This is a genomic window from Pseudomonas sp. EA_35y_Pfl2_R5 (assembly GCF_963970805.1).
GTDB lineage: Bacteria > Pseudomonadota > Gammaproteobacteria > Pseudomonadales > Pseudomonadaceae > Aquipseudomonas.
The window spans coordinates 1-113,307 of sequence record NZ_CAXAOW010000006.1 but is presented as its reverse complement, the minus strand read 5'-3'; the positions used below and the strand labels follow the sequence as shown (position 1 = coordinate 113,307).

103 protein-coding genes, 5 tRNA genes, 1 pseudogene and 2 riboswitches (1 of these 111 only partly in view) are annotated in these 113,307 nt (G+C 60.4%); of the genes and pseudogenes, 67 read left to right on the top strand and 42 right to left on the bottom strand.

All coding sequences use genetic code 11. The features are described 5' to 3' along the window. Positions 1–608: the 3' portion of an SDR family oxidoreductase gene (locus AACX99_RS13100; RefSeq protein WP_339412389.1), read on the top strand. 304 nt of this gene lie to the left of the window's left edge; only the last 608 of its 912 coding nucleotides appear in the window; its start codon lies beyond the left edge, outside the window; the stop codon is at positions 606–608. Positions 609–802: 194 nt separating this feature from the next. Then, positions 803–1,570 (top strand): crotonase/enoyl-CoA hydratase family protein, encoded by a 768-nt coding sequence (locus tag AACX99_RS13095; protein WP_339412388.1) that lies wholly within the window; start codon positions 803–805, stop codon positions 1,568–1,570. A gap of 9 nt (positions 1,571–1,579) precedes the next feature. Here the strand turns inward: AACX99_RS13095 and AACX99_RS13090 are convergent, their stop codons facing one another. Together AACX99_RS13090 and AACX99_RS13085 are read right to left on the bottom strand one after the other, a co-directional pair. Beyond that, entirely contained in the window at positions 1,580–3,118 is a 1,539-nt protein-coding gene (locus AACX99_RS13090; RefSeq protein ID WP_339412387.1) for a sigma-54-dependent transcriptional regulator, read from the bottom strand. A 21-nt stretch (positions 3,119–3,139) separates the two neighbouring features. After that, a complete protein-coding gene (locus AACX99_RS13085) occupies positions 3,140–4,207 on the bottom strand; it encodes an AraC family transcriptional regulator (RefSeq protein ID WP_339412386.1) in 1,068 nt (355 codons plus the stop codon). 159 nt (positions 4,208–4,366) lie between these two features. Between AACX99_RS13085 and AACX99_RS13080 the strand changes: the two genes are divergently transcribed. Continuing rightward, complete coding sequence (locus AACX99_RS13080) at positions 4,367–6,193, top strand: long-chain-acyl-CoA synthetase (RefSeq protein WP_339412385.1); 1,827 nt, start codon at positions 4,367–4,369, stop codon at positions 6,191–6,193. A 30-nt stretch (positions 6,194–6,223) separates the two neighbouring features. On the opposite strand, the gene AACX99_RS13075 is transcribed toward AACX99_RS13080, so the two are convergent. Together AACX99_RS13075 and AACX99_RS13070 are read right to left on the bottom strand one after the other, a co-directional pair. Beyond that, positions 6,224–6,526, bottom strand: a complete 303-nt coding sequence (locus tag AACX99_RS13075) for an I78 family peptidase inhibitor (RefSeq protein ID WP_339412384.1) — start codon at positions 6,524–6,526, stop codon at positions 6,224–6,226. A 238-nt stretch (positions 6,527–6,764) separates the two neighbouring features. After that, on the bottom strand, positions 6,765–11,126 hold the full coding sequence (locus tag AACX99_RS13070) for a DEAD/DEAH box helicase (protein WP_339412383.1): 4,362 nt from the start codon (positions 11,124–11,126) through the stop codon (positions 6,765–6,767). Positions 11,127–11,271: 145 nt separating this feature from the next. Here AACX99_RS13070 and AACX99_RS13065 point away from each other — a divergent pair, with 145 nt between their 5' ends. The 9 genes from AACX99_RS13065 to AACX99_RS13025 all read left to right on the top strand — a co-directional run bounded on the left by AACX99_RS13065 (position 11,272) and on the right by AACX99_RS13025 (position 18,426). Beyond that, positions 11,272–12,201: an ABC transporter ATP-binding protein gene (locus tag AACX99_RS13065; RefSeq protein ID WP_339412382.1), complete on the top strand. Its 930-nt coding sequence runs from the start codon at positions 11,272–11,274 to the stop codon at positions 12,199–12,201. Next, positions 12,198–12,959, top strand: coding sequence for an ABC transporter permease (locus AACX99_RS13060; RefSeq protein ID WP_339412381.1), 762 nt, complete (start codon positions 12,198–12,200; stop codon positions 12,957–12,959). Before AACX99_RS13065 ends, AACX99_RS13060 begins: the two co-directional genes overlap by 4 nt. Positions 12,960–13,140: 181 nt before the next feature. Further along, positions 13,141–14,370, top strand: a complete 1,230-nt coding sequence (locus AACX99_RS13055; protein WP_339412380.1) for an RNA polymerase sigma factor — start codon at positions 13,141–13,143, stop codon at positions 14,368–14,370. A 135-nt stretch (positions 14,371–14,505) separates the two neighbouring features. Continuing rightward, positions 14,506–14,850 (top strand): YciI family protein, encoded by a 345-nt coding sequence (locus AACX99_RS13050; protein ID WP_160013537.1) that lies wholly within the window; start codon positions 14,506–14,508, stop codon positions 14,848–14,850. A 48-nt stretch (positions 14,851–14,898) separates the two neighbouring features. Further along, positions 14,899–15,684, top strand: a complete 786-nt coding sequence (locus AACX99_RS13045; protein WP_339412377.1) for a DUF899 domain-containing protein — start codon at positions 14,899–14,901, stop codon at positions 15,682–15,684. 17 nt (positions 15,685–15,701) lie between these two features. Then, positions 15,702–16,130, top strand: coding sequence for a YybH family protein (locus tag AACX99_RS13040; RefSeq protein WP_339412376.1), 429 nt, complete (start codon positions 15,702–15,704; stop codon positions 16,128–16,130). Positions 16,131–16,303: 173 nt separating this feature from the next. Next, entirely contained in the window at positions 16,304–16,714 is a 411-nt protein-coding gene (locus tag AACX99_RS13035) for an HPF/RaiA family ribosome-associated protein (RefSeq protein ID WP_339412374.1), read from the top strand. Positions 16,715–16,969: 255 nt separating this feature from the next. Beyond that, the gene (locus AACX99_RS13030; RefSeq protein ID WP_339412373.1) at positions 16,970–17,440 is read left to right on the top strand and encodes a hypothetical protein; all 471 of its coding nucleotides are present in this window, start codon (positions 16,970–16,972) and stop codon (positions 17,438–17,440) included. Between the two features lie 134 nt (positions 17,441–17,574). Beyond that, a complete protein-coding gene (locus AACX99_RS13025; RefSeq protein WP_339412372.1) occupies positions 17,575–18,426 on the top strand; it encodes a CAP domain-containing protein in 852 nt (283 codons plus the stop codon). 177 nt (positions 18,427–18,603) lie between these two features. Here the strand turns inward: AACX99_RS13025 and AACX99_RS13020 are convergent, their stop codons facing one another. Beyond that, complete coding sequence (locus AACX99_RS13020) at positions 18,604–19,029, bottom strand: helix-turn-helix domain-containing protein (protein ID WP_339412370.1); 426 nt, start codon at positions 19,027–19,029, stop codon at positions 18,604–18,606. A 72-nt stretch (positions 19,030–19,101) separates the two neighbouring features. On the opposite strand from AACX99_RS13020, the gene AACX99_RS13015 reads away from it, so the two are divergent. Then, positions 19,102–19,611: a DUF2938 domain-containing protein gene (locus tag AACX99_RS13015; RefSeq protein WP_339412368.1), complete on the top strand. Its 510-nt coding sequence runs from the start codon at positions 19,102–19,104 to the stop codon at positions 19,609–19,611. Positions 19,612–19,621: 10 nt separating this feature from the next. Here AACX99_RS13015 and AACX99_RS13010 read toward each other — a convergent pair whose 3' ends face one another. Beyond that, positions 19,622–20,203: an NAD(P)H-dependent oxidoreductase gene (locus AACX99_RS13010; RefSeq protein WP_339412367.1), complete on the bottom strand. Its 582-nt coding sequence runs from the start codon at positions 20,201–20,203 to the stop codon at positions 19,622–19,624. 152 nt (positions 20,204–20,355) lie between these two features. Between AACX99_RS13010 and AACX99_RS13005 the strand changes: the two genes are divergently transcribed. Continuing rightward, entirely contained in the window at positions 20,356–20,661 is a 306-nt protein-coding gene (locus tag AACX99_RS13005) for a putative quinol monooxygenase (RefSeq protein ID WP_339412366.1), read from the top strand. A 99-nt stretch (positions 20,662–20,760) separates the two neighbouring features. Next, complete coding sequence (locus AACX99_RS13000; RefSeq protein ID WP_339412364.1) at positions 20,761–21,360, top strand: DJ-1/PfpI family protein; 600 nt, start codon at positions 20,761–20,763, stop codon at positions 21,358–21,360. A 55-nt stretch (positions 21,361–21,415) separates the two neighbouring features. On the opposite strand, the gene AACX99_RS12995 is transcribed toward AACX99_RS13000, so the two are convergent. Continuing rightward, positions 21,416–22,768, bottom strand: coding sequence for a sensor domain-containing protein (locus tag AACX99_RS12995; protein ID WP_339412362.1), 1,353 nt, complete (start codon positions 22,766–22,768; stop codon positions 21,416–21,418). 210 nt (positions 22,769–22,978) lie between these two features. Between AACX99_RS12995 and AACX99_RS12990 the strand changes: the two genes are divergently transcribed. The 3 genes from AACX99_RS12990 to AACX99_RS12980 all read left to right on the top strand — a co-directional run bounded on the left by AACX99_RS12990 (position 22,979) and on the right by AACX99_RS12980 (position 25,705). Further along, positions 22,979–23,662 carry a response regulator transcription factor gene (locus AACX99_RS12990; RefSeq protein WP_339412360.1) on the top strand — a complete coding sequence of 228 codons (684 nt, stop codon included), beginning with the start codon at positions 22,979–22,981 and terminating at the stop codon, positions 23,660–23,662. Next, positions 23,652–24,911: a sensor histidine kinase gene (locus AACX99_RS12985; RefSeq protein WP_339412358.1), complete on the top strand. Its 1,260-nt coding sequence runs from the start codon at positions 23,652–23,654 to the stop codon at positions 24,909–24,911. The genes AACX99_RS12990 and AACX99_RS12985 overlap by 11 nt, the downstream gene beginning before the upstream one ends. A 65-nt stretch (positions 24,912–24,976) precedes the next feature. Then, entirely contained in the window at positions 24,977–25,705 is a 729-nt protein-coding gene (locus AACX99_RS12980) for a carbonic anhydrase (RefSeq protein WP_339412357.1), read from the top strand. Positions 25,706–25,768: 63 nt separating this feature from the next. On the opposite strand, the gene AACX99_RS12975 is transcribed toward AACX99_RS12980, so the two are convergent. Together AACX99_RS12975 and AACX99_RS12970 are read right to left on the bottom strand one after the other, a co-directional pair. Then, a complete protein-coding gene (locus AACX99_RS12975; protein ID WP_339412355.1) occupies positions 25,769–26,170 on the bottom strand; it encodes an NUDIX hydrolase in 402 nt (133 codons plus the stop codon). A gap of 63 nt (positions 26,171–26,233) precedes the next feature. Further along, positions 26,234–26,920, bottom strand: coding sequence for a GNAT family N-acetyltransferase (locus tag AACX99_RS12970; protein WP_339412354.1), 687 nt, complete (start codon positions 26,918–26,920; stop codon positions 26,234–26,236). Between the two features lie 59 nt (positions 26,921–26,979). Between AACX99_RS12970 and AACX99_RS12965 the strand changes: the two are divergent. Both AACX99_RS12965 and AACX99_RS12960 read left to right on the top strand, forming a co-directional pair. Continuing rightward, positions 26,980–27,380 (top strand): annotated as a pseudogene (locus AACX99_RS12965) (SAM-dependent methyltransferase); the annotation flags it as partial. A 166-nt stretch (positions 27,381–27,546) separates the two neighbouring features. After that, a complete protein-coding gene (locus tag AACX99_RS12960; RefSeq protein WP_339412353.1) occupies positions 27,547–27,771 on the top strand; it encodes an addiction module protein in 225 nt (74 codons plus the stop codon). Between the two features lie 376 nt (positions 27,772–28,147). On the opposite strand, the gene AACX99_RS12955 is transcribed toward AACX99_RS12960, so the two are convergent. Then, positions 28,148–28,849: an FMN-dependent NADH-azoreductase gene (locus AACX99_RS12955; protein WP_339412351.1), complete on the bottom strand. Its 702-nt coding sequence runs from the start codon at positions 28,847–28,849 to the stop codon at positions 28,148–28,150. 118 nt (positions 28,850–28,967) lie between these two features. On the opposite strand from AACX99_RS12955, the gene AACX99_RS12950 reads away from it, so the two are divergent. After that, positions 28,968–29,867: a LysR substrate-binding domain-containing protein gene (locus AACX99_RS12950; protein WP_339412349.1), complete on the top strand. Its 900-nt coding sequence runs from the start codon at positions 28,968–28,970 to the stop codon at positions 29,865–29,867. A gap of 113 nt (positions 29,868–29,980) precedes the next feature. On the opposite strand, the gene AACX99_RS12945 is transcribed toward AACX99_RS12950, so the two are convergent. From AACX99_RS12945 to AACX99_RS12935, 3 genes are all read right to left on the bottom strand, one after another. Continuing rightward, entirely contained in the window at positions 29,981–30,505 is a 525-nt protein-coding gene (locus AACX99_RS12945) for a hypothetical protein (RefSeq protein WP_339412347.1), read from the bottom strand. A 198-nt stretch (positions 30,506–30,703) separates the two neighbouring features. Next, a complete protein-coding gene (locus AACX99_RS12940; protein ID WP_339412345.1) occupies positions 30,704–31,012 on the bottom strand; it encodes a hypothetical protein in 309 nt (102 codons plus the stop codon). Positions 31,013–31,170: 158 nt separating this feature from the next. Next, a complete protein-coding gene (locus AACX99_RS12935) occupies positions 31,171–31,524 on the bottom strand; it encodes a MerR family transcriptional regulator (protein WP_339412343.1) in 354 nt (117 codons plus the stop codon). A gap of 83 nt (positions 31,525–31,607) precedes the next feature. Here AACX99_RS12935 and AACX99_RS12930 point away from each other — a divergent pair, with 83 nt between their 5' ends. Then, complete coding sequence (locus AACX99_RS12930) at positions 31,608–32,423, top strand: aminotransferase class IV family protein (protein ID WP_339412342.1); 816 nt, start codon at positions 31,608–31,610, stop codon at positions 32,421–32,423. Between the two features lie 286 nt (positions 32,424–32,709). Beyond that, positions 32,710–33,240, top strand: a complete 531-nt coding sequence (locus tag AACX99_RS12925) for a DUF421 domain-containing protein (RefSeq protein WP_339412341.1) — start codon at positions 32,710–32,712, stop codon at positions 33,238–33,240. Positions 33,241–33,533: 293 nt separating this feature from the next. Here the strand turns inward: AACX99_RS12925 and AACX99_RS12920 are convergent, their stop codons facing one another. The 4 genes from AACX99_RS12920 to AACX99_RS12905 all read right to left on the bottom strand — a co-directional run bounded on the left by AACX99_RS12920 (position 33,534) and on the right by AACX99_RS12905 (position 41,540). Then, positions 33,534–34,064 (bottom strand): REP-associated tyrosine transposase, encoded by a 531-nt coding sequence (locus AACX99_RS12920; protein ID WP_339412339.1) that lies wholly within the window; start codon positions 34,062–34,064, stop codon positions 33,534–33,536. A gap of 1,091 nt (positions 34,065–35,155) precedes the next feature. After that, the gene (locus AACX99_RS12915) at positions 35,156–36,820 is read right to left on the bottom strand and encodes a hypothetical protein (RefSeq protein WP_339412338.1); all 1,665 of its coding nucleotides are present in this window, start codon (positions 36,818–36,820) and stop codon (positions 35,156–35,158) included. A gap of 160 nt (positions 36,821–36,980) precedes the next feature. Next, positions 36,981–38,231, bottom strand: a complete 1,251-nt coding sequence (locus tag AACX99_RS12910) for a ribonucleotide-diphosphate reductase subunit beta (protein ID WP_339412336.1) — start codon at positions 38,229–38,231, stop codon at positions 36,981–36,983. Positions 38,232–38,630: 399 nt separating this feature from the next. Further along, the gene (locus AACX99_RS12905) at positions 38,631–41,540 is read right to left on the bottom strand and encodes a ribonucleoside-diphosphate reductase subunit alpha (RefSeq protein WP_339412335.1); all 2,910 of its coding nucleotides are present in this window, start codon (positions 41,538–41,540) and stop codon (positions 38,631–38,633) included. A gap of 715 nt (positions 41,541–42,255) precedes the next feature. On the opposite strand from AACX99_RS12905, the gene AACX99_RS12900 reads away from it, so the two are divergent. Next, on the top strand, positions 42,256–42,978 hold the full coding sequence (locus AACX99_RS12900; protein WP_339412333.1) for a response regulator: 723 nt from the start codon (positions 42,256–42,258) through the stop codon (positions 42,976–42,978). A gap of 10 nt (positions 42,979–42,988) precedes the next feature. Beyond that, positions 42,989–44,590 (top strand): ATP-binding protein, encoded by a 1,602-nt coding sequence (locus AACX99_RS12895; protein ID WP_339412332.1) that lies wholly within the window; start codon positions 42,989–42,991, stop codon positions 44,588–44,590. 127 nt (positions 44,591–44,717) lie between these two features. Here the strand turns inward: AACX99_RS12895 and AACX99_RS12890 are convergent, their stop codons facing one another. From AACX99_RS12890 to minC, 4 genes are all read right to left on the bottom strand, one after another. Beyond that, positions 44,718–45,353 (bottom strand): RluA family pseudouridine synthase, encoded by a 636-nt coding sequence (locus AACX99_RS12890; protein WP_339412331.1) that lies wholly within the window; start codon positions 45,351–45,353, stop codon positions 44,718–44,720. Between the two features lie 56 nt (positions 45,354–45,409). After that, complete coding sequence (gene minE / locus AACX99_RS12885) at positions 45,410–45,664, bottom strand: cell division topological specificity factor MinE (RefSeq protein ID WP_025165363.1); 255 nt, start codon at positions 45,662–45,664, stop codon at positions 45,410–45,412. Continuing rightward, the gene (minD, locus tag AACX99_RS12880; protein ID WP_339412329.1) at positions 45,661–46,476 is read right to left on the bottom strand and encodes a septum site-determining protein MinD; all 816 of its coding nucleotides are present in this window, start codon (positions 46,474–46,476) and stop codon (positions 45,661–45,663) included. The genes minE and minD overlap by 4 nt, the downstream gene beginning before the upstream one ends. A gap of 91 nt (positions 46,477–46,567) precedes the next feature. Further along, positions 46,568–47,293 (bottom strand): septum site-determining protein MinC, encoded by a 726-nt coding sequence (gene minC / locus AACX99_RS12875; protein WP_339412328.1) that lies wholly within the window; start codon positions 47,291–47,293, stop codon positions 46,568–46,570. A gap of 154 nt (positions 47,294–47,447) precedes the next feature. Between minC and AACX99_RS12870 the strand changes: the two genes are divergently transcribed. The 16 genes from AACX99_RS12870 (at position 47,448) to AACX99_RS12795 (ending at position 63,896) form a co-directional block, all read left to right on the top strand. After that, positions 47,448–48,374, top strand: coding sequence for a lipid A biosynthesis lauroyl acyltransferase (locus tag AACX99_RS12870; RefSeq protein WP_339412327.1), 927 nt, complete (start codon positions 47,448–47,450; stop codon positions 48,372–48,374). Positions 48,375–48,499: 125 nt separating this feature from the next. Then, positions 48,500–49,705, top strand: a complete 1,206-nt coding sequence (locus AACX99_RS12865; RefSeq protein ID WP_339412325.1) for a patatin-like phospholipase family protein — start codon at positions 48,500–48,502, stop codon at positions 49,703–49,705. Positions 49,706–49,972: 267 nt separating this feature from the next. Next, positions 49,973–51,193 carry an aspartate aminotransferase family protein gene (locus AACX99_RS12860; protein ID WP_275963279.1) on the top strand — a complete coding sequence of 407 codons (1,221 nt, stop codon included), beginning with the start codon at positions 49,973–49,975 and terminating at the stop codon, positions 51,191–51,193. A 175-nt stretch (positions 51,194–51,368) separates the two neighbouring features. Next, positions 51,369–52,385 carry an arginine/ornithine succinyltransferase subunit alpha gene (gene aruF, locus AACX99_RS12855; protein ID WP_339412322.1) on the top strand — a complete coding sequence of 339 codons (1,017 nt, stop codon included), beginning with the start codon at positions 51,369–51,371 and terminating at the stop codon, positions 52,383–52,385. Between the two features lie 11 nt (positions 52,386–52,396). Next, positions 52,397–53,413 carry an arginine N-succinyltransferase gene (gene astA / locus AACX99_RS12850; protein ID WP_339412321.1) on the top strand — a complete coding sequence of 339 codons (1,017 nt, stop codon included), beginning with the start codon at positions 52,397–52,399 and terminating at the stop codon, positions 53,411–53,413. Positions 53,414–53,504: 91 nt separating this feature from the next. After that, positions 53,505–54,968 carry a succinylglutamate-semialdehyde dehydrogenase gene (astD, locus tag AACX99_RS12845; protein WP_339412319.1) on the top strand — a complete coding sequence of 488 codons (1,464 nt, stop codon included), beginning with the start codon at positions 53,505–53,507 and terminating at the stop codon, positions 54,966–54,968. Beyond that, the gene (gene astB, locus AACX99_RS12840) at positions 54,965–56,329 is read left to right on the top strand and encodes an N-succinylarginine dihydrolase (RefSeq protein ID WP_339412317.1); all 1,365 of its coding nucleotides are present in this window, start codon (positions 54,965–54,967) and stop codon (positions 56,327–56,329) included. Before astD ends, astB begins: the two co-directional genes overlap by 4 nt. A gap of 91 nt (positions 56,330–56,420) precedes the next feature. After that, positions 56,421–56,708, top strand: a complete 288-nt coding sequence (locus tag AACX99_RS12835) for a topoisomerase II (RefSeq protein WP_339412316.1) — start codon at positions 56,421–56,423, stop codon at positions 56,706–56,708. 29 nt (positions 56,709–56,737) lie between these two features. Then, positions 56,738–57,748 (top strand): succinylglutamate desuccinylase, encoded by a 1,011-nt coding sequence (gene astE / locus AACX99_RS12830; RefSeq protein WP_339412314.1) that lies wholly within the window; start codon positions 56,738–56,740, stop codon positions 57,746–57,748. Positions 57,749–57,987: 239 nt separating this feature from the next. Beyond that, entirely contained in the window at positions 57,988–58,992 is a 1,005-nt protein-coding gene (gene ltaE / locus AACX99_RS12825) for a low-specificity L-threonine aldolase (protein ID WP_339412312.1), read from the top strand. Positions 58,993–59,113: 121 nt separating this feature from the next. Then, on the top strand, positions 59,114–61,738 hold the full coding sequence (gene alaS, locus AACX99_RS12820; protein ID WP_339412310.1) for an alanine--tRNA ligase: 2,625 nt from the start codon (positions 59,114–59,116) through the stop codon (positions 61,736–61,738). Positions 61,739–61,852: 114 nt separating this feature from the next. Then, entirely contained in the window at positions 61,853–63,091 is a 1,239-nt protein-coding gene (locus AACX99_RS12815; protein WP_339412309.1) for an aspartate kinase, read from the top strand. Positions 63,092–63,279: 188 nt separating this feature from the next. After that, positions 63,280–63,465, top strand: a complete 186-nt coding sequence (csrA, locus tag AACX99_RS12810) for a carbon storage regulator CsrA (RefSeq protein WP_025165378.1) — start codon at positions 63,280–63,282, stop codon at positions 63,463–63,465. Positions 63,466–63,527: 62 nt separating this feature from the next. Further along, a tRNA-Ser gene (locus AACX99_RS12805) sits at positions 63,528–63,618 on the top strand. Positions 63,619–63,670: 52 nt separating this feature from the next. Then, positions 63,671–63,747, top strand: a tRNA-Arg gene (locus AACX99_RS12800). A gap of 72 nt (positions 63,748–63,819) precedes the next feature. Continuing rightward, positions 63,820–63,896, top strand: a tRNA-Arg gene (locus AACX99_RS12795). A 105-nt stretch (positions 63,897–64,001) separates the two neighbouring features. Here the strand turns inward: AACX99_RS12795 and AACX99_RS12790 are convergent. Further along, positions 64,002–64,520, bottom strand: a complete 519-nt coding sequence (locus AACX99_RS12790; RefSeq protein WP_339412307.1) for a DUF4124 domain-containing protein — start codon at positions 64,518–64,520, stop codon at positions 64,002–64,004. A 322-nt stretch (positions 64,521–64,842) separates the two neighbouring features. Between AACX99_RS12790 and mgtE the strand changes: the two genes are divergently transcribed. The 4 genes from mgtE (at position 64,843) to AACX99_RS12770 (ending at position 69,650) form a co-directional block, all read left to right on the top strand. Beyond that, positions 64,843–66,285 carry a magnesium transporter gene (gene mgtE, locus AACX99_RS12785; RefSeq protein WP_339412305.1) on the top strand — a complete coding sequence of 481 codons (1,443 nt, stop codon included), beginning with the start codon at positions 64,843–64,845 and terminating at the stop codon, positions 66,283–66,285. A 163-nt stretch (positions 66,286–66,448) separates the two neighbouring features. Continuing rightward, on the top strand, positions 66,449–66,700 hold the full coding sequence (locus tag AACX99_RS12780) for an OadG family protein (protein ID WP_339412303.1): 252 nt from the start codon (positions 66,449–66,451) through the stop codon (positions 66,698–66,700). Positions 66,701–66,725: 25 nt separating this feature from the next. Beyond that, on the top strand, positions 66,726–68,501 hold the full coding sequence (gene oadA, locus AACX99_RS12775) for a sodium-extruding oxaloacetate decarboxylase subunit alpha (RefSeq protein ID WP_339412301.1): 1,776 nt from the start codon (positions 66,726–66,728) through the stop codon (positions 68,499–68,501). Between the two features lie 12 nt (positions 68,502–68,513). Further along, positions 68,514–69,650, top strand: a complete 1,137-nt coding sequence (locus tag AACX99_RS12770; RefSeq protein ID WP_339412300.1) for a sodium ion-translocating decarboxylase subunit beta — start codon at positions 68,514–68,516, stop codon at positions 69,648–69,650. Positions 69,651–69,741: 91 nt separating this feature from the next. Here AACX99_RS12770 and AACX99_RS12765 read toward each other — a convergent pair whose 3' ends face one another. Then, complete coding sequence (locus AACX99_RS12765) at positions 69,742–70,059, bottom strand: Arc family DNA-binding protein (RefSeq protein WP_339412298.1); 318 nt, start codon at positions 70,057–70,059, stop codon at positions 69,742–69,744. A 391-nt stretch (positions 70,060–70,450) separates the two neighbouring features. Here AACX99_RS12765 and phnC point away from each other — a divergent pair, with 391 nt between their 5' ends. The 14 genes from phnC to AACX99_RS12695 all read left to right on the top strand — a co-directional run bounded on the left by phnC (position 70,451) and on the right by AACX99_RS12695 (position 82,468). Beyond that, positions 70,451–71,287, top strand: coding sequence for a phosphonate ABC transporter ATP-binding protein (gene phnC / locus AACX99_RS12760; RefSeq protein ID WP_339412297.1), 837 nt, complete (start codon positions 70,451–70,453; stop codon positions 71,285–71,287). A gap of 57 nt (positions 71,288–71,344) precedes the next feature. Beyond that, positions 71,345–72,349, top strand: coding sequence for a phosphonate ABC transporter substrate-binding protein (phnD, locus tag AACX99_RS12755; RefSeq protein ID WP_339412296.1), 1,005 nt, complete (start codon positions 71,345–71,347; stop codon positions 72,347–72,349). Positions 72,350–72,420: 71 nt separating this feature from the next. Continuing rightward, complete coding sequence (phnE, locus tag AACX99_RS12750) at positions 72,421–73,215, top strand: phosphonate ABC transporter, permease protein PhnE (protein WP_269381934.1); 795 nt, start codon at positions 72,421–72,423, stop codon at positions 73,213–73,215. Between the two features lie 36 nt (positions 73,216–73,251). Then, complete coding sequence (gene phnF, locus AACX99_RS12745; protein ID WP_339412294.1) at positions 73,252–73,956, top strand: phosphonate metabolism transcriptional regulator PhnF; 705 nt, start codon at positions 73,252–73,254, stop codon at positions 73,954–73,956. Between the two features lie 40 nt (positions 73,957–73,996). Next, positions 73,997–74,446, top strand: a complete 450-nt coding sequence (gene phnG, locus AACX99_RS12740; protein ID WP_339412555.1) for a phosphonate C-P lyase system protein PhnG — start codon at positions 73,997–73,999, stop codon at positions 74,444–74,446. After that, positions 74,446–75,057, top strand: coding sequence for a phosphonate C-P lyase system protein PhnH (gene phnH, locus AACX99_RS12735; protein WP_339412293.1), 612 nt, complete (start codon positions 74,446–74,448; stop codon positions 75,055–75,057). The genes phnG and phnH overlap by 1 nt, the downstream gene beginning before the upstream one ends. Then, entirely contained in the window at positions 75,057–76,160 is a 1,104-nt protein-coding gene (locus AACX99_RS12730) for a carbon-phosphorus lyase complex subunit PhnI (RefSeq protein ID WP_339412291.1), read from the top strand. Before phnH ends, AACX99_RS12730 begins: the two co-directional genes overlap by 1 nt. A 68-nt stretch (positions 76,161–76,228) precedes the next feature. Then, positions 76,229–77,143: an alpha-D-ribose 1-methylphosphonate 5-phosphate C-P-lyase PhnJ gene (locus tag AACX99_RS12725; RefSeq protein WP_339412289.1), complete on the top strand. Its 915-nt coding sequence runs from the start codon at positions 76,229–76,231 to the stop codon at positions 77,141–77,143. Continuing rightward, a complete protein-coding gene (gene phnK / locus AACX99_RS12720; protein ID WP_339412287.1) occupies positions 77,140–77,949 on the top strand; it encodes a phosphonate C-P lyase system protein PhnK in 810 nt (269 codons plus the stop codon). Before AACX99_RS12725 ends, phnK begins: the two co-directional genes overlap by 4 nt. 132 nt (positions 77,950–78,081) lie before the next feature. After that, entirely contained in the window at positions 78,082–78,795 is a 714-nt protein-coding gene (phnL, locus tag AACX99_RS12715) for a phosphonate C-P lyase system protein PhnL (RefSeq protein WP_339412286.1), read from the top strand. Further along, the gene (locus tag AACX99_RS12710) at positions 78,785–79,930 is read left to right on the top strand and encodes an alpha-D-ribose 1-methylphosphonate 5-triphosphate diphosphatase (RefSeq protein WP_339412284.1); all 1,146 of its coding nucleotides are present in this window, start codon (positions 78,785–78,787) and stop codon (positions 79,928–79,930) included. The genes phnL and AACX99_RS12710 overlap by 11 nt, the downstream gene beginning before the upstream one ends. Continuing rightward, complete coding sequence (gene phnN / locus AACX99_RS12705; protein ID WP_339412283.1) at positions 79,930–80,493, top strand: phosphonate metabolism protein/1,5-bisphosphokinase (PRPP-forming) PhnN; 564 nt, start codon at positions 79,930–79,932, stop codon at positions 80,491–80,493. Before AACX99_RS12710 ends, phnN begins: the two co-directional genes overlap by 1 nt. Next, a complete protein-coding gene (phnP, locus tag AACX99_RS12700) occupies positions 80,484–81,248 on the top strand; it encodes a phosphonate metabolism protein PhnP (protein WP_339412282.1) in 765 nt (254 codons plus the stop codon). Before phnN ends, phnP begins: the two co-directional genes overlap by 10 nt. Beyond that, entirely contained in the window at positions 81,245–82,468 is a 1,224-nt protein-coding gene (locus AACX99_RS12695) for an MFS transporter (protein ID WP_339412281.1), read from the top strand. Before phnP ends, AACX99_RS12695 begins: the two co-directional genes overlap by 4 nt. 68 nt (positions 82,469–82,536) lie before the next feature. On the opposite strand, the gene AACX99_RS12690 is transcribed toward AACX99_RS12695, so the two are convergent. Next, the gene (locus AACX99_RS12690) at positions 82,537–83,004 is read right to left on the bottom strand and encodes an Lrp/AsnC family transcriptional regulator (protein ID WP_136665833.1); all 468 of its coding nucleotides are present in this window, start codon (positions 83,002–83,004) and stop codon (positions 82,537–82,539) included. 201 nt (positions 83,005–83,205) lie between these two features. On the opposite strand from AACX99_RS12690, the gene AACX99_RS12685 reads away from it, so the two are divergent. Then, the gene (locus AACX99_RS12685) at positions 83,206–86,673 is read left to right on the top strand and encodes an indolepyruvate ferredoxin oxidoreductase family protein (protein ID WP_339412279.1); all 3,468 of its coding nucleotides are present in this window, start codon (positions 83,206–83,208) and stop codon (positions 86,671–86,673) included. A gap of 221 nt (positions 86,674–86,894) precedes the next feature. After that, the gene (locus tag AACX99_RS12680; protein WP_339412277.1) at positions 86,895–87,947 is read left to right on the top strand and encodes a Glu/Leu/Phe/Val dehydrogenase dimerization domain-containing protein; all 1,053 of its coding nucleotides are present in this window, start codon (positions 86,895–86,897) and stop codon (positions 87,945–87,947) included. Positions 87,948–88,091: 144 nt separating this feature from the next. On the opposite strand, the gene AACX99_RS12675 is transcribed toward AACX99_RS12680, so the two are convergent. After that, positions 88,092–88,571: a GNAT family N-acetyltransferase gene (locus tag AACX99_RS12675; protein WP_339412275.1), complete on the bottom strand. Its 480-nt coding sequence runs from the start codon at positions 88,569–88,571 to the stop codon at positions 88,092–88,094. A gap of 134 nt (positions 88,572–88,705) precedes the next feature. On the opposite strand from AACX99_RS12675, the gene AACX99_RS12670 reads away from it, so the two are divergent. Then, positions 88,706–88,780: transfer RNA gene (locus AACX99_RS12670), tRNA-Arg, on the top strand. Between the two features lie 278 nt (positions 88,781–89,058). Here the strand turns inward: AACX99_RS12670 and AACX99_RS12665 are convergent. The 14 genes from AACX99_RS12665 to AACX99_RS12600 form a co-directional block, all read right to left on the bottom strand. Then, positions 89,059–89,949, bottom strand: a complete 891-nt coding sequence (locus AACX99_RS12665) for a hypothetical protein (protein WP_339412273.1) — start codon at positions 89,947–89,949, stop codon at positions 89,059–89,061. A gap of 416 nt (positions 89,950–90,365) precedes the next feature. Then, positions 90,366–91,145, bottom strand: a complete 780-nt coding sequence (locus tag AACX99_RS12660; protein ID WP_339412271.1) for a putative phage abortive infection protein — start codon at positions 91,143–91,145, stop codon at positions 90,366–90,368. Positions 91,146–91,690: 545 nt separating this feature from the next. Then, positions 91,691–91,764: transfer RNA gene (locus AACX99_RS12655), tRNA-Gly, on the bottom strand. A gap of 94 nt (positions 91,765–91,858) precedes the next feature. Further along, on the bottom strand, positions 91,859–92,743 hold the full coding sequence (locus AACX99_RS12650) for an alpha/beta fold hydrolase (RefSeq protein WP_339412269.1): 885 nt from the start codon (positions 92,741–92,743) through the stop codon (positions 91,859–91,861). Positions 92,744–93,144: 401 nt separating this feature from the next. Next, a complete protein-coding gene (locus AACX99_RS12645) occupies positions 93,145–93,837 on the bottom strand; it encodes a pseudouridine synthase (protein WP_339412267.1) in 693 nt (230 codons plus the stop codon). A 2-nt stretch (positions 93,838–93,839) separates the two neighbouring features. Beyond that, positions 93,840–94,055, bottom strand: a complete 216-nt coding sequence (locus tag AACX99_RS12640; protein ID WP_339412266.1) for a cysteine-rich CWC family protein — start codon at positions 94,053–94,055, stop codon at positions 93,840–93,842. Continuing rightward, entirely contained in the window at positions 94,052–95,524 is a 1,473-nt protein-coding gene (locus tag AACX99_RS12635) for a sensor domain-containing diguanylate cyclase (RefSeq protein ID WP_339412265.1), read from the bottom strand. Before AACX99_RS12635 ends, AACX99_RS12640 begins: the two co-directional genes overlap by 4 nt. A 234-nt stretch (positions 95,525–95,758) precedes the next feature. Further along, complete coding sequence (gene uca, locus AACX99_RS12630; protein ID WP_339412264.1) at positions 95,759–99,403, bottom strand: urea carboxylase; 3,645 nt, start codon at positions 99,401–99,403, stop codon at positions 95,759–95,761. A gap of 154 nt (positions 99,404–99,557) precedes the next feature. Beyond that, entirely contained in the window at positions 99,558–100,193 is a 636-nt protein-coding gene (locus tag AACX99_RS12625) for an urea amidolyase associated protein UAAP2 (RefSeq protein ID WP_170048079.1), read from the bottom strand. Between the two features lie 11 nt (positions 100,194–100,204). Next, positions 100,205–100,933, bottom strand: a complete 729-nt coding sequence (locus tag AACX99_RS12620) for an urea amidolyase associated protein UAAP1 (protein WP_339412262.1) — start codon at positions 100,931–100,933, stop codon at positions 100,205–100,207. Positions 100,934–100,942: 9 nt separating this feature from the next. Beyond that, positions 100,943–101,866 carry an ABC transporter ATP-binding protein gene (locus tag AACX99_RS12615; RefSeq protein ID WP_339412261.1) on the bottom strand — a complete coding sequence of 308 codons (924 nt, stop codon included), beginning with the start codon at positions 101,864–101,866 and terminating at the stop codon, positions 100,943–100,945. Continuing rightward, complete coding sequence (locus AACX99_RS12610; protein ID WP_339412259.1) at positions 101,863–102,678, bottom strand: ABC transporter permease; 816 nt, start codon at positions 102,676–102,678, stop codon at positions 101,863–101,865. Before AACX99_RS12610 ends, AACX99_RS12615 begins: the two co-directional genes overlap by 4 nt. A gap of 132 nt (positions 102,679–102,810) precedes the next feature. Then, complete coding sequence (locus AACX99_RS12605) at positions 102,811–103,878, bottom strand: putative urea ABC transporter substrate-binding protein (protein ID WP_339412257.1); 1,068 nt, start codon at positions 103,876–103,878, stop codon at positions 102,811–102,813. Between the two features lie 66 nt (positions 103,879–103,944). Further along, positions 103,945–104,052, bottom strand: a riboswitch (guanidine-I (ykkC/yxkD leader). Between the two features lie 178 nt (positions 104,053–104,230). Continuing rightward, on the bottom strand, positions 104,231–105,307 hold the full coding sequence (locus AACX99_RS12600) for a putative urea ABC transporter substrate-binding protein (RefSeq protein WP_339412255.1): 1,077 nt from the start codon (positions 105,305–105,307) through the stop codon (positions 104,231–104,233). Positions 105,308–105,362: 55 nt separating this feature from the next. Further along, positions 105,363–105,483, bottom strand: a riboswitch (guanidine-I (ykkC/yxkD leader). Between the two features lie 327 nt (positions 105,484–105,810). Here AACX99_RS12600 and AACX99_RS12595 point away from each other — a divergent pair. From AACX99_RS12595 to AACX99_RS12585, 3 genes are all read left to right on the top strand, one after another. Beyond that, positions 105,811–105,978, top strand: coding sequence for a hypothetical protein (locus AACX99_RS12595; protein ID WP_339412253.1), 168 nt, complete (start codon positions 105,811–105,813; stop codon positions 105,976–105,978). Next, entirely contained in the window at positions 105,978–106,133 is a 156-nt protein-coding gene (locus AACX99_RS12590) for a hypothetical protein (protein ID WP_339412252.1), read from the top strand. The genes AACX99_RS12595 and AACX99_RS12590 overlap by 1 nt, the downstream gene beginning before the upstream one ends. A 77-nt stretch (positions 106,134–106,210) precedes the next feature. Continuing rightward, positions 106,211–106,675: a hypothetical protein gene (locus tag AACX99_RS12585; protein WP_339412251.1), complete on the top strand. Its 465-nt coding sequence runs from the start codon at positions 106,211–106,213 to the stop codon at positions 106,673–106,675. 18 nt (positions 106,676–106,693) lie between these two features. On the opposite strand, the gene AACX99_RS12580 is transcribed toward AACX99_RS12585, so the two are convergent. After that, positions 106,694–107,620: a LysR family transcriptional regulator gene (locus tag AACX99_RS12580; protein ID WP_339412249.1), complete on the bottom strand. Its 927-nt coding sequence runs from the start codon at positions 107,618–107,620 to the stop codon at positions 106,694–106,696. Positions 107,621–107,717: 97 nt separating this feature from the next. On the opposite strand from AACX99_RS12580, the gene AACX99_RS12575 reads away from it, so the two are divergent. Together AACX99_RS12575 and AACX99_RS12570 are read left to right on the top strand one after the other, a co-directional pair. Further along, on the top strand, positions 107,718–109,505 hold the full coding sequence (locus tag AACX99_RS12575; protein WP_339412247.1) for an alkyl/aryl-sulfatase: 1,788 nt from the start codon (positions 107,718–107,720) through the stop codon (positions 109,503–109,505). Between the two features lie 101 nt (positions 109,506–109,606). Then, positions 109,607–109,858, top strand: coding sequence for a DUF1145 domain-containing protein (locus tag AACX99_RS12570; RefSeq protein ID WP_339412245.1), 252 nt, complete (start codon positions 109,607–109,609; stop codon positions 109,856–109,858). A gap of 85 nt (positions 109,859–109,943) precedes the next feature. On the opposite strand, the gene AACX99_RS12565 is transcribed toward AACX99_RS12570, so the two are convergent. After that, positions 109,944–110,282 (bottom strand): tryptophan synthase subunit beta, encoded by a 339-nt coding sequence (locus tag AACX99_RS12565; protein ID WP_339412243.1) that lies wholly within the window; start codon positions 110,280–110,282, stop codon positions 109,944–109,946. Positions 110,283–110,353: 71 nt separating this feature from the next. After that, complete coding sequence (locus AACX99_RS12560) at positions 110,354–113,305, bottom strand: tandem-95 repeat protein (protein ID WP_339412241.1); 2,952 nt, start codon at positions 113,303–113,305, stop codon at positions 110,354–110,356. Positions 113,306–113,307 lie beyond the last annotated feature (2 nt).

Below are 113,307 nucleotides of genomic sequence, written 5' to 3'. Positions count from 1 at the left end.
TCCTGCGCGACAAAACCTTCCATAAGATGGAAGACGCTGACTGGGATCTGGTTTACAAAGTCCACGTCGAAGGCGCCTACAAAGTCACCCGCGCCGCCTGGCCGCATATGCGCGAGCAGGGTTATGGCCGCATCATCTTCACCGCATCCACTTCGGGCATCTACGGCAACTTCGGACAGTCCAACTACGGCATGGCCAAGCTGGGCCTGTACGGCCTGACTCGTACCCTGGCCATCGAAGGGCGCAAGAACAACATCCTGGTGAACGCCATTGCCCCTACCGGCGGCACGCGCATGACCGAAGGGTTGATCCCGCCGCAGGTGTTCGAGCAGCTCAAGCCCGAGCTAGTCAGCCCGCTGGTGGTGTACCTGGCGAGCAGCGCCTGCGAAGAAACCTCCGGCCTGTTCGAAGTCGGCGGTGGCTGGATGGGCAAAGTGCGCTGGGAACGCAGCCTGGGCGCCGGCTTCGACCCGCGTGAAGGCTACAGCCCGGAGGATGTGGCCGCCAACTTTGCACAGATTTGCGACTTTGAGGGCGCGGCCCATCCGAAGGACAATATCGAGGCGATGAAAGAGATGATGGCCAACCTGCAGAAGTTCGCCCTCTGATTGCGCCACTCTGGCGGGGAGATCGGTCAGCAGGCTGATTTCCACCGCCCAGGGCTTTAAGGTGAAGGCCGGCTAAATGCCGGCCTTCGGCTTTTTAGCTGTAGGAGCGGGCCATGCCCGCGAAATGACCATCGCGACAATGGGCGTGGGCGTCCCGACGTTCCTACATCGAACACACTGCGCAGGAGTTCGCCATGAGCGTCATCATCGAAAAAACTGGCCCAGTTACCACCTTGATCATTAACCGCGCCCAGGTGCGCAACGCCGTCGATCGGCCAACTGCCGAGGCGCTGGCTGCGGCCCTGCGAGCCTTCGAGGACGATAAGCAAGCGCGGGTGGTGGTGTTGGCAGGTGCCGGCGGGACGTTCTGCGCAGGCGCTGACCTGGGTGCTGTGGCCGAAGGGGCTGAGCGCGCCAATCGCCTGGAAACCGAGGGCGATGGGCCGATGGGACCGAGCCGTATGCAGCTGAGCAAACCGCTGATCGCCGCCATCGAAGGCCATGCGGTGGCCGGCGGCCTGGAGCTGGCGCTGCTTGCCGATCTGCGGGTGATGGCCGATAACGCGGTGCTTGGGGTGTTTTGCCGGCGTTTTGGCGTGCCGCTGATTGACGGCGGCACCGTGCGCTTGCCGCGGATTATCGGCCAGGGCCGCGCGCTGGATCTGATTCTGACGGGGCGTCCGGTAATGGCCGAAGAGGCGCTAAGCATGGGGCTGGTCAATCGGGTGGTCGCAGCTGGCAGCGCGTTGGCCGTCGCCCAGCAACTGGCCTTGGAAATTGCCGGCTTCCCGCAACGTTGTATGCTCGCCGACCGCGCCAGCGCCTATGCGCAGTGGGACTTGCCGTTCGCCGAAGCCATGGCTAATGAATTTGTCGGCGGCATGGCGGTGGTCGCCAGTGGTGAAACCCAGGCCGGCGCGCAGCGCTTCAAGGAAGGCACTGGGCGTCACGGCACGTTCTGAGCGGCGTATTTACGGCTTGCCCGGAATCCCGTATTTGCGCAAGCGCATGGCAATCGCGCTGTGCGAAGTGTGCAGGCGGGTTGCCAGTTGCCGGGTCGAAGGGTGGCTGGGGTAGAGCTTCTCCAGCAGATTCTTTTCGAACGCGGCCACCGCCGCTTCCAGGCTGCTGACTTCGCCTTCTGCCTGCTGCGCGGCCACAGCGGTGCCGGCGATATCCAGATCATCGATCTGCACCAGATTGCTTTCGCAGATGGCAGCGGCGCGGAAGATCACGTTTTGCAACTGGCGCACGTTGCCCGGCCAGCGGTTGCCCAGCAGCGCCGGGTAGGTGTCGGGCGTCAGGCGGCAGGGCAGGCGCTGGATCTGCGCGCAGGCCTGCTGCATAAAGTGCCGCGCCAGCAGCAGGATGTCCTGGCCGCGTTCGCGTAGCGGCGGTACTTCCAGGTTAAGCACGTTGAGGCGATAAAACAGGTCCTCACGGAATGCGCCTTCACCGACCATCTTTTCCAGGTTGCGGTGGGTGGCGCTGAGGATGCGCACATTGACCTTGACCTCGCTCTGCCCGCCGACGCGGCGAAAGCTGCCGTCGCTTAAAAAACGCAGCAGCTTGGCCTGCAGGTAAGGCGACATTTCACCAATCTCATCGAGAAACACCGTGCCTTGGTTGGCCAGCTCCAGCAGCCCCGGCTTGCCGCCACGCTGGGCGCCGGTAAAAGCGCCGGGGGCGTAACCGAATAGCTCGCTTTCGGCGAGGTTCTCCGGCAAGGCCGCGCAGTTCAACGCAAGAAACGGCGCAGTACGCCGCGTGCTGATGGCGTGACAGGCGCGTGCGACCAGCTCCTTGCCGGTGCCGGTTTCGCCTTGTATCAGCAATGGCGCATCCAGGGTGGCGACGCGCTGGGCGCGGGTTTTCAGGCTGCGGATCGGCGCGGAATCACCGAGCAGCGAATCAAAACCTTCGGCGTGGTCATGGTGCAGCGCCGCCAGGCGTTCGCCGATACGGCTCGGCGCGTACAGGCTAAGCAAACCGCCGGCCAGATGCCGTGCGCCGCCGTCGACGCCTTCGGTGATCGGTTGCGCATCCAGCAGCAGGGCCTGGCCCTTGAGCGTGACCTCGCGCATCGGCAGGCGGAAGCCCTGGTCGAGCAGTTCCGTTTGCAACTGCTGGTCGGCGAATAGCTCGCCAATGCCCAGCCCATCAGGTTGCTGGCCGGACAGCTCAATCAGCGCCGGGTTAGCCAACAGCACGCGGCCCTGGCTGTCGACCGCCAGCACGGGGTCGGTCATGGCGGCGAGCAGGGCGTCGAGTTGCAGATGACGACGCTGGCCGGGGAGGATGTCGACGACGGTTACCGCCTGCACGCCATGGACCTTGAACAGCGCCTCGCGCAGCTCATCGAGCACTGCGGGGCTCAGGGTCGGCGCGTCGATATACACGTTCGGCGGCACCATCTCCACCGCATCCAGGTTGAGATTGCGCCCACCGAGCAGGGCCAGCACTTCCTGGGTGATGCCAACGCGGTCGATAAAGGTGACGTGAATACGCATGGAAACGGGCGGCCGACTGGTTTACAGGTGCGCCAGTATGCCCGGTCTGCGAGCCTTAGTTAAATCTGTCGACTCGCCGGCAACCTGTTGTTGGTAGGCTTTCGGTGACAGGCCAAACCAGCCTTTGAAGGCTTTGTAGAAAGCGCTTGGCTCGCTGAAACCCAGTTCGCGGCTGAGCGCCTCGATCCGGCAGCCGGGCTGCTGCAGGCGTTGCAGCGCGTGTTGGCGACGTACTTGGGCCAACAGGTCAGAGAAGCAGCAGTCTTCTGCACGCAGGTGCCGGTGCAGAGTTTGCCGGCTGATGGCCAGGTGTCGCGCTATACCGTCTGCCGACAAATCACCGCTGAGCAGGTTCTGCTCAATCAACTGCAGCACCTGCAGGCGGGTGCTGTGCTGCGTTGGCAATTGAGCCTGCATGGCGCTGACCCGTTGCTGCATCAGGTCCTTGAGATAGGCATTGGCCCCCAGCACTGCTAGCTGTAGATCACTCTCCAGCAGATCGAGGTAATCGAAGACCTCGGCAAAGCGTGGCTGCACCCCGAATACCTGCCGGTAGATCGTCGGGGGCGCCAGTGGTGCATGGCGAAAGCCCACGGCCTGCGGCATCAGTCGCACCCCCGTGAGCTGACGCGCCCAGCACAGCGCGGAACTGAGGCTGTGCTCGCTGACTACGGGGTGGCCGAGCAACGGCGCGTTGAACAGAAAGTGGATACGCACCCGCCCGCCCAATGGCTCGACGCGCAGGTGCTCGCCCTCGCTCATCACTGGGATATAGCGGCGAAACAGTTCAATGGCCTCACCCAGCGTGGCGCTCTGTGCGGCCAAATGGGCAACTGGCCCGCGGGTGTGCAGGCCGCGCTGCTGGCCAACGAGCAGGCCGATCTCCGCACGTGCACCACGGCTGGCTGCGCGCTGCCAGAGGTGCAAGGCCCAGCGCACCGGCACGCGCATCTCCAGGTTTTTCAACTGCTCCAGCTCGACGCCCAATTCGTCCAGGTCATCCGGGCCGGCCAGGTCGAACCCCTGCAGAGACAGGTACAGATCAAGCAACTGTGAAGCGGTTGCGCTAGGTGTGTGGGCCAGTGGCATGGGATGTCCTTTTCCAACCAAGAGGTGCTCGATTGTGCGCCGTCGGTGAGACAAATTGCCACTGCGATGCAACCTCTGGCTATTAAACGCACAGCAGCGAGCGACTAGATTGACCGGCAAACAACATCGAGTGCTTCGCACCGCCTGGAGTCCTGCGCCATGAGTCATGCTGACCTGATCACCTTGCCCCGCCTGCTGTCTCGTTTGCCGCGTCTGCTTGTCGACCTGCCCGCTATCGTCAAGGGGTTGCATATTGGCAATCGCAGCCGTGGCGATTACCCCGTCAGCCTGGCCAGTTGTATCGAGGAGGCGGCGCGCGACAATCCGCATGGCGTGGCGCTGATCCAGGGCGACGAACAACTCACCTACGCCGAGTTCGACCGCTGGGCCAACCAGCTGGCGCACTATCTGCGTGCTCATGGCCTGCGCCAGGGCGACAGCGTGGCGCTGATGTTCGAGAACCGCTTCGAGCTGCTCGCCGGGGTGGTCGCCTGTGCCAAGCTCGGTGCGGTCAGCGCCCTGATCAACAGCAGTCAACGCGGCCGCGTGCTGGCCCACAGCATCAGCTTGGCATCGCCGCGCATGGTGCTGGTGGGTGAGGAGCTGCTGGACGCTTTCACGGAAATCGCAGCGGAGGTGGCGCTGCCCGCCGATGCCTGTCACTACTTTGCCGACCGCCCAACCTGGCGCGATCCTGGCGAGGCCCCCGCAGGCTGGCAGCACCCAGCCGCCTTGCTGCACGGCTATCCCGTCGATGCGCCGTTGCTGGAACGCGCAGTACGCGCTGATGACCCCTGTTTCTATATTTACACCTCAGGCACCACCGGCCTGCCGAAAGCCGTGGTGTTCAACCACGGGCGCTTTATGAAGGGCTACGGTGCCTTCGGTTTTGCTGCCGTGCGCTTGGGCCGCGAGGACCGCATGTACGTCAGCCTGCCGTTCTATCACGGCACCGCCATGGTGGTGTGCTGGGGCTCGGTACTGGCCGGCCAGGCGGCATTGATCATGGTGCGCAAGTTCAGCGCCAGCCGTTTCTGGGATGAGGTGGAGCGGCATCGGGCGACTGCCTTCGGCTATGTCGGCGAGCTGTGCCGTTACCTGCTCGACCAGCCGGCGCGCCCCAGCGACGCCGCCAACCCGATCCGCGTGATGGTCGGCAACGGGCTGCGCCCGAGCATCTGGCAGGCGTTCAAGCAGCGCTTCGCGGTCGAGCGGGTGGTCGAGCTGTATGCCTCCAGTGAGGGCAATATTGGCTTTACCAACCTGCTCAATCTCGACAACACCGTGGGCTTCTCGCCTTATCCCTACGCCATCGTTCGCTACGATCAGGAGCGCGAGGCGCCGCTGCGCGAGAACGGCCACCTGCAGCGTGTGGCCAAAGGCGAGGCGGGCCTGCTGCTGGGCAAGATCACCGACAAGTCGCCGTTCCATGGTTACACCAATACCCGTGACACCGAGCGTTGCATCCTGCGCGATGTGTTCGAGCCGGGCGACGCCTGGTTCAATACCGGCGACCTGATGCGCGATATGGGCTTTCGCCATGCGCAGTTCGTTGATCGTCTGGGTGACACCTTCCGCTGGAAGGGCGAGAACGTCTCCACCACCCAAGTCGAAGCGGTGCTGGATGGCGTGGAAGGGGTCAGCGAAACTGTGGTCTATGGCGTCGAGGTGCCTAACACCAATGGCCGCGCTGGCATGGCCTGTATCCGTCTGGCCTGCGCGCCAAAGGATTTTGATTTCCAAGCGCTGCTCACGCACTTACGCCAGGAGCTGCCGGCCTACGCCGTACCGCTGTTCTTGCGCTTGAGCGCGGAAATGGAAACCACCGGAACCTTCAAACACAAGAAAGCGCCATTGAAGGAGCAGGCCTATGACCTCGACCGCTGCAGTGACCCGCTGTACGCCTGGTTGCCAGGGTCAGACCGTTATGTGCCACTGACCCGCGAGTTGCAAGCGACTATCGCCGCAGGTGGTTACCGCTACTAAGGACTAACAACCTGTCACGACTGAGCCGCATTACCCGCACGTCAGACGAATAATCGCTTCGCTTTCATCGATATCGATATTCAGGCGCTGCGGGTTGTAATCCATGGTGGCGGCGTCGCCTGGGGCGAGTACGCGGACCTTTTCCGCGCCGGCCTGCAGGCGGGTCTGTTCGACGGTTTCCGCCGAGGCGAACTGGCCGAGCATGGTTTGTACGGCCTCGGCGGTGCATTCGCTGGGCGGCTCGGCGGCTTGCTCGCTCGCCGTATCGCGGGAACCGCAGCCGGTCAGGGCGACCAGCAGGAGCAAGCCGATGGGGAACAGTCTGGCGGACATGCGCAAATCCTCGTTTCGATATCAGATCGCCGGCGCTGCGGCGGTATGCCTGTTTACCATAGGCCAAGGGATAAATGAGCGTCGGCTATCTCATCAGGTGACGTATGCACGCGGGCAAAAGCCCTCCGCGCGGCAGTGGGCTGGCGCTGTGGCGGGGGCGCGGCGGTCGATGGCGGGCGTGGCGGTGTGCGCCGCGACAATCGCCGCAAGCCCGACCTACCAATGAGCGTGGTTGGCTTTAGGGCTGCGATCCGGCGCGATAGGGGCGCTGACTCGGGGGCGTTGGCAGGCCGGGTTGGCGGATCAGCGCGGCTTGCCATTCGCCTGCGGTGAAAGTGTCGGCCTGTTGCAGCAGCTGGGTCTTGCCGGCGATCAGGTTCGCTACCGGCACGCCGTCGCGGTATAGCAGGCGGTTGCCGGCCAGGGCCGGCACCTTGTTACCGGGCAGCAGGGTGCCGAGCAGGTTCAGCGGGTCGCAGGCGGAGAGGCTGATTAGGCTGCCCTCGGTTGACCTTTTGCGCACCTCACGCAGCAGGGCGACGGCTTCCGGCAGGGCGAACTGTTCGCCGACCACGCCAGCGACGAAGCGCCCACCGCGGATTTCGCCGCGGGCTTCCAGGCGTTGGTAGACCCGCAGCAGTTCGCGCCAGGACGGCAGCCACTCGGCCTCGCGCTCGAGCAGGCGCCAGCAGACCACACCATAGCGGCGCAGCAAGGTGCGGGCGATATGTTCCAGGGCCTCGGCGTTCAGTTTGTTTTCTGCTTCCTCTCCACGACCGCGCAGCAGCGCCCAGCGGCCGGCGTCCTGCATATTGGCCAGGGCGCGGTGGGCGCGGCGCTTTTGTTGGTTGCGTTTGGCCGCTGGCAACAACAGCGAGCGCAGCCCGGCGAAGCTGTCGGCATTAGCCAGGCCGAGGGCCACCAGTTCGCCGAGGCAATCCTCCAGTTCGCTGCGCAGCAGATGCGCTTCGTCCTGCAATTCGTCGAAGAACAGCGCACCCTGGTTGGCCAGCACCTGACGCAGACGTTCGGCGCGCGGCGAGGGTTCGGCGGTTGGCGTTTCGCCCAAACAGGCGCGCCACAAACCGAGGCTCTTGCGCGGCAGCAGCACGATCGGCGTGCTGCGCAGCGGACCGCCGGCCGAGCGGTTGCGCCCGGCCAGGCGACACCATATCAGCCGTCCGGAGCGGCACAGATCGTCGAGCCAGTTGATCCCGTAATCGCTGACTCGGCTCGGCAGTATTTCGCTTTCCCAGGCGCCGGCCGCCGCCTGGAAACCTTCCAGCAGGCCCAATACCCCGGCCAGGGCTTCGGCGCCGCGCCCCCGGCTGCTCGGCGCCACGCGCTGCCAGTCGAACAGAAAACGCATAAAGTCGGCGCGGTCCACTGGCTCGATTTCGCGGCGCAGGCGTTTGACCGTGTAGCGATGGATACGCGCTAACAGATGGCGTTCACACCACTCTTCTTTCAGGCTGCCTGGCGAGAAACGCCCGCGCAGCACATAGCCTTCGCGTTCCAGGGCGAGCAGGGCGAGATTGATCGCCGATTCATCCTGGCGCAGATCAGCGGCGATTCGCGTCAGGGTCAAGGGCCCGAAGCCGCTAAGCCGAGCGCGTAGCAGCTCAACCAGGGCCGCGTCCGCTTGCCAATCGGTATCGTAACCAGCCGGCGCTTGGATGGTCGGTTTGTATATCGCGTGCGGCTGCAGCGCCTGCCATTGGCTAAGGCGTTCGGCCGCCAACCATAAATCAGGCGCGTTCTCCAGTTGCAGACAGGTGGCGCGTTTGCCTTTGGCCAACTGGGCCAGCCAGGTCGGCCAACCGCTATTGGCCTGCGCCTCGGCCTCGGTGATGGCACCCAGGCTCAGCAGCGCTTCGTGCATTTCGTCGGCGTCGCGTACCTCGGGCCAGGCTTCCTCGCGCACCGCATCTATGGCCTCGGCATCCAGGGCGCCGAGGTCGTCGCCGGACGCAGGGTCGCTCCAGCGCCGGCTCTGCACCGCCTGGGTGCGGCGTTCCTCGATCGGTGCATCGTCGAGGTAGGCATAGGGCCGGGCATTGAGGATTTCCGCGGCCAACGCCGAGGGCGCCGGCAGGTCGCGGGCGATCAGCTCGATCTCGCCGGCCTCCATGCGCCGCAGCAGGGCCAGCCAGGCCTCGCTGTCCATGGCCTGGTGCAGGCAGTCGTCGAGGGTCTGTGCGACCAGCGGATGATCGGGGATTTCGCGTTCTCCGACGATGTTTTCCAGGCAGGCCACCTGGTCGGGGAACACCGTAGCCAGCAGGTCTTCGCTGTGCATGCGTTGCAGCTGCGGCGCCACTTTGCGCCCGCCGGCAAATCGCGGCAAGGCCAGGGCCACCCCGGCGTTCCAGCGCCAACGCACGGCGAACAGCGGCGCATCCAGTACCGCTTGGATCAGCACCTGTTCGGCACTGTTGGAATGCAGGTAACGCCACACCTCGTCCAGCGGGAAGCTGTGGCTGGTGGCCAGCGAGAGGATCAACGCGTCCTCGGTGGCGGCGGCCTGCAACTCGAAGTTGAAGCTGCGGCAGAAACGCTTGCGCAGCGCCAGGCCCCAGGCGCGGTTGAGGCGGCTGCCGAACGGCGAATGGATGATCAACTGCATGCCGCCGGATTCGTCGAAGAAGCGCTCCATCACCAACCGCTGCTGGGTCGGCAGGCCGCCCAAGGCGGCGCGGGCACGGGCCAGGTAGTCGACTATCTGTTGCGCAGCGGATAGGTCGAGGCCGATGGTTTGCATCAGCCAGGTGATGGCGTTTTCGATTGGGTTTCCGTGGTTCAGGAGCTGTTCGACCTGCTCGCGCAGCCGCGCCACCCCTGCCGACAGCTCGTCGCTACGTCCCGGCGCTTCGCCGAGCCAGAACGGGATATTCGGCGGCTGGCCCTGGGCGTCCTCGACCCGCACTTTGCCCGGCTCCACGCGCAGGATGCGGTAGGACTGGTTGCCCAGCTGGAACACGTCGCCGGCCAGGCTCTCCACGGCGAAGTCCTCGTTGAGGGTGCCGACCTGAAAGCCCTGGGGTTCCAGCAGCACGCTGTAATCGCCGGCATCGGGGATGGTGCCGCCGCTGGTGATAGCTGTCAGGCGCGCGGCACGCCGGCCGCGCAGGCGGCGATTCACCGCGTCGCGGTGCAGGTAGGCGGCGCGCACGCCCTGGCGGCCGCTGTAGCCTTCGCTGAGCATCTTCAGCAGGGCATCAAAACTGGCGCGGGGCAGATCGTTATAGGGCGCAGCGCGAGTCAGCAACTGGTAGAGCTCGTCCTCGCCCCATTCGCGGCAGGCCACCTCGGCGACTATCTGTTGGGCCAGCACGTCCAGCGGCGCATGGGGGATTTGTAGGGCGTCCAGCTCGCCGCGTTGCACGCAGTCGAGCAGCGCGGCGCATTCGATCAGCTCGTCGCGCGATTGCGGAAACAGCCGGCCTTTGGGTGTGCCACCGACGCTGTGGCCGGAGCGACCGACTCGCTGCAAGAAGGCGGCGATGCTGCGTGGCGAGCCGAGCTGGCAGACCAGTTCGACTTCGCCGATATCGATGCCCAGCTCCAGCGAGGCGGTGGCGACCAGCACGCGCAGCTCGCCGCGCTTGAGGCGCTGTTCGGCGTCCAGGCGCAGCTCCTTGGCCAGGCTGCCGTGGTGGGCGGCGACCGCCTCAATGCCCAGGCGCTCGGACAGATGCCGGCTGGCGCGCTCGGCCAGGCGCCGGGTGTTGACGAACACCAGGGTGGTGCGGTGTTGCTGCGCCAGTTCGGCCAGGCGTTCGTAAACCTTGTCCCAAGTTTCGTTGCTCATTACCGCATCGAGCGGCACGGGCGGGACTTCGATGGCCAGGTCACGGGCGCGGGTGTAGCCGATATCGACGATATGGCAGGGCTCTGCTTGGTGACTGCCGAGCAGAAAGCGCGCCACCGCCTCCAGCGGTTTTTGCGTGGCGGACAGGCCGATGCGTACCAGGCGTCGTTGGCACAGCGCCTCCAGGCGTTCGAGGCTGAGCATCAGGTGGCTGCCGCGTTTGCTACCGGCAATGGCGTGGATTTCATCGACGATCAGGCTGCGACAGTCGGCCAGCATCGCGCGCCCGGATTCGGAGCCGAGCAGCACATAGAGCGATTCCGGGGTGGTCACCAGGATATGCGGCGCCTGCTTGCGCATCGCCAGGCGTTCAGCCTGGGTGGTGTCGCCGGTGCGCACCCCGGTGCGGATCTGCACATCGGCCAGGCCCTGGCGTTGCAGCTCGGCGCGGATGCCGGCCAGCGGCTCTTCGAGATTGATGCGGATATCGTTGGACAGCGCCTTGAGTGGTGAGACGTAAAGCACGCTGCAACGATCTGCCAGCTCGCCGCCCTGGGCCAGCCCTTCACGCACCAGGGCGTCGATGGCCGCGAGAAAGGCGGTCAGGGTCTTGCCCGAGCCGGTGGGCGCGGCCACCAGAGTCGAACGGCCGGCGGCAATCGCCGGCCAGGCCTCGATCTGCGCCGGCGTCGGCGCGCCGAAGCGTTGGCGAAACCAGGCCGCGACCGCGGGGTGGAAGGTCGCCAGCGCAGCGTCGGCCGAAGTGGTTATGGCAGGGATAGCGTCCATGCGGTCCATCATGCTGGCGTGGCGGTTTCGTCTCAAGGGCCGCTTATCCAGACTGCATCATTGCCGCCCGTACACGCGGGGCTTGCTTCGCCCCCCCAAAGGTTTCATACACTCTGCGCTTGTATTCTTCAGCCAAGGCCATCCCGTGCAACCGGTGATCTCGATTCAGCAACTGAGCAAGACCTACGCATCCGGCCATCCGGCGCTGCAAAATATCGACCTGGATATCCGCAAGGGCGAGATATTCGCCTTGCTCGGCCCCAACGGCGCCGGCAAGACCACGCTGATCAGCATTATTTGCGGCATCGTCAATCCAGGCGGTGGGCGGGTGCTGGTGGGTGGCAAGGACATCATCAAGGACTACCGCGCCGCCCGCGGGCAGATCGGCCTGGTGCCGCAGGAGCTGGTCAGCGATGTGTTCGAGACCGTCTGGGCCACGGTGAAATTCAGCCGTGGGCTGTTCGGCAAGAAGCCCGATGCGGCCTATCTCGAACAATTGCTCAAGGATTTGTCGCTGTGGGACAAGCGTGACGCGAAGATTTTCGAACTGTCCGGCGGCATGAAGCGCCGGGTAATGATCGCCAAGGCGCTCTCCCATGAACCGCAGATTCTGTTTCTCGACGAGCCTACCGCTGGGGTCGATGTGGAGCTGCGCCGCGATATGTGGAACATGGTGCGCCGTCTACGTGAGCGTGGCGTGACCATCATCCTCACCACCCACTACATCGAAGAGGCCGAGGAAATGGCCGACCGCATTGGGGTGATCAGCAAGGGCCGGATCATTCTGGTGGAAGACAAGCAGGCGCTGATGCACAAGCTCGGCAAGAAACAACTGACCCTGCAACTGCAGCAACCGTTGGCAAGCATTCCCGCCGAGCTTACGCGCTACGCGTTGGAACTGGCTGATGATGGCCACGCCCTGGTGTTTACCTTTGATGCGCAAAGCGAGCACACCGGCATCGCTGAGCTGCTCAAGGATCTGGCCCAGCACGGCATCGACTTCAAGGATTTGCAGTCCAGCCAAAGCTCGCTGGAAGAAATCTTTGTCAGCCTGGTCAAGGAGTCGCGCGCATGAATTTCTATGCCATCAAGGCCATTTATCTGTTCGAACTGGCGCGCACCTGGCGCACCCTGCTGCAGAGCATCGCCACCCCGGTAATCAGCACATCGCTGTATTTTGTGGTGTTCGGCTCAGCCATCGGCTCGAGCATGACCCAGGTACAGGGCGTCAGTTACGGCGCGTTTATCGTGCCGGGGCTGATCATGCTGGCGCTGCTCACAGAGAGCATCTCCAACGCCTCGTTCGGTATCTATATGCCTAAGTACTCGGGGAGCATCTACGAGCTGCTGTCGGCGCCGGTGTCCTACCTGGAAATCCTTGTCGGCTATGTCGGCGCGGCAGCTACCAAGTCGATCATTCTCGGCTTGGTGATCCTGCTCACCGCACGGCTGTTTGTGGATTTCGAGATTCTCCACCCGTTCTGGATGCTGGCGTTTCTGGTGCTTACTGCGCTGACCTTCAGCCTGTTCGGCTTCATCATCGGCGTCTGGGCCGATGGCTGGGAGAAGCTGCAGGTCGTGCCGGCGCTGATTGTCACGCCGTTGACCTTTCTCGGCGGCGCGTTCTACTCAATCAGCATGCTGCCGCCGGCCTGGCAGACGGTGACGCTGTTCAACCCGGTGGTGTACCTGATCAGCGCCTTTCGCTGGAGTTTCTATGGCGTCTCCGACGTCAAAGTCGGCCTGAGCCTGGCGATGATTCTCGGCTTTCTGCTGCTGTGTATCCTGGCCGTGGGCTTTATCTTCAAAACCGGTTATCGGCTGAAAAGTTAAGCCAGGAGCGGTAGCCCGGATGCAATCCGGGGGAGGTATCAGCCGATTTCCCCGGATTGCATCCGGGCTACGAAACTCCACGAAAGTCGTAGGGTGGATGACGCTTTACCCATCCACCAACCGCGATGGTGGATGAAAACAGCGTCATCCACCCTACATAACTCTGTTAGCGGGAGGCGTGATGGATACGGCCTGGCAGGCCCAGCTGGCGCAGCTCTACCGCAATGAATCGCGCCGCGTGCTGGCTACCCTGATTCGCCTGCTGGGCGATTTTGACCTGGCCGAGGAGGCGCTGCACGAAGCCTTTCGCGCGGCCATGGAGCAGTGGCCGCAGAGCGGTGTGCCGGCCAATCCACGGGCCTGGCTGGTGTCGGCGGGGCGCTTCAAAGCCATCGACAACCTACGCCGGCAGCGGCGTTTTCAACCCCTGGATGACCACGTCGAGTTGGCCGATGACGCGCTGCTGGACGAGGGCGAGTTGCTCGAAGACGACCGCCTACGGCTGATCTTCACCTGCTGCCACCCGGCGCTGGCCAGCGATGCCCAGGTAGCCCTGACCCTGCGCGAAGTCTGCGATCTGGGTACCGAGGACATCGCCCGCGCCTTCCTCACCACGCCCGCCACCCTGGCGCAGCGCATCGTTCGCGCCAAGGCGAAAATTCGCGATGCACGTATCCCTTATGAAGTGCCTGGACGCAGCGAATTGCCGGAGCGTTTGGACGCCGTGCTACGGGTGATTTACCTGGTATTCAACGAAGGCTATTTCGCCAGCTCCGGCGATTCGCTCACTCGCGCGCACCTGTCCGATGAGGCCATCCGCCTGGCGCGTTTGCTGCTGGAGTTGCTGCCCGAGCCGGAAGTGCAGGGCCTGCTGGCGCTGATGCTGTTGCACGAGTCGCGGCGCAGTGCGCGCAGCTCGGCCAGCGGTGAAGTGGTGCTGCTGGAGGCGCAGGACCGCCGCCAGTGGGACCGTGCGCTGATCGCCGAAGGCGACGCGCTGGTGCTGCAGGCTCTGCATTCGCGGCGTTTCGGCCCTTACACCCTGCAAGCGGCGATTGCCGCTGTGCATGCCGAAGCCGCCCACGCCGAGCAGACCGACTGGGCGCAGATCGTCGGGCTCTACGATGCCTTGCTGCGGCTCAATCCCTCGCCGGTGATCGAACTCAATCGCGCCGTGGCGGTGGCCATGCAGCAAGGCCCCGAAGCCGGCCTGGCGTTGATTGACGCGCTGCTGGCTAGTGGTGAGCTGGCCGATTACCACCTGGCCCATGCCGCTCGCGCTGATCTTAATCGCCGCCTGGGCCGTGTAGCGCCGGCGCGCGATGCTTATCAGCGGGCGCTTGAGCTGGCCCAGCAAGGCGCAGATCGGCAGTTTCTGCAGATGCGCCTGGACGAGTTGCCGATCGGCTAAGCCGCCATCCGACTGGCGGATAAGCGCAGCTTGGCTACCGTTGGTCGGGCCTGAAAATATTTTGTATGGCGCTGTCGATTCAGCGTCGCGCCATTCGATTAGTCAGTAACCGCGCCACACCCCCCGGAGAACGTCATGAAATACCTGTGCCTGGTCTACAGCAACGAGCATGAGCTGCACAACTCGCCTGACAGTCCACGTGACGAGGAATGTTTTGCCTACGCCGAGTCGGTAGCAGAAAGCGGCCGCATGCTCGCCGCTGAAGCGCTGGAGTCGGTGCAGACCGCCACCACGGTGCGTATGCGTGGCGGCAAGTTGTCGATCATCGACGGGCCGTTTGCCGAGACCAAGGAACAGCTGGCCGGTTTTTATCTGGTTGAGGCGCGTGACCTTAACGAAGCCATTCAACTGGCCGGGCATATCCCGGCAGCGCGCGTCGGTTGTGTGGAAGTCCGTCCGGTTCGCGAGCTGCAGGTTTAGAGCGCACGCTGCCCGCGTTGCTCAATCAACGGAAAAGGAGTGCTTTAAATGAGTCGTCCTGAATACCCCAAGATTGCCAGCCGTGAGCAGTGGCTGATTGCCCGCAAAGCCTTGCTGGCCAAAGAGAAGGCGCTGACCCAGCAGCGCGATGCCCTCAATGCCGAGCGCCGCCAGCTGCCGATGGTCAAGGTCGAGGCCGATTACCGTTTTCAGGGGGCCGAAGGTGAAGTGAGCCTGGTCGATCTGTTCGCTGGGCGCAGCCAGTTGATCGTCTACCACTTTATGTATCACACGGACCGCGGAGAAGGCTGCGCCGGTTGTTCATGCGTGGTCGACAATGTCGGCCACCAGGCCCACCTGCATGCCCGCGACACCACCCTGGTACTGGTATCCCGTGCGCCCTTGGCCGCTCTGCAGGCGTTTCAGCGGCGTATGGGCTGGACCCTGCCCTGGTATTCCTCATTGGGCAGTACGTTTAACTACGACTACCACGCGACCAACGACGAGCAGCTCGCCCCGGTGGAGTACAACTACCGTGACAAAGCCGAGTTGCAGCGCCTGGGCCTGAATTACCACGTGCAGGGTGAACAGCACGGCGTCAGTGTCTTTCTGCGCGATGGTGCCGAGGTTTATCACTGCTACTCCAGCTATGGCCGTGGTGTGGAAATGTTGATGAGCAGCTTCCATTACCTCGACCTTACCCCCTTTGGTCGTGGTGAAGGCTGGGACGGTATGCCTGATCTGGATGGCAAAGGCATGGACTGGACTCGCCTGCATGACGAATACCCGCAACCGGCAGCAGCGCACAGCTGCTGCGCCTCAACCAAGCCCTAAACGCAAGGAGTACGACCATGAGCAATTCACAAGCGCAGATTCAACAGCAACTGGACTCCTGGGCCGCGGCCTGCCGCAGCAAGGATGTCAGCCAGATCATCAGCCACTACGCCGAAGATGTGGTGGCCTACGACGCCATCGGCCCGCTGCGCTTCCAGGGGCGCGCCGCCTATCAGGCGCATTGGCAGGCCTGCATGGAAATGTGCAGTGGCCAGGCGTTATTTGAGATCCATCAGCCGAGCTTTTTGCTCAGTGATGGGCTGGCCGTGGTGCACTACCTGTTCCACTGTGGCGGCAGCGATGACAAGGGCGAAATGCAGAGCAGCTGGATGCGCGTCAGCCAGTGTTTCCGCCTACAGGGCGGGCAATGGCTGATCGCCCATGAGCATTTCTCTATGCCGTGCGATATGGAAAGCGGAAAAGTTTTGTTTGATTTGCAGCCCTAGCCTTGCAACTCACGGGGCGCAAGGGCTGCAGCCAACCAGCGGTGGTTGCGCTGCAGATTTGTGGTTACGACCAACGTCTTAGTACTTGCCTAAAGGGGGGCTGAGTGGCGTAGGCTGGAGTCGTCGCCTTGCTTGGCGACGCTATTCGCGAACAGTTGAAGAAGGAAAGCTATATGCAAATCCAAGTTCACAGCGATAACCACATCGAAGGCAGTGCCCGTCTGGTTGAGTGGGTCAGTGCCAGTGTTGCCAGCAAGCTGGAGCGCTTCGATGACGAGTTGACCCGTATCGTTGTCCATCTACATGACGACAACGGTGCCAAAGCCGGCGCGCATGACAAGCGCTGCCAGATCGAAGCACGGCCAAAGGGCCTGCAACCTATTTCCGTCACCCACAAGGCCGAGTCACTGGAACAGGCCATCGACGGCTCCATCGAAAAACTGCACCATGCCCTTGAGCACCAATTCGGCAAGCTGCGCAGCAAGCGCGCCACCCCTCTGCACACCAACCAGTCGGCTGATATGGGCCAGGATGCATTGCTGGAAGAGGACTTCCTCGCCGAGGAGCAGCTGCGCGCGGTCTAACAAAACACTCCGGGCGGCCGGCCAGGCTGGCTGCCCCATCCACGTATCGCACGCGCCCCCGCAGTTTTCTGCGGGGGCGCTGTCGTTTCCGGGCCCGGATTGGGCACTGCAGCGGCAACAGCCGGCCTGAGGCGGCAAAGTAGTGCCTCTTTGTCCAAGGCGGAATGGGCGCTAAGCCCTGGTTTTACTGGCTTGTCAGGGATTGGCCCATATTCTGCAGAAATGCCTGCCAGCTGACCTATGCAGGGATTCGCCATGACCAGTATTTCCAACAACTCGCCACTGCCGAGCTACTTCACCAACGCTTCCAAACCCAGCCCGGCCGGGGCTGCAGGCAGTGGCAGCAGTACCGAAAAACCGACCAGCGCGCCGGACCCGCTTGCGGAAATCCGCCGCTTTGCCAGCGGCATGGTGGCCAACAGCCGCGGAGGCCTGCTGCGCGCGATGCACGCCGAGAGCAGCGGCGCCAGCAACGCGATTGCCAGTGATCGCTTCCGCCCGGTGGCTGAGCAGGAGAGCGATACCTCGAAAATTGCTCTGCCAGATGTCGCCGAACTGGACCGTGAAGACGCCGCCAAGCTGCTGGCGCAGATCAACAAGCTGGTCGATGCAGGCCTAGACAAGACTGACAGCTTTATCGGCTACAACGGTGAGCAGCAGACCGACTCGCTGACCACCTACCGCGATTGGTTGCAGGCCAGGGGTGGCGTCAGCATTTACGTTTAAGAAGTCGTCTCGGATCTGCTGCCGAGTTCGCCAGCTGCGCTACCTGCGCATTGGGCTGGTTTCAGCACGCGAGGTGCGCCAAGATCACCCGACCACAGTGATGGGCATACCGCATGCTCAGGTCGAGGGGATTTATGGCTAGCAAGGAATTTATTCGGACGTTCGCCGCTCTGGGGGTGGCGTTGTTGTGCGCTGCGGGTGCGCAGGCCGCCGAGGAGGCGCAACTGCTCGGCTTAATCAACAGCTACCGCAGCGAAGTGCAGCGTTGTGGCGATCAGGCCTCCGCCGAGCTGCCGCCGCTGACGGCTGATCCACGTCTGGTGCAGCCGGTGGGTCGCTCGGGGGATCTGCAGCAGGCAATGAGTGCGGCGGGTTATCCGATGGTCAACGTGCAGGCCATCAGCCTGTCCGGCCCGCGTGATGCAGCGGCGGCGCTTAAGGTGTTGCAGGAGAGCTTCTGCAAGATCGTGCTCGATCCGCAGTTTGTCGATATCGGCGTCAATCAGCAGGACCGCGAATGGCGCATCCTCCTGGCTCGGCCATTACTGGCGGCGCGTCTGGGTGACTGGCAGGCAGAAGGGCAGAAGCTGCTTGAACAACTCAATAGCGCCCGCGCCACGGCGCGCCAATGTGGCAACCAGAGTTTTGCCGCTGCTGCGCCACTGGTGTGGAATGCCACCCTGGGCAGCACCGCCGAAGCCCACAGCCGGGCTATGGCCAATGGCAACTTCTTCGATCACTTGGACCCTGACGGCCGCACCCCCGGCGACCGTGCAGAACTTGCTGGCTACAGCGGCCAGCGCGTCGGTGAAAACATCGCCGCCGGTCTGGATAGCGCGAGCAAAGTGGTTGACGGCTGGGTGGCCAGCCCCGGCCACTGCGCCAACCTGATGAACCCGCAATTTAGCGAACTGGGCGCGGCCTACGCCAACGATCCCAAGAGCGACGCGGGGATTTACTGGACGGTAGTGTTTGGCGCGCCGTAGGCAGCCGGCGACGTTGAGGCGTAGGGGTTTTGCGGGTCGAAAAGCCTAACGCGTATTGCGCAGTTGGCTGTTATTGGGGGGTTGCTCATCAAGGTGGACAAGCTTCGCGTTGTCCACCCTACAAACTGGACGGCAATGTTTGGCGCGCCGTAACGGCGGTTATACCGAGCAAACGTGTTACTTGATCGGCGGATGAACCCTGGCTCTGGCTGTGGTGCGCGCGGCCAGGTTCATCAGTTGCTGGAACTTCGGGCATTCCAAATGGTTTTCCGCCGGGCAGGATGCCGCGTGGCGCAGGCCGTCGCGGATGGCGCTTAGGCGTTTGATGCTGCGGTCCAGCTCGTCGGCCTTGGCTTGCAGTTGTGCGCGATCAATCACTGGCTGGGTGCCTGCGGCGAGCATGCTAGCGATTTCATCCAGGGAAAACCCCGCCTCGCGGCCGAGGGCGATCAGTGCCAGGCGCTGGATCACCGATTCGCTGAATACTCGCTTGAGGCCGTTACGGCCGATGGAGCGGATCAGGCCCTTCTCTTCGTAATAGCGTAGCGTCGACGCCGGCAAACCGGACCAGTGCGAGACTTTGCCGATATCCATCTCTTTCATCCTTGACCTCAAGTTGACTTGAACTGGCAGGCTTATCAAAACAGCCTTTCAGACAAAGCAAAAGAGGTGGATATGCACAGTCAATTGATCCTGCAGGTGCTCTTGGTGGGCGTGGGTGCAACGCTGCTGATGGATGCCTGGGCGCTGGCGCGGCGGCGCTTGTTCGGCATTGCCTCGCTGGACTATGCCCTGGTCGGCCGCTGGCTGGGGTATATGCGCCATGGCCGTTTTCAGCATGCGGCCATCGGTAAGGCGCAACCGGTGCGTGGCGAGCGGTTGCTGGGTTGGTGCAGCCATTACCTGATCGGCGTGGCCTTTACCGGCCTGTTTGTGCTGTTGGTGGGGCCGCAGTGGCTGTGCCGGCCAACGCTGCTACCGGCGCTGTTGCTCGGCGTTGCTAGCGTGGCCGCACCGTTGCTGCTGATGCAGCCGGGGTTCGGCATGGGATTGGCGGCCTCGCGGATGGCCAATCCCTGGCAGGTCAGGTTGCGTGCGTTGGTCACCCATCTGGTGTTCGGCTTTGGTGTGTACCTGGTCGGCTGGCTTGGGGCGCAGCTGTTGGCCTTACCCCTCTGCCGCTAAGGTCGGCTGCTTAGCGCAGCACCTGCGCCAGATGCTGCTCGTAGCGCAGGATGTCGGTCTCGATGGCGGGGCGCTTCATCACGTCGACGCAGAGGAAGGTTGGCAGAGCGTTCATGCCGAGAAACTGGTTGGCCTTGTGGAAGGGCAGGTAGACGGCGTCCACGCCCTTGCCTTCGAAGAAGTCAGTCGGGTCGTCGAAGGCTTGCTGCGGCGCGTTCCAGGTCAGTGACAGCAGGTACTGCTTGCCCTGAATCAGGCCGCCGCTGCCGTATTTCTGCGAGGCGTCCGAGCGGGTGCGGCCGTCGCTGGCGTAGAGGCTGCCGTGGCCTTCGGTAAACACCTCGTCGAGGTACTTTTTCACCGTCCAGGGCGCGCCCATCCACCAGCCTGGCATCTGATAGATGATCACGTCGGCCCAGAGGAATTTCTGCACTTCCTCGGCGACGTCGTAGCCGCTGTCGATATGGGTCTTTTTGAGGTCGAAGCCGGCGCGATCGAGAAAGGCCAGTGCGGTGTCGTGCAGGGTGGTGTTGTAACGACCAGCGGAGTGGGCGAACTGTTTACCGCCGTTGAGTAGCAGGATCTTCTTCATGGCATGGGCCTCGGGAAATTGATGGCGGCATGCTAGGACGGGCGCTCGGGTAGAAACAGCCGCTGGCGGGCAAATGACATGTGACTAAAACGCATGAATAAGCCTGTTTTGGCTGTTGTAGGGTAAATAAACCCACCCGCCAGGAGCCCCAGATGGCTGATCAATACGGATTTATCCTGCATGCCCACACCCGCCCGGAAAAAGCCGCGGAGTTCGAGGCGCTGTTCCGCGCCTATGTCGAGCCCAGTCGCGCCGAGGCGGGCTGCATTGCCTATCACATGCTGCGCGACAGCCAGGACCCGACGCTGTTTATCTTCTACGAGGTCTGGCAGACGCAGGAGCACCTGGCGATTCACAGCGCCTTGCCGCATATGCGCGAGTTTTATGAACAGCGCATGGACTACCTGCGCCGTGATTTCGAGATCCGCGAGATCGAGATGCTTAGCCCGGCGGGCTGACGGCACACGTCTGTATGGTTATTGCCGCGTGCGACTGTGTCTATTCCACGGCGGCTGCCGGGCAGAGAATGACCGGATTCCATTGCGCCAGGGCTCACCATGCATATCGCCATCCTCACCTTTGACGGCTTCAACGAGCTGGATTCGCTGATTGCCCTGGGCATTCTCAACCGCATCAAACAACCGGGCTGGCGCGCGTCCCTGGCGGCACCGAGCGCAACGGTGACGTCGATGAATGGCGTGACGTTGCATCGCCAGGCACGGCTGGATGAAATCGAATCATTTGATGCGGTGCTGGTCGGCAGCGGCATCAAGACCCGCGAGATCGCCCAAGACGCAGACGTTATGCAGTGGCTGGCGCGACTCGATCCTGCGCGTCAGCTGATCGGCGGGCAGTGTTCCGGCACGTTGCTGCTGGCCAAGGCCGGCCTGCTGGCAGGTATTCCAGGCTGCACCGACCTCACGACCAAGCCCTGGGTACAAGAAGCCGGTATTGAAGTGTTGGAGCAACCCTTTTTCGCTCGCGGCAATCTGGCCACTGCCGGTGGTTGCCTGGCCTCTATCTATCTCGCGGCCTGGACGCTGGCACGTTTGGTTGGGCGTGAGGCCGCGGCCGAAGCGCTGCGCTATGTCGCGCCGGTCGGGGAGAAGGAGGCTTACGTGGCGCGGGCGCTCGGCAATATCGAGGCCTATCTGTAGGCGCGCTTAATCGCCGTGAAGGGGCGGAGTTATCCGCCGCGAGAGCCGCAAAGACTTATTTCAGTGGCTTTTCGACCACCACGTAACGTTTGCCGCCGCTGCGTTTGGCCATGTACATGGCTTCATCCGCGTGGCGCACCAGTTGCAACTCAGTCTGGCCATGCTCGGGGTGCATGGCGATCCCCAGGCTTGGCGCACTGGTCAAGGTGTGCCCTTCCAGCAGGTAGGGTGCGCTAAGAGCGGCAATAATCTTTTCGGCCACCAGGGTGGCATCTTCCTGGCGGCCGATGTTGTCGACGATCACCGCGAACTCGTCGCCGCCTAAGCGGCCCACCGTATCGGACTCACGCACGCATTGGCGCAGGCGCCGCGCGACTTCCTGCAGCAGCAGGTCGCCGGCGCTGTGGCCGAAGGTGTCGTTGATCTGCTTGAAGTTATCCATATCGAGATACAGCACTGCCAGGCGCAAGCTGTCTCTTTTGGCGCGCTGCAAGGCACTGCGTAAGCGGTCGAGAAACAGCGTGCGGTTCGACAGTTCAGTCAGTGGGTCGTACTGGGCGAGAAACTCCAGGCGCGACTGCGTGCGCTTGCGCTCTATCGCCGCTGCCACCTGACTCGACACAAACTGCAGCAGCTCTTGGTCCTGTTCGTTGTAGCGTACGCTGCCACCGTGGTTTTGTAGCACCAGTGCGCCGATGGTCTGAGTGCCCGAAATCAGCGGCACGCCAAGCCAGTCGAGGGTATGCGCAGCGGTCTCTGCGCCATGTTGGGCAAGCCACTGTGGCGCTGTTTCAGGGGTTAACAGCAGGGCAGTGGTCGAGCGAACCACCTCGGTACAGACATCCTGAGTGGCCGCTAGTGAGTCATCCGGATTGAGCGGGTAGGCAACGCTAAGCTGGTCACTTGTGGCGTCGTATAACGCTACGCAGAAGTGCTTGGCCGGCAGTAATTGCGCGATCACCTCATGCACACGGCCGTAGAGCATGTGCAGATCGTCAACCGCGTGGGCCGCTTCCGATATCGCATACAGTGCCGCCTGCACCGCCTCGGCTCGTTTGCGCCGGGTGATATCACGCGCCACACCGACGCGCACCTGTTCGGCTTCAAGCCACTGGGCAGACCACATGATGTGCACGATATGGCCGTCTTTATGGATATAGCGGTTTTCATGGTCGTGCGAGGGCTGGCCTGAATTGATGCGTTTGACCAGCGCCCGGCTGGCGGCGCGGTCGTCCGGGTGCATCAGTTCAAAGGCGGTGCGGCCAATCATCTCCTCGGGCCGGTAACCAAAAACCCGCTCGCTGGCCGCGCTAACGGAGAGAAAGCGGCCGTCGATATCCACTACGCAGACAACGTCCAGTAGCAGATCCAGCAGCTTGTCGTGAGGCAGGTGTGGGTTTGAGGTCATGGCCGTGAATATACTGTGCGGCCCGCAAGCTTCCTAGCGGGATGATTTTTCGCCACGCGTGACCGGCCTCAAGGCCGAAATGCACAGTAGCGGTTGTAGTTGTGGCATTGCAGGATGGTCATTGGCCACCGCCGAACGGGTGGCGCGAACCGGCAAGATCACCCAAGCAGTTTTTCAACTGTCCGCCAACGACTGAAAAGTGGGGCTCTTATGCATGTGCTGATTGTTGAGGACAACCCGGACATCATCGCCAACCTGTACGGCTATCTGGAGCTGCTGGGCTATACGCTGGATGTGGCGCGCAACGGCAATGCGGGAGTGACGTGTGCCACGGGCAGTTGCCATGATGCGATCGTTCTCGATCTGTCGTTGCCGGGGTTGGACGGCATGGAGGTGTGCCGCACGCTGCGCCGGGAATATCAGCTGACTACGCCAATCCTGATGCTGACCGCGCGGGACACGGTGCACGACAAACTGGCCGGCTTCGAGGCCGGGGCTGACGACTATTTGGTCAAACCTTATTCCCTGCCCGAGCTGGATGCCCGCCTGAAGGCGCTGGTGCGCCGCTCGCGCAATGAGCATGTGCAAGCGCTACTGAGTTTTGGCGAACTCTGCCTGGATGCCGGTATCGGCCGAGCCACGCGCGCAGGGCTTCAGCTCGATCTGACCCCCACGGGTTACAAGATTCTCAGCGCACTGATGCGCGCCGCGCCAAGGTTGATGACGCGCGAAGAGATCGAGCGCCAGGTGTGGGGGGACAATCCGCCGGAGAGCGATGCCTTGCGCACTCATATACATACCCTGCGCCGTGCGCTCGATAAGCCCTTCCCCCGGCCAATGCTGCTGACGTTGCCAGGCACCGGTTATCGACTGGTGGCTCCCGATGAAACCTAGGCTCTCGCTCAAACAGCACATCGCACTCGCCTATATTCTGCTGGCGGTTACGGTGGCCAGTGTTTTTAGCGTGGTTTCCTATATCTCTGTGGAGATTGTTGAGGAGCAGGTCATCGATGTTCGACTGGCCAGGATTACCGATGGACTGATCGGCGCACTGCTGCAGGGCCAGGTACCGGACGCACCTGCGGATGTAAGTGTTCTGCGTGACGCGGCTATTCCGCAGGCATTGCAACAGCTGCCTGCGGGCCGCCATGAACTGACGCTGGACAATCAGCATGTTCATGCCGTGCTGCGCGATTACGGCGGCAGCCGTTATGCGGTGGTTCAGGAGGTTGATGAGCTTGAGCACACGGAGCTCATCATTTTGCTGTCTCTGGCCAGCGGCTTTGCCGTCAGTGTGTTGCTTGCCGTCGTGCTGGGCATGCTCAGTGCGCGGCGGCTGATTGCGCCGGTGGCGGCGCTGGCTGATGCGGTGCAGCGCAATGCCGGCTCGACGGAACTGCCGTCGCTTAACGCACAGGATGAAATTGGCGTTCTGGCGCGCGCTTTCGCCAAGCGCACCGACGAACTGCAGCAGTTTCTGCAGCGCGAGCAGATGTTCACCGGCGACGTCAGCCATGAATTACGCACCCCCTTGACCGTCATGCTCGGTGCGGCCGAAGTGCTGGCCGCGCAACTGGCCGATCAGCCTGCGCAATACGCCACGGCTGAGCGCATCCGTCGGGTGGCAGGGGAAACCGCGCAGCGGGTCAGTGCATTGCTGCTGCTTGCCCGTGCTGCAGAAACACTGGATGCACCCTGTACCGTGCTAAACGCCATTGTCGAAGCGGAAATGGAGCGTTATCGGCCCCTGCTGCAGGGTAAAACGATCGAGTACCTGCTGGAGTCGAGCGAGCAGGTCACAGCCCATGTGCGCCCCGAATTGGCGGGCATCATCATCGGTAACCTGCTGCGCAACGCCTGCCAGCATACCGAGCAGGGCAGCATTCGCGTGCAACTCGGCGCTGGCCAAGTGGTGGTCGAAGACAGCGGTATCGGCATGCCCCAGCGGGTGCGCGAGCGCTTGTTCGAACGCTTTGTGCATGAGGGGCATTGGCCGGCACACGAGGGCTCGGGCCTGGGGCTGTCGATTGTCAAACGCGTGGCTGATCATATCGGTTGGGACGTGCGCCTGGAGACTGTGCCGGGCGGGGGCACCCGTTTCGTCCTGTCATTTCCAGCGTTGCCCACCACTCAAACCTCTTAACGCCGTCTTAACGCCGGGGTGGCTATCGTGCGGCTTCCGTGAGCAAGCTATTCAAGAGGAAGCGCATGAAAAGAGCATTGATCGCAGTGGGTCTGTTGTTGTCATCCGGCATGGCGTTCTGCAGTGACGGTGCCGCCTGGGACTATAGCGGTGCCAAGGGCCCGGAGAACTGGGCCAAGCTCAGCCCAGAGTACGGCGCGTGCGCCGGGAGTAATCAGTCGCCGATCAACCTGAGCGGGTTTATCGATGCCAAGTTGCAGCCCATCGACTTTGCCTACAACGCCGGCAGCACCGAAATCCTTAACAACGGCCACACCGTTCAGATAAACGCCCAGACCGGCAGCTCCATCGTCGTTGATGGCATTCAGTTCGAGCTAAAACAGTTTCACTTTCACGTGCCGAGTGAAAACCTGATCAATGGCAAATCCTTCCCAATGGAAGGGCATCTTGTACACGCCGACAAGGATGGCCACCTGGCCGTTGTAGCGGTCATGGTGAGTGAGGGCAAAGCGAATAAAGCGCTGGAAAAAGCCTGGGCACAGATGCCGAAACAAGGCGAAAAGCTGGCGCTGACCGCGGACATTTCCCCCCTGGAAATCCTGCCGGAAAACCGCGATTACTACCGTTTTAATGGCTCTTTGACCACACCACCGTGCTCCGAGGGCGTGCGCTGGCTGGTGATGAAACAGCCAATTACTGCCTCCAAAGCGCAAATAGAGAAGTTCTTGGCGGTGGTGCATCACCACAACAATCGTCCGGTGCAAGCGATCAACGCCCGCCCGGTGTTGGAGTAAGCGATACAGTGACTGCGAGCCTGGCGGGTTGTTAAAAACTGCCTGGTTAAACCCGTCTTGAGTTTACTGAGCCGCAGGCCATAGCAACGGCAGCACATGCTCGCGTAGCAGTGGGGCCAGGGTTGCGGGTGGCACCTCGCCTGGTGCGAGCCAGCGCAATTCTTCCAGTTCGGCAGCGGCGCTGACGTGGTGTGTCAGGCGGGCCTGGAAGACGCTGGCGTCGATCCAGGTGTTCGCCTCGTTGGCTGCTGCTGCGCGGAACTGGCCTAGCGGTTGCAGGGCGCTGGTCGGCAGGCTGAGGTTGAGCTCCTCGGCCAGCTCGCGGGTCAACGCGCTGATGGCGTCCTCACCCGGCTCGGCCTTGCCGCCGGGCAGCATAAAGGCCTGGGTGTCGCGTTTACGTACCAGCAGCAGGCGACCGGCATCGTCGAGCAGGCAGGCGGCGGAAATAGTCAGAATGGTCATCGGCGTTTCGCTTGTATGTGGCGCGCTCAGCGCGGTTTCTCTGTGGCGGCTGTCATGCTGGGCTCAATGCACGATAAGCCGTTCGCGCACCAGCGCCTGCGCCTGCTGGGTCATCTGGTCGAGCAGGCGGTCGCGCTGTTTCTCCGCGTCGCTCATGGCCCGTTTGCCATGCTGCTTCATCAGGTAGGCGTGGATCTGCCGGACTTCCGTGGATTGGAAAATCGGCGCCAGGTCCTGCACCGCCAGCATGCCGTCTGCGCTGTGATCCCGAGTACTCATCAGCACCTGCGGTCCACGCGCGGCCAGCACCTGAAAACCCATGGCTTCGAACGTCGCAACCTTGCCCGCCACGCAGGCCAGTTCGGCGTGCGGGTAGCGGCTAATCATCTGTTGCAGCATGGCGCGGGCAATGCCGTGGCGGCGTTGGCTGGCCTGCACGGCCATATAGGCCAGGGTGCAGGCCTCGGGAGTATCCTGGGCCGGCAGGTACAGGGCAAAGCCGAGCACCTGGGACGGATCCTGATCACTCAGGGCCAGGATCAACCGCGCACTGCTCTGCAGCTCACTGTCCATGGCCTGCAGGTACAGGTGCATCTCGTAGCCAATTACGTACTGGTACAGCTGATACAGCGGGTTGCTGGGCGTCAGCGACACCGGGCTGATGTCGCTGAGGTAGTCCACCACCATCTGCAGCACCTGGCTGTTCAGCGATTCGGGTGGCGGGCTATCCAGGTGTACAAGGGTGAACATCGTCAGTCTAGCTCCGGGGCGGGCGCGAGGGCGCTAGTGTACCGCCCTCGGCTGGGCGTGCTGGCATCGAACGTCTGAAAGCCTGCATCGCCAGCGCCCATGCGGCGCTCGCAGTCGATGGGCTGTTCTGCTTTAACTTGGTCGACAAGGGCAAAATCGATAACAGCCTATTTGCCGCGCACAGCGCCCACTACGCGGACGACCACTTCACCTTCAGTTCCGGCTGGCATTACGCCGGTGAGGGCGAGCAGCAGACGCTGCACTGCGCATTGAAAAGACCACGGCTGATGAAACCCACTTGTGGCACGACGAGCACCCGATGGTGGCGGTGGGCTTTGTTGAATTGCAGGCGCTGTTGCAACCGTACTTTGCAGTGCATGTGTTTGAGCATGACTACCAGAAGCTTATTCCCTGGGACGGGGCTTCAGGGAATGCGCTGTTTGCCTGCGTAAAAAAATAGCGCGTTGCTCAGCGGCGGGCGTGGCCGCGTTGTGTTGCCCGTGAGATGCGAATAGCGTGTTGCGAACATGCGCTGGTTTTCCCCTTGTAACGCACAGGTACCGAACCATGGCACCTGCTAGCCATCCGTGCCAAGATTTGCCGATAGACAAGCGAGAGGTTTTTCCATGGATCTGCAGGAAATTGAGGATGAAGCTCTTCATCTTCCCAAGAAGGAACGTGCGCAGTTGATCCAGCGTTTGGTCCTGAGTCTGGAGAGCCCCTCAGAAGAAGAGCTTCGATCAGACTGGTTGCTTGAAGCACGACGGCGAGCAGAAGAGCTTGATAGTGGCTCGGTTCAGGCTGTGCCCGGTGATGAGGTGATAAAGAAGGCTAGGGCCCTGATTCGATGAATTATTCTTTTCACCCGGCAGCGGAAGCCGAGTTTCTTGAATCAGTCGGTTATTACGAATCGAAGGTTCCTGGATTGGGTGGGGCCCTCGTTACGGAGTTCGGGGCCCTGGCTACCTTGATTGGCGAATCACCAAAAGCCTGGCTAGTTGAGCTTGAGCCAGATATCCGCAGAGTTCCCCTTCACCGCTTTCCGTTATCCATCGTTTACCGGGAAAAGCCTGACGGCTTTCAGGTTCTGGCTGTTGCCCATCACCGCCGACGCCCGCAGTACTGGCTTGGTAGGCGTTAACTCCCCTAGCGTTTTTGACCATCAAGGTGGACAAGCTTCGCGTTGTCCACCCTACAACGCAGCCACCGTGGCGCGGTCGGCGGTGTTCAGGCTGGCTCAGGCATCCGGTTTGGCTGTAGCGCCTGTTGCAGCTGCGCGACCAACGCATCGACCCGGTTCATGGCTTGGGCCACGGACTCGGCCAGCAGCTCACCGCCGACCTCCTGACCCTCGATGGCAATCTGGTGCACCTGGGTAATGCCGATAAAGCCGAGGGCGGTGATCAGGCTGGGTTCCAGATGGTTCATATGCGCCATCGCGCCGCCAACGCCAAAGCCGACCCCGCCTCGGGCCGAGAGAATGACGGCATGGCGGGGGCGGTCAGCGAGCATCGGCACGTAAGGGTCGAGCGGGTTACTTTCATCGATCTCCACCGTTCGGCCGGCACGCACGACCTGATCGACCCAGGCTTTGAGCGCGGCCGGCATGCCGAAGTTATAGAGCGGCGCGCCGATCACCAGCACGTCTGCGGCAATCAACTCATCGACTAATTGGTCACTTTCGACCAACGTGTCCTGCATCCACGGCTCGCGCTGCTGCTCCGGGGTAAAGGCGGCGGCAATCCAGTCGTGGTCGATGATTGACGGCGGGTTCTGGCCGATGTCGCGGTAGGTGAGGGTGTCTTGCCCGCGACAGGCCAACCATTGGCTGACAAAGCGCTGAGTGAGGTTGCGGCTGTGTGAACCGTGCAGATCTTTGCCGGCGAGGCCGGGGCGGGCGCTGGTGTCCAGGTGCAGGATATGTGGCATGTCGAGTCTCCTTTCGAAGTTGAATTCATCTGTTATTCACTGCAAGCTCAGGCTAAGTTCAGCCCGCACGGGCGACAAACGACGATTATTTTCAGGTATGGATGAGGAGGGTTCATCTATGGCGCAACGCTGGTTACCTTCGCTTTCCGCCTTGCGGGCCTTTGAAGCGGCTGCCCGCCACGAGAGTGCCAAGCAGGCCGCGGAAGAACTCTCGGTGACTGCCACGGCGATCAGTCACCAGATTCGGACCCTGGAAGAATCGCTCGGCGTCGCGTTGTTTCTGCGCAAGCCGCGCCAGCTTGAGTTGACCGCCCAGGGGCGTGAGTTGCAGCAAGTGCTGGAAAGCGCTTTCGACAGCATCAGCGCAACGGCTAGACGCCTCAGTGCGTTGCCCTGTCGTCAGGCCATTACGCTCAGCACCACGCCAGCCGTGGCGGTGCGTTGGTTGTTGTCCTGGGTGTGCATGCTGCGCGATGCCCACCCGACTATCGACCTGCGTATTCACGCCTCCCATGAGCCGGTGGCGCTGGATGGCGTTACTGCAGATATCGCCATTCGTTACGGCGACGGCCGCTGGCCGGGGCTGGTGGCCGAAAAGCTGTTCGACAACACCTTTATCCCGGCCTGCAGCCCACACCTCGGCTTGCACGATGCGGCCGAGCTGCCCAAGCATTCGCTGATTCACTTTCGTAATCAGGCCGTTGTTTCTTCACCGCTGGATTGGGCCATATGGCAGAAGAAGGCCCAAGTGCCGGGGCTGGATGTTGGCGCCGGGCTGGTGTTCTCCGACGAGACCCATGCCATCTCGGCCGCCGTCGGCGCGCAGGGTGTGGCGTTGATGAGTCGCCAACTGATCGAGGATGAGCTGAGGGAAGGGCGGCTGATACAGCCCTTCGGCCCGGAGCTGGAAGGCAAGCCGTTCTTTCTGGTGTACCCGGAGAGCCGCAAGAACGACCCGACCATTCAGGCGGTGCGCGATTGGGTGATGGCGGTGCCGGGAGGGCTGTGTACGCTGTAGGTTGGGCTGTATAGCTGGGGTTGGCCTGCCTCCTTGCACAGGCGCTTTGGCGTCAGGCTGCCTTGCGGGGTGGTGTCGTGTTCTTGGTGCGGCTACCCACGCATTTCACGCATCTAAGCCGAACGCACCGCGTCGTGGTTTGGCTGTGACATGAGGCTCTTTGTTTTGGCCGCAAGAACGGCGGCCTGAATCGCGCTCAGCGTTTTCTTGCCCGCCGGGTACTCAAACACTTTGCTCTCCGCCAGGGTGTAAACGCGCTCGCCGTTGTTCAGCGTGACCTGCAGAAATGCCAGGTGATCCGTCCACGAGCGATAACGGCGCACCATAAACAGGCTGTGTTTGGAGGTAACCGCGCGAATGCGGGTCAAGGGAATCTGCCGTTGACCCGCGTCGCGGGAAATCACCAGCTCATCGTTATGGATAAACGCAGGGCCACATTTTCTGACCCTGAAATATTCAACGGCAAAGCGGCCCCACAGGATAAACAGCACCGGTACAACCACCCATACCTCGGCGCGTTTCATATCGGGCAGTGTGAACAGCAACAGAACGCCGACCGTGACGAAAATGGCGAGGGTAACGAAGCGGTAGAAATAGACGTTCTGGAATTCCATGAGGGTCAGAAATCGGGTGTCCATACGCGTGTTATCCCTCGACGTTTTGCGATTGAGCGCTGATGGGCTATCCGGCATTTGAGCAGAGCAGGACGCTGGCTGCGCTAGCCAAACGTGAAATATGTGCTCTGCCCCTGTTTCTTATGGATGCTTTCATTGATATCTAGCCGCAGACTTCGCACCGCTTATAGAAGGGTGTTGCGTGCCCCAGCTGCTTTTGGGCTACTCGCTACGCTCGCTTTCAAAACGTCGCGCTACATAGCTCATCACGATACCGGCGACGATACCGATGGCTCCGCAGGTAAACCCCATGGGCCTGTTTGTCATAAAACCGACGTTCTTCACATGGACTGGTAAGCCGAGCAGGCCGGTAAAAAGCAGCATCGCAACCGACATGGCAATCAGAAATATGCCGCCTGCTCGCCACGACTGGGTGGCAATGCCCTTGCTTCGGCAATAGGCAAACGCGATGCCCAACGGCAGCAGAAACTGGGTCGCGAGGAATAGGATCAGGTTGCTGCTGTCGTTCATCGTCGTTTGCTTCTGTATGGGGTCCGAGCAGGGTATTGCATCTGCTCGACATGCCGGGTGATCTGTCGCGCAAAACGGTCGTGAGCGTAGCGGGCGAGCCTGTAGGGCGGATGGCGCGTTTTTCATCCACCACTGTGGCGGTTATCCGGGCTACTCACTCAGTCGCGCTCAACTTCCTGAAGGAAACTCTCCAGAATCGTCCGGCTTTGGGCCAGCTCCGCTGTCTTCTGATCGGCAATACGGATTTGCTCATGCAGGACGCTACGTAGCTCATCGCATGGCTCAAAAGCGAGACCTTCGCCTCTCACGCACGGCAAGAATTTCAAGATGGTCGCCAGGGTCATGCCGGCCGCGCCGAGCAATCGGATGCGCTCGACGGTTCGTAATTCTTCTGCCGCGTAATCGCGATACCCGCTTTCGGTGCGCCTCGGTTTCAGCAGCCCTTCGGTTTCGTAGTAGCGGAGCATGCGTATGCTCACGCCAGAACGCTTGGATAGCTCACCTATTTTCATCGCATTTTCCGCCTTGACTCTCACAGTGCTGTCAGGGTCGATGATAGGGGCTCGATTAATTGAGCGCCATCAGGAGCTATCTTATGACGACCCATCCGCACACCTATCTTTCCTATATCAATGGACATCCTGGCACCGCTGCGCAGTTGAACCCTCTGGCGTTCGCAGGGTTCGCTCACTTCACGGCGATGCAGGTGAGAGACGCCAAGATCAAGGGGCTGGATCTTCACCTCGATCGTCTGCGCAATGCCTCCTTGGCGTTTTTTGGCCGGGCACCGTCCGATGAGTTGCTGCGCTCGTACATACGGATGGCGATTGAAGAGGGGGCGAGAGATCAGTCGCTGACGCTTACCGTCTTTTCACCTCACGGCGAGTTCATCGCCGATAGCATGAATGTGGAGCCTGCCGTATTTGTCCGTACTGCAGCCCCATCCGCCGGGCCGAAAGGTCCCTTGCGGTTGAGCGCAATTGAGCATCAGAGGCCTCTGGCTGCAATCAAACATGTCGGTGAGGTTGGCAAGACCTATTACCTTCACCAAGCCATACGGCAGGGCTTTGACGATGCGGCTTTTGTGAATGAGCGTGGGTATTTGAGCGAGGCCACGATATGGAATCTGGTGTTCTGGGATGGTGAGGCAGTGATCTGGCCCAAGGCCGATATGTTGAAAGGCACCATGATGGGCATCGTTCAGCGTCAGCTTGAACGCCTTGAGGTGCCCCAGCGCCACGAGTTCATCAGTCTTGACCGCTTGAAAGCGCTTTCCGGCGCGGCTGTGATGAACTCATGGACCCCAGGGATTCCAGTCACCGCCGTTGCCTCCCATACCTTTGAAGAGGCCAGGCCGTTTATCGAGCTGTTGCATAAGGCCCACGAGGCTGAACCAGCCGAGCTCCCCTGAAATGCTCAAAACGAAAAAGGGGGCGTGGATAAATCTGCCTCCTTTCAGACAGATAAGCTGCGCGTTATCCGCCCTACAACTGTCCATTATTGCGTAGGGTGGATGACGCGTTGTTCATTCGCAATTTGGCGTGTCGGTTGTCCGGGGCTACTTGCTGCTCCGTGATAGAGGCGCGCTGAGGTGTAGAGCCGGGTAGTGATCGGCGCAGGGCATCAAGGGTGTGTACCCACGCACAGGGTGGGTACGATCAAACGTTGCGTACAGCTAACGCGAAAGGAGAGCGGTGATGGAAGGTATGTTTTTCGATGGTGGGCAGGTGCTCGTTCGCACGGTAACGGTCGGCGTGCTGGCATATATCAGCCTGGTGCTTTTCCTCCGCCTTTCGGGCAAGCGCACGTTGTCAAAAATGAATGCCTTCGATCTGGTCGTCACTATCGCGTTGGGCTCGACGCTCGCTACCATTCTGCTCAGCAAGGACGTTTCCCTGGCCCAGGGCGCGCTGGCCATGGCCTTGCTAATTGGCCTGCAATACCTGGTCACGTGGACCAGTGTCCGTGTCCGCTGGGTACGTCGTCTGGTAACCGGAGAACCGGCACTGTTGTTCCACCGTGGCGAGTTTCTGCCCGGCGCCATGCGAGCGGCCCGAGTGACCGAGGATGAGGTGCGTTCTTGTATTCGGTCTGCAGGTATTGAAGCGCTCGCGGATGTTGAGGGCGTTGTTCTGGAAACCGATGGCACGTTCAGTGTGGTTAAGCGTGGTTCAGGCGGGGAGCGCGCTTCGAGTTTGGCGGGGTTGGCGAGGCCGGATAAGCGTTAGTTGTGCGGTATTAACGACTGCCGATTGGCGTTTGGCGTCGCCTGTGAGGTCGCGGATTGAAAGGCAAAAGCCTCGTGCGGTGTTGGTTTTTGTTGATGGCTTGTTTATCACGGTGGACAAGCTTTGCGTTGTCCAGCCTACAAATACCCATCACCGCTTAGGTTGGATGACGCTCTATTGATCTACCGTTGTTGCGGTTGTCCGGGCTACACGCTACGTCCCCGCGCATGGGTGTCCGTAGGGTGGATGAGGCTTTTTTCATCCGCCGTTGCGGTGGTTGTTCGGTTACATGTTCACTCACCATAACCACTGTCGATCTGCTTCGGCTCAACGCACCACTCTGCGGAATAAACACCCGTTGCCACTGCACGGTGAAAGCTTGAATAGGGCCAGTCCGCCAGCCGTTCGACATACCCATGCTTTAGCGGATTTGAATGGATGTAGTCGAAGTGGCGTTGGTAATCCCCTTCATCGCGGATCAGATGTTCCCAGTAGCGCCGCTGCCAGATACCGCGCTCGCGTCGGCGCTGTTGATTGACGGAGCGGGCTTCGGTGATTGGCAAGCGTTTGGCGAAGGCGAACTTGATGACCTTCCAGCGCAAGGCAAAGTCGGTATCGGCTGGCGGTAGCGTCCACATGCAGTGCATATGTTCAGGTAGTACCACCCAGGCATCGATATGGAAGGGATGGCGCAACCGTGTCGCGCGTACTGTCTCGCGCAATAGATCGATTTCACGGACCAGCAGATTGCTGCTGCGGTCACGCAGGTTGACGGTAAAGAAGTAAGTGGCACCGGCAACACGGGCGCGGCGATAGTTGGGCATGGCGGCTCATCCTTGAGCGTTTGGGTGTTTGAACCATGGTGGACAAGCTTCGCGTTGTCCACCCTACGGATGCCGCGCGTAGGGTGGATGACGCTTTACCCATCCACCGCTGCGGTGATTGTCCGGGCTACTTGCTCAGCAAGTAAAGGGCAAAGGCCAACAACTCAAGGGCGACGTCAAGGAGGCGGTCAAAAAACGCGTCGACAAGGCCTGATAGCATCCCTGTAAGGCCAAGCCCGGCTCTTCTCGCCAAGAGCCGGGTTTTTTATGCGTAGGCGAATGTGGGTCGACTGCCAGGCATTTCAGAACAAACGGATATTCCCACCTGGCATCAAGGCCACCGGTTTTGCGATGGGTATCGCTGTGCTCCACCTAGGTGGCCCGCCCCATCCTACGACTGGGCTGCGTTGGACTCTGCATACAGACGCTGCTTATGTGTTGCCCGGCTGAACGGTTCCGCCCTTACGGCGGCTCACTTTTGGCAAACGCCCCAAAAGTAAGCAAAAGGTCTTGCCCCTTGCATCCGGCCCGACTTCGTCGGGTTCCCTCGCTCCATCATTGCTCCAGGGGCCCGCCGCGAAGGGCCATCCCTGGCCCATCGCGGCTCTCGCGGCATCCATGCCGCTCAACCCCTTGCGCAACGATTCCACTCGGCCTCCTGATGGGGCGTTTGGCGTCGCCTGTGATAACGCAGAACAAATTGTAGGAGCGGCCTTGGCCGCGATGGTTCTGCTTCGGCTTCTACGCTCTACCTTCCACACGTCGCCTAGGCAACGCGGTCCCCGAATCCCGTCAGGAGGCCGAGTGGAGGTGCTGTGGAGGGGGCGTTTGGCATGGATGCCAAGCGAGGAACGATGGGCCAAGAATGGCCCACCGTGACGACCCTCGGAACAGTGCCGGAGGGAGTTGAGCGCAGCGAAACCCGGATGCCGGGTGTGTTTTCTCTTTAGTTGCGTTCTCTTTGCATAAGCAAAAAGAACGCAACTAACCGTAAGTGTGAAATAGATAGTAGAAATATAGGTGTGCTGCGGTTAATAGAGACCTGTCCCAATTGTTCAAAAACTACTCACTTTGCACCAGGTCGTCATGGTTCAGGTTTTAATTTTACTCTTAACCAGTCGTATGATTTCGGTGTTCTGCGATTTTTCTGCGTAGTCGAGGGCAGACTCTCCGCGGAATTTAACAGAGGGTAAGCTAATGCCTTGGTCCAGCATTAATTGCACGCCTTCGATGTGTTGGTAGAAAATCGGCGTCATTGTAATCGGGTAATTCTGTTCTCCAACAATCTCTGTGAGTTTTGCGCCATGTTTAATTAGGCGGCGCGCAGCATCTACGTTATTTTCCATCAAGGCATAAGTTAGTGCATTGAGGTTGTTGCCGTCTCTAATATCGATGCTGATGGTTTTCTTCTTAAGTTCATCTAATACCCCGGCAGTTTTGTCGTCGCCAGCAAGCGTGTAGAGCAGTTTTGGTGAGGTTGGGAACAGTAATTGTGCTTGGGAAAAATATGCAGCGCGCTGATCTTCTTTTGCCTTCATCCAACCTACGTAGTTGGCCAGGGCCATGATTTGGCGAGATTGGTCGGTATTGCAGCCGTTGGTCATGGCTTTGTGGCTTTCTGCAAGTGCGCCGTCATAGTCCTGGTAGTTATAAAGCTTGAAGGTCGCATATTCACTACGTAAGCATGGAATATTGGTGAACTCATCTGCGCGTTTGACGTGCAGCTGTTCTGCTTGGGCAATACGGTCTTCTCTACCCAGCAGAGTGAACAGGTTCTGGTAGGCATCCAATCGTGCGCGGTCGTAGGTATTAAAAGGGCGAGTACCGGCAACCGCTTTCTGGTACATGTCGATAGCTTTTTCCGAGTCGCCTTGCATTTTGTACAGCTCAGCCCAGTTGGTCCATAACCACAGGTTCTCGGTGCCGATATTTGCTGCGGTTTCGAACGCTTGGTGAGCGTTATCAAATTTTTCTTGATGGGCGTAAACGTAGCCTAGCAATACATGAGAGTTGGCGTGGTCTGGCTTATGGGCCAGCCCCATACTCAAGTAGTTTTCGGCTTGTTTAAGGCCTTCAGAGCCCCAGTTGGTTTTCATTGCGACGCGTGCTAGTTCGGGGTAGGCATTTATGTAAGATGGGTCTTTGAGAAGTATTCGCTCAAGATAAAATTTTGCATTATTGAGTGTGATGTTGTTTTCGGATCTGTCAATTAGTTCAACGGATTCCTTATACAGTTCATCGTTAGTTTTTTTTGCCAGTTCGCGATCATTTTCGTATTTTAGCTGCGTGATCCAGCTGATATTGTAGTCAATTTCTTTTTTAGTGGTGGTGGCGTTTGAGTTGCCAGGGCCATTAACGAAAGATACGGTAACTTTTTTGCTAGTGAATTCTTCTGTGGGTTCATACGGTCGTACAATTTCTACTCTTACTGTGTTGGCGCCTTTTTCGACTGGTGCTACTTGGCTTGGAAACCAATACAGTTCAGAAGATGGGGCCGGACTGTCAGCAAGTACCCGGATTTGTGGGGTTGCCAAATCTCCTATGAAATAATAGTGGACGGTGGCGTATAGGTTTCCGTCGTCGCCTCTGGCAATTTCAACTTTTTTGATTTCATTCTCGCCGGGCAGGAGGTCTTCCTTTGGTGGGAGAGTGGTTTCGACTGTAGACGGGGCTATTTCTAACGACGGTTTCAGAATAAATACACCGACCATTGCCAACAATATGACCATCAATATAGTCGTGCGACGCTCCTTCATCTTGCTCTCCTAGTAGGTATTTAAACTCGGCCGATAGTGGTCGTGGTGTTCTGCAGCGGCAATAAAAGCCCCGCACAAGGCGGGGCTCTTAATTTCAATCGTCACCCTAAACATCTATTTCAGGTAAAGCGTTTTTAATCTCTTTAGTGACTGACTGGAATCAATCCCAGCTCAACGCCCCACCAGTCTGATACTCAATAACCCGCGTCTCGAAGAAGTTCTTCTCCTTCTTCAGGTCCATGATTTCCGACATCCATGGGAACGGGTTGGAGGTACCTGGGTACTCTTCCTTCAAACCGATCTGGGTCAAACGACGGTTGGCGATGAATTTGAGGTAGTCCTCCATCATCGCCGCGTTCATGCCCAGTACGCCGCGCGGCATGGTGTCGCGGGCGTATTCGATTTCCAGTTGGGTGCCCTGGAGGATCATCTGGGTGGCTTCGTCTTTGAGCTGGGCATCCCACAGGTGCGGGTTTTCGATCTTGATCTGGTTGATCACGTCGATGCCGAAGTTCAAGTGCATGGACTCGTCACGCAGGATGTATTGGAACTGCTCAGCCACGCCGGTCATTTTGTTGCGGCGACCCATGGAGAGGATCTGGGTGAAGCCGCAATAGAAGAAGATGCCTTCCAGTACGCAGTAGTAGGCGATCAGGTTGCGCAGTAGTTCTTTGTCGGTCTCGACGGTGCCGGTGTTGAAGGTCGGGTCGGAGATCGAGCGGGTGTACTTGAGGCCCCAGCTGGCTTTCTTCGCGACCGATGGAATCTCGTGGTACATGTTGAAGATCGCGCCTTCATCCATGCCCAGCGATTCGATGCAGTACTGGTAGGCGTGGGTGTGGATCGCCTCTTCGAAGGTTTGGCGCAGGATGTACTGGCGGCACTCCGGGTTGGTGATCAGGCGGTACACGGCCAGGGCGAGGTTGTTGGCAACCAGGCTGTCGGCGGTGGAGAAGAAGCCGAGGTTGCGCATGACGATGCGGCGCTCGTCGTCGGTCAGGCCGTCCGGGGTTTTCCACAACGCGATGTCCGCGTTCATGTTCACTTCTTGCGGCATCCAGTGGTTGGCGCAACCATCCAGATACTTCTGCCAGGCCCAGTCGTACTTGAAGGGTACGAGCTGGTTGAGGTCGGCGCGGCAGTTGATCATGCGTTTTTCGTCGACGGCTACGCGCGCGGCGGTGCCTTCCAGCTCGGCCAGGCCTTCGGCGATGTCGAGTTGATCGAGCGAGGCTTTGGCGCGGGCCACGGCGTCGCTGTCATCGCTGGCCACGGCGCGGGCTTCAACGGCGGCGGCACCGCCAACCTGGTCGAGCTTGTCGATGCTCATGTCTGCCATGTGGGCAGTGGCTTTGTTGGTTACAACGGCTTCGGCGCCGTCTTCCTTGTCAAATTCATCCCAGCTCAGCATGGCTTGGCTCCTGCTTGCGGGCCGGTGAAATAACCGACCTGTGTGGATATACAGTCTTTATTGTGTTCCGTTGCGTACAGCGCGCAAGGGCAAAACGGGTACCGCTGGTCGGGGTGGCTCTAGTGACTGGCCGTTGCCCCGAAGCCCACGCCGGTAAAGGCGGGGGATGGTAATGAGTGGGGAGGGCGGTGTTGCTTTTGCCCCTCTCCCTAGCCCTCTCCCCGAAGGGGCGAGGGGATAAAACGGTGTGTCGCTTGTGCTCTTTGCTCGACATTCGAGCGCGTAGCTGAGCGAGTGGGCGCTAGGCGCCTGGTAGGTTGGAACCCCTGAGCATACGACTGTATGTGATGGGGGCCGACCTACCAGGCAACAACGCGCGCGCCGCTCAGATCCGCGCGCTTACTGACAAGCCTCGCAGTCTGGTTCGTCGATGGCGCAGGCTTTTGGTACTGGTGCTGGGCCTGCGCTCATTTCCACTTCCGGGGCCTTGGCCGGTGCTGCGCTGAGGCCATCGTTGCCACCACTGGACACCGCATTCAACTTGCTGGTGCTGATGGTGGACTTCTCGGTGCTGGTCGCGGCCAGGGCACGGAGGTAGTAGGTGGTTTTCAGGCCACGGTACCAAGCCATGCGGTAGGTCACGTCGAGCTTCTTGCCCGATGCGCCGGCGATGTAGAGGTTCAGCGATTGCGCCTGGTCGATCCACTTCTGGCGACGGCTGGCAGCGTCAACGATCCACTTGGTGTCGACTTCAAACGCGGTGGCGTACAGGTCTTTCAGCTCTTGCGGGATGCGCTCGATCTGCTGCACGGAACCGTCGTAGTACTTGAGGTCGTTGATCATCACCGAGTCCCACAGGCCGCGAGCTTTGAGGTCGCGAACCAGGTACGGGTTGATCACGGTGAATTCGCCCGAGAGGTTCGATTTCACGTAGAGGTTCTGGTAGGTCGGTTCGATCGACTGCGATACGCCGGTGATGTTGGCGATGGTCGCGGTCGGTGCGATGGCCATGATGTTCGAGTTGCGGATGCCTTTCTGCACACGGGCACGTACTGGGGCCCAGTCCAGGGACTCGGTCAGGTCAACGTCGATGTACTTCTGGCCACGCGCTTCGATGAGGATCTGCTGCGAATCCAGGGGCAGGATGCCTTTGCTCCACAGCGAGCCTTCGAAGGTGGAGTAGCTGCCGCGCTCGTCGGCCAGGTCACAGGAGGCCTGGATGGCGTAGTAGCTGACCGCTTCCATCGACTTGTCGGCAAATTCTACGGCGGCGTCGGAGCCGTACGGGATGTGCTGCAGGTACAGGGCGTCCTGGAAGCCCATGATGCCGAGGCCGACTGGGCGGTGCTTGAAGTTGGAGTTCTTCGCCTGCGGTACGCTGTAGTAGTTGATGTCGATAACGTTATCGAGCATGCGCACAGCGACCTTGATGGTCTTCTGCAGCTTGGCGGTGTCCAGCTTGCCGTCAACGATGTGGTTCGGCAGGTTGACCGAGCCCAGGTTGCACACGGCAATTTCGTCGGCATTGGTGTTCAGGGTGATCTCGGTGCACAGGTTCGAGCTGTGGACCACGCCCACGTGCTGCTGCGGGCTGCGCAGGTTGCATGGGTCTTTGAAGGTCAACCATGGGTGGCCGGTTTCGAACAGCATCGAGAGCATCTTGCGCCACAGGTCTTTGGCTTGGATGGTCTTGAACAGCTTGATCTTGCCGCCGTACTGGGTCAGGGCTTCGTAGTACTCGTAGCGCTCTTCGAAGGCTTTGCCGGTCAGGTCGTGCAGGTCTGGCACTTCGGACGGCGAAAACAGGGTCCACTGGCCGTCGTCGAACACGCGCTTCATAAACAGGTCTGGAATCCAGTTGGCGGTGTTCATGTCATGGGTGCGGCGACGGTCGTCACCGGTGTTCTTGCGCAGCTCGATGAACTCTTCAATGTCCATGTGCCAGGTTTCCAGGTAGGCGCAGACCGCGCCCTTGCGCTTGCCGCCCTGGTTAACTGCTACTGCGGTGTCGTTGACCACTTTGAGGAACGGCACAACCCCTTGCGACTTGCCGTTGGTGCCTTTGATGTAGGCGCCCAGGGCACGTACTGGGGTCCAGTCGTTGCCCAGGCCGCCGGCAAACTTGGACAGCATGGCGTTGTCGTGGATGGCGCCGTAGATGCCCGACAGGTCGTCCGGCACGGTGGTCAGGTAGCAGCTGGAGAGCTGTGGACGCAGGGTGCCGGCGTTGAACAGGGTCGGCGTCGAGGCCATGTAGTCGAAGGACGACAACAGGTTGTAGAACTCGATGGCGCGGTCTTCTTTCTGCTTCTCTTCAATCGCCAGGCCCATGGCCACGCGCATGAAGAACACTTGTGGCAGCTCGAAACGGATGCCGTCCTTGTGGATGAAGTAGCGGTCGTACAGGGTCTGCAGGCCCAGGTAGGTGAACTGCTGATCGCGCTCGTGGTTGATCGCCTTGCCGAGTTTTTCCAGGTCGAAGCTGGCCAGCACCGGATTGAGCAATTCGTACTCGATACCCTTGGTGATGTAAGCCGGCAGTGCCTGGGCGTACAGCTCGCTCATTTCGTGGTGAGTGGCGCTGCTGGCCACGCCGAGGAAACCCAGGCCTTCGGCGCGGATGTTGTCCATCAGCAGGCGGGCGGTGACGTAGCTGTAGTTGGGCTCACGCTCAACCAGGGTGCGCGCGGTCATCACCAGGGCGGTGCTGACGTCGCTTTGCGCTACGCCGTCGTAGAGGTTCTTCAGGGTTTCTTTCTGGATCAGCTCGCCGTCGACTTCGGCCAGGCCTTCGCAGGCTTCGGTAACGATGGTGTTGAGGCGACCCATGTCCAGCGGCGCAACCGTACCGTCGAGGTGGGTAACGCGGATGCTTGGGTGCGGCTGAGCGACTTCGGTGGCGGCGTCGGTCTTGCGCGCCTGGCTGCGCGATTCGCGGTAGATCACGTAGTCGCGAGCCACTTTCTGCTCGCCGGAACGCATCAGGGCCAGTTCAACCTGGTCCTGGATTTCTTCGATATGGATTGTGCCGCCGGATGGCATGCGGCGCTTGAAGGTCGCGGTGACCTGCTCGGTCAGGCGCGCAACGGTTTCATGGATACGCGACGAGGCGGCTGCGGTGCCGCCTTCAACAGCGAGAAAGGCCTTGGTGATGGCAACAGTGATCTTGTCATCGGTGTAGGGCACCACGGTGCCGTTACGTTTGATCACACGCAGTTGACCGGGCGCGGTGGCGCTCAGGCTCTGGTTGTCATCGGTGGCCTGCGGCGCATTGGCCTGCGGGTTCTCGCGGGAGGTGTCGGTGTGCATGAATATCTCCATGTTCTGTATTTGTTAGATGGACGCTTTAGCTGTCGATCACTGCGAACAACGCTCGTTCATTCCATTTCATAAATGCCATGGGCGCAGCCAGAGGCCGAACACATGGGGACTTGCAAATTGGGCAGGGAGGTACAACTAAAGCGCCCTCCTGGCTCAAGAGTCCTACGTCAAGGTATTTTTGCGCCTCAACTACTACATCTAGTGGTGCAACCGCGTGCGCGGTTGGCGCTTTATTTATGTTCAGGCGCGCCGGGCGCTGCGCTGAAGTGTGGCCTGCTGCGGTAGAGCAGGCGTACTGCAAAGGTCTTTCAGGCGACCGGTGACGGGCTGGGATCAGGCCGTGTGCGAGTCATTCTTTTGTGTCCGGTTGCCAGGCTAAACCCAACATGTGGTGGGTGTCGCGCGATTGGCATACAAGATAATGCGCTATCTGGGGTATTGCAAGGCGATAGAGCAAGAACAACCTGTGGATAAGTTGTGGGTGAATTGTGGGTTAAACCGCGCGATTGGCGGCAAGCCCGCATGCTTGCTGGGTTGCACCGTTCGTCGGTGTTGAGCGGGCTTTTTCCATGGTTCGCCCAGACGTGGTCTATCTCATAGGTCAATACTACATCTAGTGTTTTTACAGAAATATGGCATGCGCTATGCAGTGCCTGGGGCATTGATACAATGCCGGCCGTTTCCGTGTTGTCAGGAGTCCGTCGTGGAGCAGCAGTCGTGGCACATTCTTATTGTCGAAGACGACCAGCGCCTGGCCGAGTTGACCCGTGAGTACCTGCAGAGCAATGGCCTCAATGTGTCCATCGAGATGGATGGCGCACAGGCTGCCGCGCGGATTTTGCAGGAGCAGCCCGACTTGGTGATTCTCGACCTGATGTTGCCGGGCGAAGACGGTCTGTCGATCTGCCGCAAGGTGCGCGGGCAATATGAGGGGCCGATCCTGATGCTCACCGCACGTACCGATGACATGGACCAGGTGCTGGGCCTGGAAATGGGCGCGGACGACTATGTATGCAAGCCGGTTCGCCCACGCGTGCTGCTGGCGCGCATTCGTGCGTTGTTGCGCCGCCATGAAGGCAGCGAGGCGCAGGCGACTAGTGAGCGCCGGCGTCTGCAGTTCGGCCCGCTGGTGATCGATAGCGCCATGCGTGAGGCCTGGCTGGGCGAGCAGGGCATCGAGCTGACCAGCGCCGAGTTCGACCTATTGTGGCTGCTGACCTCCAATGCTGGGCGGATTCTCTCGCGTGAGGAAATCTTCAACGCCCTGCGCGGCATCGAATACGACGGCCAGGACCGTTCCATCGACGTGCGCATTTCGCGCATCCGCCCGAAAATCGGCGACGACCCGATGCACCCACGGCTAATCAAGACCGTGCGCAGCAAGGGTTATCTGTTTGTCGCCGAAGCGGCTGAAGCGCTGATATGAATTCGCGGCCATGAACTCGATCTTCCTGCGCATCTATGGCGGCATGCTCGCTGTGCTGGTGCTCGTGGCGCTGCTCGGCGTCGGTGCGCTGCAACTGCTCAACGAAGTGCGGGTCGATCAATACCGTGAGCGCCTGGCCCAAGGCACTTTCCGCCTGATGGCCGATAACCTCTCACCGATGGTGGATATCGAGCGGCGTCGCGCGGTCACGGTGTGGGGGCGTTTGCTCGGCATTACGCTGCGCGTTGAACCGCTGGAAAGCGCCGGGCTGGACAGCGGCGCGCGTAACAGCCTGCGTCGCGGTCAGGTGCTGGTGCAGCAGACCGGCCCGCACGAGGCGCGCATCTTCAGCCAGCTGGACAAACAGCCGTTGTTGCTGATTGCCGATGTACAGCAGGTCAGCGAACAGCTGGCCCGCGCCACCAGCTTCCTGCTGATCGATGAACTGGTGCGCTATCCCTGGGATGAACAGCCGCGTCGGCTGGCAGCGCTGAAAAAGGACAAGCAGTTCGGTTTCGACCTGCGCCTGGTGCGCCTCGATCAGGCCGACCTCGACCCCGATCAGCGCCGTCGTGTGGACGAAGGCGACACGGTGATGGCCCTGGGGCGTGGTGGCGACAGCATTCATGTGTTCTCCGGCATCGTCGACACACCCTGGGTGCTGGAAATCGGCCCGCTGTATCAGATGAACCCGTATCCCGCGCAGTGGCTGGTGCTGATCGGTGCGCTGGGCCTGAGTTTGATCGGTTTTATGGTTTACCTGCTGGTGCGGCCGCTGGAGCAGCGCTTGAGTGATCTGGAAGGCGCTGCTACGAACATCGCCAGTGGCCGCCTGGATGCCCGCGTGCCGACCCGTGGCAGCGATTCGGTGGGACGTCTGGCGGCGGCCTTCAACGCCATGGCTGAGCACTTGCAGCGCTCGCTGAGCATTCAGCGGGAGATGGTTCGCGCGGTATCCCATGAGCTGCGCACGCCGGTGGCGCGCCTGCGCTTTGGCCTGGAAATGATCGGCGACGCGGAAACCGCTGCGGCGCGGCGCAAATATATGGACGGCATGGACAGCGATATCCAGGACCTCGACAAGCTGGTCGACGAAATGCTCACCTACGCGCGCCTGGAGCAGGGCGCGCCGGCGCTGAATTTCCAGCCGGTCGACCTGAATGAACTGATTGATCAGGTGATCACCGAGCTGGCCCCGCTGCGCGCCAGCGTGCGGGTCGAACACGGTCCTTCGCGCGATGCCCTGGATGGTGGCGGCGCCTGTGTTGAAGCCGAGCTGCGTTACCTGCACCGCGCGCTGCAGAACCTGGTAAGCAACGCCATGCGCCATGCCGAATCACGGGTACGGGTGAGCTACCAGGTGGGCCAGCAGCGCTGTCGGCTGGATGTCGAAGATGACGGCCCAGGCGTGCCGGAAGAGGCCTGGGAGCATATCTTCACTCCCTTTCTGCGCCTGGATGACAGCCGCACCCGTGCGTCTGGCGGGCATGGTCTGGGCTTGTCCATCGTTCGGCGGATCATCTACTGGCACAGTGGTCGTGCGCAGATCAGCCGCAGTGAAGAGCTGGGCGGTGCCTGTTTTAGCCTGATCTGGCCGCGCAAGCAGGGGTGAAAGCAGTCTGGATGCAATCCGGGCTGCGGAGTACTTTCAGCCTCGTAGGGTGGATGGCGCTTTACCCATCCACCAGCGGCGATGGTGGATGAAAACAGCGTCATCCACCCTACAATGCAGGTCAGCTTCAGAACGGTGCCGGGCACTCGAAGCGCATGCGTTCGCCCGTTTGCGGGTGAGTCAGGCTAAGCATGCTGGCGTGCAGGCATAGGCGCGGGTAGGCGGCCAGGGCTTGTTCGTGGGCATACAGGCCGTCACCCAGCAGTGGGTGGCCGATCGATAGCATATGCACGCGCAGTTGGTGCGAGCGGCCGGTGATGGGCGTCAATTCAACGCGGCAATGTTCGGCGTGGCGTTCCAGGATTTTCCAGTAGGTCAGGGCATGTTTGCCCTGCTCATGGTCGACCACATGGCGCGGCTTGGTCGGCGGGTCGTAGCGCAGTGGCAAATCGATGCTGCCGCTATCCAGCTCGGGCTGGCCCCAGCACAGTGCGGTATAGGCTTTTTCGGTTTCGCGGTCATGGAACTGCCGCGACAGCTCGCGGTGGCTGTCGGCGTCGCGGGCCAGGACGATGATCCCTGAGGTTTCCCAGTCCAGGCGATGGACGATGCGCGCTTCCGGGTAGCCATTTTCCTGCAGGCGAGTCACCAGGCAGTCGCGATTGTCTTCGGCGCGGCCGGGTACCGAGAGCAGCAGGGTGGGCTTGTTGATCACCAGCAGGGCGGTGTCCTGGTGGAGTATTTCGACATTCGACAGCGGCATGGGTTTTCCACAAATAGAAACGGCGGCCTGGGCCGCCGTTGCATGCTCTCAACCAATCAACGGTCGGGAAGCGTGATGTTAAGTTCCAGAATGGAACAGCTGCCCTGATTTTCCAGCGCAACCTGTACTTGATCCGAATCGATATTCACGTACTTGCGAATTACCTCGACCAGTTCTTGCTGCAGCGCCGGCAGGTAGTCCGGCTGGCTGCGCTGGCCGCGCTCGTGGGCGACGATGATTTGCAGACGCTCTTTCGCAATGGACGCTGTGGTTTCTTTCTTGCGTTCACGAAAGAAGTCAAAAATATTCATTCACGACCTCCAAACAGGCGTTGCATGAAGCCTTGCTTTTTCACATCGAGGAAGCGGTGTGCCACTTCCTTGCCCAGCAGGCGGTCAACTGCATCGCTGTAGGCTTGGCCCGCGTCGCTCTGGTCATCGAGGATCACCGGCACGCCCTGGTTCGAGGCCTTGAGTACGGCTTGCGATTCCGGGATCACGCCGAGCAGGCGGATGGCGAGGATTTCCTCGACGTCTTCGACGCCGAGCATTTCGCCCTTGATCACGCGCTCAGGGTTGTAACGGGTCAGCAGCAGGTGCTCCTTGATTGGCTCTTCGCCTTTTTCGGCGCGACGCGATTTGCTCGCCAAGAGGCCGAGCATACGGTCCGAGTCACGTACTGAGGAGACTTCCGGGTTAGTCACGACAATCGCTTCATCGGCGAAGTACATGGCCAGGTGCGCGCCTTTCTCGATACCCGCTGGCGAGTCGCAGACCACGTATTCGAAGTTTTCGCGCAGCTCGTTGATGACTTTTTCCACGCCTTCCTGGGTCAGGGCGTCCTTGTCACGGGTCTGGCTGGCGGCCAGTACGTAAAGGTTTTCCAGGCGCTTGTCTTTGATCAGGGCCTGGGTCAGGGTCGCTTCGCCATTGACCACGTTGACGAAGTCATACACCACGCGGCGCTCACAGCCCATGATCAGGTCGAGGTTGCGCAGGCCGACGTCGAAGTCGACGATGACAGTCTTGTGCCCGCGCAGGGCGAGGCCGGTACCGATGGCAGCGCTGGTGGTGGTTTTACCAACGCCACCTTTGCCGGACGTAACAACGAGGATCTTGGCCAAGGTGATTCACCCCAAAATGTAGAGAAAACGCAGGTTCCATGGCCTATTCAGGCTTCCGGCTGCCCTGTTTGAAAAGTGGCGGCAGTATCCGTTAAAGGCGGGTGATGTTCAACACGTCACCCGACAGGCTGACATGCACCGCCTCCCCCCATAACGGGTCGCGGCGCAGGTCTTCGGCGACCTTGTAGTGGCCGGCGATGGACAGTAATTCGGCGCCCATTTGCTGGCAGAAAATCCGTGCCTTGAGATTGCCCTTGATGCCCGCCAGTGCCCGGCCGCGCATCGGTGCGTAAACATGGATGTTGCCATCGGCGAGAAGTTCCGCACCGGCACTGACCGGGGCCAGGACGATCAGGTCGCCGCCCTGGGCATACACCTGCTGGCCGCCGCGCACTGGGGTGGTGATGATCTTGCTCGGTTTGAGTTCGGGTTCGGCGGGTTTTTCCGGCTTCGCTGGGGCCAGGTCGATGGCGCGCTCACGCGCCCCGGAAGGCGGCAGTACAGGCAAGTCCAACGCTTCAGCCGCGCTGATATCGGCTTCGCGGTTGGCGCGAATTGCCAGAGTGCGCAGGCCGTGCTTGCGGCAGACCGCCATCAGCTCGGCCAGATCGAGCATGCCTTCGCCTTCCGGAAGCTTGTCCAGAGCCAGTACCAGCGGGGTATTGCTGAAGAAGGCTGGGGCCTGGGCGACTTTTTCGCTGAGCTGTTGGTCGAGGCGGGCGAGGTCGTTGTGCGCCAGCTCCATCACGGTGATGGCCAGCATGCTGCCTTTTAGCTGGAATACGGGGTCTTGCTCGAGGAGATCGGCTTGGCTCATGGTCTGCCTGGGGCGGCCTTATAGCGGCTTTATAGAAGTAGCCCGGACTTATAGCGAGAACGCCGCGCGCTCGCAAGCTGCGCACTGTGAAACCGGGCGGCGAACAAACTCCTGATAGAATGCCGCGCTTTATTGCGTGCCTCGGACCTGTTTTATGGATCGCCCTGTATTTCGCGCTTATTTTCTGCATCCACGTTTCTGGCTGTTGTGGCTGGGCCTGGGTCTGCTGTGGCTGATTGCCCAGCTGCCTTACAAAGTGCTGCTGTGGCTGGGACGCTGCCTGGGCAGCGTGATGTATCGCCTGGCCAGTTCACGGCGCAGGATTGCCGCGCGCAATTTGAAACTGTGTTTTCCACAGATGCCGAGGGCCGAGCGCAAGGCGCTGCTTAAAGAGAATTTCGCCTCCACCGGGATTACCTTCTTTGAGATGGCCATTGCCTGGTGGTGGCCCGCAGAGCGTCTGCGTCGCCTGGGTACCATCGAAGGGTTGGAGCATCTGCGCCAGGCCGAGGCCGACGGCCAGGGCGTGATCCTTATGGCGCTGCATTTCACCACCCTGGAAATGGGCGGCGGCCTGCTTGGTATGGCCCAGAGCATGTACGGCATGTACCGCCCACACAAAAATCCGTTGTTCGACTACGTGCAACGTCGCGGTCGCGAGCAGCGCCTGCTCGGGGTGATTGGCCGTGATGATGTGCGCGGCATGCTCAAGCTGCTGAGGGCCGGTGGTGTGGTCTGGTATGCGCCGGATCAGGACTACGGCGCGCAGCGCAGTGTGTTCGTACCCTTGTTCGGTACCCAGGCGGCCACCGTCACTGCTACCAGCAAGTTCGCCCGCATGGGCCGCGCTCAGGTTATTCCCTTTACCCAGCAGCGCTTGCCCGATGGCCAGGGTTATCGCCTGGTGATCCATCCGTCACTGGCAGATTTCCCCACTGAGAGCGAAGAGGCCGACTGCCTGCGGGTCAATCAGTGGATCGAGCAAGCCATCAGTGTCTGCCCTGAGCAGTACCTGTGGGCGCACCGCCGCTTCAAGACGCGGCCGCAAGGCGAGCCGAAGCTATATAAGAAGAAGCGTTAGTTTTTGATTAGAGCCGCCATCCAATTGGCGGGTTGTTCGGTTGAAGTTGGTTTTCTTGGCGCCTGATGGTTCCGTGTGCGCCTGGCAGGCTCCTATACTGGCTGAAAAACAACAGGAAGCAGCCTATGCCGTACACCGCTCCAACCAGTCAGCCTGTTACCGGGCTGATTCTCTCCGGTGGCGGCGCACGGGCGGCCTATCAGGTGGGGGTGCTGGCGGCGATTGCCGACCTGCTGCCCAATGCGGCGCACAATCCTTTTCCGGTGATCGTCGGCACTTCGGCGGGGGCCATCAATGCAGTGGGCCTGGCCTGCGGTGCATTGCACTTCACTGAGGCCGTACGCCGGCTGACCAGTGTTTGGCAGGGCTTTCATACCCATCAGGTGTACCGCAGCGATTGGCCAGGCGTATTGCGCCAAGCCAGCCGTTTTATCGGCCACAGCTTGCTCGGATTAGGTGGTCAGGCACCGGTGGCGCTGCTCGACAGCTCGCCGTTGGCCGATCTGCTTGGACGGGAGTTGGATTTCAGCGGAATTGCCGCCGCCGTGCGTCACCGCCAGCTGCGCGCCGTGGCAGTGACCGCTTTCGGATATGAAACCGGCCAGGCGGTGACCTTCTATCAAGGCCGCGCCACCATTGATCCCTGGTTTCGTCATCGCCGCGTCGGCGTGCCAACGCGGCTGGCACTGGAACACCTGCTGGCCAGCGCTTCGATCCCGCTGATTTTTCCGCCGGTAAAGATCAACCGTGAATACTTCGGTGATGGCGCGGTGCGCCAGTCCGCTCCGATCAGCCCAGCCTTACACCTGGGTGCGACGCGGGTGTTGGTGGTTGGCGTCAGCGGCAATCCGGCGGCCGGACCGCAGGCCCAGGTGCCGGTGGTGCGCCCGCAGCAGAGCCGGCCTCCGAGTCTGGCGCAGATCAGTGGGCATATGCTTAACAGCACCTTTATTGACAGCCTGGAAAGCGATATCGAGCTGCTTGAGCGGCTTAACCAGATGGGCCGACTGATTCCCGCCGAAAATCACCCGCGTGGCCTGGGCCTCAAGCCTGTGGATGTGCTGGTGATTTCCCCCAGTCAGCCGTTGGACCTGATCGCCGCGCGCCATCGTCATGAACTGCCCAAGGCGCTGCGTCTGTTTCTACGTGGCCCTGGGGCAACCAAGGCCAGCGGCGCCGGTGTGCTGAGTTACCTGCTGTTCGAGCCGGGTTACTGCAATGAGTTGATCGAACTGGGTTATCAGGACGCCATGGCGCAGAAAGCGCGCCTGATCGAATTTCTCTGTCTGGACAGCCCGCCAGTGCCGGCGGTGATTCCGGTAACTGCCTAGCCAGGCCATTACCTCTTGTTTGATCCCGGCTGCCTGTGCGGCCAAATTCCTTTTCCGCGTGGCCGAGAAAACCGCGCCAAGGCGGGTGGCTGCATTTAAACTGCGCCTTCCCGATGCTTTCTGTCGCATTTGCGAAAGCAGCGGTTTTCCTCGGGTTGGCGCTATAAGAAGTTGTCGCATGGCGGCAATGCCGGCCCCGGATCAGTCCCTACAATCCTTCACATCGCCTGCTATTGAATGCAGGTGTTCCTCGTTAGGAGAGCTCAGATGTCCGTTCAGCACGACCCGGTGCAACGCGCCGATTTCGACCAGGTGATGGTGCCCAACTACGCACCCGCTGCCTTTATTCCAGTACGTGGCGCCGGTTCGCGCGTGTGGGATCAAAGCGGTCGCGAGCTGATCGACTTTGCCGGCGGTATTGCCGTCAACGTGCTGGGCCACGCCCATCCAGCTTTGGTCAAGGCGCTCACCGAGCAGGCCGGCAACCTCTGGCACGTATCCAACGTGTTCACTAACGAACCGGCCCTGCGCTTGGCCAAAAAGCTGATCGACGCCACCTTCGCCGAACGCGTGTTCTTCTGTAACTCCGGCGCTGAAGCCAACGAGGCCGCGTTCAAGCTGGCCCGTCGTGTAGCGTTCGACAAGTTCGGCGAAGACAAATGCGAGATCATCGCCGCGACCAACAGTTTCCACGGTCGCACCCTGTTTACCGTCAGCGTTGGCGGCCAGCCGAAGTATTCCGACGGTTTCGGCCCGAAGATCCAGGGCATCAGCCACATTCCTTATAACGATATCGAGGCGCTGAAGGCTGCGGTATCCGACAAGACCTGCGCCGTGGTGCTGGAGCCGATTCAGGGTGAGGGCGGCGTGCTGCCGGCTGACCTGGCTTACCTGCAAGCGGCCCGCGAGCTGTGCGACAAGCACAATGCGCTGCTGGTGTTCGACGAAGTGCAGAGCGGCATGGGCCGCAGCGGCGAGCTGTTCGCCTATATGCACTACGGCGTGACCCCGGACATCCTCTCCAGCGCCAAGAGCCTGGGCGGCGGTTTCCCGATTGGCGCGATGCTCACCACCAGCGAGCTGGCCAAACACCTGGCCGTCGGTACCCACGGCACTACCTACGGCGGCAACCCGCTGGCCTGCGCGGTGGGTGAGGCGGTGATCGACACCATCAACACCCCTGAAGTGCTGGCTGGGGTGAAGGCCAAGCATCAGCGTTTCAAAACCAAGCTGGAGCAGATCGGCCAGCAGTACGGCGTGTTCAGTGAAGTGCGCGGCCTCGGTCTGCTGATCGGTGCGGTGCTGTCCGATGCCTGGAAAGGCAAGGCCAAGGCAATTCTCGACGCTGCGGCAGTGGAAGGCGTGATGGTGTTGCAGGCCAGCCCGGACGTGGTGCGTTTTGCCCCAAGCCTGGTGGTTGAAGATGCCGATATCGATGAAGGTCTGGCACGTTTCGAACGTGCCGTGGCCAAGCTGGCTCAAGCCTGATTGCCGGTCTGGTCCGCCGCGAGTGCGGTGGACCAGGCTGTGCCCGCTCGACCTACGGATGGATTGAGCAAACAGCAAGGAAGCCCGTCTCTGTGTGTGCCGCAGCGTTTGTTGCGGTTTTCTCTAGGCCGCCCGGTTTGGGCAGCTTGGAGCTTTTATCAAAAGGAGTGACACCATGCTGGTGATGCGCCCCGCGCAAATGGCCGACCTCACTGAAGTGCAGCGTCTCGCCGCGGACAGCCCGGTTGGTGTGACTTCACTGCCGGACGACAGCGATCGTCTGCGCGAAAAAATCGCCGCATCGGAAGCTTCGTTTTCCGCCGAGGTCAGCTTTAACGGTGAAGAAAGCTACTTCTTCGTCCTCGAAGACAGCGAGAGCGGCCGCCTGGTCGGTTGTTCCGGCATCGTCGCCTCGGCTGGTTATTCGGAGCCGTTCTACAGCTTCCGTAACGAAACCTTCGTGCACAACTCCCGCGAGCTGAAGATCCATAACAAGATCCACGTGCTCTCGCTGTGCCACGACCTCACCGGCAACAGCCTGCTGACCAGCTTCTACGTCGAGCGGTCGCTGGTGAACACTGCCTGGTCTGAACTCAACTCGCGCGGTCGCCTGCTGTTTCTCGCCAACCATCCGGAGCGTTTTGCCGATGCGCTGGTGGTGGAAATCGTCGGTTACAGCGACGAGGCCGGTGATTCGCCATTCTGGGATGCGGTGGGGCGCAACTTCTTCGACATGAACTACACCGAGGCTGAGCGCCTGTGTGGTCTGAAGAGCCGCACCTTTCTCGCCGAATTGATGCCGCATTACCCGATCTATGTGCCGCTGCTGCCCGATGAGGCGCAAGAGGCCATGGGTCAGGTGCATCCGCGGGCGCAGATCAGCTTCGACATCCTCATGCGTGAAGGCTTCGAGACCGATCATTACATCGACATCTTCGACGGCGGCCCAACCTTGCATGCACGTACCTCGGGCATCCGCTCGATTGCCCAGAGCCGTGTGGTGCCGCTGCGTATCGGTGAGCCGGTCAAAGGTGGGCGGCCGTATCTGGTGAGTAACGGCCAGCTGCAGGATTTCCGCGCCATCGTGGTGGACCTTGATTGGGTGCCGGGTAAGCCGGTCACCCTGAGTTTGGCGGCCGCCGAGGCCCTGGGCGTCGGCGAAGGCGTTAGCGTACGCCTGGTTGCGGTTTAAGGAGTTAGCGCATGATCGTTCGTCCCGTACGCAGCGCCGATCTTCCGGCCCTGTTTGACCTGGCACGCAGCACCGGCGCTGGCCTGACCACTCTGCCCGCCAACGAGGAGCGCTTGGCGCACCGCGTGGGCTGGGCCGAGAAAACCTTCCGTGGCGAAGCTGCGCGTGCCGATGCCGACTACTTGTTCGTGCTCGAAGACGACAATGGCGAGGTGGTCGGTATTTCGGCCGTTGCCGGTGCCGTGGGCCTGCGTGAGCCCTGGTACAACTACCGGGTCGGCCTGACAGTGAGTGCCTCGCAGGAGCTGAATATCCACCGTCAGGTGCCTACGCTGTTTCTCGCCAACGACCTGACCGGGAACTCCGAGCTGTGCTCGCTGTTCCTGCGCAGCGATCAGCGCAGCGGCCTGAATGGCCGGCTGCTATCGAAGGCACGCTTTCTGTTTATCGCCGAATTCCGCGAGTTGTTCGGCGACAAGGTGATTGCCGAGATGCGCGGCATGTCCGATGAGCAGGGTCGTTCGCCGTTCTGGGAAAGCCTGGGTCGGCACTTCTTCAAGATGGAATTCAGCCAGGCCGATTATCTCACCGGCGTGGGCAACAAGGCCTTTATCGCCGAGCTGATGCCCAAGTTTCCGCTCTACACCTGCTTCCTCTCGGAGGACGCGCGCAACATCATCGGTCGCGTGCACCCGGACACCGAGCCGGCACTGGCCATGCTCAAGGGTGAGGGTTTCAGCTATCAGGGCTATGTCGACATCTTCGACGCTGGTCCGGCCATCGAGGCCGAAACCGCGAAGATTCGCGCGGTGCACGACAGCCAAGTGCTGGTGCTGGCCGTCGGCACCCCAGGTGATGACGCGCCACGTTTCCTGATTCATAACCGCAAGTGCGAAGACTGCCGGATTACGGCCGCGCCGGCACGCCTGGCCGCCGGCACCCTGGTGGTCGACGCACAAACCGCCAAGCGCCTGCAGCTGTCTGCGGGCGATCAGGTGCGCGCGGTCGCGGTTTCCGCTCGCGGCTAAAGCCGCTTGCCTAAGTAGTGCGACGCCGCTGTGTCTATTTGCCGATCCGGCGCAGGCCGGGTCTACACCTTGCTGGGAGTGATAAAACAAGATGAGCACTCATTACATTGCCGGTGCCTGGCACGCTGGCCAGGGTGAATCCCTGGAATCGCTCAACCCGGTCAGCCAGGAAGCCATCTGGCAGGGCCAGGCCGCCAGTGCCGCGCAGGTTGATGCTGCCGTACAAGCCGCCCGCAGCGCATTCCCGGCCTGGGCCTCGCGCTCGCTGAATGAACGCATTGCCGTGCTTGAGCAGTTTGCCGCCACCCTGAAAAGCCATGCTGATGCGCTGGGTCACTGCATTGGTGAGGAAACCGGCAAGCCGCTGTGGGAAACCGCCACCGAAGTCACCAGCATGGTCAACAAGATCGCCATCTCGGTGCAGAGCTACCGCGAGCGAACCGGTGAGAAGAGTGGCCCGTTGGCCGACGCCACTGCCGTGCTGCGGCACAAGCCGCATGGCGTGGTCGCAGTATTTGGCCCGTACAACTTCCCCGGCCACCTGCCCAACGGCCATATCGTGCCGGCGCTGCTGGCGGGTAACTGCGTGGTGTTCAAGCCCAGCGAGTTGACCCCGAAAGTCGCCGAGCTGACCGTTAAATCCTGGATCGAAGCCGGCTTGCCGGCGGGCGTGCTTAACCTGGTGCAAGGTGCGCGCGATACCGGTGTGGCGCTGGCCGCGCATGACGGTATCGACGGTTTGTTCTTCACTGGTTCCAGCCGTACTGGCAACCTGCTGCACAATCAGTTTGCCGGGCGCCCGGACAAGATCCTCGCCCTGGAAATGGGCGGCAACAACCCGCTGCTGGTCGATCAGGTCGCTGATCTCAATGCAGCCGTGTATACCATCATTCAGTCGGCCTTTATCTCCGCTGGCCAGCGCTGCACCTGTGCGCGCCGCCTGCTGGTGCCGCAAGGCGCGTGGGGCGATAGCCTGCTGGAGCGCTTGGTGGAGGTTGCTGCAAGCATCAAAGTTGGCAGTTTCGACGCCCAGCCGGCGCCGTTTATGGGCTCGGTGATTTCCCTGGCTGCCGCGCAGCACCTGATCAAGGCGCAACAGCATTTGTTGACCCAGGGCGCCAAGCCGCTGCTGGAAATGACTCAGCCGTTGCCGGGTGCAGCCTTGCTCACCCCTGGCATCATTGATGTGACTGAGGTGGCCAATCGTCCGGATGAAGAGTTCTTCGGCCCGCTGCTGCAGGTGATTCGCTACGCCGATTTTGATGCGGCCATCGCCGAGGCCAACAACACCCAGTACGGCCTGGCTGCTGGCCTGCTGTCCGACTCCAAGGCGCGTTACGAGCAGTTCTGGTTGCAAAGCCGCGCCGGTATCGTCAACTGGAACAAACAGCTGACCGGTGCTGCCAGCACCGCGCCGTTTGGCGGTGTGGGTGCCTCCGGCAACCACCGCGCCAGTGCCTATTACGCAGCCGATTATTGCGCCTACCCGGTGGCCTCGCTGGAATCCGACAGCTTGAGCCTGCCCGCCACCCTGACCCCCGGAGTAAGCCTGTGAGCAACTCATTTGAAGCCGCTGCCTTTGAAGTAAACTTCGACGGTCTGGTCGGGCCGACTCACAACTACGGTGGTCTGTCTTACGGTAACGTCGCCTCACAGAGTAATAGCCAGGTCGCCTCCAACCCGAAAGAAGCGGCCAAGCAGGGCCTGGCCAAGATGAAGGCCTTGATGGAAATGGGCTTCAAGCAGGGCGTACTGGCCCCGCAGGAGCGCCCGAATGTAGCGGTGCTGCGCAGCCTGGGTTTTACCGGGACTGACGCGCAGGTGATCCAGAAGGCCGCGAAAGACGCCATGCCGCTGCTGGTTGCCAGCTGCTCGGCTTCCAGCATGTGGACGGCCAACGCCTGCACCGTCAGCCCGAGTGCTGATACTGCTGATGGCCGCGTGCATTTCACTGCAGCCAACCTCAACTGCAAATTCCACCGTTCGATCGAACACCCAACCACCAGTCGTGTGCTCGGCGCGATGTTCGCCAATGAGCAGCACTTCGCTCACCACGCGGCGTTGCCGGCCGTCGGTCAGTTCGGTGATGAAGGTGCAGCCAACCACACGCGCTTCTGCAAAGGCTATGGCGATGCTGGCGTGGAGTTTTTCGTGTTTGGTCGCAGCGCCTTCGACAGCCGCTTCCCGGCTCCGCAACGCTACCCGGCGCGGCAGACTCTGGAAGCTTCGCAGGCGGTTGCCCGCTTGCACGGCCTGAGCGATGACGGTGTGGTTTACGCCCAGCAGACGCCAGCGGTGATCGACCAGGGTGTGTTCCACAACGACGTGATCGCGGTGGGCAATGGCGAGGTGCTGTTCTATCACCAGGACGCCTTCCTCGACACCGACAAGGTGCTGGCCGAGCTGAGCGACAAGCTCGCCCGCCGAGGCGGCAACTTCCAGGCCGTTTGCGTGCCGCGTGATGCGGTGACGGTAGAGGATGCGGTCAAGTCCTACCTGTTCAATAGCCAGCTGCTCAACCGCGCTGATGGCGGCATGCTGCTGATCGTGCCGGAAGAGTGCCGCAACAACGCCAATGTCTGGCGCTACCTGGAGCAACTGACCAGCGGTAACGGGCCGATCCGCGAGGTCAAAGTCTTCGACCTCAAGCAGAGCATGCAGAACGGCGGTGGCCCGGCGTGCCTGCGCCTGCGCGTGGCGCTCAAGGAGCACGAGCTGGCAGCGGTCAATCAGGGCGTAATCATGACCCCGACACTGTACGACACGCTCAACGTCTGGGTCGACAAGCACTACCGCGATCGTCTGAGCGAAAATGATCTGGCTGACCCACAATTGCTCAATGAATGCCGCGCGGCCTTGGACGAACTGACGCAGATCCTTAAACTGGGCGCGGTTTATCCATTCCAATTAGCTTGAGTAGGGTGGGTCACGCTTTATCGACCCATCATGACGGGCTGGGTGGATGTAAAAACGACATCCACCCCACGCCAATACCTGTGGAGATTTTATGAGCGACGCCCTGCAACTGATCCTCGAAGACACTGACGGCACCCAGCTGGAAACCTCCTGCACACGTTTTGCCGTGATCTGGCAGGGCCAGGAAATCTGGTTTCAGCAGGTTGGCAACAACCAGCTGATGATCGGTGTAGACGTGGAGGAGGGCGCTGCCGAATACGCCAATCTGCTGCTGCGCCCGCTGGCCACCAACCTGGTCAGCCTGGAGCTGGAAATGGAAGCTGCTGGTCTGGCGGACGAAGACGGCGATCACGTGCATGGTCCTGACTGCAACCACTAAGAGCCCCTTTACGCTCTGAGGAAATGCCTATGCTTGCCCTCGGCAAACTGCTTGAACTGACCCTGGCCGGCTATGAACCGGCAGCGAAAATTCAGCTGACCCCCGAGGGTACGCGTTTGCGTTGGCTGGCCGAAGGTGCGTTGGAAATAACGCCGCCAGTAGCCAGCGACAATGGCATGGACCTGCTGTTGTCTGCCGGCATCCATGGCAATGAAACCGCGCCGATTGAATTGCTCGACCGTCTGCTGCAGGGCATTGCCCGCAACCAGCTGAAGCCGCGCGCGCGCATTCTTTTTCTGTTTGGTAACCCTGCTGCCATGCGCAGCGGTGAGCGTTATATCGAGCAGGACATCAACCGTCTGTTCAACGGTCGCCACGATCAGCACACCGGTGCCGAAGCGTTACGTGCCTGTGACCTGGAGCATCTGGCAGCAACCTTCTTCAGCAAGCCAGAGCGCACCCGCCTGCATTACGACCTGCACACCGCGATTCGTGCATCGAAGATCGAGCAATTCGCCCTCTACCCGTTTCAGGAAGGCCGCCCGCGCAGTCAGCGTGAACTGGCGCGCTTGAGCGCTGCCGGAATCGAGGCGGTGCTGCTGCACAACAAGAGTTCGATCACCTTTAGCGCCTATACCTACACCCAGCTTGGGGCGGAAGCCTTCACCCTCGAGCTGGGCAAGGCGCGGCCGTTCGGGCAGAACGAACTGGTCAATCTGGACCTGCTCGAATTGCATCTGCAGGCGTTGATCGAAGGCCGCGATCCCGAAGGCGCCAGCGATGATCTGGGCCCGCTCAAGCTGTTTGCCGTGGCGCGCGAAGTGATCAAGCACAGCGACGCCTTCAAGCTGCACCTGCCGGCTGATATCGAGAATTTCAGCGAGCTGCCGGTGGGCTACCTGCTGGCCGAAGACCTGGCCGATACCCGCTGGGTGGTGGATGAGCCGGGCGCACGCATTATTTTCCCCAACCCCAAGGTCAAGAACGGCCTGCGCGCCGGCATTTTGATCGTGCCCGCCGAAGACGTGCAGCTGGCCTGAGCCAGTTACGATCTGCTGCGCGTCGGCCCTGCTGCGTTGAAAACAGGCTCGGAATGCTCATGTACAGCAGTACACTCCGCTTCCTCGCCTGTTTTCGCCTTGCATGGCTCTAGCTCGCGAGATCGTAAAGCGATTTATTGGTGCAATCTGTCCTGCGCTTTCTCGTCTGATCTGTACCTTGTTTGCCTGAGTGGCGCGCTTTAGCATCGGGGTTTCGCCCCATCTAAGGACAACCCGCCATGCCCGTTATTGACTTGCGCAGCGACACCGTCACTCAGCCGACTCCCGGCATGCGCGAGGCCATGCAGGCCGCCGAACTGGGTGATGACGTGTACGGCGAAGACCCTACGGTCAACCGCCTGGAACAGTTTCTGGCGGCTGAGCTGGGCTTTGAAACGGCGCTGTTTGTACCCACAGGCACCATGAGCAACCTGCTCGGGCTGATGGGTCATTGCGCGCGCGGTGACGAATACATCGTCGGCCAGCAGGCGCACACTTATAAATACGAAGGTGGCGGCGCGGCGGTGCTCGGTTCGATCCAGCCGCAGCCCATTGATGGCGAAGCCGATGGTTCGCTGGACCTGGCCAAGGTTGAGGCAGCGATCAAGCAGGATGATTTCCACTTCGCCCGCACCCGCCTGCTGGCGCTGGAAAACACCATGCAGGGCAAGGTGCTGCCGCAGGCGTATTTGCAAGCCGCACGTGAGCTGACCACGCGGCGCGGCCTGGCCCTGCATCTGGACGGCGCGCGTTTGTATAACGCAGCGGTCAAGCTGGGCGTGCCGGCGCGGGAGGTCACTCAATACTTCGATTCGGTGTCGGTGTGCCTGTCCAAAGGCCTCGGCGCACCGATTGGCTCGGTGCTGTGCGGTTCGGTCGAGCTGATCGCCAGGGCGCGGCGTTTGCGCAAGATGGTCGGCGGCGGGATGCGCCAAGCCGGCATGCTTGCGGCGGCCGGCTTGTATGCGCTGCAGCATCAGGTGGCGCGCCTGGCCGAGGATCACGCCAACGCCGAGCGATTGGCTGCCGGCTTGCGCGAGCTGGGTTATGCGGTGGAGCCGGTGCAGACCAATATGGTCTATGCCCAGGTTGGCGAGCAGGCTGGCGCGCTGAAAGCCTTCTGCGCCGAGCGCGGGATCAAGCTCAGCGCTGCGCCACGGCTGCGCATGGTCACTCATCTGGATATTGCCGCTGCGGATATCGATCAGGTGGTGGCGACCTTCGCTGAATTTCGCCGGAATTGATTGTCTTGGGGCGATGAATAGTCGCTCTCTATCAATAAAGGCACTAGCCCCCTAGCGCAGGCCCGATATAATGCGGCCCTTTGCCGGCTTTGTCGTGGCCGCTGGTTTTTGGAAGATTCCTATGAAAAGCGCAGAAATCCGTGAAGCCTTCCTCAGCTTCTTCGAACAGAAGGGACACACCCGTGTCGCCTCCAGCTCCCTGATTCCGGGCAATGACCCGACCCTGCTGTTCACCAACGCGGGGATGAACCAGTTCAAGGATTGCTTCCTCGGCCTGGAAAAGCGCGCCTACACCCGCGCCGCCACCAGCCAGAAGTGCGTACGCGCCGGCGGCAAGCACAACGACCTGGAAAACGTCGGTTACACCGCGCGTCACCACACCTTTTTCGAAATGCTCGGCAACTTCAGCTTTGGCGACTATTTCAAGCGCGACGCCATTCACTTCGCCTGGGAATTCCTCACCGGCGAAAACTGGCTGAGCCTGCCCAAGGAAAAGCTCTGGGTTACCGTCTACGCCACGGACGATGAAGCCTACGATATCTGGACCAAGGAAGTCGGCGTGCCGGCCGAGCGGATGATCCGTATTGGCGACAACAAAGGCGCGCCATACGCTTCCGACAACTTCTGGACCATGGGTGACACCGGCCCGTGTGGCCCGTGCACCGAGATTTTTTTCGACCACGGCGAACATATCTGGGGCGGCCCACCCGGCTCGCCGGAAGAGGATGGTGATCGCTACATCGAAATCTGGAACAACGTGTTTATGCAGTTCAACCGGACTGCCGACGGCGTGCTACACCCGCTGCCGGCGCCGAGCGTGGACACTGGTATGGGCCTGGAACGTGTCAGCGCCGTGCTGCAACACGTCAACTCGAACTACGAGATCGATCTGTTCCAAAGCCTGTTGAATGCTGCGGCCAAGGCCATCGGTTGCGCCAACGAGGGCCAGGCTTCGCTGAAAGTGGTGGCTGACCATATCCGCTCGTGCGGTTTCCTGATCGCCGACGGCGTGACGCCGTCCAACGAAGGTCGCGGTTATGTGCTGCGCCGCATCATCCGTCGTGCCTGCCGTCACGGTAACAAGTTGGGTGCCAAGGGCAGCTTCTTCTACCAGATCGTTGCCGCGCTGGTCGCCGAGATGGGCGATGCCTTCCCAGAGCTGAAACAGCAGCAGGCGCATATCGAGCGCGTGCTGAAAACCGAAGAAGAGCAGTTCGCTAAGACCCTGGAGCAGGGCCTGAAAATTCTCGAGCAGGATCTGGCCGAGCTCAAAGGTTCCGTCATTCCGGGCGATGTGATCTTCAAGCTGTACGACACTTTCGGCTTCCCGATGGACCTTACAGGCGACATCGCCCGTGAACGCGAGTTGACCCTGGACGAAGAAGGTTTCGAGCGGGAAATGCAGGCGCAGCGCGAGCGCGCCCGTTCCGCTAGCGCCTTTGGTATGGACTACAACAATCTGGTCAAGGTCGACAGCGAAACTGTTTTCCTTGGCTATAACGCTGCCTCCGGCAACGGTAAAGTGCTGGCCCTGTTCAAGGCCGGTCAGGCGGTGGATGCCTTGATGGAAGGCGAGGAGGGCGTTGTGGTCCTCGATCAGACGCCGTTCTACGCTGAGTCCGGCGGGCAGATCGGCGACTGTGGCTTCCTGCAGGCCGCTGGCGTGCGCTTCGACGTGCGCGATACCACCAAAGCCGGTGGGGCTTTCCTGCACCACGGCGTGGTGACCGAAGGCAGTCTGCAGGTCGGTGCTGCCGTCGAGTCCAATGTTGAAGCCGATGTGCGCAAAGCCACGTCGCTGAACCATTCTGCGACGCATTTGTTGCATGCCGCCTTGCGCCAGGTGCTGGGCGAGCACGTACAGCAGAAAGGCTCGCTGGTGGACAGCCTGCGCCTGCGCTTCGACTTCAGCCATTTCGAGGCGATCAAGCCCGAGCAGATCAAGGCGCTGGAAGACATCGTCAACGCCGAGATTCGCAAAAATACTGCGGTTGAAACTGAAGAAACCGATATCGAATCCGCCAAGAACAAAGGCGCCATGGCGCTGTTCGGCGAGAAATATGGCGATAACGTGCGCGTGCTGAGCATGGGTGGCAGCTTCTCGGTCGAGCTGTGCGGTGGTATTCATGCTTCGCGTACGGGTGATATCGGCTTGTTCAAAATCACCAGCGAAGGCGGTGTGGCGGCTGGTGTACGTCGAATTGAAGCCGTTACCGGTGCGGCAGCGTTTGACTACCTGAATGGTGCGGAAGAACAGCTGAAAGAAGCTGCCGCGCTGGTCAAGGGCAGTCGCGACAACCTGCTGGACAAATTGACAGGTGTGCTGGAGCGCAGCCGTCAGTTGGAAAAAGAGCTGGAGCAGCTCAAGGCCAAGGCCGCCAGTGCGGCGGGCAATGACCTGGCTGGTTCGGCGGTCGACGTCAAAGGCATCAAGGTGCTGGCGGCGCGTCTCGACGGCCTGGATGGCAAAGCGCTGCTGGCGATGGTCGATCAACTGAAAAACAAGCTCGGCAGTGCGGTGATCCTGCTCGGCGGCGTGCAGGACGACAAGGTCGTGCTGGTTGCCGGCGTGACCCAGGACCTGACCGCCAAGCTGAAAGCCGGCGAGCTGATGAAGCAAGCCGCTGCGGCAGTTGGTGGTAAAGGTGGCGGTCGTCCGGACATGGCGCAAGGCGGCGGCGTTGATGCTGCTGCACTGGATGGTGCGCTGGCGCTGGCCGTGACCTTTGCTGAGCAAGGTCTGTAAGCACCTGGCTGCTGGAGTGCAAAGACTAAGGTCCGGTATACGCCCGGCGGGCCTTGGCAGGGTATTGAGTTATCTGTTTAATGGGCGCCCTTCACGGGCTGAGGCGGCTTTGAAATGGCTTTGATCGTACAGAAATTTGGCGGCACCTCCGTCGGCACTGTTGAGCGTATTCAGCAGGTGGCCGCGAAGGTGAAGAAGTTCCGCGAAAACGGCGATGACATTGTGGTTGTGGTTTCCGCCATGAGCGGTGAAACCAATCGCCTGATCGAGCTGGCCAAGCAGGTCAGTGATGGTCAGCCGGTACCGCGTGAACTCGACGTGATGGTCTCTACCGGCGAGCAGGTGACGATAGCACTGCTGGCCATGGCGCTGATCAAGCTTGGCGTGCCGGCGGTGTCCTATACCGGTAACCAGGTGCGCATCCTTACAGACAGCGCGCACAACAAGGCGCGCATCCTGCAAATCGATGACCAGAAACTGCGTGCCGACCTCAAGGCCGGTCGTGTGGTGGTTGTTGCAGGTTTCCAGGGTGTTGACGAGCACGGCAACATCACCACCCTTGGTCGTGGCGGTTCCGATACCACCGGTGTGGCGCTGGCTGCTGCGCTGAAGGCTGACGAGTGCCAGATCTACACCGACGTTGATGGCGTTTACACCACCGACCCGCGTGTGGTGCCGCAGGCTCAGCGCTTGGAAAAAATCACCTTCGAAGAGATGCTGGAAATGGCCAGCCTCGGTTCCAAGGTGCTGCAGATTCGCTCGGTGGAATTCGCCGGCAAGTACAACGTCCCGCTGCGCGTGCTGCACAGCTTCCAAGAGGGGCCGGGCACCCTCATTACCCTTGATGAAGAGGAATCCATGGAACAGCCGATCATCTCCGGCATCGCCTTCAATCGCGACGAAGCCAAGCTGACCATCCGTGGCGTACCGGACATCCCGGGCGTGGCGTTCAAAATTCTCGGCCCGATCAGTGCTGCGAACATCGAAGTGGACATGATCGTGCAGAACGTTGCGCACGATAACACCACTGACTTCACCTTTACCGTGCATCGCAATGACTACATCGCTGCGCAGCAGGTGCTGGAAAATACCGCCCGCGAGCTGGGCGCGCGTGAAGTGATCGGCGACACCAAGATTGCCAAGGTCTCCATCGTTGGCGTTGGCATGCGCTCCCACGCCGGTGTTGCTAGTCGCATGTTTGAAGCGCTGGCCAAGGAAAATATCAATATCCAGATGATCTCCACCTCGGAGATCAAAGTCTCCGTGGTAATTGAGGAGAAATATCTGGAGTTGGCAGTGCGCGCCCTGCACACTGCTTTCGAACTGGATGCCCCGGCCCGTCAGGGCGACTGAGGCATTATCCGAAAGGCGCGGTTTATCCCGCGCCTTTTGTCTTTTTGGTTGGCATGAGCAGGAACTTTCTTTCTGCTCACACTGGTCAATACTTGGGTGAAGGCTCTGTTTGAGATGTTCGGGGCTGCCACCATTTTCTTTTTTGCAGACTGCTGTTGTCCTGAACTGATATCCGTAAGGAGAAAGGAATGCTGATTCTGACTCGCCGGGTCGGAGAGACCCTGATGGTGGGTGACGAAGTCACTGTCACCGTGTTGGGCGTTAAAGGTAATCAGGTGCGCATTGGCGTTAACGCGCCGAAAGAGGTTGCGGTGCACCGCGAGGAAATTTACCAGCGCATCCAGAAAGAGAAAGGCGAAGAACCAAGCCACTAATTTTTATCGAAATTTTGGCTTTGCAAACGGGGAAAACATGGTTATCATGCGCCCCGTGTTGCGGAGAGGTGGCCGAGTGGCCGAAGGCGCTCCCCTGCTAAGGGAGTACATCTCAAAAGGGTGTCGGGGGTTCGAATCCCCCCTTCTCCGCCATTATTAGTGCTGTAGGCGTCGATGTTTAAAGTCTGCAGTGCAAGCGTTACATGCACTCATAGCTCAGCTGGATAGAGTACTCGGCTACGAACCGAGCGGTCGGAGGTTCGAATCCTCCTGAGTGCACCAAATCGAAATGGCTTGCAGTGATGCAGGCCATTTTGTTTCAGCCAGCGGTGATCTGGTTTAAAAGCGCCATTTGCACTCATAGCTCAGCTGGATAGAGTACTCGGCTACGAACCGAGCGGTCGGAGGTTCGAATCCTCCTGAGTGCACCAAACAAGAAGGGCCTGCAGCGATGCAGGCCCTTTTTTATGGCTGGTCATCCGGTGGTGGCGACCTGTGGTTTATCACTGGATAGTGCTAAAAATGACGTCGGGTCATTATTTATTCGCCGACTTTCGTTTGGCTTTAGCCTTGCCTTTGACGCAGCCGGCTTCGTCGAAGCTGACGTTACGCTTGTTGCCTTTCTTGCCTTGGTAGACGTAGCGCGTCTGGCCATTCTGTTCGGTGATCTTGTCGGGCTTGCCAAGGCTGCTCTCGACATCACTGCGGCTCATGCCTAAGCGTATCTGTTGCTTGATGATGGCGGCGCGCCGTTCACTGCTGCTCAGATGGTTGCCGCAGCTGTGTTGCTTTATGCCAACCACCGTCAGCTCCTGTTGGTCATTCTTCTTGCTCTCGCGGCTGGGTTTGCGCGGTTTGGCCAATGGCACCGGTTTACCGCTACCCGGTGTAGGGTTGTAGGCCTGTTGCAGGCTTTGGTTGTGCGTGTCGGGGCAGCCCTGGCGGGTGAAAGTAACGTGGCCTTTGGCGTCTTCGCAGCGAAATACCGTTGAGCCGAGTGTGGGCAGTGGGCAAAGCAGAATGGCGCAGAAAGCTGCGCAGCGCAGTCCATGCATGGTGCGTCCTCCGTGACGGTCCATGTGAAAGGGTAGTCGATGCCTTTGTCTGCGCCAGGCGTGCCTTTGCCTGTGTCTGGCACGTCGCAATTACAGATGTGCAGGCGCGCTTAAGTTTGTCGTGCAAGCGCTTGTTCTAGGTTTGTTTTTGTCACATGCAAAGCGCCTGGGCGGTGGTATCATTCGCCGCGTCAGCCCCGCCGGGGCTTGTGGAAAACCACCATGGACTTACCCAGTAGTTACTCTGAATCTCGATTGTGCAATCACGTATTGACTGATTGACCCTCTGTGGCGTGCGCTGCCGCTGGGGGTGGAGCGCGCCATGACTGAAGTAGAAGCAAAAAAGCCGCAAGAAAGCCTGCAGGATCGCCTGGCTCAGGTGGTCGAGCTGTTGCATCGGCACAAGCTGGTCGAGGACCTGACTCATCGTCAGGAAGGCCAGCACCACGACCGGGTGGAAAACCTGGTGCACCGGCAGAACCTTGCCGAGCTGCAGCGCAAGCTTGATGACCTGCACTCGGCCGACGTCGCCCATATTCTCGAAGCCTTGCCGCTCGAAGACCGCCTGACCATTTGGCAGTTGGTCAAGGTCGAGCGTGATGGCGACATTCTTCTCGAAGTGTCCGATGCGGTGCGGGAAACCCTGCTCGCGGACATGGATGATCACGAGATTCTCGCCGCTGCCAGGGATATGGACGCCGACGAGCTAGCCGATCTGGCCTCCGAGTTGCCGCGCGATGTAGTGCACGAGCTGATGGAAACCCTCGATGCGCAGCAGCGCGAGCGCGTGCGTTCAGCGTTGTCCTATGAGGAAGAGCAAGTCGGCGCGCTGATGGACTTCGAGATGGTGACCATCCGCGAAGATGTCAGCCTGGAAGTGGTGTTGCGCTACCTGCGTCGCCTCAAAGAGCTGCCAGGGCATACCGACAAGCTATTTGTGGTCGATTACGACGGCGTGCTCAAGGGTGTGTTGCCGGTCAAGCGCCTGCTGGTGAATGACCCGGAGAAGCTGGTCAGCGAGGTCATGGCTACCGATCCAGTGAGCTTCCACCCCGATGAAGATGCCTACGACGCTGCCCAGGCCTTCGAGCGTTACGACCTGATCTCCACGCCGGTGGTAGACAAGAATGGCAAGCTGATCGGTCGTTTGACCATCGATGAGATGGTCGACCTGATTCGTGAGGAGAGCGAAAGCGAAGTCCTCAATATGGCCGGTTTGCGTGAGGAGGAAGACATCTTCGCCTCGGTGTGGAAGTCCCTGCGCAACCGCTGGGCCTGGCTGGCGGTCAACCTGGTTACCGCTTTTATGGCCTCTCGGGTGATCGGTTTGTTCGAAGGGTCGATCGAGAAACTGGTGGCATTGGCGGCGCTAATGCCGATTGTTGCGGGTATTGGTGGCAACTCCGGTAACCAGACCATTACCATGATCGTGCGCGCCATGGCGCTGGATCAGGTCAGTACCGGTAATACTTCGCGCTTGATTCGCAAAGAACTGGGCGTTGGCCTGGTCAACGGTATCGTCTGGGGTGGGGTGATCGGTGTGGTGGCTTACCTGCTCTACGACAGCTGGTCGTTGGGCGTGGTGATGACTGCGGCGATGACTTTGAACCTCTTGCTGGCGGCATTGATGGGTGTGCTGATTCCTATGACGCTGGTGCGTATGGGGCGTGATCCGGCAATGGGTGCCAGCGTGATGATCACTGCGGTGACTGACGGTGGTGGATTCTTTATTTTCCTGGGTTTGGCCAGCTTGTTCTTGCTTTAGGTGGATGACGCTTTTTCTACCGAAAATGTCCCATCTCGTGGGGTTGGGTTTGCTTCAAACGCTCGTTTCACGCTAAGGTTCGCCAGCTTTGCCCGGGATCGGCTCCTGGGCGCTCCTATCTAATAATTAACGCAGCTCAAACGTAGCTGGTAATGGAGCCAAGATGACCCCTAGTGAACTCCTGCTCGAGGGTGTCGAGCTCATGCTGTTCGGCCTGGGCTTCGTATTTCTCTTTCTAATTCTATTGGTGCTGATGATCCGCGTGATGTCGTGGGTTATCGAGCGCTTTGCCACAAAAGCGCCAATTCCCGTATCTGTGCCATCGGCAGTAAAAACGGCTTCCGACGAGCCGAGTGCTGATGTGCTAGCCGCCATCCAATCCGCTATTCACCAGCACCGCGCCCGCCGCGGGTGAGCCAGGTTCGACAGGGAGCATCTGTATGACTGCCGTAAAGAAAGCACTCGGAATTACTGATGTGGTGCTGCGTGACGCCCATCAGTCGATCCTGGCCACCCGTGTGCGCCTGGAAGACATGTTGCCAATCGCACCGAAACTCGATCAGGTCGGTTTCTGGTCTGTTGAGTCCTGGGGTGGCGCGACCTTTGATGCGTGCATTCGTTACCTGGGCGAAGACCCATGGCACCGCATCCGCGAGCTGAAAAAGGCCATGCCCAACACCCGTCAGCAGATGCTGCTGCGTGGGCAAAACCTGCTGGGCTATCGCCATTACGCCGATGATGTGGTGGAAAAGTTCGTCGAGCGCGCCGCCTTCAATGGTGTCGATGTGTTCCGCGTATTCGATGCGATGAACGACCCGCGCAACCTGCAAACTGCTCTCAAAGCAGTCAAGCAGCTGGGCAAGCATGCCCAGGGGACCATTTCCTACACCACCAGCCCGGTGCATACCCTGGACATGTGGGTGGATTTGGCCAAGGAAATCGAGGATATGGGCGCCGACTCCATTGCCATCAAGGACATGGCTGGCATTCTCACCCCGTATACCGCTTTTGAGTTGGTATCGCGACTCAAGGCCAGTCTGTCCATCCCGATTCATATGCAGTGCCATGCCACGGCAGGGTTGTCGTCTGTGGCCATTCTCAAGGCCGTGGAAGCGGGTATCGACAATGTCGACACCGCTATTTCCTCGCTGTCGATGACCTATGGCCATTCGCCGACTGAGTCTGTAGTTGCGATGTTCCAGGGCACTGAGCGCGATACCGGGCTTAACTTGGAGCTGCTCGAAGAAATTGCTGCCTACTTCCGTGAAGTGCGAAAGAAGTACGCCAAGTTCGAGGGCAACCTCAAGGGTGTCGATTCGCGCATCCTGGTCGCCCAGGTGCCGGGCGGCATGCTCACCAATATGGAGGGCCAGCTGAAAGAGCAGGGCGCCCAGGACAAATTCGACGAAGTACTGGCGGAAATCCCGCGGGTGCGCGAAGACCTCGGCTTTATCCCGCTGGTAACCCCAACCTCGCAGATCGTTGGCACCCAGGCGGTGATCAATGTATTGACTGGCGAGCGCTACAAGTCGATCACCAAGGAAACCGCCGGCATCTTGAAGGGTGAATACGGCGCAGCGCCGGCGCCTTTCAATAAAGAGTTGCAGGCGCGGGTGCTGGATGGCGCTGAAGCCGTCACCTGCCGTCCGGCCGATCTGCTAGAAGCTGAGATGGACAAGTTGACTGCTGAGCTCAAGGGCATTGCCAAAGAGAAAGGCATCAAGCTCGCCGCCGATGAAATCGACGACGTGCTGACCTACGCCCTATTCCCGCAGATTGGCCTGAAATTTCTGGAAAACCGCGGCAACCCGGCGGCCTTCGAGCCGGTGCCGACTGGTAAGGAAGCCCTTGTTCGCGAGGCTGGCAAGCCCGAGGTCTACACCGTTGAGGTAAACGGCAAGTCCTATGTGGTGCAAGTCAATGAAGGCGGTGATGTCGAAGGGCTCAAGGCTGTAGGTGGTGCGGGTTCTGCTGCGGCAGCAGTAGCTGCCCCGGTTGGCGCGGGCGAGCCGCAGAATGCCCCGCTGGCCGGCAATATCTTCAAGGTGTTGGTGCAGCCAGGCCAGGCCGTGGAAGAAGGACAGCTAGTGATCATCCTCGAAGCCATGAAGATGGAAACCGAAATTCGTGCGTTCAAGGCCGGCACCGTCGGTGCGGTCAACGTCAAGGTCGGTGATGCGGTGGCGGTGGGCGACAGCCTGCTGACCATCGGTTAAGGGAGCGCGGTAATGGAAAAGCTCCTCAAGCTTTGGCAGAGCACCGGCCTGTACCATGTCGAGGTTGGCCAGCTGTTTATGATCGCGGTGTGCATGCTGCTGATCTATCTGGCGATCAAGAAGGGCTTCGAGCCTTTGCTGCTGATTCCGATTGGCTTTGGCGGTCTGCTGGCCAATATTCCGGTGGCCAATATGGCGGAAGGCGCAGGCTTTCTGCATATGATCTACGAGGTGGGCCTGCCCACCAGTATCTTCCCGCTGCTGATCTTCCTCGGTGTGGGGGCCATGACTGACTTTGGGCCGATGCTGGCCAACCCCAAGACCTTGCTTCTGGGCGCGGCGGCTCAGTTCGGCATCTTCGGCACTCTGCTCGGCGCCCTGGCCATTACCGCGCTGGGTATTCCGGGGCTTGAGTTCACCCTCAAGGAGGCTGCATCCATTGCCATTATTGGCGGTGCAGATGGTCCTACCTCGATCTTTGTGACCTCCAAACTGGCGCCGCACCTGCTTGGCCCGATTGCGGTGGCGGCCTATGCCTATATGGCGCTGGTGCCGTTGATTCAGCCCCCGATCATGCGTGCGCTGACCACCAAGGAAGAGCGCGCCATCGTTATGCAGCAGCTGCGCCCTGTGGGCCAGACCGAGAAGATCATCTTTCCGATCGTGCTGTGCCTGCTTGTTGGCATGCTGCTGCCTGATGCGGCTCCGCTGATCGGCATGTTTGCCCTCGGTAATCTGCTGCGTGAGGCTGGTGTGGTCGAGCGTCTGGCTGATACCTCGCGTAATGCCCTGATCAATATCGTCACCATCTTCCTTGGCCTGACAGTGGGTTCGAAGCTCTCTGCTGATTCCTTCCTGCAGCTGAAAACCTTGGGCATTCTCAGTCTGGGCATGGTGGCGTTCTGTGCGGGTACCGCGGCAGGGGTGCTGATGGCCAAGCTGATGAACCTGTTCAGTAAGAATAAGGTCAATCCGCTGATCGGTTCGGCCGGCGTATCTGCGGTGCCGATGGCGGCGCGGGTATCGAACAAGGTCGGCCTGGAAGCTAATCCGCAGAACTTCCTGCTGATGCACGCCATGGGTCCAAACGTGGCCGGGGTAATTGGCTCGGCAGTAGCGGCGGGGGTGCTGCTTAACTTTGTCGGTTAATTGGCAACAGCCATAAAAAACCGCCGAGATGGCGGTTTTTTATGGTCAGCAAAAAAACCGGCCTAGGCCGGTTTTTCGATTGTGCGTGCCATCAAGCTTCTTCGGCGGCCATCTCAACGTCGTGAGCAATCAGCGCCACCAGGGCGTTTTGCTGACGGCGCGACAGCTGGCGGAAGCGTTGTAGCAGCTCACGCTCATGCAAGGACAGGTCTGGGCTGTCCAAGCGCATATTGAGGTCATCACCCAGAGCACTTTCCTGGAGCATGCTTTGCTCAAGACGAGCAATGATCTCCGAGTTCATGCTGCGGTGGTGGTTACGTGCGACATCCGCAATACGTTCGCGCATGCCATCGGGCAGACGAACTACGAATTTGTCAGCGGTGCGGCTGGAATAGAGTGCTGGTTTCATAGGGCGCGTACATTAAACCGGTTAGTTTAGGAAAGCGATACTGGCAATGGGCTATAGGATTGTCACCGGTTTGACCACCTATAGCACTAACCGTTCAGCCAGAAAGCCCCTTAAATGTAATATGACTCTATAGTCGATTGGTCGGCAAATTGACGTCAATCGAGTGTCGAATTTTGCGTTGGATAAAGGCGTTATGCCAGCACCAGTTATCAGAAATGCGCCGTGCTGTGCAAAAACCTAGGAAATCTCCCTCTCCCATAGCAATAACTTCAAGCAATGGTCACGTAAGTGTCACGGTCCATTAATCGGTCTGACACAGGATTTGCCTACCTTGGTCTACACCAGCAGGCGGCTTCGCGCTGCGGTGTAACCCTGAGAAAGGAGGCATTCCATGAGCGCAGTGATCCGGGTTGAGAGCCTGAACAAAACATTCGGCCGCAAGCAGGCGCTGTTTGATCTGGCGCTGTCCGTCGAGCCCGGTGAAATGGTGGCGTTGATCGGAGCCTCCGGTTCCGGCAAGTCGACTTTGCTGCGTCATGTTGCGGGCCTGGCCTGTTGCGACCGCAGCGGCGGTGGCAGCATTCAGGTGTTGGGCCGTGAGGTACAGGCCGCTGGCCGCCTGAATGGTGAAGTGCGTCGTCTGCGCGCCGATATCGGTTACATCTTTCAGCAGTTCAATCTGGTCGGCCGTCTCAGCGTGCTGCAGAACGTGCTGCTCGGCTGCCTGGGGCGCATGCCGCGCTGGCGTGGCAGCCTCGGCCTGTTCAATGCCGAAGAAAAGCAGCGTGCACTGCAGGCGCTGGCCCGCGTCGGTCTGGCAGATCTGGCGCAGCAGCGCGCCTCAACTTTATCCGGCGGCCAACAGCAGCGTGTGGCGATTGCCCGTGCCCTGTGCCAGCGCGCCAAGGTGATTCTCGCCGATGAGCCGATTGCCTCGCTGGACCCCGAGTCGGCGCGCAAGGTCATGCAAATTCTTGCCGACATCAACCGCGAAGACGGCACCACCGTGGTGGTCACCTTGCATCAGGTCGACTACGCCATGCGCTATTGCCAGCGGGCCGTGGCGTTGAAAGCGGGGCGTATTCATTTCGATGGTGCCGCCGCCGAGCTGCATCCCAACTTCCTTAACGATCTTTACGGGGCCGAGCTTGAAGTAGAGCCGCTATCCATCGAGAAAGCCCGCCGCGCACGCACAACGAAAGTACCGCTCGCTCTGGCCAAGGCCTGAGTGCCGTTCGCAGTTATGCCAACCCCTATCTGTCCATCTGCACTAGGAGTGCTTTGCATGTTCAAACGTATCAGCCGCGTTCTCGTCGCGTCCACGCTGTTGGCCGGTTCGGTTCTGGGCGCTGCCCAGGCCGCTGAGCAGGAAATCAATTTCGGCATCATCTCCACCGAGTCCTCGCAGAACCTCAAGACCATGTGGGATCCCTTCCTGGCGGATATGAGTCAGCAGACCGGCCTGAAGATCAAAGCCTTCTTCGCCCCTGACTACGCCGGGATCATCCAGGGCATGCGCTTCGACAAGGTCGACATGGCCTGGTACGGCAACAAGGCTGCGATGGAAGCAGTGGACCGTGCCAATGGGCAGATTTTCGCCCAGACCGTCGCGGCCAACGGCACTCAGGGCTATTACAGCTTGATGGTGGCGCACAAGGACAGCCCGATCAATTCGATCGAAGACATGCTGAAAAACGCTTCGAGCCTGACCTTCGCCAACGGCGATCCGAACTCCACATCGGGTTATCTGGTGCCGGGCTACTACGTGTTCGCGCAGAACAACGCCGACGCCAACAAGATCTTCAAGCGCGCGCTCAACGGCAGCCACGAGGTCAACGCACTGTCGGTGGCCAACAAGCAGGTCGATGTCGGCACCTTCAATAGCGAGGGCATGGAGCGTCTGCAAGTGACCGCGCCGGACAAGGCCGCTCAGCTGAAAGTGATCTGGACCTCGCCGCTGATCCCGTCCGACCCGATGGTATGGCGCAAGAACCTGGATGACGCCACCAAGAACAAGCTGCGTGAGTTCTTTATGACTTACGGCGACCAGCCGGCTGAGCTGAAAGTGCTTGAAGGGCTGCAGTGGGCAAAGTTCAAGGCGTCGGATGACGATCAACTGTTGCCGATCCGCCAGCTGGAACTGTTCAAGAAACGCACTGAAGTGGCCAACAACGAAAAGCTCAATGCTGCTGACAAGCAGGCTCAGCTCAAGGAGTTGGATGCCGAGCTGGCCAAACTGGAAAAGCGTCTGGCTGAAATCGCCCAGAAGAGCCCGGCAAGCGCGGGTTAATTGCACGTGCCGCCAGCGACTCGCCCAGTGGGCGGGTCGCTCTGTTCTGCCGCTTGATTCGAGATGTTGTTATGACCACTTTGACCACCGCACCCACGCCCGACCTGATTGCCAAGCGTTCCTGGCTGCAGCTGATCGGCTGGGGACTGTTTTTCGTTGTGTTGGCCTGGTCCTGGCAGGGCGCGGAGATGAATCCGCTGGCGCTGATCCGCGACTCCAGCAACATGGCGACCTTTGCTGCGGACTTCTTTCCGCCTGATTTCAGCAACTGGGAGCTGTACCTCAAGGAGATGATCGTCACCGTGCAGATCGCCCTCTGGGGTACGGTGCTGGCGATTGTTCTGGCTATTCCGCTGGGCATTCTCTGCTCGGAAAACATCGTGCCGTGGTGGGTTTACCAGCCGATCCGCCGGGTGATGGACGCTTGCCGTTCGATCAATGAAATGGTCTTCGCCATGCTCTTCGTGGTGGCCGTTGGCCTGGGTCCATTCGCCGGGGTGCTGGCGCTGTTTATCGGCACCACCGGGGTACTCGCCAAACTCTTCGCCGAGGCGGTCGAGGCCATCGATCCGGGCCCGGTTGAAGGCGTTCGCGCTACCGGTGCCAGTGCGTTGCAGGAAGTCATCTACGGGGTGATTCCGCAGGTTCTGCCGCTGTGGATTTCCTACTCGCTGTACCGCTTCGAGTCCAACGTGCGCTCGGCAACCGTGGTCGGCATGGTTGGCGCCGGCGGTATCGGGGTGATTCTCTGGGAGGCAATTCGCGGCTTCCAGTTCGCCCAGACCTGCGCCTTGCTGATCGTGATCATTCTGGTGGTCAGCCTACTGGACATCATCTCGCAGCGCCTGCGCAAACAATTTATCTGACGGAGAACGGGCATCTGCGGATGCCCTTTATTAGCCATGCACTTGTCTAGACAACCCGAGCCGCTGTACCGCGAACTGGCCGCCGTGCTGCGCGATGAGCTGCAGCGCATGAGCCCTGGCGATTATCTGCCGGCCGAGGTGCAGCTGGCGGCGCGCTTTGCTGTCAATCGCCACACTCTGCGCCGCGCGGTGGATGAGCTGGTGCTCGAAGGCCGCCTGCTGCGCCAGCAGGGCAAGGGCACGCGGGTGTTGGCCAAACCGCTGATCTATCCGATGCAGGCTGGCAGTGCCTACAGCGCCTCGCTCTCGGCGCTTGGCCACAAGGTTGAGGCGCAGTTGCTGGAAAGCCGCTTGCGTCCGGCCGGTTGCGAGGAGCGTGAGTACCTTCAGTTGGCCAGTGGTGCGCAACTGCTGGAGCTGAGCACCCTGCGCCTGATCGAGGGCCAGCCGGTCAGTCTGATTCGGCATGCCTTCAGCACCGAACACTGCGAGTTGCTCGCCGACTATCAAGGCGGCTCGCTGCGTCAGTACCTCAGTCAGCGCGGCTTGCCGCTGACTCGCACCTTCAGCCTTATCGGTGCGCGGCTACCCAGCCGTGACGAGGCCGCACGTCTGTTGATGCCACGCCACGCGCCGCTACTCAGCGTGCAAACCCTTTCCCGCGATCTGGCCGGACGGCCGGTGGAGCTGTCGTTATCGACCAGCCGCGCCGACCGCTTCCAGTACCAGCTCGCCCTTTGATGGAGGCTTGTTGATGAACCGCGATAGACCGCACAGCGACATGCAGCACAGCGACCCGCACATCGCCACCCGCCAGCGCTGGATGGGCGTACTCGCCCGCGCCGGCGGCCAACTGGCGGCCTATGAGTCGGCGTTGAAGGAAGCCGAGTACCGCCTGATTCGCGCCCCTGAAATCGGCATGACCCTGGTGCGTGGACGCATGGGCGGCACCGGCAACCCATTCAACCTCGGCGAGATGAGCGTGACCCGCTGCGTGGTGCGCCTTGCCGATGGCCGCACCGGATACAGCTACGTGGCTGGCCGCGACAAGCAGCACGCCGAACTGGCGGCCCTGGCCGACGCGCATTTGCAGGGCGCCGAGCAGCCGCATTGGCTGAGCCGGCTGATCGAACCCCTGGCGGCAGCGCAACAAGCCCAACGGGCGGGCAAGGCCGCAGAAACCGCAACTACCCAGGTGGAATTCTTCACCCTGGTCCGAGGAGAAGACTGATGAACGCGGCGAATAGCTCGCAATGGCTGCAACCGGCCTTCAATGATCCGGTGCTGGACGCGCAGACCAGCTTCCGCAGCGCCCTCAAGGCCCTGGCCGAGCCGGGCCTGGCACAACCGCTGAACCGCGCCCTGGCCCTGGAAAATCTGCATCCGGCGACCTACGCCCTGTGCCTGGCGTTTCTTGATGGCGACACGCCGCTGTGGTTGGCGCCGCGTTTCGACACCCCGGCGATCCGCGCCAATCTGGCCTTTCACTGCGGCTGCCCGATTGTCGCCGAGCGCGAACTGGCGCTGTTTGCCCTGCTCGATGAAAGCGAGCTGGCGGACCTGTCGGCCTTCGACAATGGCAGTGAGCGCTACCCCGACCAGTCCTGCACTCTGCTGATCCAGCTTGATGCCCTCAGCAATGGCGCGGCCCTGCGCTGGCGTGGGCCGGGCATCAAGGATGTGCGCTGCGTCGAGCTACCGCTGCCGGCAGTGTTTTGGCAACAGCGCCAGGCGCGCAGTGCCTTTCCCCGTGGCCTGGATGCCTTCTTCGCCGCTGGTGAGCAGGTTATCGGTCTGCCGCGCAGCACTCGCGTGCTGGTCAATGCCGAGGAGGCTGCCTGATGTACGTCGCCGTCAAAGGTGGCGAACGCGCCATCGACAATGCGCACTTGCTGCTGGCCAAGAAGCGCCGGGGCGATACCTCCATTCCTGAGCTCAGCGTCGAGCAGGTGCGCGAGCAGATGCCCCTGGCCGTCGCCCGGGTGATGAGCGAAGGCTCGCTGTATGACCCGCAGCTGGCCGCCCTGGCGATCAAGCAGGCGGCCGGTGACCTGATGGAGGCGATCTTTCTGCTGCGCGCCTACCGCACCACGCTGCCGCGATTCGGCGCCAGCGCCGCACTGAACACCACGCAGATGCAGCTGGCCCGACGCATCTCGGCGACCTTCAAGGACCTGCCCGGCGGCCAACTGCTCGGCCCGACCTTTGACTACAGCCACCGTCTGCTGGATTTCGCCCTGCTGGCCGAAGGCGAGCAGCCCAACCCAGAACTCGGCCCGCAGGTTGATCCGCAGGCTGAACTGTCGCCGTGCCCACGGGTGCTGAATTTTCTCGCCGACGAAGGCCTGATGGCCCGCGAGGAAGATGACGGAGCCGCCGTGCCGGATATCACCCGAGAGCCGCTGGATTTTCCCGCCAGCCGCGCCCAGCGCCTGCAGGCCCTGGCCCGTGGTGACGAAGGCTTCCTCTTGGCCCTGGGCTATTCCACCCAGCGCGGCTACGGGCGCAATCACCCCTTTGCTGGGGAGATTCGCATCGGCGAGGTCGAGGTCTGGCTGGAGCCGGAAGAGCTCGGCTTCGCCGTACCGCTGGGCGATATCGAAGTGACCGAGTGCGAGATGGTTAACCAGTTCGTCGGCGGTAAAGGCATCGATGCGCAGTTTACCCGTGGCTACGGTCTGGCCTTCGGCTATGCCGAGCGTAAAGCCATGGGCATGGCCCTGGTCGACCGCTCGCTGCGCGCGGCGGAGTACGCCGAAGAGGTTGAAGGCCCGGCGCAGCAGGAAGAATTTGTGCTGATGCACTGCGACAACGTCGAGGCCGCCGGCTTCGTCTCGCACCTGAAATTGCCGCACTACGTCGACTTCCAATCCGAGCTGGAGCTGATCCGCAAACTGCGTAAGCAGGCGTGCGAGCAGCCCGCCGCCGAGGAGCAACGCGCATGAGTACAAATGAAATCTACACGCGTAGCGAGCCTGCTTCAGTCGTGGGCGGCCGGAGCGCAGGCACCGGAATGTACGAGTTTGTACATGAGGATGCCGAGCACCGCCCGCACGCGAATCAAGCTGGCGCAGTAGCGTGTGAGGTTGGGTACAACTTTGCCTACCTGGACGAGCAAACCAAACGCATGATCCGTCGTGGCCTGCTCAAGGCCGTGGCTATTCCCGGTTATCAGGTGCCCTTCGGTGGCCGCGAGATGCCGCTGCCCTATGGCTGGGGCACCGGCGGCATGCAGCTGACCGCGGCGATTCTCGGTGCAGACGATGTGCTCAAGGTGATCGACCAGGGCGCGGATGACACCACCAATGCGGTGTCGATCCGCCGCTTCTTCGCCCGCACGGCTGGGGTTGAAACCACCACTCGCACGCCAGAAGCGACGGTGATTCAGACCCGCCACCGCATCCCGGAAACCGCGCTGAGCAATGATCAGATCATGGTCTATCAGGTGCCGATCCCCGAGCCGCTGCGCTTTATCGAGCCCTCGGAAACCGAGACCCGCACCATGCATGCGCTGGAGGATTACGGCGTGATGCACGTAAAGCTGTACGAGGACATTGCCACCTTCGGTCATATCGCCACCAGCTACGCCTACCCGGTGACGGTAGATGAGCGCTACGTGATGGACCCGTCGCCGATCCCCAAATTCGACAACCCCAAGTTGCACATGAGCCCGGCGCTGATGCTGTTCGGCGCCGGCCGCGAGAAGCGCCTGTATGCCGTGCCGCCGTTCACCCGGGTGGTCAGCCTGGATTTTGAAGATCACCCCTTCGAGATTCAGCGCTGGGACGAGTGCTGCGCCTTCTGCGGCAGCCAGGATTCCTACCTCGACGAGCTGATCGTCGACGATGCCGGCAGCAAGCGGTTTGTCTGCTCCGATACCGACTACTGCATGCAACGCCGTGACCTTGAAGAGGAGGGCGAGCAATGAGTGCTGCCGAGAAAATGCACCTGCACACCGACACGGCGCAACCGTTGTTTAGCGTGCGCGACCTGACGCGTCTGTACGGCCCGGAAAAGGGCTGCCAGGGCGTGTCGTTCGATCTCTATCCGGGCGAAGTGTTGGGCATTGTCGGCGAGTCCGGTTCGGGCAAGTCGACCCTGCTTAGTCTGCTCTCCGGGCGCTGCCCGCCGGATCGCGGCTCAGTCAGTTATCGCGATACGGCCGGCAACTGGGTTGACCTGTACAGCGCCAGTGAGGCGCAGCGGCGCACGTTGCTGCGTACCGAGTGGGGTTTTGTCGAGCAGAACCCGCGTGACGGCCTGCGCATGGGCGTGTCGGCCGGGGCCAATATCGGCGAGCGGCTGATGGCCCAGGGCGTGCGCCATTACGGCGAGCTGCGCGCGGCCGGCATCGACTGGTTGCAACAGGTGGAGATCGACCCGCTGCGCATCGATGACCTGCCGCGCACTTTCTCCGGCGGCATGCAGCAGCGCTTGCAGATCGCCCGCAATCTGGTGTCCAGCCCACGGCTGATCTTTATGGACGAACCCACCGGCGGCCTTGATGTGTCGGTGCAGGCGCGCCTGCTCGACCTGCTGCGCGGCCTGGTGCGCGAACTGGACCTGGCGGTGGTGATCGTCACCCACGACCTGGCGGTGGCGCGCTTGCTGGCGGACCGGCTGATGGTGATGCGCCGCTCCCATGTGGTCGAGGCCGGTCTCACCGATCAGATTCTCGATGACCCGCAGCATCCCTATTCGCAGCTGCTGGTGTCGTCGGTGCTTCAACCCTGACGCTGGGTAGGGTGGATGACGCTCTTCTCATCCACCAACGTGCCGCCATCGGTGGATGGATAAAGCGCCATCCACTCTACGAAACGACTCTCGTGCCGGAACACATCCGTGCGCATGAAGCTCGAGGTTTATATGAATACGCTTATCGAGGTCTCCGGCCTCAGCAAGACCTTCACCCTGCATCAGCAGCACGGCGTGGTGCTGAATGTATTGAGCGGGCTGCATTTCAGCGTGCGCGCCGGCGAATGCCTGGTGCTGCATGGCCAGTCCGGCGCTGGCAAGTCGACCTTGCTGCGCACCCTGTACGGCAATTATCTGGCCGCTGGCGGCAGCATTCGCGTGCTGCACAACGGCGAATGGGTCGAGCTGGTTGGCGCAGAACCGCGCCAGGTGCTGGCGGTACGCCGGCAGACCCTGGGCTATGTCAGCCAGTTTCTGCGGGTAATCCCCCGGGTCGCCACCTTGGATGTGGTGATGGAACCAGCCCTGGCCCGTGGCTGGAGCAAGGCCGATGCCGAAGCGCGGGCGAAAAGCCTGCTAAGCCGCCTGAATATCCCCCAAGCCCTGTGGCAGCTGGCCCCCGGCACCTTCTCCGGCGGCGAGCAGCAGCGGGTGAATATCGCCCGCGGCTTTATGGTCGCCTGGCCGTTGATGCTGCTGGATGAACCCACCGCGTCCCTGGACGACGCCAACCGCCAGGTGGTGTTGGAACTGATCGCTGAAGCCAAGGCCGCCGGTAGCGCACTGATTGGCATCTTCCACGACCGCGCTGCCCGTGAAGCCGTTGCCGACCGCTTTCTTGATATGAGCGCTGCGGCGCAGCAGGAGTATGTATATGCCGGTTGAACAGATTCTGACCAACGCGCGGATCGTCACCGCCGAGCAGGAGTTTGTCGGCACTCTGGTGTTGCGTGACGGCCTGATTGCCCAGGTGGAAGAGGGCGTCAGCGGCTTGCCCCAGGCGCAGAACCTGGGCGGTGATTACCTGCTGCCCGGCCTGGTCGAGCTGCACACCGACAACCTGGAAAAATATATGAGCCCACGGCCGGGGGTGGATTGGCCCTCGGCCTCGGCTGTGCTGACCCACGATGCGCAGATCGCTTCGGCGGGCATCACCACGGTGTTCGATGCCTTGGCAATTGGCGACGTCAACCCACGCGGCAAGCGTATGCAGCAACTGCCGGCGATGCTCGAAGCCATCGCCGAAGCCGCTGCGGCCGGGCATATGCGCGTCGATCACCGCTTGCACTTGCGCTGCGAGGTCTGCCACCCGGATACCCTTGGGGTGTTTCGCGATCTGGTCGAGCACCCGCTGGTGCAGCTGGTGTCGGTGATGGATCACGCGCCGGGCCAGCGCCAGTTCGCCAAGGAGGACAAATACCGTGAGTACTACATGGGCAAGTACCACCTCAGCGCGGCGGAGATGGATGCCTTTATCGTGGAGCAGGTGGGCAACTCGCGACAGTACAGCGATCGCCAGCGCCGCAGCATCGTTGCCGACTGCCAGGCCCGTGGTATTTCCGTGGCCAGCCATGACGACGCAACCCTGGCCCATGTGCAGGAGTCGGCGGGTTTTGGCATGTCCATTGCCGAGTTTCCCACCACTCTGGAAGCGGCCAAGGCCAGCCACGAGCTGGGCCTGAAGGTACTGATGGGCGCGCCGAATATCGTGCGCGGCGGTTCGCACTCCGGCAATATCGCCGCCGCCGAACTGGCCCAGCATGGCGTGCTGGATATCCTCTCCAGCGACTACTACCCGGCCAGCCTGTTGCAGGCCGCTTTGCTGCTGGCCGGGCAGGATAACGGCTATGATCTGCCGCGAGCGATTGCCACCGTCAGCCGCGTGCCGGCACAGGCGGCGGGGCTGCATGATCGCGGCGAAATCCGCGTCGGCTTGCGTGCCGACCTGGTGCAGGCGCAGGTGCACGTGGGCCAGGCGGTGATCCAGCAAGTCTGGCGACAAGCGAGAAGGGTGTTCTGATGAGTGGCCGGTTGATCTATCTGATGGGGCCTTCGGGCTCGGGCAAGGACAGCTTGTTACAAGCTGCACGTGAGCGTTTGGCCGAGCGTGATTGCGTGATCGTGAGGCGGGTCATTACCCGCTCAGCGGAGTCGTTGGGGGAGGACGCCATTGGCGTTTCCCCAACCGAGTTTGATGCCCAGGAAGCCGCCGGCGCCTTTGCCCTGAGTTGGCGCGCCAATGGTCTGGCTTACGGCATTCCCAAGCAGATCGATGATTGGTTGGCAGCGGGGCAGGATGTGTTGGTCAATGGCTCACGGGCTTATTTGGACGAAGCGCGGCAGCGCTATCCGCAGCTGATCGGCGTGTTGCTTACCGTTGATGCCCTGGTGCTGCGTGAGCGTTTACTTCGCCGCGGTCGTGAAAGCCTTGAGCAGATTGAGCAACGCCTGGCGCGCAACGCTCAGTTTGATGCCGCCGCTGCCGAGTGTGACGGTCTGCATCTGTTGGACAATTCCACCTCGATTGAGCGCGCACGAGACAATCTATTGATGCTGGTCGGAGCCAGCCAAACATGCGCTTGACCCTGCTGGGTACAGGTGATGCGCGGCAGGTGCCGGTGTACAACTGCGGTTGCCCAGCCTGCGACAGTGCGCGGGTTTACCCGGCGCGCCGCCGTGGGCCTTGCAGCGCGCTGATTGAATGCGGCGCGCAGCGTTGGCTGATTGACTCGGGCCTGACCGATCTATGCGAGCGCTTCACCCCGCACAGCTTGAGCGGCATTCTGCAAACCCATTACCACGCTGATCACGCCCAGGGTTTGCTGCACCTGCGCTGGGGCCAGGGGCTGATTATTCCGGTGCATGGCCCGGATGATCCCGAAGGGTTAGCCGACCTGTACAAACACCCCGGTATTCTCGATTTCAGCCAGCCGTTTGCCGCCTTCGAGCGGCGGCAGCTGGGTGAGTTAAGCGTGACGGCGCTGCCGCTCAATCACTCGAAACCGACCTTTGGCTATCTGCTGGAAGGCTTAACGACGAGTGGCGAACAGCGGCGTATTGCCTATTTGACCGACACTCTCGGTGTGCCCGACGCCAGTGCCGAGGTGCTGCGAAAGCAGCCGCTGGATCTACTGGTGCTGGACTGCTCCACCGCGCCGCAGCCCATCGCGCCGCGCAACCACAACGATCTGAGCCGCGCGCTGGAAGTGGTCGAGCAGCTGCAGCCGAGAGAAACCGTGCTGACCCATATCGGCCATAGCTTCGACGCCTGGTTGCTGGAACACCCCGATGCCTTGCCTGCGGGGGTTAGCCTGGCTTTTGACGGGCGAGTGTTATGAACGCCCGTCGTGTGACGCTACTGCTATGCGGCGCGGAAACCCTGGGCATGGCCGGCTTTGCCCTGTTCGCCGCCTTGCTGCCGGATTTTCAGGCGCTGTGGGGGCTGACTAATACCCAGGCGGGCTGGATCGGTGGCGGGTTCTTTCTCGGCTATATGGTTGCGGTGCCGATCCTTACCGGGCTGACCGACAAATACGATGCGCGGCTGATCTACCTGGCCGCGATGCTGCTGACTGCCGCGGCTAATGCCGGCTTTGTCTTCGCCGATGGCTTTTGGTCCGCGCTGGCCTGGCGAGTGCTGGCGGGTGTCGGTTTGGCGGGTACCTATATGCCGGGGCTTAAGGCGCTGTCCGAACGTATCGAGGGGCCGGCGCAGTCGCGCGCTGTGGCCTTCTATACGGCGAGCTTCGGTTTGGGCACGGCGCTGTCGTTTATCCTCGCCGGCGAGCTGGCCAAGTTCGGCGGCTGGCAGCTGCCGACTCTGCTCAGCGGTGTTTGCGCCTTGCTGGCCTGGGCCATGGTGTATTGGGGTTTGCAGCCCAAGGCGGTGGTGCAGCATGCACCGCGCAAACTGCTGGATTTGGCCCCATTAAAGAGCCGCGCGGTGGCGGCCTACTGCCTGGCCTACGCGGTGCATAACCTTGAGCTGTTTGCCCTGCGCGCCTGGGTGGTGGCCTTTGTGGTGTTTTCCGGGCAGTTGCAGGGCAGCGATCCCTGGCTGTCTGGCACTTGGGTGGCGATGCTGGTAACCCTGATCGGCATGCCGGCGAGCATCTTCGGCAACGAGCTGGCGCTGCGTTTCGGTCGGCAGCGCTGGTTGATCGCGGTGATGCTCAGCTCGACGGCTCTGGCGCTGTTTATCGGCCTGAGTGCGGCCTTGCCGTTCTGGCTGATGCTGGTACTGGTGCTGCTCTACAGCATCACCGTCACCGCCGATTCGTCATCCCTGACGGCTGGTTTGATCGCCGTGGCACCGGCCAGCCACCGCGGCACGGCCATGGCGCTGTATTCCTGCACCGGCTTTAGCGGCGCCTTCCTCGGCCCGCTGCTGTTTGGCATCAGCCTGGATGTACTGGGCGACAAGAGCCTGCTCGGCTGGTGGGCCGCGTTTGCCCTGATGGGCCTGCTCCTGCTGCTCGGCCCGCTGGCGTTGTGGTGGGCGGGAAGGGCGCAGGGCGAGAGGAGCAAGGTGGCTGCGGTGCAAACCGAGTCGGCTTAAAGCGATAAGGCAAAACGGTGGACAAGCTGCGCGTTGTCCACCCTACGAATGGCCACCACCATGGTCCTTCAATCCAGCGGCAACTCGGTGGTGCGTTTGACCTCGCTCATGGCGATATGCGAATGCGCTTCGTGCACGTGCGGGCGTTGCAGCAGGTGGTCGCGCAGAAAGCGTTCGTAGCTGGCGATGTCCTTGGCCACCACCTTGAGCAGGTAATCCGAGCCGCCAGCCATGGTGAAGCACTCCAGCACCTCGGGGTAACCGACCACCGCTTGCTCGAACTCTTCCAGGTTACTGCGCCCGTGCGCCGACAGTTTGATATCGACAAACACGGTGATGCTGAAGCCCAGTTGCTTGTGGCTGAGCAGGGCAACCTTGCGTTCGATAATGCCTTCTTCCTGCATGCGGTGAATCCGCCGCCAGCAGGGCGATTGTGACAATTCCACCTTCTCGGCGATCTCGGCGGCGGAGAGGTCGGCGTTGTGTTGCAGCAGGCGGAGAATCTTGCGGTCGATGGGGCTGAGTTTTTCTTGCATGACTGTTCCGAATTTTTTGTTCTTGTTGGATTAATCATGCGCAGTATCTGCAAAACGGCCAGCAAAAAGAAATAAAAAAGCCGCGCGCTCCGTTCATATTCTTGGCCATGCGCCTTGTGTGGTGATCCCGCACTAGGCTTAACAAGGGTGGCATTAACCGTTGCCAACCCAGCTCTCGATAAAAATAACAGGAGCACCACCATGTCTCTGGCCGAAATCCGCCTGGATGACAAGTACCGCCTTGCTACCGGTCACCTCTACCTGACCGGCACCCAGGCGCTGACCCGCCTGCCCATGCTGCAGAAGCAACGCGACGCAGCTCATGGCCTGAATACCGCGTGCTTTATTTCCGGCTACCGTGGCTCGCCCTTGGGCAACCTCGACAAGAGCCTGTGGGACGCCAAGCAGTACCTCAAAGAGAATCACATCCACTTCCAGCCGGGCGTCAACGAAGAGTTGGCCGCCACCTCGGTGTGGGGCAGCCAACAGACCAGCCTGTTCCCCGGTGCGCGCTACGACGGCGTATTTGCCATGTGGTACGGCAAAGGCCCAGGCGTGGACCGCTGCGGCGATGTGTTCAAACACGGCAACTCGGCCGGCGTTTCCGAGCATGGCGGCGTGCTGCTGCTGGCCGGCGACGACCATGGCTGCAAATCCTCAAGCATCGCCAACCAGAGCGAGCATGCGTTTATCGCCGCCTCGATCCCGGTGCTCAACCCGGCCAACGTTCAGGAAATTCTCGATTACGGCATCATCGGCTGGGAGCTGTCGCGCTACAGCGGGTGCTGGGTGGCGCTGAAAACCATCGCGGAGAACGTCGACTCTTCCGCCGTGGTGGATGTCGATCCGCTGCGTATGCAGGTGAAGATTCCCGAAGACTTCAAGCTGCCGGAAGACGGTGTGTATATCCGCTGGCCGGACCCGCCCCTGGCGCAGGAAGCGCGCCTCAACACCTACAAGATCTACGCCGCCCGCGCCTTTGCGCTGGCCAACAACCTCAACCAGATCAAGCTCGATTCGCCCAATCCGCGCCTGGGCATTATCACCACCGGCAAGTCCTACCTGGACGTGCGTCAGGCCCTGGACGATCTCGGCCTGGATGAAGCGCTGTGCGCCCAGGTGGGCTTGCGTGTGCTCAAGGTCGGCATGAGCTGGCCGCTGGAGCCGGTGTCGGTGCATGAATTCGCCGAAGGCCTGGACGAGATTCTGGTGGTCGAGGAAAAACGCAGCATCATCGAAGACCAGCTCACCGGTCAGCTCTACAACTGGCCCGTGGGCAAGCGCCCAGTGGTGGTGGGCGAGTTCGACGAAGCCGGCCATTCGCTGCTGCCTAACCTGTCCGAACTGACCCCGGCGATGATTGCCCGCGCCATCGCCAAGCGCCTCGCGCCGATCTACAGCAGCCCGCAAATCGAGGAGCGCCTGGCCTTCCTCGCGGCCAAGGAAGCATCCCTGGCAGCGCCCAAACACACCACTGTGCGCACCCCGCATTTCTGCTCCGGTTGCCCGCACAACACCTCGACCAAACTGCCGGAAGGCAGCCGCGCCCAGGGCGGTATCGGTTGCCACTACATGACCCAGTGGATGGACCGCAACACCGACACCTTTACCCAGATGGGCGGCGAGGGCGCGACCTGGATCGGCCAGGCGCCGTTTACCGACACCCCGCATATCTTCCAGAACCTCGGCGACGGCACCTACTTCCACTCCGGCCAACTGGCCCTTCGTGCGTCCGTGGCCGCCGGGGTGAATATCACCTACAAGATTCTCTACAACGACGCGGTGGCCATGACTGGCGGCCAGCCTATCGACGGCGAACTGCGCGTCGATCAACTGAGCCAGCAGGTGTACGCCGAAGGGGTGAAACGCATTGCCCTGGTGTCCGATGAGCCGGAGAAATACCCGACCCGCACCACCTTTGCGCCCATCGTCACCTTCCACCATCGCCGTGATCTGGATGCCGTGCAGCGTGAGTTACGCGAGTTCCAGGGCTGCTCGGTGATCATCTATGACCAGACCTGCGCCACCGAGAAACGCCGTCGGCGCAAGCGCGGCAAGCTGATTGATCCGCAGAAGCGTGCCTTTATCAACCCGGCAGTGTGCGAAGGATGTGGCGATTGCAGCGTGAAATCCAACTGCCTGTCGGTGTTGCCGCTGGAAACCGAACTGGGGCGCAAGCGCGAGATCGACCAGAACTCCTGCAACAAGGATTTCAGTTGCGTTGAAGGCTTCTGCCCAAGCTTTGTCACCGTGCACGGCGGCAGCCTGCGCAAGCCGGAAGCCGTAGGTTTGAGCGCGCTGTTTATTGCCCTGCCAGAGCCCAAGCAACCGACTCTGGACCGCCCCTGGAATATCCTCCTGCCGGGTGTCGGCGGCAGCGGTGTCACCACCGTCGGCGCATTGCTCGGCATGGCGGCGCATATCGAAGGCAAGGGCTGCAGCGTGCTCGATCAGGCTGGCCTGGCGCAGAAGTTCGGCCCGGTGATCACCCATATCCGTGTTGCCGCTAAGCAGGACGACATCTTCGCCGTGCGCATCGCCGCTGGGGAAACCGACTTGCTGCTGGGCTGCGATCTGGTGGTGTCGGCCAGCGAAGAGGCCCTGGCCAAGCTGAATGACAAGATCGCCCATGCGGTGGTCAACAGCCATGAAGCGGCCACCGCCGAATTCACCCGCAACCCCGATGCCCAGGTGCCTGGCGCGGCCATGCGCGAGGCGCTGATCGAGGCGGTGGGCGCGAGTAAAACCCACTTTGTCGATGCCAGCCGCCTGGCCACGCGCCTGCTCGGCGACAGCATCGCCACCAATATGTTTATGCTCGGTTTCGCTTACCAGAAGGGCCTGGTGCCGGTTTCCGCCGAAGCCATCAACAAGGCCATCGAGCTTAACGGCGTGGCCGTGCAGCTCAATCAACAGGCATTCCTCTGGGGCCGTCGTGCGGCCCATGATGCGGTCGCCGTGGAGCGTCTGGCCAAGCCGGAAGTGATCGAAGCGCCGCATTGCCAGACCCTGGAAGAAATCATCGCTGACCGTGTTGTACGCCTGACTGCCTACCAGAACGCCGCCTACGCCGAGCGCTATCGCGAGCAAGTGGCGCGGGTGCAGCAGCTCGACAAGAGTGCTGACCAAGCCCTGAGCAAGGCCGTGGCGCGTTACTACTTCAAACTCCTGGCCTACAAGGACGAGTACGAAGTGGCGCGGCTGTACAGCGACGGCAGCTTTATCCGCCAGCTGGAGGCGCAGTTCAGCGGCGATTACCGCCTGGAGTTCCACCTGGCACCGTCCTGGCTGAGCAAGCCGGATGCCAGCACCGGTGAGCCGCGCAAGCGTCAGTTCGGCGCCTGGATGCTCAAGGCCTTCGGCGTGCTGGCCAAGTTCAAGTTCCTGCGTGGCACTCCGCTGGACCTGTTCGGCTACAGCGCCGAGCGCAAGCTGGAGCTGGACCTGATCGACGACTACGAGCAGAACTTGGAGTACCTGCTCAAGGAACTCAACGCCGAAAACTACCGTACCGCGCTGGCTCTGGCCGAGTTACCGGAGCAGATCCGCGGCTATGGCCACGTCAAGGAACGCAGCCTGGCCAAGGTGCGCGAGCAGAGTGCTCAGCTTAAGGCGCGCATGCTGGTCAGCGAGATCCAGGCGGTGCAGTTGTTCGAACCGGCCGCTTGAGAGCCTGCCCACGATCTGCTGCGCGTCGGCGATACGGCGTTAAAAACAGCCTCGGAATGCTCATTTACAGCTCCGTAAACTCCGCTTCCTCGGCTGTTTTTGCCTTGTCTCGCTCTAGCTCGCGAGATCGTGACCAGGCTCTCCCACATGACACTTATAACCTTCACCCTCTCCCTTAACCGGGAGAGGGCGACCTCTTACAACAAAAAAACGAGGCACCTATGTCCGTGTTTTCCCATATCGATTTCGACCACCACGAACAGGTGGTCTACGGCCACGACAAGGCCAGCGGCCTGCGGGCGATTATCGCCATTCACAACAGCAACCTCGGCCCGGCCCTCGGTGGTTGCCGCATGTGGCCCTACGCCAATGACGATGAAGCGCTGCGCGATGTGCTGCGCCTGTCGCGCGGTATGACCTACAAATCGGCCCTGGCCAACCTGCCGCTGGGTGGCGGCAAAGCAGTGATCATCGGCGACCCGCATACCGGCAAGAGCGCGGCGCTGTTCCAGGCCATGGGTGATTTTGTCGACAGCCTCGGCGGGCGCTATATCACTGCCGCCGACTCCGGCACCGGCGTTGCGGAAATGCAGATCATGGCCGAGCGCACGCGCCACGTATCCGGCGCCGAGCTGCGCGAAGCATTTTCCGGCGGCACGCGCAATGGCGACCCATCACCGTCCACCGCTTATGGCGTATTCATCGGCATCCAGACTGCGGTAAAGCATCGCCTGGGCCGTGATGATTTGCGTGGCCTGAAAGTCGCGATTCAAGGGGTAGGGCAGGTGGGCTTCGACCTGGCGCGCCAGCTGAAAGCCGCTGGCGCCGAGCTGTGGGTAACCGATATCGTCGAGGCCAATGTGCGGCGTGCGGTCGAGCAACTGGGCGCAACCGCTGTAACCCAGCAGGCAATTTTCGGCCTGGATGTCGATGTGTTCGCGCCGTGCGCCATGGGCGCAATCATCAACCAACAAACCCTGGAGGCCCTGCGCGCGCCAATTATCGCCGGAGGCGCCAACAATCAGCTGGCCGATCCCAGCCTGGCGGAAACCCTGCGTCGAAACGAGTGCCTCTATGCGCCGGACTATGCGATCAATGCCGGCGGCATTATCGATGTTTACTACGGTCGCAGTGGCGGCAGTGCTGCGCAGCTGAAAGCGCATATCGAAGGTATCGGTGCGACGCTGGAGCAGATTTTTCAGCGCGCAGATGCAGCAAGCAAAACCACCGTAGAAATCGCAGATCAGCTGGCCGAAGAGCGGTTCGGTCGTTAAAAACGCCTAAATGTTGCCCGCCCTACTGGCACGTTTTACAAAACCTGTAGGAGCGGGCTTGCCCGCGATGTTTTTCCGGTGACCTCGGTTCGCGGGCATGGACTAGGTGTCCCCACCGCTCCTACAAAGGCCTTTGACAGCGTCTTAGTCCAGCGTCAGCGCCAAACTAATCCCATGCGGCTTAAACCCCAGGCTTGCATAAAACGCATGGGCGGCCTCACGGCTCTGGCTGCTGGACAGCGCCACCTTGTAACACCCCCAGGCGCGGGCGCGCTCGATGGCTTTGCCCATCAGCGCCTGGCCAATCCCCAGGCCGCGCGCCTCAGTATCCACCACCACATCTTCAAGAATCGCCGAGCGGGCAAAGTTGTGCGCCAGGTGCTCAATCAGATTGACCGTGCAGGTGCCGAGCAACTTACCGTCACGCTCGGCCACCAGCACCACGCGGCTCACCGGCAGCTCGCTCAAGCGCAAAGCCAGCAGCTTGGCATCGGCACGCGGCTCATCGGGCGCCAGTTGCTGCAATAAGGCAGCCAGGGCGGCAGCATCGTTAACGCTGACCGCACGCAGGTGAAAATCGGCAAAAGGCGAATCCGGCAGATGATGCGAAGCAGCGGGGCGCATGGCGATCTCCTCTCCTTATGACAGCCGGTTGGCAGTCAGTTGGCAGTATGGCGCCGAGATGATGGCAGCGGCATGACAAAACCAGCCAGGCTCGCTAAGATGCCGCCCGCTGGTGGCCCGTCTATCCAGCCTCGGTTCCCATAGTTCAATGGATAGAATAAGCCCCTCCTAAGGGCTAGATACTGGTTCGAATCCAGTTGGGAACGCCATCTACTGTAGTCCGTCAGGGTTGTTTCAAATGCCTGGCGGCATGCTCGCGCTACTTAGCGCTTACGTCGTTTATCCCCGAAAACAAAAAGCCCCGAAACTGGTTGGTTTCAGGGCTTTTGGATGCTGTGATTTGGAGCTGGGGAGGAGAACAGATTCCTCTTTTTCCGTTTGAGTTATCCCGCTTTTCGCCGCTCTGATTTCGACACTCAACCACGGTTATGTATAAAACGTTAAGTTTTATGCAAAGAGATTATTACTATTCATCTTAAAAATTTATTTATATTTCGATAATCTCTTTGGCTCTATCTAAAAACACCCTTTCTTCTGATAGGTTGCCAGCACCCTCTTTGGCGTTAGGTTCAAGCCGGTCTAGCAATTGCTCAAGTATGCTGGCCTCATATTTTTCATCAAAGCTAAGCGCAAGGCTAATAATCTTTACGCTATTTTTGACGGCCATAAGTCTCATTATTGGTGCTGAGTTACTGTTTAGGGGGTGAAGTCTAGGTGCGGTTTCGTCATTCTGCCAGAGCCCTTGGGAAGGTATGAATTCGTTAATTTCTTTGCATATATTGGTGTGCGCTTCCATTAGCGATGGAAGAAACTCTTCTATGTCTTCAGGTTTAAAGTTTTCATGGTCTTTTATTGATTTAACTTGGTCTTGTCTTTCTGATAGTGTTTGCAGTAGGGTTAGGTATTTTTCAATAAATTCATTAATTTGTATTTTTGCTTTGGATGACGAATCGAAAATTCCTATTTTTGATTGTGGGAATATTCTTATGTGCATGTTTCGTAGATTTTTTACTTTTAGAATGTCTTTATCGTTTGTGTTCTTTTCTATATAGGATTGAAATTCTGAGAAGTGCTTGAAATAGTTTGAGAAATTGTTGTTTTCAGACGCTAGCCGCATCTGTTCTCTTGTTTGCTCGGATTTGTGGTTGGCCGCTAGTAGTGCAATTATAGGGATGGTTACTGCTAGTATCCCAAGTGGCAGTTTGAATACTGTTAAAGCTTGGTTGAAGCCTTCAAAAGAAAAATTCGGGGTGAGTTCTGAGTTTGTGATTATGATGGCGCACGCTACTGTCGCCAGTGTAATACTTATTGTAATTGTGCTTTTGAATATCGGGAGTCTGATGAAGCTTGTGTGCGGGTCGAAATGATTTTTTTCCATTGTTTTGTGTTCCTCAACGTTATCCTGTTATTTTTAATTAAATATTGGCGTTTTATAGGGTGGGGCCGTTTATTTAAAGCTTACTTGGGCTTTCGGTGGTTTTATCTTGCGCATTGATATGCCCTGCGGAGCATTAATAATGATGATTGCTTTGACTCCATTGCCTCAAATAGCTTGATCTAAATTCCAGTAGTTTCGAGTGCGCCCAGTAGTTCTTAAATATTTTAATTGGGTTTCAGGCGTAGGGGCTGCTTTCGTTAGTTCGGCGTGTGAGTGTGAGCGAAGTAGTGCTGGTTTTTTGGTTTTATTTCTTGTCAGAAGGTTAGGTGAAAATTCTTTAGTGCTTTGTCTTCTTGATAATTGTTGAGTGAGTTTCTTGTTTTTATTTTAAATTTTGTAGAATATTTCGTTGATTTTTATATTTTTCCGCCGAATGCCATTCTGTCGTAATGGCTGGTGTCGCTAGCTGTTCCGATGTCTTCAATATTTAAATGTTTTAGGAGTGCGTATTTTTCAATTAGTGGTTTGAATTTTTCCCCTTCCTTGCAAATGCAGTTATAGAAAATAACAGTAAGTTCCTTTGTGGATATTTGCGCTCTCACTATGTTTGCGTAAAACTGCTGATCGATATTTTGGGTTTTATCAATGTATTTTAATATGTTGTATAGCGATCTGAAGTAATGGCCGAACTCACCGCTGTAGATGTTCCAGAACTCATCATAAGCCGCTTGTATTACTGTTAGGCGGTCTTCGTTAAGCTGTTCTGGTGTTGGTGCGTATTTTGATCGAAACCGTCTCCATGACCCTGCAAAGCTATCGCGTCCTTCATATAGGTTTGTGCCTAGTGTGATGTCTATTGAGTTTAGAAGTTCGTTATGTAGTTTCAACATTTGAAAGAAGGTTCCTTCAAAGCTTTGCAGGCGCATGTGCTCGCTTTGTGCTTCCAGTGCTTTCTTCTGTCCTGTCATTTCTCCTCTTGTTAATTCGAGCTCTTTTCTTTGTAGGCTTAGTTCGGTTCTCTGAAGTGCGATGGTATAAATAATTGCTGCAAATGCCAATCCGGAGAAAAGAGAGTTTACAGTCCCGAACATATCCCCAAATGTTCCACGCTCAGGCGATGAATATAATATCCATCCTGACGTCGCCCATAAAATAATTATTCCTATAATAATTGCTGCAAATGTGCGTCCTTTCATTTGTCTCATCCTCTCTATTGAGCGTTCAGGCACTGTTTGTTATGGGTATACCAGTGCCTATTCAATTTCTAAGTTTTTGCTATCCCGCGTTGGGTTGGCTCAAGTTTCTATTTTTTTCGTCTTAGTCCGGGCTGGTTTGCCCAACCTCTGGGGCGGTCTGGCCGCTTAATAGCCATAGGCCGTACTCCAGATAAACCTTCACCAGCATATTTATTTCCTCTGTGCTGACGCTCTTAGTCCATTCCGCCGTTCCCACCACTCAAGTTTTTTCATGCCAAACATAGTGGATTAAAGCTAATAGATACGGAAGGTCTTGACCCGTAAAAGCTGGCATTGCGCCACTGTGATGCCTAGGCCGAAGCTTGCGGAAAGGATTCCACCGCGCCACCTGTATGGATACCTGCTGTAGGGCAAAAGGGGGGCGAATCACCTACAAAATCTACTGTGGGCAAACCCAATAGCCGACCCCACTCCCGACCCAACCATACCCCAGATAGCAAAAAGCCCCGAAACCGTTTGGTTTCGAGGCTTTAGATTCTGCGATTTGGAGCGGGCGATGGGAATCGAACCCACAGCTCTAGCTTGGGAAGCTAGGGTATTACCACTATACGACGCCCGCAGCGGGTGCCTTTATACCGGAAGTCTTGGTTGAAATGAAGTCCGCGCCCCGGTTATCTGCAATAACGCGGTGCGGGCGCGGGTGCGTACAGGCTTCATACGGCCAGCGCGTGCAGTACGTCCATCTGTGGGCGGTAGTGGGTCTGGCGCAGTGGCTTGCTCTGCAGGAAGCCCAGCAGTGCGGCCTGGCTCTGCAGCCATGCGGCTTTGTGCTCCATGTCGAGGAAGTGCCCGGCGTTGTCGATGGTGACGAACTGGCAGTCGTTCAGGTGCTTGGCGAACAGGCGCACGTCGGCTGGCGAGGTGTAGGCGTCGTGTTCGCCGTTGACGAATAGCAGCGGGATTTCGATGCCTGCCAGGCACTGCATCTGGCAATGGGCGTCGAGGTGCAGTACCTGGTGCACATGGGCATGCATCTGCTGGTATTCGTGGCTGTCCAGGCTGCTGATATGGCGATGGTTATAGCGCTTGAACAGCGACGGCAGGTAGCGCCCGATGGTGCTGTTGACCAGGTGACCGAGTTGGTCGCCGTCGAGGGCGTGCAGATGGGCCAGGCCTTGTTCCAGGTAGTCGACCATCGGCTCGTTGAGCAACGGCGAGAAGGAGGTGATGACCGCCTTCTCAATACGCGCCGGGCGCTGGGCCAGGGCGAGCATGGCGGCGACGCCCCCCCAAGAGAACGACATCAGGTGGTGGGCGCGGAACTGTTCGATCAGTTCGAGCAGGATGCTGGCCTCGTCCTCCTTGGTGATTGGCTGATGGTGATGGTTGTGCGGCTTCGACTGGCCGGCATAGGGCTGGTCGTAGAGCACCACATTGAACTGGGTGCGCAGGTATTTGACCGTTTGTGCGAAGGCTGCGGTGGTGGAGAGTGAGCCGTTAACCAGGATGATGGTCTTGCGCGCGCTCGGATTGGCGTAGAACTCCGTGTAGATCTTGTAGATTCCGTGAACATCGACGACAGCGGTGGCTGGCTTCATGTCGTTTCCTCCTGGCGCAAAAATGGGCATGGCAAAACGGCGGGGCCGTTGAGCCGGGCTAAGTAGGACAGTTAGGAAAGCGCCTGGACGTGACAACAAGATGTCAGGCTGGAGGATTTTATAAGTTATTTATTTTCAATCAGTTAGGGCTGAGATAGAGCATCCGTCCACGACCTTTTGGCAGGTGTGGAGTGGCGTCTTTGACCAGGCAGGAACCCATTTCGCGCAGTGCGCAAGTAACCGATGGAACGCTTAGATGGCTTGCGTGACTGTTCGGTCACGATAAGACCTTATGGTTTGATTTAAGCAGCCGCGTTCCTGCTGGTGCAAGTGAATATTGGGATATCGAACAACCGTTTGTCGGTTAGCTAGCTAAGTATGTGACTTGAGCGCGGGCTGGCTTAGAAACAGGCGATTTCCGCTTCTGTCAGGGTGCGGTACTGACCGGGGGCTAGCTGCGGGTCGAGTTGGATGGCGCCCATGCTCAGGCGATGCAGGCCGATGACCTTGTTCTGAAAGTGGCCAAACATGCGCTTGACCTGATGGTAACGACCTTCGTGCAGGGTCAGCAGGGCGCTGTGGTTATCGAGGATGACCAGCTCTGCGGGCAGGGTGGTGAGGTCTTCATAGGCGAAGTACAGGCCACGGGCGAAGACCTCGATGTACTCAGGAGTAATCGGCTGTTCGGTCTCAACGCGGTAGACCTTGCCCAGGCGGCTGCGCGGCTCGGTGAGGCGGCGTGACCATTGGCCATCGTTGGTGATCAGCAGCAGGCCGCTGGTATTCAGATCCAGGCGGCCGGCAAGGTGCAGGTCGGCCTTCTCCTGTTCATCGAGCAAGTCAAGCACGGTGCGGTGCTGCTCATGCTCGGTGGCGCTGACCACGCCGATGGGTTTGTGCAACATGAAATAACGCGCAGCTTTACCGGCCTGCAGCAGCTCGTTATCAAGCTCGATACGGCTGAACTGGCTGACCTCGCACAAGCCATCGCACACCACTGTGCCGTCCACTTGCACGCGGCCGCTGGCCAGCAATTGGCGGGCGGCCTGGCGATTGAGCTGGGGCAGGTTGCTGAGAAATCGGTCGAGACGCATGGCTAGTCGGCGGCGGGCTGCGCTTCAGGTGGCAAGCCCTGGGCGCAGCGGGGGCACAGGCAGCTGCGGTTGCGCTGCTCGGGCGGTAGCTTGGCCAGCTGCGCGGCATCGATGGGCACGCTAAAACACCAGCAGTCGCTCACTGGCGCGTCGGCGCCAGCCTGGGCGCACTGGTTAAGCTGCCCGCAGCAGGGGCAGCGGCTGCTGTCATCACTCACGCGATTTCTTCACACAGGCGGTTGCGGCCGCCTTGTTTGGCCCGGTACAGGGCGCGGTCTGCGCGGGTGATTAGCTGCTCCAGCGACTCATCGGCATGCAATTGCGCCAGGCCGATGCTGGTGGTGATGCGCAGCTGCGCGCCGTTGAAGCTGATACTGCTTTGCTCGGTTTGCTGGCGGATTTTCTCGCCCAGCTCGCGGGCCTGCTCGGGTGTGGTGTCCTTGAGCAGCAGGATAAATTCTTCGCCACCCCAGCGGCAGATGATGTCGGACTGGCGCACGGTGCTGCGCAGGTCGCTGGCGAAGCGGCGCAGCACTTCATCACCGGCCATATGGCCATGGCTATCGTTGAGCTGCTTGAAGTTGTCCAGGTCGAGCATCAGGGCGCACAGCGCGCTTGGGCTGCGCCGCACTTCCTGCACGACCTGGTTGGCCAGCAAGTCGAAACCCCGGCGGTTGGGCAGTTCGGTGAGTAGGTCGGTGGTGGCCAGGGCGCTGATGCGCCGCTGATAGCGGCGCAGCACCAAGCTGACCAGGCTGATGACGATAACGGTGACCACCAGGCAGATCAGCAGATTGAGGTACAGCGACTTGCGGATGCCGGCGACCGCGCCGTCTTCATGTTTGTCGACAAACAGGTACCAGTTCAGCTCGGGGATAAAGCGCACATTGAGGAAGTGCTCACGGCCGTGTTCCTGATATTCGAAGTCGCCACTCTGCGGATGCGGCAGCTTGGCCTGCAATTCTTCCAGGCCGGGGATTTCACTGAGCGACTGGCCAACCCGCGAGCCCATCGGCCCGCCGCTGGCGCCGGTGAGTACCAGGCGGCCCTCGGTATCAACGAAGAACACGCTGCGGTTGTAGCGTTGCTGGTAGGTGTCGATCAGGTTGACCACCGCATCCACGGTCAGGCCCACGCCGGTCGCGCCGATAAAGCGCTGCTGGTAGTCGAACACCTTGTAGTTGATAAACACGGTCATGCGGTCGTTGTTGGCCATGTCGACATCGACATTGATTTCGTAAGGCGTCTGCATGTCGCGCACGCGGAAATACCAGTCATCACGCGGCTCATCTTCCTGCACCTGCTTGAGCACGCCCTTGGCCTGGTAGTAGGTGTGGGTTTTCTCCGAGACGAAGAAGCTGGTGACCGTGGCGTAATGCTCCTGCACCTCGCGCAGGTAGCGGGTGATTTGCTCCGCGTCCTTCTCGCCGCCCAGCACCCAGTCGCGCACATAGGTGTCGCGCGACATCATCGAGGAAATCAGGATGGGCCGAACCAGGTCCTTCTGGATTTCCGAGTAGACGTTATCCGAGGTCAGCGGCAGTTCGGTGTTGATGATCCCGGCGCGGATTGAATCGAGGGCGGCGTAGTAGCTGGCCAGGGAGGTGGCAAGGAAGCCACAACCGAGCAGAGCCAGCAGCAGCGCAATCAAGGACCATTGCCGGGCCAGGGGAGATTTGTGAGACATGCAAGGCTCTGCTGGTTACATAGTCGCCGCATTGTAGCGCCCGACACCGGCCGGCGCTGCTGAAACATCGGTGCCAGGCCGATTTGCCGGCAGCCATGTGGAAGGGGGCTTTAGCCGCGACTGGCCGCTACCGTGTTGGCAGCGCGTAGGGTGGATCGGGGCGCGTAGCTGACGCTTTTTCATCCACCGTGAGGCCGCAGTTGGTGGATGGGTGAAGCGTCAGCCACCCTACAGCTACAGAACTTCCTCCAGAACCACTACGCGTTGACCCGCGCGTACCGGCGAGCCGGGCTGCACGCGCACCTCGCGCACCACGCCATCACGCGGGGCGAGCAGGGGGATTTCCATCTTCATCGACTCCAGAATCACCAGCACATCGCCGGCTTTGACTGTGTTGCCCTCACTGACCTGCACTTGCCAGAGGTTGCCGGCGATATGACTGTCGATGCTGTGCAGGCCAATGCCCAGCGGGGCGTCTTCGCCGAGATCGGCGGCGACTTCCTCGCTCTCGTAGTGCGCCTGACCGGAAGCGATCCAGCGCTGGCGTTCGGCGTCGAAGGCGCCGCGTTGCTGGGCGCGGAAGGCGGCAATGCCGTCGGCCTGATCAACGAGAAAGTCCTGGTAGTCGTTGAGTGCCAGCTCGCTGTGTTCGATACGCAAGTCATAGCGACCCAGAGGAAAGTCACGGCGAATACGCAGCAGCTCCTCCGCCGAGACCGGGTAGAAGCGGATCTGGTCGAAAAAGCGCAACAGCCAGGGCTTGCCGTCGAACGCGGCCACCTCGCGGTAGCGGTTCCACATCTGCAGGGTACGGCCGACGAACTGGTAGCCGCCGGGGCCTTCCATGCCGTACACGCACATATAGGCGCCGCCGATGCCCACCGAGTTTTCCGCGGTCCAGGTGCGCGCCGGGTTGTACTTGGTGGTGACCAGGCGATGGCGCGGATCGAGCGGCGTTGCCACCGGCGCGCCGAGATAGACGTCGCCCAGGCCCATGACCAGATAGCTGGCCTCAAACACCGTTCTGTACACCTCATCCAGATTGGGCAGGTCGTTGATCCGGCGGATAAATTCCAGGTTGCTCGGGCACCAGGGCGCGTCCTTGCGCACCGTGGTCATATATTTTTCGATCGCCAACTGGCAGGCCGGGTCATCCCAGGACAGTGGCAGATGAACGATGCGCGACGGTACGCGCAGGTCCTGCGCCGCGCACACCGCGTCCCATTCGCCGGCGACGATGCCGAGCAGATCGCTAAGGGCCAGGGTTTCCGGCTGGTAGTGCACCTGCAGCGAGCGGATGCCCGGCGTCAGGTCGATCACGCCCACCAACTGCTTAGCCTCAAGTGCCTGCATCAGCGCGTGGCCACGGAAACGCAGCACCAGATCTAGCTCTGGCGCGCCGATTTCCAGCAGCAGATGGGTATCGCCTGACAGGCGCGCGACCAGGCGTTTATCGGCTTCGCCGATATCGAGAACGATGGGCGAGGTGAGTGTATGGGCTGGTGTAGGAGCGGGCTTGCCCGCGATTGCGTTGTCAGCTTGATCGCGGCCAAGGCCGCTCCTACGAAGGCTCGCGCATTCAAGGTCTCCGGTTTGGGCCAACTGCCGTGCGACTTCAATACTGACTGGGGTAAAGCGTAGTTTGTCACCCGCCTTAAGCTGGCCCAACTGCCAAAGATCCGCCTCGATAATCGTCACCGGGCAGACGAAGCCGCCCAGGCTCGGGCCGTCTGGGCCGAGGATGACCGGCATGTCGCCGGTAAAGTCCACCGCGCCGATGGCGTAGGGGTTGTCGTGGATATTCGAGGGGTGCAGGCCGGCTTCGCCGCCGCTGTCGCGCACCCACTCCGGTTTTGGGCCGTTCAGACGCACGCCGGTACGGCTGGAGTTGAAGTGCACTTCCCAGTCGGTGGCGAAGAAGGTCTCGATATAGGCCGGAGTGAAGTATTCCGGCGCGCCGTGCGGGCCGTAGATCACGCGGATCTCGCGCACAGCGGGCAGGGCACTGCACAGATCGGCGGGCAGTTGCGCACCGGCTTGGTGGTCGATCAGTGCCGGGATATGCAGCACATCACCGGCTCTCAGGGCGCGACCGCCGTGGCCGCCGAACTGGCCGAGGGTAAAGGTGCTTTTGCTGCCCAGGTATTCCGGCACCTGCACACCGCCACGCAGGCTTAGGTAGCTACGTGCCCCCGCACCGTTGATAGTGCCAAGGCTCAGGGTGCTGCCGGCTTTGATCAGCAGCGCGGTATTCAGTGGCTGCTCGACACCATCCACCTGCAAGGGAATAGCCGCGCCAGTGACCGCCACCACGGCATCGATGTTAAAGCGCAGGGTTGGGCCGCTCATGGTGATTTCCAGGCCGGCGGCATCTGCCTCGTTGCCCAGCAGACGGTTGCCCAGGCGCAGTGCGCGGCTGTCCATTGGCCCGGATGGCGGTACGCCGACGGCCCAGTAGCCTAGGCGGCCGGGGAAGTCCTGCACGGTGGTCTGGGTGCCGGCGCTCAGCACTTCAAAGGTCGTGGCTTGGTAGTTCAAATTTTCCAGGCAGCGGGTCCAGGGATTGCCGCTGGCGAACGGTGCGTCAGTGAGGATCTGCCGCAGGTACTGGCTATTGGTTTCCACGCCATACAGCACTGTGTCGGCCAGGGCCTGGCCGAGTGCGCTGCTGGCGGCTTCGCGGCTATCGGCCCAAGTGATGACCTTGGCGATCATCGGGTCGAAGTAGGGCGGGATCTCGCAACCGGCTTCGACCCATGTATCGATACGCAGCGCTTTGCCGTCGGCTTTGGGGAAGTCGACGGCGGTAAGCAGGCCGGGGCTTGGCTGGAAGTCGCGGCCCGGATCTTCTGCGTACAGGCGCGCCTGAATAGCATGGCCGCTGGGTTTCAGACCTTTCGCCAGTTCACTTAACGGCGCCAGATCGCCGGCCGCCAGCTCGATCATCCAGCGCACCAGGTCGACGCCCCACACCTGTTCGGTAACGCCGTGCTCGACTTGCAGGCGGGTGTTTACTTCAAGGAAATAGAAACGCGCTGATTCGCTGTCGTAGACAAATTCCACGGTGCCGGCGCTGCGGTAGTTGACTGCCTTGGCCAGTTTGATCGCCGCCGCGCACAGCTCCTCAGCCATGCCGGCTGGCAGATTGGGCGCCGGGGTTTCTTCCAGCACTTTCTGGTTGCGCCGCTGCACCGAGCAGTCGCGCACGCCCAGGGCGAGCACCTCGCCCTGGCCGTCGCCAAACACCTGCACTTCCAGATGGCGGGCGCGCTGGATGTATTTTTCGATAAACACGCCGCTGTCGCTGAAGTTGTTCTGCCCCAGGCGTTTGACCGCCTCGAAGGCATCACTCAGCTCGGCGGCGCTGTTGCAAACGCGCATACCGATGCCGCCACCGCCAGCGGTGCTTTTCAGCATCACTGGGTAGCCGACCTGTTCGCCCGCGACCAGCGCGGCGTCGAGGTTTTCCAGCAGTTCGGTGCCTTCGAGCATCGGCACGCCGTGCTGTTTGGCCAACGCCCTGGCGGTGTGCTTCAGGCCGAATACGCGCAGCTGTTCTGGCGTTGGGCCGACAAAGGCGATGCCGGCGGCCTCGCAGGCTTCGGCGAAGGCGGCGTTTTCGGAGAGGAAGCCGTAACCGGGGTGGATCGCGGTGGCGCCGCTCTGCTTGGCCACGGCGAGAATCTTCTCGACCACCAGGTAGGTGTTGGCTGCCGGGCCTTCGCCCAGGCTGTGCGCCTCGTCTGCCTGCTGGATATGCAGGCTGGCGGCGTCGGCTTCGGAGTAGACGGCTACGCCATGTACACCAAGGGTGCGTAGCGTACGCAGGATGCGGCAGGCGATGGCGCCGCGGTTGGCGATTAGCAGTTTGCTGAACATTCGAGGTGTCCTCGAAGGGGCGGGCCGTCCCGCCGGTAGTGATGCGCCCTATGGTCGTCCATAGGTTGTAGGAGCGGGCCATGCCCGCGAAGAGCGTTCGCGGGCATGGCCCGCTCCTACAGGTCTGTTTGCAAGCTTTTCGTTTTTAACCTGCTCAATCCCACACCAGCACCTCAGCCGGAGTCGGGTTGTAGCCGTTGCACGGGTTGTTCAGTTGCGGGCAGTTGGAGATCAGCACGATCACGTCCATATGCGCCTTGAGCTCGACGTATTTGCCGGCGGCGGAGATGCCGTCTTCAAAGGTCAGGCCGCCTTCGGGCGTTACCGGTACGTTCATAAAGAAGTTGATATTGGCGCTGATGTCGGCCTTGTTCAGGCGGCCGTCGTGCAGGCTGGCGCGCAGGAAATTGTCGCGGCAGCTGTGCATATAGCGCTTGTCCAGGGCGTAGCGCACGGTGTTGCTCTCCTGGGCGCAGGCGCCGCCGAGGGTGTCGTGGCGGCCGCAGGTGTCGGCGCTGATGGTCAGCATCGGCTGGCCCAGGTTGGAATACAGCACGCTGCCGGTGGTCAGGTACACGCGGTTCTGTTTGCGCAGGGTGCGTTGCACGTCATAGCGCTCGCGCGGGTTGCGCGCCGAATAGAACAGGGTGTCGACCGCCTGATTACCTTCCAGATCAAGCAGGCGCAGGGTCTGCCCGGCTTTTACTTCGCAGAGAAAGGGTTCGCCAGCGGCGATGGTGGCGCGGTACACCGCAGCTTCCGGGTGCTTGTCGCTTGAGATAAGAGTCATGCTGGCCGGCCTCAGATATACAGACGTTCGGTGTTATGGAAGCCACGGGCGTTTTCCGGGCGCGAGGTACGGCACAGCACGCTGATGCCGTCGCTTTCGACCTTGTGCCAGCTCAGTTGCAGCGGCTTGGGCGCATAGTTGGGGTTGGGGTCCATGGGGTGCTGCAGGGCGGTGAGCACCACCAGGCAGTCCATCGGCGCGTACAGCTCGACGTAGTCGCCGGCCTTGGAGTTGCCCGGCTGGAAGTGGAAGCAGCCGTCGCTGTCGACCGTGACCTTGCTGAACAGGTTGAGGCACATCAGCAGGTCTTGCAGATTGAGATTCCACTTGCCCATTTCCACCAGCAGGTTGTCCACGCCGTTGCGGAAGAAGCCGTTGCGCAGTTGCTGATAGTTACCGTTGCCGTACTTCTCCTGCACCTCGGTGGCGTTGAGCACGCCGCCGAAGCTGTCATGCCAGCCGCAGGTATCGGCGGTGATGGCGGCGAGCACGCGACCCATGTCCGAATACAGGCAATGGCCGGCGGTGAGCTTGGCGGTGTGCTGGCATTTGAGGCTGTCGGGCAGGTTGAGCCGTTCGCTTTTTTCGGCAGCGTTGAGCAGCAGCAGGCTGGCATTGGCGCCGCCTTGCAGGTCGGTAATGCGCAGCAATTGGCCGCGCTTGAGGACAAAGGAGGTATGGCCGCCACCGGGAACGAGTTCCTCGTAGAGGGTGGGGCGCAGGCTTAATGAGGCAGTCATCGGGTGCTCCTACAGGGCCGGTTGCAGGTTGCCGCTGATATGCGCGGGCAACGCTTCGACGGCGGCGCGGGTGGCGCGGCGGTCACTGTTGAGGGGGATGTCGTAGGTGATGCGCGCGCCGAAGGCGTTCGGCGCGTGCGGGTCAATGCGGGTCTTGTCGAACACCAGCAGGCGGGTGCCGAGGCTGAAGCCCTCGCTCAGGTCATGAGTGACCATAAATACGGTGAGCTTGGTTTCGTGCCACAGCTCCAGCAGCAGGCCGTGCATGTCCTTGCGGATACCGGGATCGAGGGCGCCGAAGGGTTCGTCGAGCAGCAGCACGCGCGGTTGCATGATCAGCGCCTGGGCAATCGCCAGGCGTTGCTGCATGCCGCCGGAGAGCTGGCTGGGGTATTTGTCCAGAGCATGGCCGAGGCCGACTTTCTGCAGCATCACCGCCGCCTGCTCGCGGGCTTCGCGCTTGGCGGCGCCGAACAGCCGGCCGAGTAATTTCGAGCGCGGCAACTCCAGACCGATGGCGACGTTGACCAGCACAGTCAGGTGTGGGAACACCGAGTAGCGCTGAAATACCACGCCACGGCTGCTATCGGGTTCGGCAGCCAGCGGCTCACCACCGAGCAGGATTTCGCCTCGGCTGGCGCGCTCCTGACCGAGCAGCAGGCGCAGAAAGGTCGACTTTCCGCAGCCGGAAGCGCCGACCAGGGTGCAGAACTCGCCTTCGTTGATGCTCAGGTTCAGGCGCTCCAGAACAACCTGGTCTCCATACTCCTGCCAGACATTCTTCACTTCGATAAAGGCACCGACTGCGCGAGTCGCTGGCTGCGTCGCGCGGTGCTCGCAATCCTCATGGACGAGATGTCCACTCCGGTTGCTGCGCTCCGGGCTTCTTGCCAGCGACTCGCTCGCTACGGTGCTGCTCTTTATGGTTTTCATGCTTTCGCCCCCTCGTACCAGGGGAAGCACACCCGGATGGTCTGGCGCAGGCCGAGATCCATTAGCCAGGCGAGCAGGGTGATCCACACCACGTACGGCAGGATCACATCCATGGCCATATAGCGGCGCACCAGGAAGATCCGGTAGCCCAGGCCATCGGTGCTAGCGATGGCTTCGGCGGCAATCAGGAATAACCAGGCCGAGCCGAGCATCAGGCGCAGGGCGATCAGCAGGCGCGGCAGCAATTGCGGCAGCACCACACGCAGAATCAGGGTCCAGGTGCTGGCGCCGAGGGTCTGCGCCTTGATCAGGATTTCCTGGGGGATCTCGCGGGCGCGCTGTTCCAGGTCGCGGGCGATGCAGGGGGTGATGCCGATCACAATCAGCATCACCTTGGACAGTTCGCCGAGGCCGAAAACGATAAACAGGATGGGCAGAATCGCCAGTGGCGGCACCATCGACAGCACGGTGAGCAGCGGCGACAACGGCGCGCCAAACAGCGGCACGATACCGGCGGCGATACCCAGGCACAGCCCGGCGATGGCGGCGATGCCAATGCCCATGGCCAGGCGTGACAGGCTGGCGGCGCTGTCCTGCCAGAACAGGTAGTTGCCGCTGCGTTTGTCCTCGGTAAAGGCCAGGCGATCAACCGCCGCCACCATCTGGCTGGCGCTGGGCAGCAGTTTGTCGTTGGGGTTGTCGGCCAGGCGCTGCGCCGAGCCTGCGAAATAGGCGAACAGCAGCAGGGCGAAGGGCAGCAGAATCAGCAGCAGGCGACCGCTGCGATCCGGGTGGCGGTTGATCAGGCGCATAGTTATCTCGTCGTGCGTAGGGTGGATCGGGGCGCGTAGCTGACGCTTTTTCATCCACCATGAAGGCGCGAGGTGGTGGATGGGTGAAGCGTCATCCACCCTACGAGGTGCCGGTAACGCGAAGGCGTCGGGTTACAGCGTGCCGTCAGCCGCCATCTGCATATAGCTGGGGTCGAAGCGCAGCTTGAGATTGCCGGTGTCGCCGGTGGTCACGCCCTTGGCGAAGCCCATGCCGATGGCATCGGCACTTTGCGCACCTTCACCAAGCAGGCCGTGGCCGAAGGAGAACTCCGCGACCTTGGTCATGGTGGCCGGCAGTTTTGGGCTGGTGGCGAAGGCCACGGCGTCCTTGGCCGAATAGAACATCTTGGTCGCTGCAAGCTGTGCTTCGTAGCCAGCCAGGTCAGTGCCGGAAGCCTTGGCCATATGCTCGCGAGCGGCCTTGCCGGCCGGGGTGTCGGCACTCATGGTGGCCATGATTTCGTACCAGGCGCCGGTCAGCGCTTTGCCGAAGGCGGGGTTGTCCTTGAGGGTGTCGCTGTTGACCACCATCAGGTCGATGATTTCACCGGGGATCTGGCTGGAATCGAACACCTTGGTCACGTTGGGCGTGGCTTCGATTTCAGCCAGCAGCGGGTTCCAGGTGGTCACGGCGGTGACGTCGCTGGTGGAGAAGGCGGCGACCATGTCGGCGTCGGAGGTGTTGACCACTTTCAGGTCTTTCTCGCTGAGGCCGGCTTTTTCCAGGCCGCGCGCCAGCAGGTAGTGGGAAACGGACAGCTCGACCAGGTTGACGTTCTGGCCCTTGAGGTCGCCCAGGGTCTTTTTCTCGCCCTTGAGCACCACGCCGTCGTTGCCGTTGGAGAAGTCACCAATGATCAGCGCGGTGCTGTCCACGCCGCCAGCTGCCGGAATGGTCAGGGCATCCATATTGGTCATGGTGCAGCCATCGAACTGGCCGGCGCTGTACTGGTTGATCGACTCGACGTAATCGTTGATCTGCACCACATCGATATTGATGTCGTACTTTTTCGCCCACTTGTCGACGATGCCTTCGGCGCCACCGTATTCCCAAGGCATCCAGCCGGCGTAGATGGTCCAGCAGACGCTGAAGTCGGATTTCGGCGCGGCGTGGCTATTGAGGCTGATGGCGGCAGCAAGGCCGGCGACGAGCACTGAACACAGACGGGTCTTACGCATGGTGGAACCTCCAGTTCGAAATGGGCGGGCAGGAGTGCGCGGCGGTTTCCCCACGAGTGGGGCGCGTTCTCCCGGGCTTTTATCCCGCCGTGTAACCTCGAAGGAGGTCGCCAACTCTCGGACCAGTCACCCGCAGATCAGTGATCGCGGATCGGAACCCTAGTCAGCTATTGCAAATTGTGGTGCCGCGATCCCGCCGCAGCGGGTTGTTCCTGCACGAGGTAGGTATTGCGAACATCGTGCCAGCTCAATCTAGCCCGCTGACACGCGGTTTCTGCTGACGCCAGGCCAGGGTTGTGCGCCCTGGCGGTGCGTGGTGGCGCAGGCGTGCTGCATTGCAGGGCGCGCTGGGCTACAGGCTTTTCTCGGCGGCCATTTGCATATAACTGCCATCGAAGCGCAGCAGGATGTTGTCGGCATTGCCCAGGCTGCGTTCCCCGCTAAAGGCGATGCCGAGCTTGTCCAGGCCTTTGCCGTCGTGGCCGAGCAGCTTCTGTTGGTCAGCAAATTCGGCGACCCGCTGCATCAGCTCGGGCATCTTGTTGGCACGGGCAAACGCCAAGGCGTAACGCGGCGAGTAGAACGAGCGCAGGGTGTCCAGCTGCTGGCTGAAGTCCTCTGGCGTGGTGCCGGCGGCGCTGGCCATCTTCGCTCGTGCCGCGCGCCCTGCATCGGTGGGCATGCCCATCAGGCGCTGGGTTTCGAACCAGGCACCGGTCAGCGCTTTGCCCAGCTCCGGGTGGGCGGCGAGGACCTTGCTGTTGACCACGGTGAGGTCGACGATCTCGCCGGGAATCAGGTTCGAGCTGAACACCTGGCTGACCTGGGTCTGCTGCTTGATCTTGGCCAGGATCGGGTTCCAGGTGATCACCGCATCGCCCTGGCCGGCGAGAAAGGCCTCGGCAATCTGCGTGTCCGACACGTGCTGGATGGTCACATCCTCAGGCTTGAGCAGGGCCCATTCCAGGGCGCGGCTGAGCAGGTAGTGCGATACCGAGTTTTCTACCAACAGCACCGTCTTGCCTTTGAGATCCTTCAGAGTCAGGCCGGGGCCGCGCAGCAGAATGGCATCCGCACCGTTGGAGAAGTCACCGATGATCAGTGCGGTGGAATCCACACCCGCAGCAGCTGGGATGGTCAGCGCATCCATATTGGTCATCGAGCAGGCATCGAACTCACCGGCGCTGTAGCGCTCGATGGAGCCCACATAATCAGGCACTTCGCTAACCTCGACGCGGATACCGTACTGCTCGGCCCACTTGTTGACGATGCCTTCGGTGGCGGCATAGCCCCAGGGCATCCAGCCGGCAAAGATCGACCAGCACAGCTTGAAGGTTTTCGGCTCAGTGGCGGCGTGCGCCGGTTGCAGCAGCAGGCTGGCCAGCAGGCAGCTGCAGGTGAGACGGGCGAGCAGGGTACGTAGTGGCATAGATAACCTCGGGTCAGGCAAGCGGGAACAGGAAAGCGAACAACAGTGCTGTGCGTTCTCCCGGGCTTTTATCCCGCCGTGTAACCCCGACCGTGGCCATTGTGAGGTCGTCAACTCTCGGACCAGTCATCCGCTGATGCATCGCTTAGCGAACCGGAACCCTAGTCGACTATTGCAAGTTGTGGTGCCGCAACTCCGCCGCAGCGGGTTGTTCCTGAATTTATCGAACGGGGATCATCAAGCGAGCATCGTGCCAATTATCGACATGTGCATAGGAGGTGGTTGACATGCGCACACTCTCAAACGGCAATTACGTTGGCCGGCGGGCTGGGTATCGCGCAGTAGAGCGGCGCAGAGCATTCGCTTGCTCAGTCTGGAACTGTATTTTTCTCTGGACTGAACAGAGGGTATTTAGCCAGGTCAAAGTTAGTGTCCATGCAGCTTGATGGATGCTGGGTCACCGTAGGTACCTGATGCCTATGGGACATTCGAGGAGTATCGCAATGCGTGTTTTAACTCTGATGTCATTAGTGTTGTTACTGGGCGGCTGTACCTTCAGCGCGCCGGGTGTACATGCGCGCATCGGTGAGCCTGTTCGTGTGGATGTGGGTTATGGCGGTGGCAATGGCAATCACTGTCCTCCGGGTCTACGTATGCAGGGGCGTTGCTGATGAAAACCTATTTGAGCGTATTGCTGGTGGCCATGCTGGCCTTCAGCGCACAGGGCTGTAGCCTGCGTCTTCCCGGCATCGGGGTGGATATCGGCGACGGTGGTGGCGGTCCGCCCCATTGTCCGCCTGGGCAGGCTAAAAAAGGTCGCTGTTGAGGCACTGGATTGTTCTCAGCGGGTTCGGGAGGCCAGTATTGACTGGCCTTTTATCCACGGGTAGTACGGAGGGCAGCATGGTGTTCAAACCCATGGTTATTTCGTTGTTGGGGTGGGTCCTGACCGGCTGTGCGGTTTATGGCGGCAGTGGCTATGGCCATCATGGTTATGACCGACATTATTCGACCACGTATTACCGGACGCAGAGCTACCCGGTTTATGTAGTGCCACAGCCGCAGCGTTACAACGCTTACCACCATGACGGGCGTCGTTACGATGATCACCGTCACCCATCGCGCTATTACGTGCCGGCCCCAAAGCCGCGCCATTACCAGACGCACAAATACCAGAATCGCCACGACTACCGCGTAACGCAACCGCGCGCGGGTTGGGATGGCCGCCGTAATCGCGATCACGCGCGCAATCATCTACAGCAGCGCCCGCAGCGCCATGATGTGATGCGTAGCGCTGATCGTCGTGGTGATGATCGACGCGAGGGCCGGCGCGATGAGCGGAAGGGCTGGGAGCGGCAGCGCAACTGACCACAATTTCTAGGCGCGCTACGAATCCGGCGCGCCTTCAAGCTGACGGCCGAAGAGCCGATCTTCGGCCAGTATCTCCTCCCGCATGGCTTGCGCCGCTGGTGACAGGCTATGCCCGGCGCGGCTGATCAGGGCGTAGGCGGATTGCTCGGTCAACGCACCTGTTTCCAGCGGCAGCCGTGCCAGGCGGCCGGTCTGGATATCCTCGGCCACCACATCCCAAGGCGCCATGCTCAACACGTCGCTATCGGCCACCAGGGCTTTGAGCACCATAAAGTTGTCGCATTGAATACTCAGCGGTTGTTCACGGCCGCTGAGTGCGCGCAGGTTTTGCTCGACCGCCTGTGGCAGTTGGGTGCCAGCAATCGGGTAGTCGAGCAGGTCGTGCATACGCAGCGAGGGTTGCTCCAGCAGCGGGTGCCCTGGGCGGCAGAACAGCACACCGCTGTGGCGTTGCAGCGGTTCGATGCACAGCAAAGGATCGTCGATCAGCTCGCGGCTATCGGCGACAAACAGTTCCAGGGCGTCATCCAGCAGACTGCCGCGCAGCTCCAGCCAGTTGCCAATCTGCAGATTGATCCGCACCCGTGGATAGCGCTGCGCCATGCGTCCTAGCGCCCGTGGCACCAGGCGCGCGGCCGGGTAGGGGCCGGTGCCCAGACGCAGTTCACCGGTTTGCAGATTACCCAGTTGGCTGACGGCGTTCTTCAGCGCGCGGCTGCCGGCCAGCAGACGCTGGGCGTGCTCCAGTACCAGCTGGCCATGAGTGGTCAGGCTGATACCGCGGCTGTGCCGGTCGACCAGCTTGCAGCCGAGGCTGGCTTCTAGCGCCTGAATGCTGCGGCTTAGTGCCGGTTGGCTGAGGTGTACGGCTTCGGCGGCGCGGGCGAAATGGCCGTGTTCGGCGAGGGCGACAAAGTGGCGGAGCTGGCGTAAATCATTCATGCGCGTTGTGCATCGCTATTGGTTCTGGAATGCATTGGAATTATTGACTTCGTTTGGCCAATCTTCCAGCACTGCCACTAACAATGAGCGCCTTCGCATGTTTTCACTCAACCGAACCGCCGCCGTGCTGCTGAGCCTGGCGTTACCCATGGCCGGCCACGCGGCCTTGCCCGAAGAGCAGATCAAAGCCTCGATCCATCCGGAACTGGCCGAGCACACCAAGCACTTCGCGCAGAAGGTCTACCAGGTTGCTGGCAACGTCTATTCCGCCGTCGGCTGGCAGCTGGGCAACGTAGCGATGATTGAGGCGCCGGAAGGGTTGATCATCGTCGACACCGGCGAGGCGGTCAGCGAGTCGCGCAAGATCATGGCCGAGTTCCGCAAGATCAGCGACAAGCCGGTCAAGGCCGTGGTCTACACCCACTTCCACCCGGACCATATCAACGGCGTAAAGGCCTTCGTCACGGAAGAGCAGGTGCGCAGCGGTGAGGTGCAGATCATCGCTCACGAAACCCTGCTGACCAATGTGGTGGCCCAGGGCGCGCTAGTCGGGCCAATTCTCTCGGTGCGCTCCGGCTACAGCTTCGGCGCCGGCCTGCCGGCCAGCGACCAGGAGCAGATGAACGCCGGTATCGGCCCGCTGGCCAAGGTCGAGGCCTCAACCTTTATCGCGCCGACCCTGACCTTCAAGGACAAGCTCGATACCCGTATTGCCGGCCTGGACCTGCAGTTCCTCCACGTACCCAGCGAGGCGCCGGACGAGATCACCGTCTACCTGCCGGATAACCGCGTGCTGATCAGCGCCGAGGTGGAGCAGGGGCCGACCCTGCCGAATATCCACACCCTGCGCGGCACCAAGTTCCGCGACCCGGTGGTGTGGGTCGAGAGCCTGGACAAGCTGCGCACCTATAAAGCCGAACATATGGTGCCGCTGCACGGCCGTCCGGTCAGCGGCCAGGATAAGGTCGAGGAAGTGCTGCGCATGACTCGCGACGGTATCGCCTATATCCACGATCAGAGCGTGCGCTGGATGAACAAGGGGCTGACTCCGGACGAGCTGGTCGAGAAGGTCAAACTGCCGCCGCATCTGGCCGGCTACACACCCTACCTGCGCGAGTACTACGGCACGGTAAAACACAGCGTGCGGCAGATCTATAACGGTTACCTAGGCTGGTTTCAGGGTGATCCGGTGGCGCTCGATCCACTGCCGCCGAAAGACAAAGCCGAGCGTCTGATCGCTCTGATGGGTGGCCGTGAGAAGCTGCTGCTGGCCGCCGGTGACGCCTACCTCGGAGGCGATTACCAGTGGGCCGCCGAGCTTTCTAGCTTTGCCATTCAGGTGGACAACGAGGACAAGCTGGCGCGTGAGATCAAGGCGCGCAGCTTTCGCAAGCTGGGTTACGCCAGCATGAACATCAACTGGCGCAACTGGTACCTGATGAGCGCCATGGAGCTGGAAGGCAAGCTGGCCGGTGAAGAGGTGCAGCAGATGGCGCTGAGCATGCGCAGCGCGTTTCTTTCGGCGGATATGCTGCAAAACTTCCCGGCGCGGATCTTCCTACAGAACTGGATTACCCGTGTCGATCCGGACAAGGCCAATGATGTCCAGCTGACCCTGGGCTTCAGCTTCCCAGATATCGATGAGGAGTGGGCACTGGAAGTACGCCGCGGCGTGGTGCAGTTGCACCAAGGTATTCCTGAAGGCACGACACTCAAGCTGACCCTCGACAAGACGTATCTGGACACCGTGATGAGCGGCGAGAACGGCTTGCTTAAAGGCGCGCTGCTTGGCGATGTAAAGGTCGATGGCAGCTTGCTGGAGATCAAGACCTTCCTCGGCTGCTTCGATTTCAGCGAAGCACCGATTGCTCTGACGCTGCGTTGAGTGTTGCTGCGTCACTCGACCCGACCAAAGTGCGGACGCACCGAGGGAGGGTTCAGGGCAGACTGGTCAGCGGTTATTACTACCAGACTAAGGAGTGACGTATGCAAGTTCTGATATTCGCCAAAGGCGCGCTGGCCGCGTTCTGGTTGCTGGCGCTGCTCAACCTGCTCTACCCCATGAGCGAGGGCTGGTACCTGGCGGTCAATTTGATTGCTGGCGGCATGCTGCTGGCGCATCTTGGCGAGTTGTTGCTATTCAAGGCGCGTCTGGTTGGCCAGCCACAGCCCTGGCTTCAGCGGGTGCAGGTGCTGTTGTTTGGCTTTGTGCATTTGCAGGGCTTGGCTAGAAACTAGTACAGCGCATGAAGCCCCCTGGTTAACCCGGTTTGGTTAGTCGGGGGAGTGTCGGGCGTGACCCAGGCTTTGCTGCTTGTACTAGCTAAATAAGTTCCGACTCGTCGTCATTGATCAAGCGGTGCAAGCTACCTAGGGCGTCTCGCGCTTTGCTACGGCCGACCAGCTTGCTCTGGGCTGCTTCCGGTAGATCGGTGATGCGCACCACCCCTTTGCGGATCAGCACGGTAATCAAGTCTTCCAATACCCGGATCATGTCCAGGTCACTTTGCTTGAGTTGCAGCAGGCTGTTTTCTACAGTCTGATTGGCATACCAGGCTTGTGCTTCTTCACTGTCAGCCAGTAATTCGCCATCCATGCCCTCGAAAGGCGCTGCTTCCACCTGCTGTAAATTGCCCCAGGCATCCCGCTTCACATACAACATCGACTGCTCCTTGGCTTGCTGGCCGTGCTCAACATTAACCCCGCTACCTTATGGTAGCGGGGTTATGGCCATCAGCTGTGGTCGACTTTGATGATCGGGTCGGCGCCTGCGATCAGCGAGTTGACTATCTGTGAGGAGGTTGCGCCAAAGCTTGAGAGGTCTACGGGGGCTCCGCCATTTTCAAGCCTGATGCTCAGGTCGGCACTACCGCCAACATTGAATTGGCCGTTGGTACTGATTTGCAGAGTGGTTTCTAGAGGCGTGCTGACGACTTGTAGGTAGTTGTTGATATTGCCCTCGTTCTCGCCTTGGAGCAGATCGTGCAGATCAAGGCGGTCTCGCTGGTCAAGATCTGTGCTGATATTGAAGTCACTGATGGTGTCATTGCCGGTATGGCCTTTTAGCCAGATGAACGTATCGCTACCGCCAGCACCAGTCAGTGTGTCGTTTCCGGCAAGGCCCATGATCAGGTTGTCATCTGCATCACCGATTAATATGTCGGCAGCTGCCGACCCGCTAATCAGTGTGGAGGTTGGGTTGATCTGTACCTGGGCATTGCTGGTAGCACCAGCAGTATCGGTTACCGTGTAGGTGAAGCTGGGGGTGCCAGTAAAACCCGCTTCTCGGACAAAGGTTACGGTCGAGAAATCTGCGCTCAGGCTTACCGTGCCACCAATGGCTCCGCTCACCGCAGTAATACTGAGAACGTCGCCACTGTCAGCGTCGCTGTCATTCGCGAGCAGCTCTGCAGCGCTGATGCTGTAAGTTTCCACGCCGCCATACAGTGCGGGGCTGTGAGAAAGCATGGAGTCGGTAACGGGCTCATAAGGGCCGGCTCCATTGCTCCTCAACTCAGCATTGAAGCGTGAAAATCCGCCTTGATCGTAGTAAACGATTTCAATGTCTTGCAGGCCGCTGTCGGCAATACTGAAATTGCTGTGAGTTGAGGTGTTGTTGGTGTTGGTGCCGTTCAATGAGGCAACGACCTCACCGTTAATACGGATGATGTAGCCATCGTCAGCATTGATGCGGAAGTTATAGGTACCTGCAGCGAGGTCAATCTGCCCGCGCATGTGTACGACAGCATCTATGGTTGATAGTCGGTTTATATCTACCAGGCTGCTGCTGGCGCTACCTAGAAAGGTTTCCAGTTCTGTACCGCTACCCAGGTGAGTGAGGGTCGGTGTGAAGCTCAGGCTTGATGCAACAAAAATGGCATTGGCTTGGCTACTGGCAATAAAGGCTTCCGCCTGGCTGATGCTGGCCATGTTGGGGCCGTCAAAGCCACTGGCGACTGCGCCTTCGCGGTAGTTGTAGAAATCTGCATGCAGACCGGAGCGGATTGAGCCTGGCGTGACCACATCATTGCCTGCCACGGGCCCATCATTGACCGGATTGACTGTCACATTCAGTGGGGCTGACGTTGCGCTCTGATCGCTATTGGCGGTCTCTGTTGCAGTCGCGGTCACGTTAAGCGTTAGCGAGCCGTTGTAATTCGGTGGTGGCAGGAAGGACAAGGTCGATTTATCCCAGCCGGTGATATCAGCCACGTTGCTGCCGGTAGCCTCGAACAGATTGCCATTGTTGTCTCTCAGGAAAGAGCCAGCAGGTAGCGAGTCGATAGTGATTTGCAGGGTTTCCGAACCATCGGTATCCGTTAGGTTTGCGCTGATGTCGGATAGGCGTATCCAGGAGTCTTCGTTACCAATATTGCGTACGTCGGAGAGCACAATGTTGTCTAGCAGACCGCCGACACTGGTGCTATCCACTGCTCGGAACTCAAGCTTGTATGTGCCATCTGCGGGCACTGGTAAATCGAAGTGGTAGGGAGTAAAGCCTACAGCTGCAGAGCTAAGTGTACCGAGCAGGTTACCGTCCCAATAAACCTCGATATTGGAGGTTGCCAAGCCGCCGTTGCGTGGCGAGTAGTCGAAGTCCAGCGAGTAGGTAGCTCCAGCTGTGGCAGTCACATTGGTGAACAGGTTGGATGCATCACCGCTGTTGCGTTCAAGCTCAATAACCTGGTTGGTTGAGTTACCTCCCATGTATACCGATTGCTGACCGATCTCTACCTGGCCGCCCGGATTGTCGGTCTGCCAGGCGCTACCAACACCATTGTTCAGACCAGCAGAGTTAATTCCCGCGGACCAGCTCGCGCCATTGAGCGCTGCGCTTTCAAAGTCGGTCGAAGCGAGCACCCGGCTGCCGTTGAGTTGCAGGTCAGGTGTATCGGCAACCGGCACGACATTAAGGGTGACGGTTACCGGGTTGCTGAAAGTGGTGCCGTCAAATGTGCGGTAGGTGAAGCTGTCGCTGCCTGACCAGTTTGGAGTTGGGGTGTAGCTAAACGATCCGTCAGCATTAAGGGTCAAGCTACCCTGTGCAGGCCCACTCACCAGTGAAGCCGTCAGGGCGTCGCCATCGATATCGCTGTCATTGGCCAATACACCGGCTGCCGATGTGACTGTCAGTGATTCGTCTTCATTTAAGGTAAAGGTATCTGCGACGGCGACCGGTGCATCGTTCGCCGGCGCGACATTGACGGTCACGGTGGCGGTGTTGGAGGTCAGTGCGCCATCGGTCACGGTGTAAGTGAAGTCAGCCACGCCATTAAAGTTGGCATTCGGGGTGAAGGTGACAGTGCCGTCAGGGTTGAGCACGGCCGTACCGCCATTGCCGCTGGTGACACTGGCGATGGTCAAGGGGTCGCCATCGACATCGCTGTCATTACCCAGCAGGTCATTCGCCGTGTAGGTAATCGGGGTGTCTTCGCTGGCGATCAGGCTGTCGTTGACAGCAACCGGTGCATCGTTCCCAGGCGCGACGTTGACCGTCACGGTGGCGGTGTTGGAGGTCAGCGCTCCATCGGTCACGGTGTAAGTGAAGTCAGCGACGCCGTTGAAGTTGGCATTCGGGGTGAAGGTGACAGTGCCGTCAGGGTTGAGCACGGCCGTACCGCCATTGCCGCTGGTGACACTGGCGATGGTCAGGGTATCGCCATCGACATCGCTGTCATTACCCAGCA

Excerpts from the sequence above, each read along its gene's own strand:
- AACX99_RS12970 (WP_339412354.1), bottom strand. The coding sequence starts at position 26,920 with ATGTTCACCCTTGTACACCTGGATAGCCCGCCACCCGAATCGCTGAAC.
- AACX99_RS13025 (WP_339412372.1), top strand. The coding sequence starts at position 17,575 with ATGGCTAGCAAGGAATTTATTCGGACGTTCGCCGCTCTGGGGGTGGCG.
- AACX99_RS13015 (WP_339412368.1), top strand. The coding sequence starts at position 19,102 with ATGCACAGTCAATTGATCCTGCAGGTGCTCTTGGTGGGCGTGGGTGCA.
- ltaE (WP_339412312.1), top strand. The coding sequence starts at position 57,988 with ATGCCCGTTATTGACTTGCGCAGCGACACCGTCACTCAGCCGACTCCC.
- AACX99_RS13055 (WP_339412380.1), top strand. The coding sequence starts at position 13,141 with ATGGATACGGCCTGGCAGGCCCAGCTGGCGCAGCTCTACCGCAATGAA.
- AACX99_RS12870 (WP_339412327.1), top strand. The coding sequence starts at position 47,448 with ATGGATCGCCCTGTATTTCGCGCTTATTTTCTGCATCCACGTTTCTGG.
- AACX99_RS12680 (WP_339412277.1), top strand. The coding sequence starts at position 86,895 with ATGTCCGTGTTTTCCCATATCGATTTCGACCACCACGAACAGGTGGTC.
- minC (WP_339412328.1), bottom strand. The coding sequence starts at position 47,293 with ATGAGCCAAGCCGATCTCCTCGAGCAAGACCCCGTATTCCAGCTAAAA.
- AACX99_RS12935 (WP_339412343.1), bottom strand. The coding sequence starts at position 31,524 with ATGAAAATAGGTGAGCTATCCAAGCGTTCTGGCGTGAGCATACGCATG.
- AACX99_RS12925 (WP_339412341.1), top strand. The coding sequence starts at position 32,710 with ATGGAAGGTATGTTTTTCGATGGTGGGCAGGTGCTCGTTCGCACGGTA.
- AACX99_RS12675 (WP_339412275.1), bottom strand. The coding sequence starts at position 88,571 with ATGCGCCCCGCTGCTTCGCATCATCTGCCGGATTCGCCTTTTGCCGAT.
- AACX99_RS13020 (WP_339412370.1), bottom strand. The coding sequence starts at position 19,029 with ATGAAAGAGATGGATATCGGCAAAGTCTCGCACTGGTCCGGTTTGCCG.
- phnD (WP_339412296.1), top strand. The coding sequence starts at position 71,345 with ATGTTCAAACGTATCAGCCGCGTTCTCGTCGCGTCCACGCTGTTGGCC.
- minE (WP_025165363.1), bottom strand. The coding sequence starts at position 45,664 with ATGAATATTTTTGACTTCTTTCGTGAACGCAAGAAAGAAACCACAGCG.
- AACX99_RS13035 (WP_339412374.1), top strand. The coding sequence starts at position 16,304 with ATGCAAATCCAAGTTCACAGCGATAACCACATCGAAGGCAGTGCCCGT.
- AACX99_RS12565 (WP_339412243.1), bottom strand. The coding sequence starts at position 110,282 with ATGTTGTATGTGAAGCGGGATGCCTGGGGCAATTTACAGCAGGTGGAA.
- AACX99_RS12835 (WP_339412316.1), top strand. The coding sequence starts at position 56,421 with ATGAGCGACGCCCTGCAACTGATCCTCGAAGACACTGACGGCACCCAG.
- phnP (WP_339412282.1), top strand. The coding sequence starts at position 80,484 with ATGCGCTTGACCCTGCTGGGTACAGGTGATGCGCGGCAGGTGCCGGTG.
- AACX99_RS12890 (WP_339412331.1), bottom strand. The coding sequence starts at position 45,353 with ATGCCGCTGTCGAATGTCGAAATACTCCACCAGGACACCGCCCTGCTG.
- AACX99_RS12980 (WP_339412357.1), top strand. The coding sequence starts at position 24,977 with ATGAAAAGAGCATTGATCGCAGTGGGTCTGTTGTTGTCATCCGGCATG.
- AACX99_RS12990 (WP_339412360.1), top strand. The coding sequence starts at position 22,979 with ATGCATGTGCTGATTGTTGAGGACAACCCGGACATCATCGCCAACCTG.
- AACX99_RS12610 (WP_339412259.1), bottom strand. The coding sequence starts at position 102,678 with ATGCGCCTGATCAACCGCCACCCGGATCGCAGCGGTCGCCTGCTGCTG.
- AACX99_RS12905 (WP_339412335.1), bottom strand. The coding sequence starts at position 41,540 with ATGCACACCGACACCTCCCGCGAGAACCCGCAGGCCAATGCGCCGCAG.
- AACX99_RS13005 (WP_339412366.1), top strand. The coding sequence starts at position 20,356 with ATGGCTGATCAATACGGATTTATCCTGCATGCCCACACCCGCCCGGAA.
- AACX99_RS12660 (WP_339412271.1), bottom strand. The coding sequence starts at position 91,145 with ATGAAAGGACGCACATTTGCAGCAATTATTATAGGAATAATTATTTTA.
- AACX99_RS12710 (WP_339412284.1), top strand. The coding sequence starts at position 78,785 with ATGCCGGTTGAACAGATTCTGACCAACGCGCGGATCGTCACCGCCGAG.
- aruF (WP_339412322.1), top strand. The coding sequence starts at position 51,369 with ATGCTGGTGATGCGCCCCGCGCAAATGGCCGACCTCACTGAAGTGCAG.
- AACX99_RS12865 (WP_339412325.1), top strand. The coding sequence starts at position 48,500 with ATGCCGTACACCGCTCCAACCAGTCAGCCTGTTACCGGGCTGATTCTC.
- AACX99_RS12920 (WP_339412339.1), bottom strand. The coding sequence starts at position 34,064 with ATGCCCAACTATCGCCGCGCCCGTGTTGCCGGTGCCACTTACTTCTTT.
- AACX99_RS13040 (WP_339412376.1), top strand. The coding sequence starts at position 15,702 with ATGAGCAATTCACAAGCGCAGATTCAACAGCAACTGGACTCCTGGGCC.
- AACX99_RS13095 (WP_339412388.1), top strand. The coding sequence starts at position 803 with ATGAGCGTCATCATCGAAAAAACTGGCCCAGTTACCACCTTGATCATT.
- AACX99_RS13085 (WP_339412386.1), bottom strand. The coding sequence starts at position 4,207 with ATGCCACTGGCCCACACACCTAGCGCAACCGCTTCACAGTTGCTTGAT.
- AACX99_RS12780 (WP_339412303.1), top strand. The coding sequence starts at position 66,449 with ATGACCCCTAGTGAACTCCTGCTCGAGGGTGTCGAGCTCATGCTGTTC.
- AACX99_RS12590 (WP_339412252.1), top strand. The coding sequence starts at position 105,978 with ATGAAAACCTATTTGAGCGTATTGCTGGTGGCCATGCTGGCCTTCAGC.
- AACX99_RS12570 (WP_339412245.1), top strand. The coding sequence starts at position 109,607 with ATGCAAGTTCTGATATTCGCCAAAGGCGCGCTGGCCGCGTTCTGGTTG.
- AACX99_RS12940 (WP_339412345.1), bottom strand. The coding sequence starts at position 31,012 with ATGAACGACAGCAGCAACCTGATCCTATTCCTCGCGACCCAGTTTCTG.
- phnL (WP_339412286.1), top strand. The coding sequence starts at position 78,082 with ATGAATACGCTTATCGAGGTCTCCGGCCTCAGCAAGACCTTCACCCTG.
- AACX99_RS12725 (WP_339412289.1), top strand. The coding sequence starts at position 76,229 with ATGTACGAGTTTGTACATGAGGATGCCGAGCACCGCCCGCACGCGAAT.
- alaS (WP_339412310.1), top strand. The coding sequence starts at position 59,114 with ATGAAAAGCGCAGAAATCCGTGAAGCCTTCCTCAGCTTCTTCGAACAG.
- csrA (WP_025165378.1), top strand. The coding sequence starts at position 63,280 with ATGCTGATTCTGACTCGCCGGGTCGGAGAGACCCTGATGGTGGGTGAC.
- phnK (WP_339412287.1), top strand. The coding sequence starts at position 77,140 with ATGAGTGCTGCCGAGAAAATGCACCTGCACACCGACACGGCGCAACCG.
- phnH (WP_339412293.1), top strand. The coding sequence starts at position 74,446 with ATGAACGCGGCGAATAGCTCGCAATGGCTGCAACCGGCCTTCAATGAT.
- AACX99_RS12650 (WP_339412269.1), bottom strand. The coding sequence starts at position 92,743 with ATGAAGCCAGCCACCGCTGTCGTCGATGTTCACGGAATCTACAAGATC.
- mgtE (WP_339412305.1), top strand. The coding sequence starts at position 64,843 with ATGACTGAAGTAGAAGCAAAAAAGCCGCAAGAAAGCCTGCAGGATCGC.
- astA (WP_339412321.1), top strand. The coding sequence starts at position 52,397 with ATGATCGTTCGTCCCGTACGCAGCGCCGATCTTCCGGCCCTGTTTGAC.
- AACX99_RS12995 (WP_339412362.1), bottom strand. The coding sequence starts at position 22,768 with ATGACCTCAAACCCACACCTGCCTCACGACAAGCTGCTGGATCTGCTA.
- AACX99_RS13090 (WP_339412387.1), bottom strand. The coding sequence starts at position 3,118 with ATGCGTATTCACGTCACCTTTATCGACCGCGTTGGCATCACCCAGGAA.
- AACX99_RS13070 (WP_339412383.1), bottom strand. The coding sequence starts at position 11,126 with ATGGACGCTATCCCTGCCATAACCACTTCGGCCGACGCTGCGCTGGCG.
- AACX99_RS13030 (WP_339412373.1), top strand. The coding sequence starts at position 16,970 with ATGACCAGTATTTCCAACAACTCGCCACTGCCGAGCTACTTCACCAAC.
- AACX99_RS12575 (WP_339412247.1), top strand. The coding sequence starts at position 107,718 with ATGTTTTCACTCAACCGAACCGCCGCCGTGCTGCTGAGCCTGGCGTTA.
- phnG (WP_339412555.1), top strand. The coding sequence starts at position 73,997 with ATGCAGCACAGCGACCCGCACATCGCCACCCGCCAGCGCTGGATGGGC.
- AACX99_RS12635 (WP_339412265.1), bottom strand. The coding sequence starts at position 95,524 with ATGTCTCACAAATCTCCCCTGGCCCGGCAATGGTCCTTGATTGCGCTG.
- AACX99_RS12815 (WP_339412309.1), top strand. The coding sequence starts at position 61,853 with ATGGCTTTGATCGTACAGAAATTTGGCGGCACCTCCGTCGGCACTGTT.
- AACX99_RS12685 (WP_339412279.1), top strand. The coding sequence starts at position 83,206 with ATGTCTCTGGCCGAAATCCGCCTGGATGACAAGTACCGCCTTGCTACC.
- AACX99_RS12595 (WP_339412253.1), top strand. The coding sequence starts at position 105,811 with ATGCGTGTTTTAACTCTGATGTCATTAGTGTTGTTACTGGGCGGCTGT.
- uca (WP_339412264.1), bottom strand. The coding sequence starts at position 99,403 with ATGTTCAGCAAACTGCTAATCGCCAACCGCGGCGCCATCGCCTGCCGC.
- phnE (WP_269381934.1), top strand. The coding sequence starts at position 72,421 with ATGACCACTTTGACCACCGCACCCACGCCCGACCTGATTGCCAAGCGT.
- AACX99_RS13000 (WP_339412364.1), top strand. The coding sequence starts at position 20,761 with ATGCATATCGCCATCCTCACCTTTGACGGCTTCAACGAGCTGGATTCG.
- AACX99_RS12895 (WP_339412332.1), top strand. The coding sequence starts at position 42,989 with ATGAACTCGATCTTCCTGCGCATCTATGGCGGCATGCTCGCTGTGCTG.
- astD (WP_339412319.1), top strand. The coding sequence starts at position 53,505 with ATGAGCACTCATTACATTGCCGGTGCCTGGCACGCTGGCCAGGGTGAA.
- AACX99_RS12585 (WP_339412251.1), top strand. The coding sequence starts at position 106,211 with ATGGTGTTCAAACCCATGGTTATTTCGTTGTTGGGGTGGGTCCTGACC.
- AACX99_RS13045 (WP_339412377.1), top strand. The coding sequence starts at position 14,899 with ATGAGTCGTCCTGAATACCCCAAGATTGCCAGCCGTGAGCAGTGGCTG.
- AACX99_RS12580 (WP_339412249.1), bottom strand. The coding sequence starts at position 107,620 with ATGAATGATTTACGCCAGCTCCGCCACTTTGTCGCCCTCGCCGAACAC.
- AACX99_RS12930 (WP_339412342.1), top strand. The coding sequence starts at position 31,608 with ATGACGACCCATCCGCACACCTATCTTTCCTATATCAATGGACATCCT.
- astE (WP_339412314.1), top strand. The coding sequence starts at position 56,738 with ATGCTTGCCCTCGGCAAACTGCTTGAACTGACCCTGGCCGGCTATGAA.
- AACX99_RS12605 (WP_339412257.1), bottom strand. The coding sequence starts at position 103,878 with ATGCGTAAGACCCGTCTGTGTTCAGTGCTCGTCGCCGGCCTTGCTGCC.
- AACX99_RS13080 (WP_339412385.1), top strand. The coding sequence starts at position 4,367 with ATGAGTCATGCTGACCTGATCACCTTGCCCCGCCTGCTGTCTCGTTTG.
- AACX99_RS12625 (WP_170048079.1), bottom strand. The coding sequence starts at position 100,193 with ATGACTCTTATCTCAAGCGACAAGCACCCGGAAGCTGCGGTGTACCGC.
- AACX99_RS12665 (WP_339412273.1), bottom strand. The coding sequence starts at position 89,949 with ATGGAAAAAAATCATTTCGACCCGCACACAAGCTTCATCAGACTCCCG.
- AACX99_RS12915 (WP_339412338.1), bottom strand. The coding sequence starts at position 36,820 with ATGAAGGAGCGTCGCACGACTATATTGATGGTCATATTGTTGGCAATG.
- AACX99_RS12955 (WP_339412351.1), bottom strand. The coding sequence starts at position 28,849 with ATGCCACATATCCTGCACCTGGACACCAGCGCCCGCCCCGGCCTCGCC.
- AACX99_RS12620 (WP_339412262.1), bottom strand. The coding sequence starts at position 100,933 with ATGACTGCCTCATTAAGCCTGCGCCCCACCCTCTACGAGGAACTCGTT.
- AACX99_RS13010 (WP_339412367.1), bottom strand. The coding sequence starts at position 20,203 with ATGAAGAAGATCCTGCTACTCAACGGCGGTAAACAGTTCGCCCACTCC.
- AACX99_RS12695 (WP_339412281.1), top strand. The coding sequence starts at position 81,245 with ATGAACGCCCGTCGTGTGACGCTACTGCTATGCGGCGCGGAAACCCTG.
- AACX99_RS12910 (WP_339412336.1), bottom strand. The coding sequence starts at position 38,231 with ATGCTGAGCTGGGATGAATTTGACAAGGAAGACGGCGCCGAAGCCGTT.
- AACX99_RS12945 (WP_339412347.1), bottom strand. The coding sequence starts at position 30,505 with ATGGACACCCGATTTCTGACCCTCATGGAATTCCAGAACGTCTATTTC.
- AACX99_RS12730 (WP_339412291.1), top strand. The coding sequence starts at position 75,057 with ATGTACGTCGCCGTCAAAGGTGGCGAACGCGCCATCGACAATGCGCAC.
- AACX99_RS12770 (WP_339412300.1), top strand. The coding sequence starts at position 68,514 with ATGGAAAAGCTCCTCAAGCTTTGGCAGAGCACCGGCCTGTACCATGTC.
- AACX99_RS12950 (WP_339412349.1), top strand. The coding sequence starts at position 28,968 with ATGGCGCAACGCTGGTTACCTTCGCTTTCCGCCTTGCGGGCCTTTGAA.
- AACX99_RS12690 (WP_136665833.1), bottom strand. The coding sequence starts at position 83,004 with ATGCAAGAAAAACTCAGCCCCATCGACCGCAAGATTCTCCGCCTGCTG.
- AACX99_RS12615 (WP_339412261.1), bottom strand. The coding sequence starts at position 101,866 with ATGAAAACCATAAAGAGCAGCACCGTAGCGAGCGAGTCGCTGGCAAGA.
- AACX99_RS12765 (WP_339412298.1), bottom strand. The coding sequence starts at position 70,059 with ATGAAACCAGCACTCTATTCCAGCCGCACCGCTGACAAATTCGTAGTT.
- AACX99_RS12645 (WP_339412267.1), bottom strand. The coding sequence starts at position 93,837 with ATGCGTCTCGACCGATTTCTCAGCAACCTGCCCCAGCTCAATCGCCAG.
- AACX99_RS13060 (WP_339412381.1), top strand. The coding sequence starts at position 12,198 with ATGAATTTCTATGCCATCAAGGCCATTTATCTGTTCGAACTGGCGCGC.
- AACX99_RS13050 (WP_160013537.1), top strand. The coding sequence starts at position 14,506 with ATGAAATACCTGTGCCTGGTCTACAGCAACGAGCATGAGCTGCACAAC.
- AACX99_RS12985 (WP_339412358.1), top strand. The coding sequence starts at position 23,652 with ATGAAACCTAGGCTCTCGCTCAAACAGCACATCGCACTCGCCTATATT.
- AACX99_RS12790 (WP_339412307.1), bottom strand. The coding sequence starts at position 64,520 with ATGCATGGACTGCGCTGCGCAGCTTTCTGCGCCATTCTGCTTTGCCCA.
- phnC (WP_339412297.1), top strand. The coding sequence starts at position 70,451 with ATGAGCGCAGTGATCCGGGTTGAGAGCCTGAACAAAACATTCGGCCGC.
- AACX99_RS12975 (WP_339412355.1), bottom strand. The coding sequence starts at position 26,170 with ATGACCATTCTGACTATTTCCGCCGCCTGCCTGCTCGACGATGCCGGT.
- AACX99_RS12860 (WP_275963279.1), top strand. The coding sequence starts at position 49,973 with ATGTCCGTTCAGCACGACCCGGTGCAACGCGCCGATTTCGACCAGGTG.
- AACX99_RS12960 (WP_339412353.1), top strand. The coding sequence starts at position 27,547 with ATGGATCTGCAGGAAATTGAGGATGAAGCTCTTCATCTTCCCAAGAAG.
- oadA (WP_339412301.1), top strand. The coding sequence starts at position 66,726 with ATGACTGCCGTAAAGAAAGCACTCGGAATTACTGATGTGGTGCTGCGT.
- AACX99_RS12600 (WP_339412255.1), bottom strand. The coding sequence starts at position 105,307 with ATGCCACTACGTACCCTGCTCGCCCGTCTCACCTGCAGCTGCCTGCTG.
- phnN (WP_339412283.1), top strand. The coding sequence starts at position 79,930 with ATGAGTGGCCGGTTGATCTATCTGATGGGGCCTTCGGGCTCGGGCAAG.
- AACX99_RS13075 (WP_339412384.1), bottom strand. The coding sequence starts at position 6,526 with ATGTCCGCCAGACTGTTCCCCATCGGCTTGCTCCTGCTGGTCGCCCTG.
- phnF (WP_339412294.1), top strand. The coding sequence starts at position 73,252 with ATGCACTTGTCTAGACAACCCGAGCCGCTGTACCGCGAACTGGCCGCC.